This window comes from Candidatus Edwardsbacteria bacterium (genome assembly GCA_031082425.1).
In the GTDB taxonomy this organism is placed as follows: domain Bacteria; phylum Edwardsbacteria; class AC1; order AC1; family EtOH8; genus UBA2226.
The window spans coordinates 1-95,000 of sequence record JAVHLB010000006.1 but is presented as its reverse complement, the minus strand read 5'-3'; the positions used below and the strand labels follow the sequence as shown (position 1 = coordinate 95,000).

Annotated in this window: 62 protein-coding genes; all 62 read left to right on the top strand. The window is 55.6% G+C overall.

The features are described 5' to 3' along the window. Positions 1 to 187: 187 nt before the first annotated feature. Positions 188 to 2,791, top strand: coding sequence for an AsmA family protein (locus RDU76_07475; protein MDQ7798768.1), 2,604 nt, complete (start codon positions 188 to 190; stop codon positions 2,789 to 2,791). An 87-nt stretch (positions 2,792 to 2,878) separates the two neighbouring features. After that, positions 2,879 to 3,403 carry a ribonuclease H-like domain-containing protein gene (locus RDU76_07470; GenBank protein MDQ7798767.1) on the top strand — a complete coding sequence of 175 codons (525 nt, stop codon included), beginning with the start codon at positions 2,879 to 2,881 and terminating at the stop codon, positions 3,401 to 3,403. Between the two features lie 218 nt (positions 3,404 to 3,621). Continuing rightward, on the top strand, positions 3,622 to 4,194 hold the full coding sequence (locus RDU76_07465) for a TetR/AcrR family transcriptional regulator (protein ID MDQ7798766.1): 573 nt from the start codon (positions 3,622 to 3,624) through the stop codon (positions 4,192 to 4,194). Between the two features lie 70 nt (positions 4,195 to 4,264). Continuing rightward, complete coding sequence (locus RDU76_07460) at positions 4,265 to 5,566, top strand: TolC family protein (GenBank protein ID MDQ7798765.1); 1,302 nt, start codon at positions 4,265 to 4,267, stop codon at positions 5,564 to 5,566. Positions 5,567 to 5,627: 61 nt separating this feature from the next. Beyond that, positions 5,628 to 6,887: an efflux RND transporter periplasmic adaptor subunit gene (locus RDU76_07455; protein ID MDQ7798764.1), complete on the top strand. Its 1,260-nt coding sequence runs from the start codon at positions 5,628 to 5,630 to the stop codon at positions 6,885 to 6,887. Positions 6,888 to 6,897: 10 nt separating this feature from the next. Beyond that, on the top strand, positions 6,898 to 7,581 hold the full coding sequence (locus tag RDU76_07450; protein ID MDQ7798763.1) for an ABC transporter ATP-binding protein: 684 nt from the start codon (positions 6,898 to 6,900) through the stop codon (positions 7,579 to 7,581). A gap of 4 nt (positions 7,582 to 7,585) precedes the next feature. Next, positions 7,586 to 8,824 carry an ABC transporter permease gene (locus RDU76_07445; protein ID MDQ7798762.1) on the top strand — a complete coding sequence of 413 codons (1,239 nt, stop codon included), beginning with the start codon at positions 7,586 to 7,588 and terminating at the stop codon, positions 8,822 to 8,824. A gap of 22 nt (positions 8,825 to 8,846) precedes the next feature. Then, positions 8,847 to 10,130 carry an ABC transporter permease gene (locus RDU76_07440; protein ID MDQ7798761.1) on the top strand — a complete coding sequence of 428 codons (1,284 nt, stop codon included), beginning with the start codon at positions 8,847 to 8,849 and terminating at the stop codon, positions 10,128 to 10,130. 228 nt (positions 10,131 to 10,358) lie between these two features. Continuing rightward, positions 10,359 to 10,808 carry a chemotaxis protein CheW gene (locus RDU76_07435; GenBank protein ID MDQ7798760.1) on the top strand — a complete coding sequence of 150 codons (450 nt, stop codon included), beginning with the start codon at positions 10,359 to 10,361 and terminating at the stop codon, positions 10,806 to 10,808. Further along, positions 10,805 to 11,167 (top strand): response regulator, encoded by a 363-nt coding sequence (locus RDU76_07430; GenBank protein MDQ7798759.1) that lies wholly within the window; start codon positions 10,805 to 10,807, stop codon positions 11,165 to 11,167. Before RDU76_07435 ends, RDU76_07430 begins: the two co-directional genes overlap by 4 nt. A gap of 75 nt (positions 11,168 to 11,242) precedes the next feature. Next, positions 11,243 to 13,180 carry a chemotaxis protein CheA gene (locus RDU76_07425; protein MDQ7798758.1) on the top strand — a complete coding sequence of 646 codons (1,938 nt, stop codon included), beginning with the start codon at positions 11,243 to 11,245 and terminating at the stop codon, positions 13,178 to 13,180. Positions 13,181 to 13,225: 45 nt separating this feature from the next. Beyond that, positions 13,226 to 13,843 carry a chemotaxis protein CheC gene (locus tag RDU76_07420; protein ID MDQ7798757.1) on the top strand — a complete coding sequence of 206 codons (618 nt, stop codon included), beginning with the start codon at positions 13,226 to 13,228 and terminating at the stop codon, positions 13,841 to 13,843. Between the two features lie 34 nt (positions 13,844 to 13,877). Further along, complete coding sequence (locus tag RDU76_07415) at positions 13,878 to 16,565, top strand: tetratricopeptide repeat protein (protein MDQ7798756.1); 2,688 nt, start codon at positions 13,878 to 13,880, stop codon at positions 16,563 to 16,565. 173 nt (positions 16,566 to 16,738) lie between these two features. Next, complete coding sequence (locus tag RDU76_07410; protein ID MDQ7798755.1) at positions 16,739 to 18,004, top strand: DUF4388 domain-containing protein; 1,266 nt, start codon at positions 16,739 to 16,741, stop codon at positions 18,002 to 18,004. 67 nt (positions 18,005 to 18,071) lie between these two features. Continuing rightward, positions 18,072 to 19,085 carry a tetratricopeptide repeat protein gene (locus RDU76_07405; GenBank protein MDQ7798754.1) on the top strand — a complete coding sequence of 338 codons (1,014 nt, stop codon included), beginning with the start codon at positions 18,072 to 18,074 and terminating at the stop codon, positions 19,083 to 19,085. A 28-nt stretch (positions 19,086 to 19,113) separates the two neighbouring features. After that, complete coding sequence (locus RDU76_07400; GenBank protein ID MDQ7798753.1) at positions 19,114 to 19,455, top strand: roadblock/LC7 domain-containing protein; 342 nt, start codon at positions 19,114 to 19,116, stop codon at positions 19,453 to 19,455. Beyond that, positions 19,452 to 20,003 carry a hypothetical protein gene (locus RDU76_07395; protein MDQ7798752.1) on the top strand — a complete coding sequence of 184 codons (552 nt, stop codon included), beginning with the start codon at positions 19,452 to 19,454 and terminating at the stop codon, positions 20,001 to 20,003. Before RDU76_07400 ends, RDU76_07395 begins: the two co-directional genes overlap by 4 nt. Positions 20,004 to 20,067: 64 nt before the next feature. After that, positions 20,068 to 20,661, top strand: coding sequence for a gliding-motility protein MglA (locus tag RDU76_07390; GenBank protein MDQ7798751.1), 594 nt, complete (start codon positions 20,068 to 20,070; stop codon positions 20,659 to 20,661). Between the two features lie 15 nt (positions 20,662 to 20,676). Beyond that, complete coding sequence (locus RDU76_07385; protein ID MDQ7798750.1) at positions 20,677 to 22,038, top strand: DnaA/Hda family protein; 1,362 nt, start codon at positions 20,677 to 20,679, stop codon at positions 22,036 to 22,038. Between the two features lie 38 nt (positions 22,039 to 22,076). Next, positions 22,077 to 23,696 (top strand): tetratricopeptide repeat protein, encoded by a 1,620-nt coding sequence (locus RDU76_07380; GenBank protein ID MDQ7798749.1) that lies wholly within the window; start codon positions 22,077 to 22,079, stop codon positions 23,694 to 23,696. After that, positions 23,680 to 24,501: a protein-glutamate O-methyltransferase CheR gene (locus RDU76_07375; GenBank protein MDQ7798748.1), complete on the top strand. Its 822-nt coding sequence runs from the start codon at positions 23,680 to 23,682 to the stop codon at positions 24,499 to 24,501. The genes RDU76_07380 and RDU76_07375 overlap by 17 nt, the downstream gene beginning before the upstream one ends. Before the next feature lie 240 nt (positions 24,502 to 24,741). Beyond that, positions 24,742 to 25,236 (top strand): chemotaxis protein CheD, encoded by a 495-nt coding sequence (locus tag RDU76_07370; GenBank protein ID MDQ7798747.1) that lies wholly within the window; start codon positions 24,742 to 24,744, stop codon positions 25,234 to 25,236. Between the two features lie 112 nt (positions 25,237 to 25,348). Beyond that, positions 25,349 to 25,900 (top strand): hypothetical protein, encoded by a 552-nt coding sequence (locus tag RDU76_07365; GenBank protein MDQ7798746.1) that lies wholly within the window; start codon positions 25,349 to 25,351, stop codon positions 25,898 to 25,900. A 1-nt stretch (position 25,901) separates the two neighbouring features. Then, complete coding sequence (locus RDU76_07360; protein ID MDQ7798745.1) at positions 25,902 to 26,435, top strand: hypothetical protein; 534 nt, start codon at positions 25,902 to 25,904, stop codon at positions 26,433 to 26,435. A gap of 19 nt (positions 26,436 to 26,454) precedes the next feature. Beyond that, positions 26,455 to 27,501 (top strand): chemotaxis response regulator protein-glutamate methylesterase, encoded by a 1,047-nt coding sequence (locus RDU76_07355; GenBank protein MDQ7798744.1) that lies wholly within the window; start codon positions 26,455 to 26,457, stop codon positions 27,499 to 27,501. A gap of 49 nt (positions 27,502 to 27,550) precedes the next feature. Continuing rightward, positions 27,551 to 28,405, top strand: a complete 855-nt coding sequence (locus RDU76_07350; GenBank protein MDQ7798743.1) for a tetratricopeptide repeat protein — start codon at positions 27,551 to 27,553, stop codon at positions 28,403 to 28,405. Then, complete coding sequence (locus tag RDU76_07345) at positions 28,406 to 28,843, top strand: chemotaxis protein CheW (protein ID MDQ7798742.1); 438 nt, start codon at positions 28,406 to 28,408, stop codon at positions 28,841 to 28,843. Between the two features lie 59 nt (positions 28,844 to 28,902). Next, on the top strand, positions 28,903 to 30,927 hold the full coding sequence (locus RDU76_07340) for a HAMP domain-containing methyl-accepting chemotaxis protein (GenBank protein MDQ7798741.1): 2,025 nt from the start codon (positions 28,903 to 28,905) through the stop codon (positions 30,925 to 30,927). After that, positions 30,917 to 32,677: a methyl-accepting chemotaxis protein gene (locus RDU76_07335; protein ID MDQ7798740.1), complete on the top strand. Its 1,761-nt coding sequence runs from the start codon at positions 30,917 to 30,919 to the stop codon at positions 32,675 to 32,677. Before RDU76_07340 ends, RDU76_07335 begins: the two co-directional genes overlap by 11 nt. A gap of 4 nt (positions 32,678 to 32,681) precedes the next feature. Next, entirely contained in the window at positions 32,682 to 33,056 is a 375-nt protein-coding gene (locus RDU76_07330) for a hypothetical protein (protein ID MDQ7798739.1), read from the top strand. Then, positions 33,053 to 34,765: a serine/threonine-protein kinase gene (locus RDU76_07325; GenBank protein MDQ7798738.1), complete on the top strand. Its 1,713-nt coding sequence runs from the start codon at positions 33,053 to 33,055 to the stop codon at positions 34,763 to 34,765. The genes RDU76_07330 and RDU76_07325 overlap by 4 nt, the downstream gene beginning before the upstream one ends. Then, complete coding sequence (locus tag RDU76_07320; protein ID MDQ7798737.1) at positions 34,762 to 35,475, top strand: hypothetical protein; 714 nt, start codon at positions 34,762 to 34,764, stop codon at positions 35,473 to 35,475. Before RDU76_07325 ends, RDU76_07320 begins: the two co-directional genes overlap by 4 nt. Beyond that, positions 35,472 to 36,419, top strand: a complete 948-nt coding sequence (locus tag RDU76_07315; GenBank protein ID MDQ7798736.1) for a carboxypeptidase-like regulatory domain-containing protein — start codon at positions 35,472 to 35,474, stop codon at positions 36,417 to 36,419. Before RDU76_07320 ends, RDU76_07315 begins: the two co-directional genes overlap by 4 nt. A 38-nt stretch (positions 36,420 to 36,457) precedes the next feature. Beyond that, complete coding sequence (locus RDU76_07310) at positions 36,458 to 37,954, top strand: sigma 54-interacting transcriptional regulator (GenBank protein ID MDQ7798735.1); 1,497 nt, start codon at positions 36,458 to 36,460, stop codon at positions 37,952 to 37,954. Continuing rightward, the gene (locus RDU76_07305) at positions 37,938 to 39,035 is read left to right on the top strand and encodes a glycosyltransferase family 9 protein (GenBank protein ID MDQ7798734.1); all 1,098 of its coding nucleotides are present in this window, start codon (positions 37,938 to 37,940) and stop codon (positions 39,033 to 39,035) included. The genes RDU76_07310 and RDU76_07305 overlap by 17 nt, the downstream gene beginning before the upstream one ends. After that, positions 39,032 to 39,931, top strand: coding sequence for a glycosyltransferase (locus RDU76_07300; protein ID MDQ7798733.1), 900 nt, complete (start codon positions 39,032 to 39,034; stop codon positions 39,929 to 39,931). Before RDU76_07305 ends, RDU76_07300 begins: the two co-directional genes overlap by 4 nt. Continuing rightward, positions 39,928 to 40,992 carry a radical SAM protein gene (locus tag RDU76_07295; GenBank protein ID MDQ7798732.1) on the top strand — a complete coding sequence of 355 codons (1,065 nt, stop codon included), beginning with the start codon at positions 39,928 to 39,930 and terminating at the stop codon, positions 40,990 to 40,992. The genes RDU76_07300 and RDU76_07295 overlap by 4 nt, the downstream gene beginning before the upstream one ends. Positions 40,993 to 41,194: 202 nt before the next feature. Beyond that, entirely contained in the window at positions 41,195 to 42,007 is an 813-nt protein-coding gene (locus RDU76_07290; GenBank protein ID MDQ7798731.1) for a methyltransferase domain-containing protein, read from the top strand. Between the two features lie 9 nt (positions 42,008 to 42,016). Next, positions 42,017 to 43,153, top strand: coding sequence for a DUF362 domain-containing protein (locus RDU76_07285; GenBank protein ID MDQ7798730.1), 1,137 nt, complete (start codon positions 42,017 to 42,019; stop codon positions 43,151 to 43,153). 10 nt (positions 43,154 to 43,163) lie between these two features. After that, a complete protein-coding gene (locus tag RDU76_07280; GenBank protein ID MDQ7798729.1) occupies positions 43,164 to 44,543 on the top strand; it encodes a radical SAM protein in 1,380 nt (459 codons plus the stop codon). After that, the gene (locus RDU76_07275) at positions 44,540 to 45,265 is read left to right on the top strand and encodes a polyprenol monophosphomannose synthase (protein MDQ7798728.1); all 726 of its coding nucleotides are present in this window, start codon (positions 44,540 to 44,542) and stop codon (positions 45,263 to 45,265) included. The genes RDU76_07280 and RDU76_07275 overlap by 4 nt, the downstream gene beginning before the upstream one ends. Before the next feature lie 44 nt (positions 45,266 to 45,309). Beyond that, positions 45,310 to 46,059: a class I SAM-dependent methyltransferase gene (locus RDU76_07270; GenBank protein ID MDQ7798727.1), complete on the top strand. Its 750-nt coding sequence runs from the start codon at positions 45,310 to 45,312 to the stop codon at positions 46,057 to 46,059. A gap of 111 nt (positions 46,060 to 46,170) precedes the next feature. Next, positions 46,171 to 47,937 carry a tetratricopeptide repeat protein gene (locus RDU76_07265; GenBank protein MDQ7798726.1) on the top strand — a complete coding sequence of 589 codons (1,767 nt, stop codon included), beginning with the start codon at positions 46,171 to 46,173 and terminating at the stop codon, positions 47,935 to 47,937. 13 nt (positions 47,938 to 47,950) lie between these two features. Next, positions 47,951 to 49,171 carry a hypothetical protein gene (locus RDU76_07260; protein MDQ7798725.1) on the top strand — a complete coding sequence of 407 codons (1,221 nt, stop codon included), beginning with the start codon at positions 47,951 to 47,953 and terminating at the stop codon, positions 49,169 to 49,171. Between the two features lie 79 nt (positions 49,172 to 49,250). Next, positions 49,251 to 50,507: a radical SAM protein gene (locus tag RDU76_07255; GenBank protein ID MDQ7798724.1), complete on the top strand. Its 1,257-nt coding sequence runs from the start codon at positions 49,251 to 49,253 to the stop codon at positions 50,505 to 50,507. Between the two features lie 82 nt (positions 50,508 to 50,589). Then, complete coding sequence (locus RDU76_07250) at positions 50,590 to 51,873, top strand: radical SAM protein (GenBank protein ID MDQ7798723.1); 1,284 nt, start codon at positions 50,590 to 50,592, stop codon at positions 51,871 to 51,873. Between the two features lie 88 nt (positions 51,874 to 51,961). Continuing rightward, positions 51,962 to 53,068: a hypothetical protein gene (locus RDU76_07245; protein ID MDQ7798722.1), complete on the top strand. Its 1,107-nt coding sequence runs from the start codon at positions 51,962 to 51,964 to the stop codon at positions 53,066 to 53,068. A gap of 39 nt (positions 53,069 to 53,107) precedes the next feature. Next, on the top strand, positions 53,108 to 53,869 hold the full coding sequence (locus RDU76_07240; GenBank protein ID MDQ7798721.1) for a methyltransferase domain-containing protein: 762 nt from the start codon (positions 53,108 to 53,110) through the stop codon (positions 53,867 to 53,869). Next, complete coding sequence (locus tag RDU76_07235; GenBank protein ID MDQ7798720.1) at positions 53,847 to 54,872, top strand: GNAT family N-acetyltransferase; 1,026 nt, start codon at positions 53,847 to 53,849, stop codon at positions 54,870 to 54,872. The genes RDU76_07240 and RDU76_07235 overlap by 23 nt, the downstream gene beginning before the upstream one ends. Beyond that, the gene (locus RDU76_07230) at positions 54,862 to 56,979 is read left to right on the top strand and encodes a tetratricopeptide repeat protein (protein ID MDQ7798719.1); all 2,118 of its coding nucleotides are present in this window, start codon (positions 54,862 to 54,864) and stop codon (positions 56,977 to 56,979) included. The genes RDU76_07235 and RDU76_07230 overlap by 11 nt, the downstream gene beginning before the upstream one ends. Before the next feature lie 279 nt (positions 56,980 to 57,258). After that, positions 57,259 to 61,269 carry an immune inhibitor A gene (locus RDU76_07225; protein MDQ7798718.1) on the top strand — a complete coding sequence of 1,337 codons (4,011 nt, stop codon included), beginning with the start codon at positions 57,259 to 57,261 and terminating at the stop codon, positions 61,267 to 61,269. Between the two features lie 95 nt (positions 61,270 to 61,364). Next, entirely contained in the window at positions 61,365 to 61,556 is a 192-nt protein-coding gene (locus RDU76_07220) for a hypothetical protein (protein MDQ7798717.1), read from the top strand. A gap of 93 nt (positions 61,557 to 61,649) precedes the next feature. Beyond that, positions 61,650 to 63,740, top strand: a complete 2,091-nt coding sequence (locus RDU76_07215; GenBank protein MDQ7798716.1) for a tetratricopeptide repeat protein — start codon at positions 61,650 to 61,652, stop codon at positions 63,738 to 63,740. 215 nt (positions 63,741 to 63,955) lie between these two features. Beyond that, positions 63,956 to 66,859, top strand: coding sequence for a C25 family cysteine peptidase (locus tag RDU76_07210; protein ID MDQ7798715.1), 2,904 nt, complete (start codon positions 63,956 to 63,958; stop codon positions 66,857 to 66,859). Positions 66,860 to 67,464: 605 nt separating this feature from the next. Beyond that, on the top strand, positions 67,465 to 70,323 hold the full coding sequence (locus tag RDU76_07205) for a S8 family serine peptidase (GenBank protein ID MDQ7798714.1): 2,859 nt from the start codon (positions 67,465 to 67,467) through the stop codon (positions 70,321 to 70,323). A gap of 100 nt (positions 70,324 to 70,423) precedes the next feature. After that, complete coding sequence (locus tag RDU76_07200; GenBank protein ID MDQ7798713.1) at positions 70,424 to 73,033, top strand: M14 family zinc carboxypeptidase; 2,610 nt, start codon at positions 70,424 to 70,426, stop codon at positions 73,031 to 73,033. 645 nt (positions 73,034 to 73,678) lie between these two features. Next, positions 73,679 to 76,198 (top strand): FlgD immunoglobulin-like domain containing protein, encoded by a 2,520-nt coding sequence (locus RDU76_07195; GenBank protein MDQ7798712.1) that lies wholly within the window; start codon positions 73,679 to 73,681, stop codon positions 76,196 to 76,198. 14 nt (positions 76,199 to 76,212) lie between these two features. After that, entirely contained in the window at positions 76,213 to 78,597 is a 2,385-nt protein-coding gene (locus tag RDU76_07190) for a T9SS type A sorting domain-containing protein (protein ID MDQ7798711.1), read from the top strand. A gap of 314 nt (positions 78,598 to 78,911) precedes the next feature. After that, positions 78,912 to 83,921: a S8 family serine peptidase gene (locus RDU76_07185; GenBank protein MDQ7798710.1), complete on the top strand. Its 5,010-nt coding sequence runs from the start codon at positions 78,912 to 78,914 to the stop codon at positions 83,919 to 83,921. Positions 83,922 to 84,106: 185 nt separating this feature from the next. Further along, a complete protein-coding gene (locus RDU76_07180; protein MDQ7798709.1) occupies positions 84,107 to 88,318 on the top strand; it encodes a carboxypeptidase regulatory-like domain-containing protein in 4,212 nt (1,403 codons plus the stop codon). A gap of 278 nt (positions 88,319 to 88,596) precedes the next feature. Continuing rightward, the gene (locus tag RDU76_07175; protein MDQ7798708.1) at positions 88,597 to 90,102 is read left to right on the top strand and encodes a FlgD immunoglobulin-like domain containing protein; all 1,506 of its coding nucleotides are present in this window, start codon (positions 88,597 to 88,599) and stop codon (positions 90,100 to 90,102) included. Positions 90,103 to 90,106: 4 nt separating this feature from the next. Beyond that, on the top strand, positions 90,107 to 94,900 hold the full coding sequence (locus tag RDU76_07170) for a C25 family cysteine peptidase (protein MDQ7798707.1): 4,794 nt from the start codon (positions 90,107 to 90,109) through the stop codon (positions 94,898 to 94,900). The last annotated feature ends 100 nt before the right edge of the window (positions 94,901 to 95,000 follow it).

The following is a 95,000-nucleotide window of genomic DNA, read 5'->3' as shown; positions in this document are numbered from 1 at the left end:
AGGTATTGGCGGACAGGCCATACCCCGGCCGATCATTTTGGTCCAGTCAAAATGGCCGGCTTTGGATTTTATCGCCTAAAATTGCCAGCTTCCGTTTTTTCGGAGGCTGTTTTTACTTTCCGCTTGTTTTTTTTTATCGTTTATGATATCTTTTCCCTGTCAACAAAAAATCAATCCGAGGTATAAAATGAACAAGTTCATCAAGATATCACTGTTCGTCCTGGCGGCCTTCGTCTTCATCTTTGTGGCCGCGGGGATCACCCTAAAACTGATGTTCCCGCCGGCCAAGCTGAGGGCCCTGCTGATGCCCAAGATAGAGCAGGCGGTGGGACGGCCGGTCAAAGTAGAAAGCTTCTCGTTAAAGGTATGGACCGGACTGGGCGTCCAGCTCAAGGGCATTGAACTGGCCAACGCCCAGGATTTCGACCCCAAGCCGATGGCTACTATCGAGGCCGTGACATTAAAGGTCAACCTTCTGGCCCTTTTAAAGCGCCAACTGGCGGTGACAAGTCTGGTCATCGACCGACCGTCCCTCCTGATAGAAAAAAGCACCAAAGGTGCCTTCAATTTCGATGACCTTATAAAGGCGGTGCCGGTCGATTCCTCCCAGAAGGCCCCGCCGCCGGGCTCCAGCCCGGTGTCCATCGCCGTTCAATCCTTCAGGATCAACGATGGCAGTTTCATATTCGAAGACAAACAGCTTAAAGTGCGGGTCGAAGCTTTGGGCATAAACGAGCAGTTACGGCTGGATGCCGATGCCAAGCTGGAGAACATCCATACCACCGGCTGGATCAAGGTCAAGGAGATCAGGACCACCATGCCGGGCATCAGCCTCAGCCGGATCTATGCCAACGTCGATCACGATATTTCAGTCAATCTGCCGGCCGCGGTGGTCACCATCAACCATCTGACCGTGGCCCCCCAAGGTATCGCTCTGACCCTGGCCGGAACGGTGGCCGAATTCGACAGCCTGCCGGTGCTGGACCTGGCCCTGAAGACCACCGCCATCGATATGAAGCAGATCTTCGCCGCCATTCCGGCGGAGTTCAAGGCCCAGGCCAGGGACGTTCAGGCCACCGGAAAGATCGAGCTGGGATTGAAGATCACCGGGCAGATAGATCCCCAGGATCCCAAGTCCATGCCCAAGGTGGACGGTATGGTGGGCCTGCGCAACATCGGGGTGAAATACGCCATGCTGCCCAAGTCCATCTCCGACGTCAACGGGGAAATCAACTTCACCGAGAACGACCTGGACATCAAAAAGATCTCGGCCAAGCTGGGGACGGCCGGTTTCGAGATGTCCTGCCTGGTCAGGAACTTCGAGGATCCTTACATCAAGGCGGCCTTCAAGGGTAACTTCGACCTGGGCGAGGTCAAGGAGTATGTTCCCTTGGAAGAGGGCATGACCCTGGCCGGGAAGATCAAGGCCGATTTCAAGGTAGACGGGAAAATCAATGATATCAATACGTTTAACATGGACGGCCGGGTGGACATCGAAAAGATCTCCCTGGCCACCAAGGCCCTGATGAAGCCGGTGACCGATCTAAGCGGCACCGTCCAGCTGACCAAGAACCTTATCAACGTCCCGGACATCTCCTGCAGGATCGGCCGCAGCTCGATGTCGCTCACCGCCCAGGTCAAGAACTTTCTGAGCCTGGCCCCGGAAATGCCTGCGCCTAAGCCCGGCCAGCCGGCCATCGCCCTTCCCAAGCAGGGCAAGGCGGTCATCACCTTTGCCCTGAATTCCCCGCTGCTGGACCTGGATGAGATGCTGCCGCCGCTTCCCAAGCCCGGACAGGCCGCAGCCACCAAGGGCCAGGCCCAACCGGCTCCGATGCCGGTGCTGCCTCCTTTGCCGGACTTTTTGATGGACGGCAAGGTCCGGATCGCCCAGGTCAAATTCCTAAAGATAGATTACGACAACCTGGCCGGGAACCTGTCCATCAATGACCGGAAACTCAACCTGGACGGCCAGGTGGGGATTTACAGCGGGAAGGTGCTGGGCAGTCTGTGGTCCGATCTGAGCGATCTCACCAAGATCGAGTACAAGCTGAAGGCCCAGGCCAGCCAGCTGGAGGCCAACGATTTTTTAAGCGCGCTGACCCCGTTCAAGGACCGGATGTTCACCAAGCTGGATATTAACGGGGAGTTCTCGGGGCTGGCTCCGGACACCATCCTGATCAAAAAGACCCTGAAAGGCTCCGGCAGCGCCAAGACCGGCCAGGGGAAGATAATCAACTGGGACCTGCTGGCCAAGGTCTTCGAATACACCAAACTGACCGGCGACAAGGACCTGACCTTCAAGAGCCTGGTCATGGGATTCCGGATATTGAATGAAAGATTGTATCTGGACGACCTGAAGATGGACAGCCGTTTCGGCGATGTCAACCTTACCGGCAGTTCCGGGTTCGACGGCACCCTGGATTACCGGGTGTCCATCAAACTGACCAAGGAGGAATCCGACAAGCTGCGGGCCAGATCATCGGCCACCAGCCTGTTCTCCGACAAGGACGGCCGGATGGTGCTGGACCTTCTGATAAAAGGCCCGGCCCCAAAGCCGTCCATCGGCTGGGACACCCAGATGGCCCAGGCCAGGTTAAAAGGCAAGGCTCAGGAGGAAATGGACAAGGCCAAAGCCCAGGCTCAGGCCGAGGCCGACAAACTGAAACAGCAGGCTCAGGCCGAAGCGGACAAGGCCAAGAAGGCCGCCGAGGACAAGGCCAAGAAGGAGGCCGAGGAATTGAAGAAGAAGGCCGGAGACAAGCTTAAGAATTTATTTGGCGGCCATTGACCTTAAAACATTGACGGAAATTTCAAAACCACCGTCCATCGTCTTATAAATAGCTAAGTTTTATAAACCCGATATCGTTGTACGATCATGCCATTATTTTTGGACATCGAAACCGATTTCCGCCAAAACATCACCGTCCTGGGATTTTATTCGGAATCCACCGGGTTCCAGCAGATAGTGGGAAGGGATATAACCAAGGTCCGAATAACCAGACGTTTGCCTAAACCAAGCATCAAAGATCCCGGAGAGGCAGCGGGCCCGGACCGGAGGGGATTGTATACCTTCAACGGGCATTGTTTCGACCTCCCGGTCATCAAGAAAAAACTGGGGCTGGCCCTGAGGGAGAAGTATGATTCCATCGACCTGCGATATCTCTGCAAAAAACACGGGCTGGTCGGGGGGCAGAAAGCCATCGAGAAGATGCTGGGGATCGGGAGGGATCTGCCGGATATGGACGGGCGCGATGCCTTGTATCTGTGGCAAAATTATATCGAATACGGCAGCATTGACTCATTGAACACGTTACTGGCCTATAACCAGGAGGATGTGATGAATATGGTGAGGATAAAGGAAATTGTGGGAAAAATGTCAAATGATATTAAACCTTATTGAGTATCCGTAGTCTAATCTTGCATAGAGTCTTCATAACCCAAAGAACGGCCCTAGCCGGACAGCCAGCTTCCTCCAGAACTGGCATAACCGGCGAAAGGCCGTTCTAAATAGTGCCCGGCCAGAATCGATAAATAATATAAAACGGGCATATTGACAATATCCTGTTTTTTGTTTATAATGGAACTGACTGGTCAGTTCTATTATAAATCGGAGCACAAATGCGAACCCTGAACGATAACAAGAAGCTGGACATCCTGAGAGCCGCCGGGAAGGTGTTCCCCCGGAAAGGTTTTCATAAAACGTTGATGGACGATGTGGCCCGGGAGGCAAAGATCGGCAAGGGCACCATCTATCGATATTTTTCCCACAAGGAGGACCTGTTCTTCAGCATATTGGAAAATGCCATGGATGAGATGTACGGCCGGATGATGGCCGCCAGGGGAAAGCGGAACAGCCCGGAAAATAAGGTGGCAGGTATGTTGGAGGCCCTGGCGGATTTTGTGACCGAAAACCGCGCCCTGCTCAATCTGATGCACGAGATCGAAGGCAAGGAGATAATGAAGAGGGTCAAAAAGATCAAGGCCCACAACCATAAGGTGATAAAGGTCCTGGCCGATGAACTGGAGAACGGCGCCAGGGCCGGCAAGTTCAAGCAGGGCGATTATACCTTGTGGGCCGGCATGATGGCCATGGCCAGCCGGGGGGCATTCCATTCACATCCCGAAATATCCAAAAGCAAGACCATCAAGAACATAACTGATCTTTTCTTCTACGGCATAGCAAAAAGTTAGGAAACTTTATTTTCCAATAAAACGTAGTTTTTAGCAACAATCAAACCAATAAAGATCAAAGGCAGATTTTATGAAAAACCTGTTCCTGGTATTGATGCTTTCCTGGGTGTCGGCATCAATGATATCCGCCCAACCGGCCGATCAACTATTGACTGTCGAACAGTGCGTGGAGATGGCCCTTAAACAGAGCCCGGATATGGTGCGGGCCCAAAGCAGCCTGACCATTGCCGGGGCCGGTCTGCAGACCTCGGTGTCGGGTATCCTGCCGCACATAAATGCCTCCTCCAGCTACGGGCAGAGCGGGCCGGCCACTACTTACGATGCCTTCTATAATGCCGTCGAAGGGGGGAAAAATGAAAGTTACCGGACCTCGTTGTCCGCCAGCCAGAGCGTGGTTAATCTCTCCCAGTGGGCGGATATCCTGGGATCGTACCGGTCGCGGCAGGCTGCCAAATCCGGATATCAGCAAGCGATGGCTTCGCTGGTCTATAATGTCAAAGCGGCCTACTACAATCTGGTGAAACTGCAGAAGGCCATGGAGGTGGCCGAGGCCTCGGTCAAGCAAAGCGAGGAGCAGTCCAAGCAGGCCAAACTGATGTACCAGCTGGGCTCCATCAGCCAGGCCGACATGCTGAAGATACAGGTGCGCCTGATGCAGAGCAAGATAGATCTGCTGAATGCCCAGAGCGCCCAGCTGACCGGCCGGCAGACAATAGCCAACATTCTGGGCCTGGCCGGAGAAGTGCGGGTTGGCTCGGAAGTGGCATTTCCGGACACTACCCAGCAGGCCTACACCATAGAATCCTTGGATGACAAGACCATCGAAAGCAACCCCGGCTATCTGTCGGCCCAGAAAAACCACCAAGCCAAGAAATCCTCCGCCTGGGCGGCATATCTTAGCAAGCTGCCATCCCTGTCTTTTTCGTATAGCTACGGATATTCCGATAGTATGCAATTTACCAACAGCGACAGCTGGAACGCCCACGATTACTGGAATGCCAGCCTGGCCCTCAGCTGGAATATTTTTGACGGCACAGCCTCGATGGCCAGGATCAGGCAGGCCAGGGCCCAGGCCAGAGCGGCCGAGGCCGACATGATCTCGGCCCGGCAATCGGTCTATTCCGAACTTAAACAGGCGCAGATCGGGCTGAAGACCGCCAAGGAGGCGGTAGCGCTGGTGGGGGACCTGCTGCAGCAGGCCAGCGAGGATTACCGTCTGACCAACGAAAAATACAAACTGGGATCGGCTTCGGTGCTGGACCTGTTGACCAGCCAGCTTACATACAACCAGGCCCAACAGCAGGCCACCAATGCCCTGTGCGAATATTATCTGGCGGAGGCCAGGACCGCCAAAGCCCTGGGCAGGTGGTGATCTATCCTGCTTCCGGAAATATAAAAAGCGAAAAACAGAACATACAAATGGAGAAAACCCGATGATCAACTTCAAAAGCAAGAAATTATGGATAATAACCGCGGCATCGCTGCTGGTGGTGATCCTGGTGGTTTCCAATATAGTGAAGGGCACCAAAAAACTGGCCGTCCAGTCCGCCAAGGTCAAGAAGGGCGAGATAGTCTCCGTCGTCTCGGCCCCCGGTAACGTCAAGGCCGAGACCGAGGTTCAGATATCGGCCTACGTGATGGGCAAGATCAGCCGCCTCCCGGTGAAGGAGGGCGACCTGGTTAAAAAGGGCCAGATCCTGGTGCAGATAGACCCCACCAACTATGCCGCCCAGGTCAAGCAGGCCCGGGCCAGCCTGGAGCTGGCCAAAGCCAACCTGGCCCAGACCGAGCTGATCTATAAACGCAAGCAGGAGCTGTTTGCCGCCGGGCTGATATCCCAGGAGGAAAATGAGGCCACCACCACCCAATTCAATCTGGACCGGGCCCGTCTGACCCAGGCCGAAGCCTCGCTGGAGCAGGCCCAGGACACCTACAGCAAGACCACCATCACCTCGCCCATCAATGGCACGGTGGTCCAGCTGAACGTGGAGGTGGGGGAAGTGGTGGTCACCGGGACCATGAACAACGCCGGGTCGGTGATCATGACGGTGGCCGACCTGTCCCAGATGGAGGTGGAGGCCCAGGTGGACGAAAGCGACGTCAAGGACATCCGGATCGGCCAGCCGGCCGAGATCGAGGTGGACGCCATCCTGGGCAAAACATTCAAGGGCGAGGTCTCCGAAGTGGGTAACGCCGCCATATCCAGCGTCAGCGTCTCCAGCAGCAGCAACGCCTCGGTCAATTATACGGTCAAGACCAGGTTCCTCGAAAGGTCGGAGGACCTCAAGTCCGGGATGTCGGCCAACGTGGACATCACCACCTCCCACAAGAAGGACATCCTGCTGATCCCCATCCAGTCGGTGGTGATGCGCAAGGTCGATTCCGAGCGCAAGGCGGCCGAGCGAAAGAAAGGCAAGGGCGGGGCTCTGGCCGGGGAAAATCCCAGCGACGGCAAGAAGGTCAAGGAGAAGGAGCAGGAGGTGGTCTACGCCGTGGAGAAGGGGAAAGCAGTCATCCTGCCGGTGGAGACCGGTGTCTCCGACCAGGATAACATAGAGGTGCTCTCCGGCCTCACCGACGGCCAGGAAGTGATCAAGGGCCCGTTCAGCATCCTGAGGAATCTGAAACACCAGGACAAGGTAAAGATCATCAGAGACCAGGTGGCCGGCAAACAGGGCAACCGGGGAAGGTAGGTTGTAAGCCATGATAAAAATGGAAAATCTCTCCAAGGTATATAAGATGGATGGCGTCAAGGTGGAGGCCTTAAAGAGGGTCTCGTTGAAGGTTGAGTCCGGCGAGTACGTATCCATCATGGGGCCATCGGGCTCCGGCAAATCCACCCTGATGAATCTGGTGGGATGCCTGGATACCCCCACTACCGGAAGCTATCACCTGGACGGATTATTGGTGTCGGAGATGGATGACGACCAGCTGGCTGCGGTGAGAAACAAGAAGATAGGGTTCGTATTCCAGACCTTCAACCTGCTGCCCCGCTCTTCGGCCCTGCATAATGTGGAATTGCCCATGCAGTATGCCGGGGTTGATTCCGGGATCAGAAGGGCTAAAGCCATTGCTTCGCTGGAATCGGTGGGGCTGGCCCACCGGGTTCATCATAAACCTACCGAGATGTCGGGCGGCGAGAGACAGAGGGTTTCCATCGCCCGGGCTCTGGTCAATGACCCCTCGATCCTGTTGGCCGACGAACCCACCGGAAATCTGGACAGCAGAACCGGGGTGGAGATCATGGCCCTGTTCGACCGGCTGCATAATGAAGGAAAGACGGTGATCCTGGTGACCCACGACCAGAAGGTGGGAGAACATGCCCACCGGGCGGTTCGGATACTGGATGGAGAGATCGTCTCCGATCAAATCATAAGGAAAGGGTAAGGCCATGAACATATGGGAAGCGGTCAGACTGGCCTTTGACGCCATTTGGGCCCACAAGCTCCGCTCCGGGCTGACCACCCTGGGGATCATGATCGGGGTGCTGACGGTGATAGGGATGCTGGCTTTGATCGACGGATTCAACAAGATGATCGCCAAACAGCTCTCTTCTTTGGGCACCACCACCCTCTACGTCCAGCGTCAGGGGCTGGTGATGAGCCACGATGACTGGCTGAAGACCCGGGGTCGCAAGAACCTGACCATCGAGGACGCCTACGCTATCAGGGATAACTGTCCCTCGGTGATGCGGGTGGCCCCCATGCTGGATATCATGGCCAATGTCAAATTCGGCAAACAGGAAGTGATCGGCACCGAGGTCACCGGCACCACCCCCGAATTTCAGTTCATAGCCGAGTACGAGATCACCGATGGACGGGCCATGTCCAACGTCGACATGGTGCACAGCCGGCCGGTGGCCATGCTGGGTTACACGGTGGTGGAGAAGCTGTTCGGCCTGCAGGACCCCTTGGGCAAGGAGATAATCATCAACGGCAACCGATTCGAGGTGATAGCCCTGCTGGGGAAAAAGGGTTCCTTTCTGGGCAACGATCAGGACAACATGCTGATCATCCCGATCTCCACCTACCAGAAGATGTTCTCGGGGATGATCCGCAACCGGGGGCGGGGCGGCTCGGTGACCATTGCGGTCCAGCCGCTGGATATGGCCCACGTGGAACAGGCCAAGGATGAGGTCACCGAGTTGCTGCGGCGGCGGCGCAAGGTGCCGCCCTCCAAGCCGGACGATTTCGGCATCGTCACCGCCGACCAGATCATGGGCATATTCAAGAAGATCACCGCCGGGGTGTTCGGCCTGATGATCGGGGTCACCCTGCTGTCCTTGCTGGTGGGGGGCATCGGCATCATGAACATCATGCTGGTGTCGGTAAACGAGCGGATCAAGGAGATAGGCATCCGCAAGGCCATCGGGGCCCGCAAGAAGGACATCATGCAGCAGTTCATCATCGAGGCGGTGACCCTTTCCCTGGTGGGAGGCATCACCGGGATGGTACTGGGATTCATCCTGGCCGGGCTGGTCTCGCTGGTCATCAAGCTTCCGGCCTCGGTCAGCTGGTGGTCGGTGCTGCTGGGCTTCGGCTTCTCGGCCGCGGTGGGGATATTCTTCGGGTGGTACCCGGCCCAACGGGCGGCCGAGCTGGACCCGATAGAGGCCCTGAGGTACGAATAATATTTCATAAAGACGATGAAGGATGCCGGTCAAGGCATCCTTCAATCTTTTGGAGATCGTTGTGCACTACTGGGAGTCGATAAAACTGGCGTTTGAGGCCATCCGATCCCACAAGCTGCGCTCCGGCCTGACCACTCTGGGGATATTGATCGGAGTGCTGGCGGTGATCGTGATGATGTCCATGATCGACGGCCTGAACCGGATGGTTACCAGGGAGCTGGACTCCATCGGCAGCACCACCCTCTACGTCCAGAAAAGCACCTGGGGACCGCAGGATGCGTCTGAATACCTCAAGGTCCAAAAGCGCAAGAACCTGACCTTGGCCGACGCCTATGCCATCCGGGACCAGTGTCCCTCGGTGCGCCGAGTGGCCCCTAATTTGCATATGACCACCACCGTCAAGTACCGCGGGCAGGAGGCTCTGGGCGTCCACGTCAACGGCACCACCCCCGACGACCAGTATATCGGCGATTACGAGATAGACCAGGGTCGTCCCATGAGCTATTTCGACGTCGACCACAAGCGCCAGGTATGCCTGATCGGCCCCACCATAGCCGAGAAACTGGCCCTGGGACAGGATCCCATAGGCCGGAATATCATCATCGAGGGCAAGAGGTTCGAGGTGATCGCACTGCTGAAAAAACAGGGCGTGTTTTTGGGCAACGACAAGGACAGCTATTTGGTCATTCCCATCACCGCCTACATGAAATGCATCTCCGGCGCGATCCGGGAACACGGCGGGTTCGGCACCTCGGTTCAGGTGGTGGTCCAGCCGGTAGATATTGGGCATGTGGCTTCGGCCCGGGACGAGATCACCGAACTGCTGCGCCGCCGCCGCAGGGTGCCGCCCTCCCAGCCCGATGATTTCAGCATAAACTCCGCCGATCAGCTGATGGCGGTCTACCGCAGCATCACCGCCGGGATCTTCGGGCTGATGATAGGAGTGACCTTTCTTTCGCTGCTGGTGGGAGGCATCGGTATCATGAACATCATGATGGTCTCGGTGTCCGAGCGCACCAGGGAGATAGGCATCCGCAAGGCCATCGGGGCCCGCAAGAGGGATATCCTGCGGCAGTTTCTGGTGGAGGCGGTGGCTCTGTCGTCCGTTGGCGGGTTGTGCGGGATGATCTTGGGATTCGTCTTGGCGGCTTTGGTGTCGCTGGCCATCAAACTGCCATCGACCGTTACCTGGTGGTCGGTGCTGCTGGGCTTCGGCTTCTCAGCCGCGGTGGGCATCTTCTTCGGATGGTATCCGGCCAGAAAAGCGGCGGATCTGGACCCGATAGAAGCCTTAAGGTACGAGTGAGGCCATATTAACGGAATTTATAGCTAACGTTTTGAATTCGGTGTTTTCAGGGCTACCAAGAAGAGAGTAGCTATTAAATAATCAAATTTTTTATGTTGAGGGACGGCAGACATGCCGCCCCTTTTACTATTCGGCTTAAAGATTAAATTTCCGGTATTTTTTTATTGACTTATGGCAAAAAAAGTTATAAACTGTTAAGTATTATATATTTAATAGGATAACCGTTCTATGACGGAAAAAATTGCATCCCGGGAAATTGTAATATTCAACCTGGGTAAAGAAAAGTTTGCACTTTACACCGATCAGGTTAAAAGCATCGAGGAAATGCAGGATATTGTCCCGGTGCCCCTGGCTCCCGAATATCTCGCCGGGCTGATCAACCTGAGGGGCGAGATAACCACCATTATCGATCTGCGGAGGAGGCTGCACCTGGCGGAGAACAGCCAGATCGGCCCCGATGTGGTCATAATCATCGTGGATTATAATCAGGAGACGGCCGGGCTGATAGTGGACCGGGTGGACAGCGTGGAGACCATCAAGGCTGTGCCCAAGGATGTTCCCGACAGCATCAAAAAAGCCGCCAACGGGCGATTCTACGATAAGGTGATAGACATCAACCGGGAAAAAATAATAATACTTAACTTGGATAAAATATTATCTTTGGAGGAGGTTAAATGAGTCGCAAGGTATTAGTGGTGGACGATGCCATCTTCATGAGGACCATGATCTCGGACATCCTGAAAAAGGGAGAGTTCGAGGTCTGCGGCGAGGGCGCCACCGGCGCCGAGGCGGTGGACCAGTACCAGAAGCTGAAGCCGGATCTGGTGATCATGGACATCATCATGCCCGACATGGGCGGCATCGAGGCGGTCAAGGCCATCATGCAGATAGATCCCAACGCCCGGATCCTGATGTGCAGCGCCATGGGCCAGCAGGCTTTGGTGGTGGAGGCCATCCAGGCCGGGGCCAGGGATTTCGTGGTCAAACCCTTCCAGCCCTCGCGGGTGCTGGAAGCGGCCCAGCGGGCGCTGAAATAACCGCGCCGAGCATCAGGATAACCTGATTTCCCGTAGATTTCGTTGCCAGCCAAGCACCGGGAATAGGGGTATTCCATGGATACCGCAAAATACATAAACCTGTTCGTGGCGGAGACCAGGGAGCACCTGGTCAGCCTGAATCAGGCGCTGTTGGCCCTGGAGAAGAAGCCCGACGAGAGCTCCCAGCTGGATGAGATCTTCCGGTCCATGCACACCATCAAGGGCATGGCGGCCTCCATCGGGCTGGACTTCATCGCCGATCTTACCCACAAGGGCGAGGACCTGCTGGAGAAGATGCGCCGCCGCCAGACGGCGGCCGCCTCCGAGGAGATCGACCTGATCTTTTCGGTGTTGGATTTTCTGGAGGAGGCGGTGGGATTGGTGGCGGCCGGGAAACAGCCGGACCAGAGCCTCACCCAGCGTTGCCGGGAGCTGGTGGGCCAGATTGTGGGTTTGACCGCCGTGGCCCCTGAGGCGGCCCCGGCCAAGGTGTCCTCCAACGGGGGCAGCGATTTTAAAAGGATCAATCCCCTTAAAACCGAGAAATCCCATGTCTTCAAGATCCGGATATTGCTGGAGCAGGATGTCTCCCTGAAATCAGCCCGGGCCTTTTTGATACTGCATACCCTGGAGAGGATCGGCCGGGTGGCCTATACCGTGCCGGAGAGGCATGACCTGGAATCGGAGAAATTCGACCGGGGCTTCACCATCTTCCTGGTCACCGACCGGGAGGACCAGGAGGAGCTGAGGAACGATGTCTCCTGCGCCGATGTCGAGGACATCCAGATCGAGGAGGTGCGGGAGGAGAGCGCCGAGGAGGCCCTGGAGAGAAAAACCATCGGAGCCTTCGTCCAGCTGGCCCAGGAGAAGGCCAAGGACGTCAAGGTCAGCGTGGCCCGGCTCGACAGCCTGATGAACCTGGTGGGCGAACTGGTGGTGTGGCGCGAGAGGCTGAAACAGCTGGCCGTCCAGAACGGGGATCCGGCCATTCAGGACGGAGTGGACAAGATCGCCCAGATAGCCTCCGATCTTCAGCAGGAGGTGTTGACCGCCCGGTTGGTGCCGATGTCCGAGGTGCTGGACCGTTTCCCCCGGGTGGTGCGGGATGCCGCCAAGGGGCTGGGCAAGGAGATCGATTTCACGGTGCAGGGCCGGGAGCTGGAGATGGACCGCGCCATACTGCAGATGCTTTCCGAGCCGGTGATCCACCTGCTGAGAAACGCGGTGGACCACGGCATCGAGCTGCCGCACAAGCGGAAGCAGGCCGGCAAGTCCCAACTGGGCTCGATAGCCCTGACCGCCCTGAAGCAGAAGGACCAGGTACTGATCAAGGTGGTCGATGACGGCCAGGGCTTTGATCTGGAGCGGATCCGCCGCAAGGTGATAGACAACGGGCACCTGACGGCCATCCAGGCCGCGGAATTGGCCGACCAGCAGCTGTATGAATACCTGCTGCTGCCGGGCTTCTCCACCGCCGACAAGGTCAGCGAGCTGTCGGGGCGCGGGGTGGGGCTGGATGTGGTCAAGCGCCGGATAGAGGAGATGGGCGGGAGCTTCGCCATGGAGAGCCGGCCCGGCCAGGGATCGGTTTTTACCATCACGGTCCCGTTGAGCCTGGCCATCATCCGGACCCTGCTGATCTCGGCCGATGACCAGACCTACGCGGTCCCCATAACCCAGGTCAAGGAGATCACCAATATCAAGCTGAAGGCCATGAAAACGCTGCATGGCAAGAGGCTGCTGCAGTTCCGGAACCGGGTGATCCCGGTGGTGCGGCTGGCCAGCGTCATCGGGCTTTCTCCGGAGACCGGCATCGGCGAAGGGCCGGCCCTGATCGTGGAGCGCCAGGGGGCGGAGCTGGCGCTGCTGTTCGACTCCATGATCGGCCAGCAGGAGATCGTGGTCAAGCCGTTGTCCCGTTTCGTCAAAGGGATCAAAACCTTCAGCGGGGCCACCATCGGCCGGGAGGGCCGACCCATGCTGATCCTGGATCTCAACAATATAGCGGTCTGACAGAATAGATAATCAATACATCGGCGATTTAGAGAGGGTAGAAAGATGGAACTTAACGAACTGGGAGCGATACAACTGGACGCCCTGAAGGAGGTGGCCAACATCGGGGCCTGCCATGCGGCCACCGCCCTGTCGGAACTGACCAACGAGAAGGTGCTGGTCAATGTTCCGGTGATCAGGATCAACCCCATCGAGGAGATCTTCAATATGGCCGCCAAGCCCAACGAGGTGGTGGCCGGGGTGCTGATCTATTTTCTGGGCGACATGACCGGCCGGACCCTGCTGATGTTCCCCCAGGAGGCGGCCTGGCACCTGACCGACTGCCTGCTGAGAAAGCCGGTGGGCAGCACCACCGGGATCGGGGAGCTGGAGGAATCGGCCCTCAAGGAGGTGTCCAACGTCCTGACCTGCGCCTACATGAACGCCCTGGGCGACCTGCTGGGCCTGGTGATGGTCCCCTCGGTGCCCAGCATGACGGTGGACATGGCCTCGGCGGTGCTGGACGCGGTGTCGCTGGATTTCGGCAACGACAAGGACCTGGTGGTGTGCATCGAGACCGAATTCCGTTTTGTGGAAAAGAACGCCGTGCTGCACGGATATTTCCTGCTGCTGCCGGATCCCGACTCGCTGGGGGTGATACTGAAGGCCATCCATCTGGGGTAAACGAAAATATTCATCAGGATCCGGATTTTATAGAATGGAACACGCTGAAGAAAAAAACATTCCCCCGGTCAGCCCGGAGGAGCAGAAGATACTGCGGGGCTTCCGAAGCCGGATAGACGCCGGTGACGCTTCGGCCCATAACAACCTGGGGGTGGTCTATTTCAACAAGGGCATGTATGCCGAGGCGGTGGAAGTGCTGCAGATGGCCCTGGAGATCGACCCCCAGAACGTTCTGGCCCGGAGCAATCTGGAGGTGGTCTACCGCAAGAGCGGCTATTACCGGGATGAGATCCAGCAGGCCGAGGAGGCTTTGAAGAAAAGCCCCGATGCCAACGCCTACTTCCGGCTGGCCGAGGCGCTGCGCAACACCGGACAGTACAAGTCGGCCATCGCCAACTACCAGAAGGCGGTGGAGCTCAAGCCGGGCGACATGCTGGCCTACCTCTACCTGGGGCTGACCCTGAAACAGCAGGGACAGTTCAACGAGGCGGTGGAGATCTACCAGCAGGCCCTGAAGCTGGACCCCGATTCATACGTCATCCACACCGGGCTGGGGGAGATCTATTACAACCTGGGCCTGCTGGACCAGTCCATCAACCAGCTGGAGACCGCCATCAAGATCAACCCCGGGGGCTCGGAGGCCCACTTCCTGCTGGGCTTCACTTACGGCGAGAAGGGGCTGCTGGAAAAGGCCATCGAGGAATCCCGCCAGGCCATCGCCCTCAATCCCAATTATTCCAAGGCCCAGGTCAACCTGGGGATCGATTATTACAGCCAGGACCTGCTGACCGAGATCAAGCGCCATTCGGAGGACCAGGTGCAGGTGTCCCCGGACGGGTTCATGACCCACTACAATCTGGGGGTGGGCTTCCGGCGCAAGGGGCTTTTCAAGCAGGCCCTCAAGGAGTTCGAGCTGGCGCTGTCCCTGGAGGCGGAGAACCGGATCGTCCACAAGGAGGTGGGCGAGATCTACCTGTTCATGGGCCAGAACCAGAAGGCCATCGAGGCCTATAAAAAGGCCCTGGAGTTCGATCCCGACAACGCCAAACTTTACAACGACACCGGCCTGGCCTATCACCGGATGGGGGCCTCGGCCCAAGCGGTCAAGTGGTACCAGCGGGCCCTGGATTCCGATCCCGGCTATGTGGTCAGCTTGAACAATCTGGGGATCGCCTATGTCTACCAGGAGCAGCAGCAGCTGGCCGAGGAGACATTCCGGAAGGCGGTGGCCAGGATGCCGCAGTACGGCGACGCCCACTTCAACCTGGGCCTGCTGTACGCCAAGCAGGGCAAGGACGGGCTGGCCATGTCCGAATACCAGGAGGTGCTCAAGCTGAACCAGGATTCGGCCCTGGCCCACAACAACATCGGCCTGCTTTACCTCAAACAGAAATCCTACACCGAGGCCCTGGCCCAGTTCGAGCATTGCATCAAGCTGGATTCGGATTTTGCCGAGGCCTATTACAACCTGGGATTCGCCCTGGCGGCCCAGGAGAAATACCAGGAATCGCTGGCCGCCACCAAACGGGCCTTGGAGCTCAAATCATACTACACCGGCGGCTCCTTCAAGCTGGGCATCGACTTCTACGTGGACGACCCGGAACTGCTGATCCTGGACGGCTGGCAGGGCTCCGGCCAGGAGCAGGGCACCACCGTGGCCCAGGATATCTTCGGGGGGGTGCTGGAGGAGGCCTCCATCCGGACCAAGGCCAGCAAATGGGACGAGGCTACCCTGGAGTCGGACATCGAGAGCCTGAAGAAGCTCCGGGCCGAGGGCAAGGGCGGCGAGCTGAAGAAGAAGGCCAAGGCCATCCTGGAACAGCAGCCCCAGAACCAGCTGGCCCTGGAGAGCCTGGCCCAGCTGGCGATGGACGAAAAGCAGGGGGCCGAGGCCATAGTCAGATACGGGGTGCTGGCCAAGCTGAACCCGGAGCAGAAGGATTTCAAGATCGGTCTGGCCCGGGCCCACCTGATGCAGGGCGACAGCGACCAGGCCATCGCCATCCTGCGCGAAGAGATCGCCGCCCGGCCGGAGGATGTGGAGCTGATGTCCCAGCTGGGCCGGATATATCTGGAACGCTGCGACTACCAGGATGCCAGGGCCTGCTACGAGAACGCCCTGAAGATCAATCCCTCCGACATCTCGCTGTTCCTGGGGCTGGGGGAGATCTTCGCGGTGCAGAACGAGCCGGAGGAGGCCATCATGGCCTACCGCCAGGTGATAAAGTTGAATCCCAAGCTGCCCCAGGGCTATTACCAGCTGGCCCGGCTGTACCTCTCCCAGGACAAGCCGGAGCAGGCGGTGGAGGAGTTCAAGAAAGCGGTGATCAACAGCCCGGCCCACCTGGACTCGCATCTGGCGTTGGGCGAAACCTACGTCAAGCTGGGCCAGCTGGACAAGGCCGCGGTGGAATACGCCCTGTCGGCCAAGATATCCCCCGGATCGTTTGACGCCAAACTGGGACTGGCCCAGCTGGCGGTCAAGGCCGGCCAGCCCGACAAGGCCTACCAGCTATGCCAGGAATTGATGCAGAGCCACGGAGACCAGCCCGAGCTGTACATGCTGTGGGGCAGGCTGCTGGCCCAGCGGGGCAAGACCCGGGACGCGGTGGAGGCCTGGCAGAAGGCCATCTCTTTTACAAAAGATGAGGCCCTAAAGGCCCTGGCCGGAAAGGCCATCGAAACCGCCATGCAATGGGAGCAGGTGGCGGGGGGAAGGTGATCAGGGTATTCTGAATTTAGAATTACGAGTTTGGAATTCGGGTCGTTGCCAGAAGGCCACTGCCCTGACAAATAAGAATATAGAAAGCCAGAACCAGGGGAAATCTCTTCTGATGGCCCTGGTCATACCAACTGCCCGCAAGTAATTTTAATTTTAATATTTTATTTTAAAAAATGGCGATCGAAGGCCCCATAAAAGAACTCAGCCTGATGGACCTGTTCCAGCTGCTGGCCATGTCCCGCAAATCCGGGGTGCTGACCCTGGACTGCACCCGCAACGTGGGCCAGGTGTTCTTCGTCTCCGGCAACATCATCCGCAGCACCCTCCAGCAGGGGCAGGAGAAGCTGGGGCAGATGATGCTGTCCTCCGGCAAGCTCAGCAAGGACCAGCTGGACATCCTGCTCAAGGAGCAGGCCAGCGCCAAGCAAAAAAAGAAGATCGGCGCTTTGGCGGTGGTGCGCGGCTTTGCCACCAAGAACGCGGTGGTGGCCATGCTGAAGACCCAGGTGGAGGAGACGGTCTCCACCATCATGGGCTGGCAGGAGGGCTATTTCCGGTTCGAGGACATGGAGCTGGTCCCCGACCCCGACCTGGCCTTCGTCCAGATCACCGAGAACGTGATCATGGAGGTCTCCCGCCGGCTGGACGAGTGGTCCAAGATCCAGTCCAAACTGCCGGACCTGGACATGGTGCTGACCCTGGCCCCGGGCAGCGACCTGACCTCGGCCCGGCTGGACCTGAGGCCGGAGGAGTGGCTGATCCTGGCCAATATCGACGGCCAGAAGACAGCCCGCCAGGTGATAGCCTCGGTGGGGGGGCGGGAGTTCGAGACCGCCAAGGTCATCTACGGCCTGTGCGCCACCGGCCTGGTAAAGGCCACCGCCCTGAAAGGCCCGTTGTCGCTGGATATTCAGGAGCCGGTGATGGATCCGATAAAAGCGGGCCTGGAGCTGATCAGGAGAGACCAGCTGGAGAAGGCCATCGAGACCTTCTCCGAGATCCTGATCAAGGAGCCGGATTCTCCGCTGGCCCATCTCTATCTGGCCGAGGCTTATTTCAAGACCGAGTCCTTCGACGAGGCCATCATGGAATACAAACTGGCCAGCCAGGGCCGGGACGACAACCCCGAGATCAACTACTGCCTGGGCTTTGCCTACGCCAAGATCGGGCGGCTGGAGCTGGCGGTGGAGAGATGGGAGCGGTTCCTGTCATTTTCGCACGATGATAAAAGGGCCGGGAAGATCCGGGAACTGGTGGACCTGGCGGTGAGATGGGCCGAGGGACTGGAGGAGAAGGCCGCCGTGGCCGACGGACGGCAGACCATGGCCGGCTTCGATAAACCGGCGGAGCCCGCCCCGGAACTGAGCCCCGAGGTGAAAGCCTGGCTGGAGAGGATGAAAAAACTGAAAGAGCGAAGATTGCCGCTAATGGGGGAATAGGGGTTCGCCGGCGGGCATCACCCAAGATCCGCCATAATACAAAGCATTAAAATAATTTCGGTGCACTATGTTATCAGAAATGCCCTCGGACGGCGCTAAAAAGTTTTCCGAACAGGTGGTCGATGATCCCTCGGCGCCGCTGTTCGGCTCCCTGGCCGACTTCTACCGCGAGAACGGCCTGTATCAGGAGGCCATCAACATCTGCCTGAGCGGGCTGGAATCGCATCCCGACAACATCGAGGGCCGGCTGGTGCTGGCCCAGTGCTACAAGGGGATCAACGATATCGAGAAGGCCCGGGCCGAGCTGACCAAGATCCTTTCGGTCCGGCCGGAGAATTCCCTGGCCAAAAAGGTCCTGGCCGAGTTGGACAGGCCCGGCCATCCCGAACCGAGATCCCCCGAGATAGCCGCTATTCCGGCCGGGGAAGATTCCAGCCCGCCCGAAAAGATCGAAATAGAAATGCCGGTGATAGAGGAGCCGGGGGTTCCGGAAGACATTTTGCAGGCGGCCATCCCCGGAGAGCCGGCATTGGTCGACCCGTCCGGTTTCCACCAGGGAGCCCAGGCCATGATGGCCCTGGCCGCCGAGGCGGCCGAAAAACCCAAGATGGAATTTGTGCCGCCGGAGCCCGCCGGCCAGTCCGGTCCGGAGGAGGCCGTCCCCGGACCGGCTCCGGAGAAGATTTCTAAACCTCCGGAGGCGGCCGACCCCAAAACCATGACCGCCTACGGCCGGATCCTCAACGAGATCATCCAGACCCCCCAGGTCTTTGCCAGCCTGCTGGTGGATGAATCCGGCTTTCCGGTGGCCAGCGCCTTTGCTCCGCAGGCCGCCGGGGTCGACGAGGAATCATCCGGGGCCCTGTCATCGCTGGTGTTCTCCACCGCCTCGGAGGCCATGCAGAAGGTCAAGCTGGGCCAGCTGGAGCGGGCGGTGATAGACACCAGGAACGAAAAGATATTTCTCAACCGGGTGGGCGGCCAGGTGCTGATGGTGACCGCCGAGAGCTCGGCCAAGACCGGCCTGGTGGCGGTTAACATCAAGCGGGCCATCGAGCGGATAAAGAACCTGTCATTCTAAAACAACTTGAACAGGGTTTGAGCCTAAAATGAAGAACATACTCAACCAGATAAACGATATCCCCGGGGTCAGGGGCAGCCTGGTGATCGACAAGGAGGGGCTGGTGATCGCCTCCAACATCATGTCCGGCCTGGAGGAGCGGACCATCAGCGCCATGGTGGCCTCCATCTTCAACCAGGTGGTCAAATCGCTGGCCCGGGGCCAGGAGGAGCAGATCTACGGGGTGCAGCTGATGGCCGGCGAGGGCAACATCATCTTCCTGTGCGCCCAGCACTGCATCCTGATCGTGATCACCGAGGCCGGGGCCAATATCGGCCTGGTGTCCATAAAAATGAAGGCCAGCCTGGAACACTTGATGGATATGCTATGACCAACATTCAGTACGTCCTGTCGGAGGAGATAAACCAGGCGGTGGAAGCCTCCATGGGCCGCTACCTCAAGGACAGCCGGGCCAGCTGTGCCCTGCTGCTGGCCAAGAGCGGGCATCTGATCAGCCAGGCCGGCTTCACCTCCAATTTCAACGTCCAGTCCATCGCCGCCCTGATCGGCGGGATCTTCACCTCCACCCAGGCCCTGGCCAAGGTGGTGGCCGAGGAGAAGTTCAAGGTGATGTTCCAGGAGGGCAAGACCTGGAACGTGTATTTCTGCCTGATAGCCGACCAGTTCATCCTGGCCACCATCTTCGACAAATCCACCGTGGTGGGCATGATCCGGCACGCCGCCGGGGAGGCCGAGCGGGAGCTGTCCCCGGTGCTGGCCAGGGCCATCGTGTCCGATACCGACCAGGCGGCCCGGGACCTTTCGGAAAAAATGGACCGGCTGCCTTCAGACGCCCCGGGCCAGCCGGGGGCCCAGGAGGAGGCCCTGCCCGATTTCAACCAGGCGGTGGAGGATGCCCTGTCCAAACTGTTCTCGTAATACCGGGTCGTTAACCGCTGAGACGCAGAGATAATAAATCAGAAATCGATAATATTTACCTTAAATGTCTTTAATTAACTATTCATCAAAAGAGATCACCTGCAAGATCGTCTATTACGGTCCGGGCCGCTGCGGCAAGACCACCAATCTGCAGTACATCTACAGCAAGATCCCGGATATCAAGCGCAGCTCCATGGTCAGCCTGGCCACCGAGAAGGACCGGACGCTGTTCTTCGACTTCCTGCCTCTGGAGCTGGGGGACATTGCCGGGTACAAGACCCGGGTCCAGCTGTACACCGTCCCCGGCCAGGTGTTCTACAACTCCACCCGGAAGCTGGTGCTGCAGGGGGCCGACGGGATAGTGTTCGTGGCCGACTCCCAGGTGGATCTGTGGCAGGAGAACCTGGAGAGCCTGGCCAATTTGCGGGACAATCTGGGCATACTGGGGATGGACATCAACAAGGTGCCCATGGTGATGCAATACAACAAAAGGGACATGCCGAACATAGTCCCGGTGGCCGAAATGGACCACGCCCTGAATTCAAGAAAGGTTCCCCATTACCAAGCGGTGGCCACCACCGGAGCCGGGGTGTTCGACACCCTCAAGGCCGTCTCCGCCCTGGTGCTGCAGTCGCTCAGCGCCAAATACCGAAGATAAACTCAAGGAAGCCCAATGACCGAAGGAAAGCCCCACATATTAAAGAGCGTTTATCAGTTCGATAATTTCGTTACCGGGCCCAGCAACCGGCTGGCCTTTGCCGCCGCCCGCAAGGTGGCCGAGAACCCCGGCAACGTATATAACCCCCTGCTGATCCACGGCGGGGTGGGGCTGGGCAAGACCCATCTGATGCAGGCCATCGGCAATGCGGTGGCCCTGGCCCAGCCCGGCTGGAACCTGGTCTTCCTCAACGGCAGCCAGATGTCGCTGGAGGATCTGGTGGCCGCCGAGAAATCGGACCTGCTGCTTTTTGACGACCTTCACCTGGGGCTGGCGGACAGTAAGATGCAGATCCGCCTGCTTCCCCTGTTCGACCGGATGGTGGGTTCCGGCCGCCAGATAATAGTCACCACCGATATCACGCCCCAGAAGATCGAGAGCATAGACCAGAAGCTGCTCTCCCGCCTGCTGGGCGGCCTGATCATCGGGCTGAAGGAGGTGGACGTCAACGAGAAGAGCCTGATCATCTCCCGCAAGAGCCGTGACCGGGGGGTGGCCCTGTCGGACGAGATCGCGCTGATCATAGCCTCCCGGGTTCCCTCCAACATCAGGGAGCTGGAGGGGGCCCTCAACAAGGTGCTGCTGTATGCCTCGCTGTCCGAAGGGCCGCTGACCAAGGCGGTGGTGGACGAGGCCCTGCCCCCGCTGCAGACCCCTCCGGCCCAGGCGGAACCGGAGGCCTTGGTCCTGTCCCAGTTGCCGGCCGGCGACAGCCCGGTGGGAGAGTTCGGCGACTTCATCTCCGGGCTGGATCACAAGGTCACCGCCCTGATCGACGAGCAGCAGGATGCCGACCAGCTGCGCCAGGGATACAAGGAGAAGCTGTTCATCTGGAAAATGAAAGGCTTCAATACCTTCAACATAGAAAAGATCCTGGAGCAGGACATATCCATTGTCACCGAAGCCTACGAAGAGTACACCCGCAACATAGAAAAGCTGATCAACCTGCAGCAGGAATTCGGCCCGCTGTCAGCCAGGGCCACCCCGGAGCAGATGGAGAAGATCGAGAACCTGATGTTCGACCCCGACAAGGCCGAGGATCTGGAGGTGGCGATAAGATCGCTGGCCCAGAAATTAAGCTCCCCAAAGACCGCCCCGGAGGCCGCCCCCCTGCTCAAAAAACCGGAGCCGCCCCCCGAAGCCGTCCCGCCCCCGCCGGCTTCGCCGGCCGGGGAGAAGCCGGCCCTTAACAAGATCGCCTCCCTCAGCCAGGAGGGAGAGGGCGGGAAGGGGAAGCCCGAGCCGTCCCCGGCCCATCTGGGGATCATCGAAGAGACCTGGCCGTTCCTGGTGGAGCGGCTGATGGAAGATGCTTAGCAAATGAGAACTGCATTCTATAAAAAGTGCCGTAAGCTATGGCCATAAAAGGATCATTCAAAGAAGTGAGCCTGCCCGACGTTCTGCAGCTGCTGGCGGTGGGGCGCAAGACCGGCTGCCTGAAGGTCACCGATGGCAGTAATTTCGGCAGCGTTTTTTTCAACCAGGGCAAGATCTGTTTCGCCAACCTGCTGAACCGGTCGGACCGCCTGGGCGACAGGCTGTTCTCCCGGGGCCTGATAACCTCCCAGAACCTGCAGGATGCCCTGGCCCTGCAGCAGCAGGAGGGGGGAACCAGGCGGCTGGGGGGGATTCTGCTGGAGATGGGCCTGATCAAACAGCCGGATATCGAGGCTGATGTCTCGGGGCAGATAGAGGACACCATCTTCTTCCTGCTGCGATGGAACGACGGAGAGTTCTTCTTCGAGCCGGATTCACTGCCCGAAGGCGAGACCATCCTGGTCTCCCTGGATGCCATGATTCTGCTGCTGGAGGAGGCCCGGCGGGTGGACGAATGGCGGACCCTGGAGAAGAAACTGCCCACCCCCCAGACGGTGCTGGAGCGGGTGATGATGGACCTGGCCAAACAGGAGGAGCTGAATCTCAACAGCGAGGAGAAGCAGGTGCTGTCGTTGATCGACGGATACCGCTCCCTGGCCGAGATCATGGAAACATCGGCCCTGGGCGAGTTCCTGACCTCCAAGATAGTCTACGGGCTGCTGCTGGCCGGGCTGGCCAAGCGGGGATCCGAGAAAAGCAAACAGGCCGCCTCCTGGAATCTTAACATCATCGACGACCACAGCAACCTGGGGATGGCCTTCTACCGCACCCAGATGTACGACGAGGCCACCAGGGAATACCGCCGGATCATCGAGATCAGGCCGGACCATTACGAAGCCCGGTTCTATCTGGGGCTGATCCATTTCCGGAAGGCGGAGTACGCCGAAGCGGCCACCGAATTTTTGGAGGCCATAGCGGTGGAGTCCAAAAAAGCCGCGGCCTATAATAACCTGGGCCTGAGCCTGGAATTGATGGGCGAGCGGGAGGACGCCGCCAGGCAGTACCGCAGGGCCGTCGAGCTGGCGCCCGAGAAAGCGATGCCCCGGGTCAACCTGGCCTGCCTTTTTTGCGGGGATGATGAGAATGATTCCGCCCAGGAACAGCTGGACCGGATCGACCCGGCGACCGACAAGCCTCTGCTGGCCACTTTCCTGGCGGGGTTGATAGCCCTGAGGGGCAACGACCCCGATCAGGCATACAAGCTGTGGAGCTCCATAGAAAACAGCAATAAAACCAATCACGTCCTGCAGAACAACCTGGGCGCACTGATGCAGGCCAAGGGGCAGGACGAGGAGGCCGAGAGGTACTACAGCGCGGCGCTGAAGGCCCGGCCTGACGACCGGACCGTGCTGCGCAATCTGCTGGAGCTGTATTACAAGAACGCCAGGATAGGGCAATCCATCGAAACCTTCAACCGGATGGCCGAGCTTGACATCATGGAGCCCCAGGATATGGCCCGGCTGGGCAACCTGTATCTTAAACAGGGCCAGAAGGACCTGGCGGTGAAGTGGTGGCAGAAGGCTCTGGAGGCCGACCCCGAGAACCAGATGGTGAAGCGAAACCTGGCCCTGATGGATAAGAATGCTTTCGCCAAGTAATATAAACGATCCGGAGCTGGTGGCGCTGGCCAGCAAAATACTGGCTGACAGCGGCTTTGATATCCGGCAGTACAAGGAGCGTCCCCTTAAAAGAAGGCTGGCGGTCAGGATGAGGTCCTGCCAGGTGGGCAGCTATGAGGAATACCGGCAGAAACTGAAGGATGACCCCGGGGAATACATCAAACTTCTGGATGCCCTGACCATCAACGTAACCAAATTCTATCGCAATGCCGAGACCTACCTGGCGGTCTTTGACAGGGTCCTGCCGATAATCCTGGAGGAGAGCAAAAGCAGCCCGGTCCGTATCTGGAGCGCGGGATGCTCCTCCGGGGAGGAGCCCTATTCGCTGGCCATCATGTGGCGCGAATTCTCCCTGGCCCGGGGCCTGGCCATGGACTGTAACATCTACGCCACGGACATCGACCTCCGGATACTGGAGAAGGCCCAGGCCGGCATCTATCCCCGGTCCAGCATGGATGAGATCCCCCAGAATCTGGCGGGCAAATATTTCGAGGTCCGGAACGACAAGTATCATATCTCCCCCCAGATAAAGGATATGGTGAAATTCGACAAGCTGGACCTTTTCTCCCGGTATCCCTACAGCCAACTGGACCTGATATTCTGCCGCAACGTGCTGATATATTTTTCCCGGCAGACCCAGGAGGATATCTTCTACAAGTTCGCCCAGGCCCTGCGGGCCGGAGGCTTCCTGGTGCTGGGCAAGGTGGAGAATATGTTCGGACAGATGAAGGACACCTTCGTCTCGTTCGATGTCAAAGAAAGGATCTACCGGGCCGTAAAATAATTTTCTGGCTTATTTATAGGTGCGGATGATAGCAGGCACACCATTATCAGCGATAAATGTTTGGTTGAGTGTTTGTGTCATTCCCGCGAAGGCGGGAACCCGCAGACAACCACTGGATGCCTGCTCCCCGCCTCCGCGAGGACAAGCTTCGCAGGTATGACATCATGAACCAATGCAATATGGCAGTTAAAAGAATTGTTCGCTAATATGTGCTCCGAGCAATATGAAAAGGGGTGAAGTTTGTCCGACCAGTTGATAGTGAAAATAGCCGATTATAAGGCAGCCCGGAGCCCGGTTATAATAACCACCCACGGCCTGGGCTCCTGCCTAGCCATCATCATCTACGACCCCCAGATGAAGACCGGCGGCCTGGCCCATGTGATGCTGCCCGAGCCCGATCTGGCCCGCAACCAGAGCAATCCGGCCAAGTTCGTCACCACCGCCCTCAAGGAGCTGATCCAGGCTCTGGAGGGGATGGGCTGCTCAAGGGTACGAATGGTCAGCAAGCTGGTGGGCGGGGCCAATATGTTCTCCAAACTGCTCAACTCGGGGAAGACCAGCTACAGCAACATCGGGCAGAGGAATACCCTTCAGGCCAAGCAGGAGCTGAACAATTACGGGATCCCCATCGTGGCCGAGGACACCGGGGCCGACTACGGCCGGTCGGTGGAGTTCCTGACCTCATCGGGAACGGTGGTGGTGCATTCTTTCAAGGCCGGGATGAAAGAACTGTGAGGACAAATAATAAGCGAAAGAAAAAATGAGACCTGTTTTTTGCTTAGGTTCAATCAGTTTGTTTGTGTTATTATGTGCGGCTACGCCTGCATCCCTTTTGGGGCAGGCTAAATTGGACACAACCCAAAATGACGCCAGTGCATTATATTCAGCAACAGATAGAGATGATACTGGGAATTTTCAAACGAAAAAGATAAACAATGGACCCTGCGTAAATAATTTGTATTGGATCGATGCTGCTTTTGGAATGCCTTCTATTGGAATTGATTTTGGGTTAAATTATGTAACGACAAAGATTTTATATGCTGGAAATTTTACCCGTGTGGCTAAATTCAATAACAATGAATTTTGGGATGGCGTTGACTGGGAGTGCGACACATACAGCTTGTTGATAGGCTTTTACAAAGCCAAAGAAAATAAATTTGCATCCTTATGCACCGGGGTAAGCTATATTGTTGGCCTGGATAGAACGGAACCTGAGGCCTACAATCCTGGAACTGAATCTGTAAAATTCAGAACGATAGGGCTCCCGGTGAAAGCACAGGTTTCAATGCATGGGAAATATATCGGAATAGGAATAGGGGGAATCTTAAATATAAATAAGGATATGCCTTACGGTTTGGCAACGCTTAGCCTGTCTTTTGGTAAGCTGAAAGAGCTATGAGATGTGCCTTTATCGAACGGCAGCGATAATAACAACAATCTCTACGGCCCTGATAAATTTCTCCGGTTGCGCCCACCGGCAGGTGATATCAAATGATCGGCAGGCCGAGGCTATTGCCGGGATTTCCAGTGCCAAAAAGGGCCATCGGCTGACGTTGACCAGCAGAGAGCAAAAACAGATCATCGGTCGGGATGTGGCGTTGTTTGGTGATACCCTGATCGTTTACAATCAGACCGCCGACCGGATGGGTCAGATGCTATTCTGTGATCTGCAGAGCATCAAGCGCAAAAGCCGGAGCATTGGGATTCGCGACGGAATTATCATCGGCAGCATCAGCCTTTCCGCTGTGGCGACAACCGGGTGGCTCTGTACCACTGGATTTTTCAGCGAAAAAGAAAAACTGAAATTAATGCTGCCGATAATGGTAATTTCCGGGCTTACCGGTGGCATATTGGGCGGAACCATAGGGTGCATACTGGGCGGGCAGGAAACTTATATTTTCCCAAAAGAAGGCAAGACAATAATACAACAGTGACACTTTTATTTTCCAAAAGATGACTGACCTTCGTACCATAAAGGTCCTGGTGGTGGACGACTCCGCCCTGATGCGCAACATGGTGGGCGACATCGTCAAGGCCACCCCGGGGCTCAAGCTGGTGGGCTCCGCCAAGAACGGCCTGGAGGCCATCGAGCTGGTCCGCCAGCTGTCGCCCGATGTGGTGACCATGGACATCGAGATGCCCAAGATGGACGGCCTCCAGGCCCTGGCCCGGCTGATGACCGATTCCCCGGTGGCCACGGTGATGCTCTCGGCCCACGCCAAGGAGGGAGCCGAATCCACCCTGCTGGCCCTGGAGCTGGGGGCGGTGGACTTCGTCACCAAACCTTCCGGTTCCATCTCGCTGGACATCGACAAGGTCCGGGAGGAACTGGTGGAGAAGATCCGGATGGCGGCCGAAGTCGATCTGGCCAAGCTGAGGCCCGGCAGCAATCAGCGTCCGCCCCAGGCGGCGCTCGAGGGCAGGACCCCGACCGGGATAATGAGGACCCTGGCCATCGGCTCATCCACCGGCGGCACCCGGGCCCTGGCCGAGATACTGCCCAAGCTGCCCCAGGAGATAAACGCCGCTCTGCTGTTGGTGCAGCACATGCCGGTGGGCTTTACCAGATCTCTGGCCGAGCGGCTGGACAACCGCAGCAAGATCAGGGTCCGGGAGGCCCAGGAGGGCGATGTCCTGGAAAGGGGGCTGGCCCTGCTGGCCCCGGCCGGATACCATATGGAACTGTCCCCCTCCGGGGACCGGATAACATTGAACCAGGACCCTCCCAGGTTCGGGGTCCGGCCATCGGTGGACGTGATGATGGAGTCGGTGGCGCTTTATTCGCCGGCGGAGACGGTGGGCGTGATCCTTACCGGGATGGGGCACGACGGGGCCAACGGAGTGGCCGGGATGAAGAAGAAGGGCGGGCACATCATCGCCGAGGACCGCTCCACCTGCGTGGTCTACGGCATGCCCAAGGCGGCGGTGGAGACCGGGGCGGTGGACGAGGTGCTGCCGCTGGACCAGATCCCGGGGGCCATCGTCAGGGCCTGCCGCTGAAATCATTGAAAACAGATCTGTCGGTAATATAAAAACGAGGCGGTGCATTATGGCCACATTGTCGGAGCTGGTGAATGATTTTCAGGGCAAGATAGCCTCCATCCAGCAGGCGCTTAAAAGCCCCGATGCCAAGGCCCAGTCGGCCAGGCTGGAACAGGAGATCCGGTCGCTTTACAAGGAGATAGCGGTGGGCATCAAACACCTGAATGCCCTGCACGATTCGGTGAAATCCCTGATCGACCAGTACAAGTCGGCCGCGGTCAGCGACGACGAGTCCAAGGTGATGATCAGGTCCTTTGTGGAGACCATGCGCACCGATTCCCTGGGCAGCTCCACCTATGTGGCGGAAGGCTGGAACCAGATATGCTCCGGGGAGTTTGAAAAGGCCATCGGCTCGCTGTCCAACGCCGTCAAGCTGAACCCCAACGACACCAGGGCCCTGGGTCTGCTGGGCTGGGCCTACAGTTACCAGGGGATGTACGATGACGGGCTGGCGGTATGCCTGAAGGTGCTGCAGCTGGAGCCCAACAACGACGCGGTGCGCAATAACCTTGGCTTCATCTCCTTCAAAAAGGGCATCTTCGGCGAGGCCATCGAGCATTTGAGCCGGGTGATCAAATCCGGCAAGGACCGTCCGGCGGTGCTTTACGCCCATTATTATCTGGGCCTGGTCTATCTGGAGCGGCAGATGCTGGATGACGCCATGTTCTTCTTCTCCAAGGCCACGGTGCTGGGGCCCAACCTGATCGAAGCCTACTACCATCTGGGGCAGGTCTATTATCAAAAGAAAATGTACGGGGCGGCCCTCAAGGAATGGCAGAAATGCTTGAAGCTCTCGCCCCACAACTGGTGGGCCAAGAAGGCCGCCGAGCAGATAGAGCTGCTGAAGAACGACGAGGTGTAAATGGACCAGGACGGCAAATGGCTGTTGTGCCGACTGGGCAATGTCTGGTACGCCCTGGACCTGTCCCTGGTTCAGGAGATAGTCTATCAGCCGGCCCTCACCAGCCTGCCGGCCCTGGGCGGGTCGGTGGCCGGGATGATGGACTGGCTGGGCCGCCAGATAACGGTGGTGGATATCGCCGGCGACGGCGGCCTGGGGCGGCCGGACCTGGGGAAACCCCCGGGGCTAAGCCCGGTGATCGTTCTGCAGGACGGGCCTGCGGCCATCGGGCTGCTGGCGGATGAGGTGGGGGAGATCATTCCCCGGCAGGCGGGCGTTAAAATGGAGATCGACGCCCAACTGGCATCGGCCATCAGATCGGTCGATGGGGCCTTTGAATATAATGATGAGATCATCTTTGCCCTGAATAGCCAGGAATTATACCAGATGATCGCTTAAGCAGTAACTAGGGCAAACTTAGTCGAGGCCGAAAATATATTTTATATGGAGATAAAAAAGTGCTGAGCAGAATAAATTTGCGCAATCTGTTTGCCTGGGCGGTGGCGGCGGCCGGGGCGGCCCTCCTGATCCTTCACTTGGGCGAACTGAACATCCAATGGTGGGTAATGCTGCTGCTGCTGCTGACCGTGACCCTCTGCCAGTGGTTCACCGTGGCCCTGCCCGGCGGGGTATTCGTCTCCCTGGATCTGGTGGTGGTCTATTTTACCTTTCTGGTGTTCGGCCCGGTTCCGGCGATCCTGGCCATATACCTGCCCTCTTTCTTCCACCAGATCAAAAGGAAGAAGCCCTGGCCCAGGGTGTTCTTTATCCCCGGCCAGTTCGTATTCGCAGTCCTGGCGATGGTCTGGGTGTTTGGCATTTTGGGCGGGCAGAGCGGGAGCGGCATTTTAAGCTGGGCCAACCTGCCGAAATTGCTGGCCGCCCTGCTGGTCTATGTTCTGGTGAACGATCTGCTGGTCAGTTCCTATCACCTGATCGAGGGCACTTTCACCGCCCGGGACGTTTTCGGCCTGACCTGGTCGGACCTGAAACTCAACCTGGTATTGGCCCCGGTCTCCATCATCGGGGTCTACCTGTTCTCCAAGCTGGGGGTCATCGGGCTGCTGACCATGCTGGTGCCGGCCTGCATCATCGGCTGGGCCCTGGTCACCCTGTTCAAGGCCATGGAGAAGGACCGGGAGGTGAGCCTGGAGTCCAAGATCACCAGCGGCTTCGTGATCGTCCTGTTCTCGGCCCTGACCTTGTCCATGGGGGCGATCCTGGTTATCATCCTGGAGGTGATGACCAAACAGGCGGCCCGGCTTAACCTGGACCCCGTGGTGATAACCCAGCTTTTCCAGAGGCTGCTGAGCAATGTGGTGCTGGTCCTGCTGGTGACGTTCATCGTGGCGCTGCTGCTGGTCCGCTACATAATCCGGCGGATGGTGGTCAAGCCGGTGGGAATGATCAGCCGGATGATCGGAGACATGGCCAGCGGCTCGGCCGACCTGACCTCCAAGATAGAACAGCATTCCAACGACGATATCGGGAGACTGACCCGCCACTTCAACACCTTCGTGGAGAAGCTGGAGAAACTGGTCAAGACCATCATCAATACCGCCAACGGGGTGGCCACCACCTCCGAGGAACTGGCGGCCTCCACCCAGGAGATGAACGCCTCCCAACAGGAGATATCGGCCACCGTCCAGAGGATATCGCAGGGCATAGGGACCCAGGTGGCATCGGTCCGGGTCACCAAGGAGGCCATCGATGACATCTCAACATCGGTGGAGCAGGTCAGCAACAACGCCCAGGATTCGGCCCAGTCGGCCAGCCAGGCGGTGGAGATGGCCTCCCAGGGGGGAGCCACCATGATGAGCATAGTCCAGCAGATGGGCAAGATAGACCAGACCATGTCCCATCTGACCAATGTGGTCAGCGACCTGCAGAAGCGCACCGGGGAGATCGGCCGGATAACAGAACTGATCTCATCGGTGGCCCGGCGCACCAACCTGCTGGCCCTTAACGCGGCCATCGAGGCCGCCCGGGCCGGCGATGCCGGCAAGGGATTTGCGGTGGTGGCCGGGGAGGTAAAAAAGCTGGCCGAGAGGACGGCCGGCGCCACCAAGGAGATCGAGGACCTGATCAAGGAGATCCAGGGCGAGACCGAACAGACGGTGCTGGCCATGAACCAGGTCGACGCCCAGGTGGCCGAAGGCAAGGATTTTGCCGCCAAGGGCAACCAGGCCTTTTCCCAGATCATCCAGGCGGTGAAGCTATCGGCCGACCGGGCCTCCCAGATATCCCAGGCCACCGGCAACCAGGTGGAGGGGGTAAAGAAGATCGCCAAGGCCATCGAACAGGTGGCGGTGGTGGCCGAGGAGGCGGCCTCGGGCATGGAGCAGACCGCTGCCGCCCAGCAGGAGCAGATGGCTTCCATGCAGGAGATGACCGCCTCGGCCCAGGAGCTGGCACATCTGGCCGAGGAGCTCAAGCGCCAGGTGGACAGCTTCCAGATAAAGGGGGAGGAAAATGAAAGTTAACAAATTCAATCTGATCCTGGCCGTTCCGGATGTGATCGCCATTTTCCTGGGGGTTCCCTTATTGCTGGTATTCGTGGGCCATTCGGTGGACCTGCCGCCGGCCGCGCTTAAATTTCTGATCTTCTTCGGGCCGGCCTGGGCCCTGGTCCTGGCCGCGGAATTACAGATCATCAACCGGAAAAGACTGCAGCCGGTGGCAAGCTATTTCAACCAGAGCCCATCAGACAAAATTGATAGCGACCAGGCCTTCACCAGGGCGCTGAATTTCCCCCTGGTCACCTCGTTGCATATGCTGGGACATTTCACCATCGGGGTTCCGGCCTGCGCCTTTTTGATGATGCTGATGGGCACCGGGGTCACCCCGGCCCATACCGCGGAGGTGATCCTGCCCGGTTTTCTGACCGGCCTGGTTGCCGGCTCGCTGATATTCCTGATCGAAGAGACCATGCTGTCTTCCTATGTCTCCTCCCTGGCGGCCGGGACCGCTGATGGCGCAAAAGTATACCGCCGTTCCTACCGTCTGAGCATACTTTGGAGGCTGATAATCCTGTTCACGGTGATAATGATACTGGCCTTCACCTTCGGGACGATCATCGCCAAATACCCCGGCATCTGGTATGTGGCAATCCTGGGTATCGCGGCCACCCTGGCCATAGCCTTTCTGACGGCCAAAGGGATAAACCGCACCGTGTCCCTGCTGACCTCCATACTGCAGAATATTTCGGAGGGCAAGGGCGGCCTGTCCCGGAAGCTTCCGGTGCTGGGCAACAACGAATTGGGAGACCTCTGCCAAGCTTATAACAGTTTTGTGGGGCAGATCCGCCTGATGGTCAGGGAGATCACCAATGTGGCCTCGGGCCTGGCGGCCAGCTCCCAGCAACTGGCGGCCTCCTCCCAGGAGATGAGCGCCTCCAGCCAGGAGATCTCCTCCACCGTTCAGCAGATATCCCGGGGCACCACCGTTCAGTCGGAGCGGCTGACCCAGATGGCCAAGGAGGTGGAGAAGCTTTCCACCTCCATCAAGCTGATAGAATCCCAGGGCCGGATGACCATGGTCTCCTCCCAGAAGGCCATCGACGCCTCCCAATCGGGGGCCGAGAAGACCTTCGAGGCGGTCTCCAAGATGGCCGAGATATACACCTCGGCGGCTCTGACCAACCAGAAGGTGCAGGACCTGCAGAAGAAATCGGCCGAGATCGGGGTGGTGGTCAGCCTGATCTCCAACCTTTCCCAGCAGACCGATTTTCTGGCCCTGAACGCGGCCATCGAGGCGGCCCGGGCCGGCGAGGCCGGCAAGGGTTTTTCGGTGGTGGCCGACGAGATCCGGGTGCTGGCGGTGGAGGCCGGCAACTCGGCCCTGAAGGTGGCCACCCTGATCGGCGAGGTGGAGAAGGAGATTGCCAGGACCGTGGAGGTCATCGACGAAAGCCGGAGCACTATCGACGCCAGCAAGGTGACGGTGGACCAGACCGAGCAGTCGCTCAAAGTGATCAACAGCACTGTGGCGGTGGCCGGGACCATGGTCAAGCAGATAGCCGAGGCCACCAGGAACCAGAGCAAGAGCGCCACCGAAGTGGTCAAGCTGGCTTCGGACGTCTCCACCGTGGCCATCGACACCGCCGCCTCCACCCAGGAGGTGGCCGCTGCGGTGCAGCAGCTGACGGCCTCGATGGAGGAGCTTACCGCTGTGGCCCAGACCCTTTCGCAGTCGGCCGATAAACTGAACACCCTGGTTTCGGAGTTCAATTAGCATAATGAGGATTCTGGCTTTTACCATAGGGCCGCACTACCTGGGCCTGCCGGCCGAATATATAAACTCGGTGGGCCGGAGGGAGGCCGTCCCGGCAGGGGCCGAACGCGCCTGGGCACAGGAGTACGACCTGCCGCAGGCTTTCGGGGTCAAGGACGGGCCGGCCGACCGGGTGATCAACTGTGCCTGGAACGGCCGGGATATCCGGCTACTGGTGAACCGGATCGTGGGTTTGGTGGATCTGGACGACCAGACCCTGGGGGTGTGGCCGTCCATCCTTAAGGAGATTCCCCAGTTCTACGCCCTGGGCATGACCGACTCGCAGATGTACCTGCTGCTGGACCTGTCACAGATAGAATCCCTGGGGGCCGCCGGGTGAACAAGGCCATCGGGAAATATCAGGCCCTGGAGCTGCTTTCCACCGGGGGCATGGCCACCATCTATCTGGGAACCCACCGGGAGATGGGCCGGCAGGTGGTGATCAAGCAGCTGCATCCCCACCTGTCCCAGGATTCCGAATTCGTCAGGCGTTTCGAGCGGGAGGCCAACATCCTGGGCGGCCTGCATCATCAGAACATTGTCGATATCATCGATTATTTCGTCTTCGAGGGATCGTATTTCATAGTGCTGGAGTACATAGACGGCGGCTCTTTGAAACAGCTGCTGGACAGGGTGAAAACAGCACCCCTGACGGTGGCGGTATTCATAATCAGGCAGGTGATAAGCGGGCTGGGATACGCCCACGAAAAAGGCATTGTCCACCGGGACATCAAACCGGCCAATATAATGATCACCAACTCCGGGGTGGTCAAGATAACCGACTTCGGTCTGGCCTATGCCAAGGAGGCCCTGACCATCACCGATCCCGGAACTTTTGTGGGAACCCTGGCATATCTGGCCCCGGAGCAGATAAAGGGGCAGAAGGGCGATGAGGCCTCAGACCTTTATGCGGCCGGCGTGATACTGTACCAGATGCTGACCGGCGACAATCCCTTTGCCGGGGAGACCCATTCCCAGAGCATCGACAGGACCTTAAGGCTGTCGCCCCGGAGGCTGGCCAAAATTGATCCCGAGATACCGATCGGCATCGACCATCTGGTTTTTAAACTGCTGGAGAAGGACAAGCATCGCCGGTATTCCCGGTCGGCCCAGGTATCCTCCGATTTGGAGCCCTATTCCCTGATCCGGAACGAGGCCCTGTCGCGGTATATGGCCGATCCCGGCAGCTATCAGCCGCGGCAGGACGATCAGGAGATGATCGTAAAACTGGCCCGGCAGGAACGATGGGATTACTTCATCAAGCGCCTGATCATATATTTTGCGGCCACGGCCCTGGCCCTCAGCGCGGCCTTTTACGGGGTAAAATACCTGAGCCGGTACTTTAAAAGGACCCTGCCGGCGGTCGTTGTGCCGGTCGATACCTCAACCACATCACCGATCGCGGCGCCGGAGGCGGGGCAATTAGTGAACATTTCCGGTACCACCGGGGCCAGGGTCTATATCGACGACCGTTTTCAGGGCAAAATTCCCCTGGCCATCAACACCCTGGATACCGGCCGGCACCGGCTGATGGTGAAGCAAGCCGGCTACCAGGATCAGATCTCGGAATTCTCATTGGGAAAAAGCCAGAAGTTTTCAATCACGGTAGACCTTTTGCCGGTGGTCCTGTCTCCGGGCTATCTCAGGTTTTCCGTCAAGCCCTGGGCCGAAGTGTATGTTGACGGCAATTACATCGACCGGACGCCCATCAAGGCCCCGTTAAAACTGGATGCCGGCCGCCATGCCCTGATATTGCGCCATCCCAACCGCCGGGAACACCGCCAGGATGTCCAGATAACCCCGGGAGACACCGCCCTGGTGGCGCTGGACCTGCCCGAAGCATTCGGCTATCTTAAACTCAGCGTCCTGCCTTGGGCCAAAGTATTGATCGATGGAGCCGAACATGGCACCACCCCCCTGGGCCAGCCGATAAAGATCTCCATCGGGGAGCATGAACTCAGGCTGGTGGGCCCGGAGGGGAGGGAATGGAAAGAGACCATCCGGATCGCCGAGGACATGGTCACCGAAAAACAGATCGTTCTGCAATGATGGATAAAAAGATCATATATATCGGAGCCTTGGTCACGCTGCTCTCCGCCCAGGCCTTTGGCCAGCGGGAAAACCCGATGAACGCGGTCATCAGAGCCTATGAGCATGGTTATTTCCAGGAGGTGATCGCAATCGCCGAAAGATCCCTGGAGGATACGGCGGGGTTTACCCAGGAGGACATCATCTACTTCCGGACCTATCTGGCCTTCTCCCTGGTGGCCATGGGGCAGGAGCCGGCCGCCATTGAGAGGTTCAAGCAGATCCTGGCCGTAAAACCCAAACTGGAGCTGAACCCGGAGTTCGTCTCCCCCAAGATCATAGAGGTGTTCAAAAGGGCCCAGGCAGAGTTCTTTCGGGCCGCCTCCAATGGTGACCCCAGGTCAAACCTGCTGTTCGAAAAGGGCCGGCCCGGCAAGTTCCAGGGGCTCTGGCGATCATCCCTCTGGCCGGGCTGGGGCCAGTCGGTGCGGGGGGATCCCCGGAAAGGGAGGATCCTCAAATGGGGGGCGGCCGGGGTTGCCGCCGGGACAGGGCTGGCGGCGCTGGGGACCTACGTCAGCCACCAGCGATATCTGGACGCCACCGATCCCGGAGACATTGAAGCCAAGTATAAAACATATAACAGCTGGTATAAGACCCGGAATTTTACCGTCAATCTGGCGGTGTCCTTTTGGGTATACAATCTGGCGGACATTATCATCTCAAAATGAAAATACACAACAGCTTTATCATAGCCCTTTGCCTGCTGGCGGTTTCAACCCTGGGCTGCGGGCCGGACGCCAAGCGGGACAACCCGCTGGACCCGGTGAACGGCAGCGGCGTCAGCGGCACGGTATCGGCCTGGGGCGGAGGCGCGGTCGGCAATGCGGTGGTAAGCGCCGTGCCGGCCAACCTCTCGGTGCGCACCAACAGCACCGGCCAGTACAACATCGAGCTGGAGGGCGGGAGGACCTATTTTCTTGCCGCCTCGCATCCCTATTATCATTCCCAGGTGGACACCATCACGGTCCCCTCCGACGGCCGCCTGAAGCATAATTTTATCCTCAAGGGCGTTCCCCGGATCAACCAGGCCAAGGTGTTGAGATGGATCGTTCATACCGTGTGGGATGGCCAGCTGTCGGACTATGTCATTCCGCAGTGCAGCGTCAGCCATCCCGACGGGGAGGATGTCCTGGAAAGATATTTTAGCTTACGCTGCCGCATCAATGGCAACAATTATATCCCGGACAGTTCCCGGGCACTTGATCCTGAATCGAGGAAATACTTTTGGAGCTTTCTGCTTAACCCCCTGAGCCCCGAGGTCAAGGCCGGCGATGTTCTACCTTTTGCCCTGGACAGCGCCGGGATCGAGATCCAATCCGTCCTGGGCGTAGTTTCCGATAGGTTGGAATGGCCCTCCATTATCAGCCCCGGCAGTAATTCTGTGTTCAGCCCGCCGGATACCATGTCCTGGATAAATAACAATGTATCGGTGGATGTCAGCGTCGAGATAGGTAAGGGCACCACGATCGTCTGGCACCGTGATCTTTCATACGCCGAAAAACTTTATTGCGATGCGGCCCTGGAGGCAGGGCAGGAATACCTATGGAAAGTGATCAACGTTGATGCCGATGGCAACCAGGCCCGAACTGAAGCTAAATTCAGCACTCCTTGAAAGGGAATCACTATATCATGACCGATCAAGAAAAGAATATGACCGATAGAAAAGAGATACTGGCCCTCTACGATATCAGCCAGGTCATAAACTCCATCCCCGATTTCGAGGAGCTGCTCAGCAAGGTGATGGACCTGGTGATATCCACCACCCGGGCCGAGCGGGGCTTCATAATGCTGCGGGACGCCCCGGGGGAGGAGATGTCGGTCAAGGTGGCCCGGAACCTGGAGCAGAAGGACATCGAGAAGCCCGGCGAGATATCCCAGACCACCCTGAACCAGGTGATGGAAACCGGGGAGCCACTGCTGACCTCGGACGCCAAGACCGACCCGCGTTTTACCGGCTCCGAAAGCGTGATGCTGTATAATATCCGCTCGGTGCTGTGCACCCCCCTCAAAAAGCAAAGCGAGATAATCGGGCTGATCTACATCGACAGCCGCACCACCTCCAATGTCTTTACCGAGGATGACAAGGATTTCCTGGCGGCCTTTGCCAACATGGCGGCCATATCCATAGAGAACGCCAGGCTGCAGGCCCGGCTGTGCCAGGAGAACCTGATACTTAAAAAGGAGATCCGGCACCATTACCAGTTCGACAATATCGTCGGCAAGTCGGCCAAATTTCTGGCGGCCCTTTCCCTGGTGGAGAGGGTGCTGGATAGTTCGGTGCCGGTGCTGATCCAGGGGGAATCCGGGACCGGCAAGGAGCTGATCGCCAGGGCCATCCACTACAACGGGCCGCGCCGCGAAGCCATGTTCCTGGCCCAGTACTGCGGGGCGCTGCCGGAGACCTTGCTGGAATCGGAGCTGTTCGGCTATAAAAAAGGCTCCTTCACCGGGGCCACCGCCAACAAGATGGGGCTTTTCGAGGAGGCCGACGGGGGCACCTTCTTCCTGGACGAGATCGGCGACATCTCCCCCACCATTCAGGCCAAACTGCTGCGGGTGTTGCAGGACGGCGAGATGCGGAGGATCGGCGAGAACAAGAGCATCCGGGTGGATGTCCGGATCATTTCGGCCACCAACCGGAACCTTAAACAGGAGGTGGCCGAGGGCCGGTTCCGGGAGGACCTCTACTACCGGCTGAATGTGGTCACCATAGAATTGCCGCCGCTGCGCGAAAGACGGGACGACATCCCCCTGCTGATCCATTATTTCCTGGAGAACTCCCAACAGGCGGCGGCCAAGAAGATCACGGATATCACCAAAGAGGCCAAAGAGGCCATGACCGGCTATTACTGGCCGGGAAACATCCGGGAATTGGAGAACGTGATATCCTATGCCATTGTGATGACCAAGGGCAGCATCATCGGGATGGAGGACCTGCCGGGTTCGGTGCTGTCCCAAAAGCCCGAGGCCCAGCCGGTGAACACCGGAAAAACCATGCATCAGATGGAGCTGGACTATATCCTGTCAACCTTGAGGGCTTGCCAGGGGGACCGCAAGAGGACCGCCAACCAACTGGGGATAAGCCTGCGGACCCTGCAGTATAAATTGAAAGAGCTGAAACAGGACGGCCATGCACTGGAAAAGTGACTGCCGCCATTTTGCCGGGGCCAGGCCCTGCAAATATTCCAGCCAATGCGCCGGCTGCAATACCTACCGCCCCTGGAAGGAAAGCTGCCTGATAATAAAACTGGCTGCCAAGGGGGACGTGCTGAGGACCACCCCGCTGGCCATGGCCCTGAAGCAGCACCGCCCGGACATGAAGATCGCCTGGCTGACCGACCACGATGCCGCTCCGCTGCTGTACAACAACCCGTCGCTCGATGAACTGCTTTGCTTTGATGCGGCATCCCTGACCCAGCTGTCGGCCCAGCATTTCAGCCGGATAATATGCCTGGACAAGGAGCCCCGGGCTGCGGCCCTGGCTTCGATACTGGAAGCTGATAAAAAGACCGGTTTCGGCTGGGATCCCAAGGGCTACCTGGTCCCGTTGGATAAAAGGTCCCGATATCTTTATGACCTGGGATTGTCGGACCAGCTGAAGTTCCGCAGCAACCGAAAAAGCTACCAGCAGCTGGTCATCGAGTCAGCCGGGCTGGAATATGCCAATCAAAAATACCAGTATCACCCCAGCGAAAAGGAGATAGGCTGGGCAACCGAATACCTGGCAAAACTGCTAAAGAATAAGGGCCGGCTCCCTTTGATCGGCCTGAATACCGGAGTGGGGAGGGCTTTCCCCACCAAGGCCTGGCCGGCTGACAACTATGCCCGGCTGGCCAAGGCCGTTAAAAAGGAGGGGATCGGCCAGCCGATGCTGCTGGGCGGGCCGGACGAAACGGCTTTGGTTGAAAAGATCGCCAAACAGGTTCCCGGAACCATTGTCATTCCGGTCGATCTTGATATCAGACAATTTGCGGCCCTGATCTCGTGCCTGGATGTCATTGTCAGCGCCGACAGCCTGGCCATGCACTTGGGGATCGCCCTGGAGAAAAAGGTGATCGCCCTGTTCGGCCCCACTTGCCAGCAGGAGATCGAACTGTACGGCAGGGGGGAAAAGCTTTCGGCCGCAACAGCCTGTTCGCCCTGTTACCGCCAGTCCTGCCCGGACCTCAAATGCATGGCCGGCATCACTCCGGGGGAGGTGCTGGCCGCTGTAATGAGAAATCTATGACCAGTGAATTCAGCGTAGGCATTGCGGCATATAACGAGGCGGCCAATATCGGCAGATTACTGGACCGCCTCTTGATATATCAGCGGGGCGATTCCGGGCTGTCCGAGATATTGGTGGTGGCCTCCGGCTGCACCGATCAGACTGAGCCCATCGTCAGATCCTATGCCGCCAAAGACCACCGGGTCCGGCTGATAACAGAACCCCGGCGAAGGGGGAAGGCCTCGGCGGTCAATCTTTTGATCGGGAATTCCTCGAACGAGCTATTGGTGTTGATGAGCGCCGACATCCTGCCGGACGATGGCGCCCTGAATCATCTGATTAAGCCGTTCTCCGACGACCGGGTGGGAATCACTGCTGGAAGGATAATACCCCAGAATGACCGGGCCAGCTTCATGGGTTTCTATGTGAACCTTTTCTGGTCACTGCATCACCGCATAGCGCTGAAGAGTTTCAAGGCCGGCGAAGCAGTGGCTTTCCGCCGGGTGTTTGATGCCATTCCGACCGATACCGCCACCGACGAGACCTGGATAGTCCAATTGGTACAAGAGAGGGGATATATCCCCAAATACATACCTCAAGCTGTTTTCAGAAACAGGGGGCCCGATAACATAAGAGATTTTCTCAAGGTCCGGAGAAGGCATCTGGTCGGTTACCATCATCTGCTTAAATTGCGGCCGGATTGGAAGCTGCCCGACACCATGAACAATCTGATGGTCCTGGGATTATTGAAGGATGAAATGCCGGCCAGCATGAAAAATGTGATATTTCTTGCCGGTTCTTTGCTTTTGGAGCTTGGGGCCAGGGTCCTAGCCTGGTATGACTTCCATCTGGCCAAAAGGAATCCCTTCGTCTGGGATATGGCTGCCTCCACCAAAGATCCGGAAGGTAAAAAGTGAACCCCATCGCCGGACAGATTCCCTACCGGATGTTCCGGGCCTGGGGATGGCCGGTGATGATGCCGCTGAACTACACCATCAGCGTCACCACTCGGTGCAATTACCGCTGCGCCACCTGCCGAATATACCAGTCCAATCTTCCGGAGATGGGGTTGGAGGATTACCGGAAACTGTTCCTATCAATGGGCAGGTCAGCCTATTGGGTCACCTTCTCCGGCGGAGAGCCTTTTTTAAGAGATGATTTCAAAGATATCGTTGACCTGTGCTGCGGCAGCTGCCATCCCAGATTAGTAAACATCCCCACCAACGGAAGCCTGCCCGATAGAACCTCAGCGGTGGCCAGGGAGCTGGCCAAGCGATACCCCAGGATAAATTTCATCGTCAATGTTTCGCTGGATTCCGCCGGGGAGGAACAGAATAGCATCCGAGGCAGCGGGGATGCCTGGCGCAACGCCGTCTCCACCATCGAGGCCCTGAAGAAGGCCCAGCCGACCAATTTGCTGATCGGCATCGGCACGGTCATCTCCAAAAGCAATCTGGAGGGGTTTCTGGAACGGCGAAAAGATCTGGCCCAGCTGGGAACCGGCTCCCTGGTGGCCGAGGTGGCCGAAAACCGGGCGGAGTTATTGAACCTAGACCTGGACATCACCCCGTCCCCGGGAGAATATAAGCCGATAGCCGATCATCTGATCAGAGAGATCGACTTGAACCGGAAGAAGGGTTGGGCCGGGATCGCCCAGGCATTCCGCCGGCAGTACTACGGTTATGTGTACCGGATACTGAAGGGGGAAAGCGGCCTGTCCTGCTATGCCGGATTTGCCTCGGTCCAGATAATGCCGGACGGGGCGGTCTGGGGCTGCTGCATCAGGGGCGATGAAATGGGCCGGCTGCCCGATCAGGGTTACGATTTCAAAAAGCTGTGGCGTTCGGGCCAGGCCCGCCAGGCAAGGAAAATGATCAAGGCCAGGAAGTGCTCCTGCCCCCTGGCCAACGCATCATACACCAATATGATATTCGATCTCCGGACCTCCCTGAAGGTGATCCGGGACCTGGTATTTTAACTTATAAGAAATGTCTATTATGCTGAAATTATTCAGGCAGACCGGAGCTGTTATACTATGGTGGTTGTGCTACATACCGCTCAACAGTTTCATATTTTTGGTTTTCTTGAAACACATCTTTTCATCTGGTAAAAAGCTGCCGGCCCTAAGCCCGCTGCAAATGAACGACAGCGATAAAATAAAAGCCTGGGCAGACAATAATTTGAAGGGCCATTCCGGGGTCTCGGAAGATGAAGGGTTCGGGACCAAATTCGAACGGCATATGATGGGCAAATTGCTGCAGGGCGTAGCTTATAAATATGACCTGTGCAGCGTGTTAGAATCTCCGGCCGACGGGGTTACCGGCATTCCGGGGGCAAATTCGCTTCCGCTATCCGGCATTGTAACAAAGCCGGTGGGTTTGACCAACCCCTCTGATTTGTTGTTAATGTATGCCAGGGAAACATGGGCCAAAAGGGGTTTATCGGATCGAATGCAAACCACCCAAGCGTCGGTGGACAAGCTGCCGTATGACTCTGGCTCTTTTGATTTGGCCTGGAGTTTTTGCATGTTAGAAAGATTTCGCGACCCCGTTTCTTACCTGCGCGAAATCTCCCGGGTTTCCAATCGGCTGGTTCTGATGGTGACGCTAAATCATGATAATCACGGGACTTGGCTTCATAAGATATATCACAATGCCACGGGTCTGGAGTGGGATCATGGCGATTTCGATATGATGGCCCTGCCGGGCATTCGGAGATCATTTGAAAGATCAGGCATCGAAGTTATTGCAACCGGGGCGGTGGATGTACCACCAACCTGGGATACTTGGGACATGCCTCTGGGCGGCGAGATATCAAAGATCGCCGGCTTGTTCGGGAGAAAGTGGGAATGGAAAGCAGCCCCGGCCAAATCCCGGAAAGGATTCCTGCTTTCTCTGTTCGAATGGATCGAGGATAACCTTCCTGTTTGGTTCAAGGTTCTGAATGCCCATCATCTTTATGTTTTGGGGCGGGTCGGCAATAATGTTGAGTGACGGATAACGATGCCAGAGGTATATCTAAAAAAGATCAAACACCTTTCGCAGTTCTCCGATTGGCTGAAAGAACTGCCGATCAATATCCCCCGGGACCGGCCGGTGGTGCTGAAGCCCAACTTGGTTTTCCCCGCTCCAGGGACCAGCGGAGTGGTCAGCGATGCCAGCCTGGTAGGAATGCTGGTCGAGTGCCTGAGAGAAACAGGCGTTAGGGATATCACCATCGCCGAAGGGCCGGGGCTGGGGGTTGATGCCGGGGAGGCTTTTGAAAGAACCGGCTTTAGCGAACTGGCCCGAAGATATCAGGTCCCGCTGCTGGACCTGAACCAGGCCCCCCGATACCCGGTGGAATGGTACGACGGCCAGCTTGATCTGCCCCTGATATTCAAAGGCGCTTATTACATCAACCTGCCCAAGCTGAAGACCCATATCAATACCCTGGTCACGTTGGGCCTGAAGAACCAGAAGGGTCTGTTGTCATACGCCGATAAGAAGAGGTTTCATAAGAACGGGCTGCACCGTCCGGTGGCCGAACTCTACAAAATGATCCGCCCCGATTTCACCATCCTGGACGGTTTCACCGCCATCGAAGGCGATGGGCCGCTGTTCGCCGGAAGGAAGGTCGGATCCAGGGTCCTGATCGCCGGGGCCGACCCTCTGGCAGTGGATGCCGCCGGCTGTCGGCTGATGGGCATCGACCCCCTGGAAGTGGAACATTTATCGCTGGCCAGTCAAATGGGGTTGGGAACCCTGGAGGCAACCATCATCGGGGACCGACTTGAGGACTGCGCCCGCAGATTCAAGCGGCCGGAGATGCAGATGCTGAAAATGCTGGGCCTGCATAATCAGCGGACGCCCCTGGCCTGCAGCCTCTGCGGCGGTTCGGCCAGGGAAGGGCTGGTAACCTCGGCCAGAGATCCCCGGAGGTGGGCCGCCAGCCTGATGCCGGTGCTGCGCCAGATGGTTTTCGGCCGGGTGGATTTCGTCTACGGAAAAAATGCTGCAGTCCCCGAAAACAGCCGGAGGGTGATAGCGGTGGGCGAATGCACCAAGCATCTCAAGGACCTGCCCGATGTGATATGGGTGGAGGGCTGTCCGCCCTCGCCCGAGATGCTGGCGGAGGCCTTTGCTAAACTGAATAAATGATTGTATTGCCATGGCCAAAGTAATGCTCTTGAATCCCCCGGGAGATAGGATCTACCTAAGGGACAGCTACTGCAGCAAGGTCTCCAAGGCGGCCTACCTGACTCCGCCCATCGATCTGCTGCTGATCAGCGGCTATCTCCATTCCAAGCATCAGATTCTAGTGCTGGATGCCATGGCCGACAGGCTGTCATATGATTCCGCCTTGGATAAAATAGTGGACAGCCGTCCGGATTTCATCATCTCGCTTTTGGGACTGGCTTCCTTTGCCAACGACCTCGATTTTTTCAAACTGCTCAAGCAGGGCCTCCCTTCGGCCAAACTTATTGTCAGCGGCGATGCCGGATTTGACGAAACCGAAAAACTCCTGAGGGAAAATCATTTCATCGATGCTGTTCTGCTGGACTATGCCTCGAGCGGGTGGCTTCCCTACCTGACCGGCGATGATAAAAATGCGGTTGATATTGCCTATTTATCCCAAGAAATATATTGCTGTCGGCGCAGCGCCCGGACAGCGGAGTATTCCACAGGCATCCCCAGACATGAGATTTTTCCCTACAAAAAATACCGGATGCCGTTTGCCAGAAGACTTCCCTATGCCGGCGTGGTCACAGACTTTGGCTGTCCCTATAAGTGCGATTTCTGCCTGATTGGCCAGCTGCCTTATAAAATGAGGCCGGTGGAGGAAGTATTGGATGAACTGGAATATATCAAGAAACTGGGCGTCAGGTATTTTTCCTTCGGCGACCAGACCTTCGGGATTGACCGGAAAAGGACGGAGATTCTGCTGGAAGGGATGAATAAAAGAAAGATCGGCCTGCCCTGGGGCTGTTTCTCCCGGGCCGACCTGCTGACCCCGGAGATGCTGGGATCGATGAAAGCGGCTGGCTGCGATCTGATCATGATCGGAGTGGAATCCGGCAGCCAGGAGATCCTGGACCGGCATCACAAGGGGGTCAAGCTGGAGGCCATAAGGCGGGCCTTCAGGGACTGCCGCCGGGAGGGCATCCGGACCCTGGCCACCTTCATCATAGGCCTGCCCGGGGAGACCCGGGAAACTTTCGAACGGACCATGTCCCTGGCCCTGGAGCTTGACCCTGATTTCGCCTCATTCAACCTGCCGGTGACCAAGCCGCTCACTCCGCTGAAAACCATGGCCGCCAGTGAAGGCTGGACTGCCTCGGATAGGGGCGACCAGTCAACCGAGGCCGGGGTCGTTTTCGGGGGATTGTCCGGGGAGCTGCTCAAGAAGTGGCAGGGCGAGGCCCTCAGGAGATTTTATCTGAGGCCGGGGTATTTTATCAAAAGAGCGCTGTCGGTGAGGTCCTTGACCGAATTAATGATCAACCTCCAGGAAGCGGCCGGAATATTTTTTAAGGGGCGGTCGACATGAGGACCATGGTGATGATCCCGACCTACTGTGAAGCCGAGAACATTGAACGGCTGATAGGACAGATATTCGGTTATGTCCCCCAGGTCGATATCCTGGTGGTGGACGACAATTCTCCGGACGGCACCGGGCAGATAATTGATAAACTATCGGCCGAGAATCCGCGGGTCCATATTCTGCACAGGAAGAAGCTGAGGGGAAGGGGGCTGGCCGGCATCGCCGGGCTTCGTTATGCCTTGAACTGGGGGGCGGAGGCGGTGGTGGAGATGGATGCCGATTTTTCCCACGACCCCAAATACCTTCCGTCATTGTTGGAAGGGCTGAACCAGGCCGATGTGGTGCTGGGCTCCAGGTTCGTCAAGGGAGGGGCGGATGTGGGCCGGGGTTGTCTGCGCCATGCTGTCACTGTTTTTGCCAACTGGTATATCAGGCTGGTGCTCAGGATAAAGATAAGGGACTGCACCTCCGGATACCGGGTCTTCAAGCGGGAGGTGCTGGAGGCCATCGATGTTGATTCCCTGATCTCACGCGGCCCGGCCATAGTGCAGGAGATCCTTTACAGCAGTATCCTGTCAGGATTCAAGGTCAAGGAAGTGCCGATAGTGTTCATTGACCGGCAGCGGGGCAATTCCAGCTTCAATTTCAGGATCATGTACGAGGGCTTCATGATGATCCCCATCCTGCGGTACCTGGCCAAAAGCGAAAAATGGGGTCAGCTGCGGTGAAGGCCGGTTTAGGAAAGGGCCCCGGCCGGGCCTATTGGGATAGTGTGGCAGACAAAGCAGGCGGCTATTATCTTATTCCCGGATTGACCGAATATAAAAACCGTGAATACACCGGCCTGCTGGAAGAATGGGGAATCGGGAATGATAAAAGTGTCCTGATCACCGACCTATACGAAGCCGCCTTCGGCAATACCGGGGTCTATGGATATCTTAGCGGTCCAGCCAACGATGTCTGGGGAATGGATATATCCACCAAATTTTGTTTCAGGGCCGGGGAGCATTTCAAACGGCATAACATTGACATCGGAATCATATCGGGCGATGCCACCATGATCCCTCTGGCAGATGAAAGCCTGGAGGTGATAATCTCCCCGTCGACCTTTGACCACTTCCCGGAAATAGACCAGGCCCTGTCCGAGTGCCATAGGATCCTCAAACCCGGGGGGAAACTGGTGCTGGCCCTGAACTCCGCCGACAATCCTTTTTTCAAGTCGGGGGTCAGGCTGGCCGAGAGGTTCAAAAAACACGAATATCAGACGGATTATTTCTATTCTCTGAGAGAGACAACAGCATTGCTGGAGCAGGCCGAGTTTGCCGTCGGGCGGTCGACGGCTATCATGCATGTGCCCATTGGGCTCACCACCCTGATCGAACATTTTGACCGACTCGATAATCCGATTGCCGACCGGATAAACGGCATGATGATCGGCGCCTGCCGCAAATGGGGCCGGCTGGATACCAGGATGAAAATATTTACCGGCTGGTGGATAGTTTTAGAGGGGATCAAAAGATAGATGACTCCCAGGCGTATCAGAAAGACAGATAAAAAGCGGACCCCCGGAAATGGGTTGGTGGCCGATGCCGGTCGATTCCCAGGATGGAGACCATGTCTGCTGTTGGGGCTGGTGATTATTTTGGTATACTCCCAGGCCGTGGGTTTCGGGTTCATCGATTTTGATGACCTCTCTTTGGTGAACCTCAGCCGCCAGCAGCTGCATGAGCATACCCCGCTGATCAGGATATTGACCGGGGACGTCTTCGGTGATAAAACAGGGATCTTCTATTTCCGCCCGGTACTTTCCCTGTCCCTATTGGCCGATACCGCCATCGGGGGCGGCGCTCCCTGGCTCTACCACCTGTCCAACATCCTGCTTCACATTCTGGCCTGCTGCCTGCTGATGTGGCTGCTGACACAGGCCGGGCATGCAAAGGAGCCGGCCTTTCTGGGAGCCCTGGTCATCGGGGTCCATCCGGCTCTGGTCCAAGCGGTGGCCTGGGTCCCGGGTCGCAACGACGTCCTGCTGGCATCCTTTCTGCTGTTTTCGGCCATCGGGCTGATCCGGTATTTCAAGGGCGGCTCCGGGCGCTGGCTGCTGGCATCTTCGGCGTCATTTCTGCTGGCCCTGTTCACCAAGGAGACAGCGGTCATCTTTTTGCTGATCCTTCCCCTCTGGGCATTGATGAGGATGACCAACAGCAGCCGGAGGCAGGCGGTTAATGCCGGGGCGGCCCTGGCCGGTCTGGCGGCGTTGTGGTTCATTGTCAGGCGGATATCGGCAGCCGGAAGGCCGGGCGGTGATGTCCCGGTGATGGATGGTTTGCGGTATGCCGGGAAAGGCTTTCTGTCCTATACCGGCAAGATCCTGCTGCCGTTCAATCTTTCGCTGGCGCCCGATTACCTGGACGTGAATGTACTGCCGGGGTTTATCGCCGTGGCCCTGTTGGCCTGGGCCTTCTGGAAGCTGAGGCCTGCCAGGCCGCAGGGGATGATTCTGGGATTGCTGTGTTATGTGCTTTTTTTGCTTCCAGCCCTACCTAACCGCACCTTTCTGGAACACCGGCTTTATCTGCCCCTGATGGGGCTGGTCCTGGCGTTGCTGGAGACCGGAGTGTTATCGGGCTTTTCCCTGAAAAACAAGGCCTGGGTGGTCCCGGCAGGGCTGTTGGTAATGCTTCTTATCTTTGTCAATGTGATACATGCCTCAGGATTCAGGACCCGGGAAACCGCCTGGGCTAGGGCGGCCAAGGCCACCCCCAATTCCTGGCTTGCCAATATGTCCATGGGTCTGGTGTCAGCCCGGCGCGGCGATCCGGTCCTGGCCGAGAGGTATTATTTAAAAGCCAGGCAGGCCAATCCCGGAGATCCCAAGCTGTTGACCAATCTGGGGCTGCTCTACCTGAACAATCACCGCCCGGAAATGGCTAGGGATGTTTTTTCCGGGTTATTGGCCGTCCATCCGGATCATCCCGGAGCCAATTACAATCTGGGCCAGGCTCTGGACAGGCTTAAGGAATACGACCGGGCCGCCGATTGCTATCGGCGGGAAACAGTGATTGCTCCGTCCAATATCGATGCCAAAGTGGCGCTGGGCGCCTCACTGGCCGAGGCCGGACGTTATGCGGAGGCCCGCCGATCATTTCAGGAAATATTGAAATTGGATCAAAACAATTTTGAGGCCCTGCTCAACTTGGGGGTGATCGAGTTCCGGGCCGGAAATACAGTACGAGCTAGGAACTGGCTGGAGAGGGCTGTCAGGGCGGCCCCGGAGAGGGCAGAGGGACATCTGAATCTGGGCCATGTCTACCGGGCGGAGAAACGGCTGACGGAGGCCCAAAGGGAGTTTGGGACCGCCGCAAAGATAAATCCGGCATACAAGAACATCAAACTTTGAACGGGGACTGTCAATGGATATTCCGGGATTTGATCCAAAGGACATAATGGAGGCGGTCGAAGAACACGGCACTCCGCTGGAGATCGCCTCCTCCGGGATGCTGTCCGGCAACCTGACCCGGGCCCGCCGGGCTTTGGCCCCCTATGGCTGGCAGGATAATATCTTCTATTCCTACAAGACCAATCCGGTGCCGGAGGCTCTGAAGGTTCTGCACCAAAATGGGGCCGGGGCCGAGGTGATCTCGGAGCGGGAGCTGAACCTGGCCCTGTCGTTGGGGGTGTCTCCGGACAGTATCGTTTTCAACGGGATCTACAAATCCCCGGCGGCCCTGCAGACGGCAGTGGAGAAAAAGATCAAATGCATAAATATAGATGCCCCGCAGGAACTGGATATCGTTAGCCAGCTGTCAAAGGATGTCGGATACAAGATCGGTCTGGGGCTGCGGGTGCGACCATCGGTGGGCTGGCAGGGCCAGTTCGGGCATATCATCAAGGACGGTTCGGCCTATGCCCTGGCCGAAAAAATATGCGCTAACAAAAAACTTGACCTCAAAGCCATCCATTTCCATCTGGGCAGCAGCAATTCAGCAGCCTATCGTCGGGCGATAGATGAATCCCTGGCCTTTATCGGAACCGTAAACAGAAAACTGGGAACCGATATCAGGGCCCTGGACATCGGAGGGGGCTTCCCCGGGAAGGATATGCGTCTGCTGACGCTTTGGGAGCAGGGCTGGCTAAGGCTCTGGGACAGGCAGTGGCCGGGACCGGTGGCAGGGCCGGATGACGGGTTTGAGGTGTTGGCGGAAACAGCCGGATACTTCAAACAGGCCAGAGCGAAGTATGATTTGGAGAGCCTTGAAATGTGGACCGAGCCGGGCCGTTTGATAACCGGGGATGCTCAGATCCTGGTGATCAGAGTGGTCGGCCTACGCCTGTCCGGCAGGAAAAATTATGCCATTGTCGACGGCGGACGGGTGGGCGCCGCCGGGCCATTGGTGGGGGAGACCAGGAGAGTATCCGTTTTGGTAAAGAGCAGCGGGACCGGCAAATCGTATGATATTGTGGGCCCCACTTGCATGCCTTGGGACCGGTTGTTTGCTGGGGTTAAACTGCCGGAGCTTTCCATCGGGGATATGATCTGCATTGAAGGGGCCGGGGCCTATTTTGTGCCGATGGAGACGGAGTTTTCGTTCAATAAACCCAAATTGGCATTACTTGATCAACCTGTTTTGTAAAATGTATAAGAATATAAATAAGGTATTATTGGTTTATCCGCCCAACGGCAATTCGGGTATGATCGGGCGGAACGTATGGATGCTTGAACCTTTGGGATTGGAATATATCGCGGCTGCAATGCCCGGCAAAAATGTTCAGATTATCGATCTCAGGTTTGGCGAAAATTTTGAAAAGCGGATAAGAGCATTTAAGCCGGATCTGATCGGTTTTTCAGGTCTGACAATACATGTCAATCCCATATTAAAACTTATCAAGTTGGCAAAAGAGTTACTGCCAGATTTAGCAATTTGGGTGGGAGGTCATCATGCAACTGTCCTTCCACAAGATTTTGATGTGCCGGGGGTAGATATCATAATAATGGGAGAAGGTTGTTCGTCCGTAAGGGAAATATTTCAATCCCCCGATAACCTTAGGGTAATAGCGGGAATTGCATACATGCACAATGGGAAACGTATATATAACCCAAAGAGAATTCATCCGTCCCTAGACGAACTGCCTTTACCGCGGAGGGTTCTTACAAAACAGTATCGTAGAAGATATCATTATGTATGGAACGAAAACAGGGCACTGGTAAGAACTTCCATGGGATGCCCATTCCGCTGTACCTTTTGTTCGACATACAACCTGACACAAGGAAGGTACCTTACCCGGAACATTGATATGGTGGTTGAAGAAATCAAGAGCGTACAGGAAAAAAATATATTTTTAGTTGACGATGAAAGCATGATAGATTACCCAAGGATGATGAATCTGGCAAGCCGGTTAAAGCAATGCGGTGTAAAAAAGAGATATTATCTGATGGCTAGGGCAGATTCGGTTATAAATCATCCTGACCTTTTCAAAGCATGGAAAGATATCGGACTGGAGGGTATTGATGTGGGATTTGAGACCTATAATGATGAAGGCTTATTGGCCTTGAATAAACAAGAAACAAAGGCAATAATATTTAAAGCATTAGAAGTGGCCAAAAGGCTGGGGTTGAAAATTGAGCCGATGTTCATGATAGATCCCCGCAGCACTGTCGAAGATTTTACAAGTATAAAGAAAATAGTAATTCAAGAAAAGCTCTGGCGTTCTGCCTTTGGGATTCTTACTCCATTGCCAGGCTCTCAGTTGTGGGAAGATCGCAAAGGGGAAATAGTTGAAAATAACTGGGATCTATGGGATTGTGAGCATAGCGTCGTGCCAACAAGTCTTCCAGAAAGTGAATTTTATAAACACTATCAAAGGTTGAGTTCGGATCTGATTCCCCTAATTGATAAGTTCAAAATACTTCCAAGATATTTGTTAAACAAGGCATTGAACAAATTGCAGCGCGTAACAGAAATATTTTGAAACAATGAAATTTAATAACAATAAAGTATTCTTAATTTATCCTCCATCCGGTGATCGTAGCCAAGTGCGCCCGGACATACTGATGCTGGAACCCATTGCATTGGAATATATCGCAGCCGCAATGGAAGGGTATGACATCAGGATTATCGATATGCGGTTGGAAAGGAGGCTGGAAAAGTTTTTAGTAAAGGAAAAACCCGCAATTGTAGGATTCACAGGATTTGCCATACATGTAAATCAAATAAACAGATTGTCCAAAAAAATCAAAGAAATGTTGCCCAACACATTAGTACTGGTGGGTGGACACCATGCCACTGTCCGGCCGGAAGATTTCGATACGCCGTATATCAATCTGATAGTAATGGGTGAAGGATGCAGTGCAATCAGGGATTTGATAAAAGTTGAGTGGGAATTCGAGAATATCGATGGAATTGGATATCTTAAAGATGGGAAGAGGGTCTTCAACAAACCAAGGGTTCACCCAGACTTGGATGACCTGCCTTTTCCCCGCCGCGATCTGGTCGAAAAATACAAGGGTAAATATCATTATGATTGGCATGAAGATTGTGCAATTGTACGCAGCTCGGTAGGATGCCCTTTCCGGTGCAGTTTTTGCGCTTTATGGGGGATCACTGACGGCAGATATTTAACTCGGGACATAAGGAATATCGTTAGAGAATTGAAGGGAATAAAGGCTAAAGCGATCTACTTCACCGACGATGAAAGTATGATAGACCCTATGAGAATGATGGAATTGGCAAGGTTGATCAAGCAGGAAGGCATCAAAAAAAAATATTATCTCTGGTCCAGAACCGATTCGGTGGTCAATAACCCAGATCTGTTTAAAGCCTGGAAGGAGATAGGTCTGGAAGCTGTGATTGTAGGTTACGAGTCGTATGCTGAAGAGTCCTTAAGGAAATACAATAAGCAGGCAGATCTAAATACACAACAAAAGGCGACAAGGATACTTCAAGACCTTGGTATAATGATTATTGCGACATTTATCGTGGATCAAGATTATACTGCTGAAGATTTCAGTAAACTAAAACAGTACGTGCAACAACAAAAGTTATGGCAGGCCGATTTCCAGATATTAACACCATTCCCGGGATCTTCAATATGGGAAAATAATAGGCATGTTCTTATAACCAACAACTGGGACTATTGGGATATAGTTCATACCGTACTTCCAACCCGGCTGTCGCTTGATGAATATTATAAGAAATTTTATTGGTTGGTTATGACAGCTTTGCCTTTCTGGGAAAAAGTTAAACTAATGCAAAAATATTCAATTAAGCGGTTATTAATTAGATTCATTGCTGGAATATTGTATCGGCTAAAGGGGACAGCTAATTATCGGACATAGTATTCTTATAATTGAAATGAGTTGTTAACAAAAAATTATTATGAAACCGACCGTATTCATACTCGGGGGTAACTTTTTGGGATTAGAAATGGCCCGCGAACTGCGCGATGCAGGTTATGGCGTAGTGGTAGTGGGGTATTCCAAGAACGACATTGCAATCAATGCCAGGGGTGTAACGGGAATCATTCTTCCATTGCCCCAGGACTCTCCAGATGCACTTATGGCCGGGCTATTTAAAGTAGCCAGCGAACTTGATGGGGAGAAAGTGATCATAGGGGCCAGCGACGGGTACCGCCGGTGGGTTTCCCACAATCAAGGTGAGCTATCTAGGCAGTTTAAAATGCTGGCTTGCCCGATTGATGAGATTGACTCTCTGATGGATAAATGGAACCAGCTACAGATGGCGGTATCGGCGGGGATCGCCGTACCCCATAGCTCGGTATTGGATGAAAATAATGAGCCGGCTAAAAACATCAGATTTCCGGTGGTGGTCAAAGCCAGATTTTCCCCAAAATCAATGCCCTTTCGGGACGCGCTGGGGAAAAAGGTCATTGTGGCCAACAATGACGTTGAGCTGAACCAAGCCTGTAAAAGAATAATCGGTTTGGGTTTCAAACCAATGATACAAAAAGTGATCCCCGGGGTGGATTATAATCAGTTCCTGTTCGGAGCGACGGTCAAGAACGGGATACCCTTTGCCGTATGTATGGCTCAAAAACTCAAGGCCGATCCCCAACCCTACGGCAGCGGGGTGGTGATCCGAACCATATATCATCAGGAGTTATACGACGCCGGGATGAAATTTTTAAGACAGATAAATTATTCCGGCATCTGCGACATCGAGTTCATGCGTAACTGGGATACCGGAGAGTTCCAGTTCATCGAGTTTAATCCCCGCTACGGACTGGGGCAGAGGGTGTCGCAAATGGCCGGGGCCAGCCTGGCCGTCACTGCCGCCGAACTGGCCATGGGCGTACAACCCCGAGAACCCAGGACCGCCAAGCCGGGGTTTTACTGGGTCTATTTTGACGAATGGGCCAAGGAGCGGCTTATGCCCTGGCGAAATTCTTTTCTGCGCCAGCTGCGGAATAGAGATAATACCGCCAGAATATTCGACATCAGGGACTGTCAGCCGGAGATTCGGCATATAAAGAATATAGCGTATATGAAATTGAAAAGGATCAAACGAAATTAATTGTCATTGCCCGGCAGATTGAAATCACGGGAGGAATATTTGGAAAAATCGGAAAAATTCTGGCACCGGAAATTCGACCAACTGGCTCTTATGGACATCCCCGATTGGCAGCGTTCAAGTTGGTGGTATGCCTATATCGTTGATAACCAGCGAAAATACCTGAAGCAGAACTTAAGGCGGCATTATCCCCGCGGCCTGAAAAATCTTCTGATTGCTGACCTGGGCTGCGGCCCGGGATTATACTTTGACCAGTTATCGAAACCCGGCTGCAATATGGTGGGTCTTGATTTTTCGCTGAAAGCACTTAAAATAAACCCTCATAGCGATAACCGGCAAATTTGGGGTCTGGTCGGAGGAGATGTGTCTAATTTGCCTTTTAAACCAGGCATCTTTGATGTTATTTTGCTGTTCGGCGTTCTGCAGACAGCAGATGATCCCCGCGAATATATTCGGAGTGTATCAAGGGCAATGAAGCCCGGAGGAATGCTGTTGCTGACAACGTTGCGCCAACACAGCCTTTGGGAATTACCGTTTTGGCCGGTGCACATTTTATTGGCCCGGGGTTATTTCCCTGGTGTAAAAACCAGAGAATCCGCACTGATAAAATCAAAAGAAATCTTGCTCCCTCGGGAGGAGGATGAAAAATATCATCCGTTGAAAAGATATAAACAAATGAGGCTGAAGGATTGGCTGGATAAATCGGGCTTCCATAAAATTCAGTTTAGTTATGACGGTCCGATAACAATGATCCCGCACATCTCAAATTCGGTTATGATCTATGTCAAAGCAGTTAAAAAATAACGCTGAAATAAAGGTATTCGACCGTCCGGATGAACTGCCCGAAGAGTGGGATATGTTATATCGGGCGGATGATATTTTAAACAAAACACCCGTTCTCCGACATCTGTTTTTATACAGCCCCCTGGAACAAAAATATTTTTGGCTGAAGAGACCAGAAAGGAAACCCCTGGCCGGGCCGGTGTGCCGTTCCGAACTTCCCTTTACCGCGGGGCCGATCACTGTTCATCAACCGGCAACCGTTTGTTCCTTGTCAATGCCGTTCAGCACCGATCCGGCGTTTTCAGATATTGGACGGGTTGAAGACGTGGTTGAAGTGATGGGCAGTTTTGGCGGGGGGTTCCAGTTGATAAGCGGGTTTAGTGAGCCTGGGCCGGAGATAGATGGCTGGTCGTGGCGAAGGCATTATCCTACCGTTGATTTTGATGTCAGGTGGGGTTCTTTCGCTGAATATCTTGGGGCCATCCGTTCAGATTATAAATCCAGGGTGACTGATGCATTAAGGATAGGGTGCAAGTTGCGATCCTTAACTATCCCACCCGACAGTCTTGATGAGAAAACGTATTCTTTATATGTAGATGTTGCCCGAAGATATCACTCGATTGTTTTGCCCCGTGAATTTTTTACTAAATTTCCCACTGAAAGTTATATTTTAGGTCTGGAAATGGATACCACCGTCTTGGCCTGGGCTTTCTTGGTACCGCAAGGGAGGTACCTGTATTTCCTTTTTGGCGGGTTTAACGATCGATGGAATGAAGAATTCAGCATATACAACAATCTTTTACTGGCAATAATAAGGTTTTCCATCGAAAATAAATTTGATAAAGTAAATTTGGGCCAGACCGCAGAGTTGAGCAAAATGAGGATTGGGGGCTATCCGCGCGAAAGGTTTCTTCTGGTCAGGCATACTAATTGTCTCATAAATCAAGTAATTAAAAAAACCGATATTTTCAGTTATCGAAAAAAATATCCAACTCCACATGTGTTTAAAAACGATGAAAAATAAAACGGGAATAGAATCTCCTGAAGCAAGTTGCAACTGGCAATGGATGATGGTATTTGCCGTTGTCATCGGTCTGGTCCTGGCCGCCGCCATCTACCCGGCCTCGGATCCCGACCTGTACATCATGCTGGCCACCGGGCGGTATGTGGTCCATACCGGCCAGGCGCCCACCGTTGACCTGTGGAGCCACACCGCCTATGGCCAGCCCTGGCAGATGCACGAATGGTTCTCCAGCCTGGTCTTCTTCGGATTGTTTACGCTGTGGGGCATCAACGGGATAATCCTTTGCAAGGCGTTTCTGCTGGCAGCGGCTTTCGGGTTGGCGCTGTACACCATGAAGCTGAAAGGGGTCTCGCCCCATATTGCTTTTATAACGGCGATCCTGGCCCTGCTGGCATCCAGCTACGGTTTTGGCGAACGGATCCAGATATTTTCGTTCTTCTTCCTGGTGCTGCTCATTTTCTGGCTGGAGCTCAACCGGGCCGGCAGGATAAAGTACTCGCTGTTCCTGTCGGGCTTGCTAGGGCTGATGATCCTGTGGGCCAATGTCCACATGACCTATATGTTCGGGCTCTTCATCATCGGATTGTATCTTTTTGATGAAATCATCTTCGCCTTCCGAAAGAAAGCTTGGGGTCTTATCAAAAAACCGGGTTTTTCCTTTGCCTCTGCCTTTGCCGTCACCGGCCTGAACCCCTACGGGTTTGGCAATATCTGGATGACGTTGAGCTATTACTTCCGGCCGGAGCTGCAAAAGGCAGACACTCAAATAACCGCCACAATCCTGGAATACCAGCCGCTGCTGTCCCCTGGCTTCTCCCGGGAGCCATTGGTCATATACGGGTTGATATGGATCGTGTTTTCGTTCATCGGGGTATTACTGGGCTGGAAAAGACTGAAATTCTCGTTTATCGTTCTTTGGATATTATTCACCTACTGGGCCATCGGTTATGTCCGCTTTCTATGGCTGCAGGTCTTTATCACCCTGATAGGGGTGGGCTGGCACTGGCAGGGGGCTTGGGACACAATATTGCTAAATTTCAAAATTCAAAATGCAAAATGCAAAAAATATGGGAATGTCGCTTTTATAGGGTTGATTGTGGCAGTATTAATAGGGGCGGCCCTGTATCAGCGGACCGGGAAACATTTATGGCAACGGTTTGGACTGGGGTGGAAGCCCCGCATCTACACCGATAAGGGGGTGGATTTTCTGCGGGCAAATATGGACGGCGGCAAGCTATTCAACGATTTCGATATCGGCGGATATTTGCTTTGGAAGCAGATCCCGGTCTTTGTGGACGGCCGAATCGGCCCGTATTTTGGAACCAGCATCATACAGGACCACCATCTTATATACCAGGGCAATTTGGAGCTGATTCATAAATACGGCATAGACTGGATAATACTGGCCTATGGCAAGACCAGCCAGACCGGGACCTTCGACCGGTTGAACCGGCTGATTACCGACAGCGGCCAGTGGGCCCTGGTGTTCTGGGATGACGCCTGCATGATCTATGTCCGCCGAACTCCAAAGTATGCCGGGGTAATAGAAAAATATCAATACCGGTTCGTAAATCCGGCAACGCCCGATTTTGATTCACAGCCCAGGGTCTTTTTGGGCGAATTGACCAGGAAGCTGGATGAGGAACCGATGTCTCTGATGCCACATACCCTGGCCGGCAACTTTTTCTTTTACCATAACGATGTCCAGACGGCTGAGCGCGAGTTCAAGCTGGTCCTGGAAAAGGATCCCTACAATGCGATGATATACAACAACCTGGGAAACGTTTACCTGCGGCAGGGGAAGATAGACCAAGCCATTGCCGCCTACAAGAAGGCGGTCAAATACGACGTCAACTTGGGGCTGACCTACTGCAACTGGGGTTATGTGATGGAGGCCAGAGGGGACACCAAGGAGGCGGTGCGTCTTTATACCATTGCCACCAAGGTCACTCCCAGCGATGCTTGGCCATATAACCGCTTGGGAATAATAGAAATGAAAAGCGGGAACCGGCAAAAGGCCTTTTATTATTGGAGAATAGGTGAATCATTGGATAAAAACTCTGAAGCTGCAATTAGTTTGAGGGAATATTTAAAAAATGGACCGTAAATCGTATGAATTCACAATTTTTAGTGTAATTTATGCGTATCGTTTAACAATATTATAATTAATGAGTTATGTGCTATTGCATGTCTATGTGTAAAATTTGCCTATTGGGATAATTTAATGTTGAAAATAAAAATAAGATTTCCTGTCGTAATAGTTTGTATTGCAATACAATAAAGTTTTTTTAACATCATTATAAATATGGCATAATATATGCATATAAATAATAGCAATAATCTTAAGAAAACTTTAAACAAATATCAATTTTAAAGGAGCACAAAGATGCAGTCAAGGTTCAGATTTCTGGCTTTGGTGTTAGCGGTCATCATGATCGCGGCCATGACCGGAACCAGCTTTGCCATTCCGGCCAATCCCCGGCCGAGAGCTATTACCCAGCCAGACGGCGGTAAGATCCAGGCTGTTTTAAAGGGCGATGAGCATTTTCATTTTGCCGAAGATGCCGATGGGTATTCAATAATTCAGAATAAGGACGGCTGGTGGACCTATGCCAAGCAGGAAAATGGCCTGCTGGTGGCCACCGATCTGATAGTCGGCAAGAGCGAGTGTCCCTTTGTCCGGCATTTACGGCCCAGCTCCGATGCCGTGGCAGCACTGCCCAAGAACGCCAACCGGGTAATCAATTGGTCTACGGAAACGCGACATAAAATGTCCACAGACTTTCTATACGGTCCGAGCGGAACCGAGGACAACCCCACCAAGCTTAATCTCGGGAGAAATTATATGAATGTGGTGCTGGGAGACTTTTCGGACAGCAGCTTTGCTTGGTACGCCGCCACCGAAAAGGCCGGCCAGAACCCCTACAGTCCCTTCCCCTATGACCACAGTGCCGCCAACAACCACGCATTGGCCACTACCAACTGGTTCAACTTTCTGGTCGCCGGAGATTCCATTTCTCCATATGTGCCAGATTCTTCCATAGTTGGTTCTATGAGTAATTTCTATTTTGACTGCAGCTATAGGAGAGACTGGTTTTACGGCGGCGTTTCGCCGGTTATCGCCACCGGAGTGGCCAGGGCCAGCGCCGTCAGCGGCGACGCACCCACTTCAACCTATTACAATGCCGCCCTGACCGGCGCCGATCCCTTTATCGATTACGACCAGAACAATGATCTCGCGCCGGACGGGCTGATCCTGATCCACCCCGGCCCGGGACAGGAGGAATCGAGCGACACCAAGGATATCTGGTCCATGTCTCTAGGGGTGAGCGTTGCCAAGGACGGGGTTACCATTAGAAATCTGATCGTCTGTCCCCAGAACTCGCAGTTGGGCGTGTTCGCCCACGAGATGTTCCATCAGATCGGCGGACCGGATCTGTACGACTACGGCTACTCCGGCACCCCCTGGGGTGAGTGGTCTTTAATGGACAACGGATCCTATAACGGCAGCAAGGGCGGCGACAAGCCGGCCTTCCCCGGCGGCCACCTGGCTTACGATCTTGACGGTGAGCTCACCAACGGCATCAACGGCTGGATGAGCGCCGGAGCGGTCGGCAATTCCGACTCCATATCCAGCCTCTACCGCGGCGACGGGCAGTATACCATTGCCCCGCTGGACTCGGCTGGTGAGGCCCGTCGGGGCAATATCACCAACGGCATCCGTCTGTGGCGGATACGCAACAACGCCTTCCGTGATTCCGGCCAGGTGTTCTTTGTGGAACTGCGCAGCCAGACCAACCCCTATGAGGTGGGCACCACCGAGAGCGGTCTGATCATTACCCATATAGACACCCGGATGGGCGGGGGCAGCCGTTTCAACGACGGTCCGCCAACCGTTCAGCACTATTATTCCTGGGTGGAACAGCCGGGATTCAACCCCAACATCAACTATCTGGCCAACGATTCCAACTTCCCCCGCAATCCCAGCAACGCCTGCTATTCGGCCAACGATTTCTCGGCCGGTGGCTACACCGAGAATGCCATAGACTCGCTGTCCACCCCCCACTGCCTGAGCAACGGCGCGAATGCGGCTGCTCTCGCAGCCAATGGCCCCTGGATCTACGACATTTCGGCCGAGGGCCCCACCATGACCTTCCGGGTGGCCCGCACCGGCATGATCGCCACCACTCCCCAGGTGGGTTATGTATCGGTGGTGGTCAAGGATCCCATCGTGCTGAACACCGCCAACAACAACAACGCCATGCTGGATCCCTGGGAGACCGACACCCTTAAGGTCACCTTCCGCAACACCGGCACCGCCATTACCGCCGGGGCCCGCTGTTCGCTGTATGTGGTCACCGGCGGAGCCTACGTGGAGAGCATTACCGGCGGATTTCAGACAGTAGGCAGCGGAGCATTGGCCACCAACGCCGAGGCCCAGAGCGGACCGTTCGTGGTCAAGATCAAGAAGGACGTTCCCAAGTTCACCGACATCGTGTTCGGAGCGGTATTCCGCAGCACCACTCCGGCCTACAATACCACCAGCAGCTTTGGCCTGAGGGTCAGCGGACTTAAAGTGGTCAAGACCTACGACTTCACCAATATCCGGGTGGGCGGAACCACCTGGGGATACCGGATCCAGCCCTCCTCGGTGGCAGTGTTGGCCGATACGGTATTTATTTCAAATGCCAACCTGGACAACGCCGTAATGCAGACCAGGCTTTACGCCATCAAGAAAAATACCACCAACAACCCGTTGGTGGGCGGAGTAGGCGGCGACACCATCCGCTCCCTGAACAATCATGGTTCATACCAAAATGACGGCCATTACGGCGGCGGTATCGATATCGACAATGCCAAGAACCTGTGGATATCCCTGCAGGATTCCGTCATCCAGACCAATCGGGCCACCACTCATGTATCGGGATTTATGGCCCCCAACTGTTCCTGGAGCGGGACCAATGGATCCGATTACCTCAAAAGGATCAGGGGTATTGCCTTCGGCCCCTCGGTTATCGACACTTTCGGTCCTGATCCCATGGCAGGTGATTCGCTATGGGCCTATTGGCAATACTACACGGTATGGTCGGAATCGGTGATGGTATACAGCAAACCGGCCTCCGGCACCGCGGTCAAGCGCCTGGGCCTAAGCTGGGACGAGCCAGCCTGCAACAATGAGAACACCGAAAACGGCAAATTCGAATTTTGGAACGGCCGGGCTCTGGAATACGACGGCTCCAACATCTGGACCTCCGCGATTTACTATAACTTGTTGTTCCGCCGCAACCCGCTGACCGGCGAAAGATACGAAGCCATGCCTGGGCCGTCCAGCTACGGCGCATACGGCACCTACGGCATGGGCATCGAGGCCACCAACGCCGCCGGCGTTCCCTACGCCCCGGTGGGATCGGCCGCTTTCGTCCGCGGCGCCGCCGGCACCAGGTTCTATCTGTACTGCGCCTCCATGGACGAGGGCAAGATCTACAAGGTGGACATGACCGACTTCGTGCTGCCCACACCTCCGGACAGCGTCAAGGTGACCGACACCGGTGCCGACAATGTGTTGACCTGGTGGAAGGCCAATGACGGAGCCCAGAAGGTGGCCCAGTATATCATCTACCGCCAGGCTCCGGGAAGCACCACTCCGCCCACCTCGGCCAACGAGCTGGTCAGGGTCCAGAATGTTTACGGCGGACCGGCCACTCATACCTACACCGACGTAGGCGCCGGAGCCAAGATCGCCTATGTCTACACCATCAAAACCGTCAACTACTACGGAGAGGGGACCTGGGGCGCCTCGGTGAGCGCTCCGCTGATCCCGGGCGCGGTGGAACTGACCGAGTTCGCCTGCGTCCTATCCGGCGGCAATGCGGTGACCATCAACTGGCAGACCGCCTCCGAGATGGACAACTATAAGTGGGAGCTGGAGCGCTCCGCCGACAACGAGAACTTCACCAATGTCTGGTCCATCGACGTGGACGGGACCAATCCCTACGGCGACAAGTATTCCTACACCGACCAGGTACCGTCGGTGGGGGTGTATTATTACCGCCTGGTAGATATCTCCAAATCCGGCGAGAAGACCTATCACGGACCGATCTCGGTGGTGGTGGGCTCGGTATACGCCATGGCCCAGAATTACCCCAACCCCATCGGGAACCGGCCGACCACCATCAAGTACTCGCTTAAGAATCCCGGCCAGACCAGCCTGAAGATCTACAACCTGCTGGGCGAAGAGGTCAAGACCCTGGTGAACGCCAAACAGGATGCCAACTTCTACACGGTTCACTGGGACGGCAGGGACAACAAGGGGCAGACGGTCTCCAACGGAGTTTACTTCTACAAGCTGAACTCCGGAGAATTCAATGCCACCAAGAAGATGATGGTCTTGAGATAAACCATCCTACCCCGGGGCGGCGTTCCGACATGGACGCCGCCCTTCTTTAAATCAGGCGAACCAAGTTTACAAATCAAAAGATACGAGATGTTATAATGATGGGACCGCGAAAGATGATCGGGGAGATCATGGTCTCCCTGGGCTACGTTTCCATCGAGCACATCAACGAAGCCCGCCGGCGCCAGATGCAGGGCGCCGGGAAGCGGATCGGGGAGTGCCTGGTGGAATTGGGATATATTCAGGAAGAGGAGGTTAAAAGAGCCTTGTCTGTCCAGGGCCGCGATTGATGGCCTCCAAAAAGCCTCCATCTGTTTTAAGGCCTTCTCCGTAATGGAGAAAGCCTTTTTATTTGATTCCACACCATATCGTCCTGACTGTCAATGAAAAATAACTGGAAATGGCTGCTGGCCGGCTGCTCCCTGCTGGTGCTGATCACCGGGCTCTCGCTGACCCCGGTCTCCGACCCCGATCTGTGGATCATGCTGTCCACCGGCCGGCATATTGCCGAAGGCGGGCAGATACCACAGGCTGATCTTTGGAGCCACACAGCCTACGGCCAGCCCTGGGTGATGCACGAATGGCTGCCGTCGCTTATCCTGTACGGCCTGCATAAGATCGCCGGCTTCCCGGGGATCGTGGTATTGAAGATAGTTTTGCTGAACCTGATCTTCTTTATAGCCATGATTGCGGCCCGGGGAAGGGGCTTGAATCCGTTGATAGTTTTACCGGTCATGGTTCTGGCAGCATTGGCCGGACGGATAGGCTTCAGCGAAAGGGTCCAACTGATCACCTTTCTGGCCCTGGCGGCCGAGATCTTCCTGCTGGACCTTTTGGAGCGGGACGGGATATCGGCCAGAGCCTTCCTTATCATCACCGCCGCCGGTTTCATGTTGTGGGCCAATTCCCATCTGGGTCTGATGTCAGGCCTGGTGGTTCTATTCATATACCTACTGGATTCCCTGCTGACCGGTCTTCGCCGGGGACGCTGGGCCAACTTCCGGGTCATGGCCCTGGGATTTTTTATCGCCGGCCTGGCGGTGCTGGCCAACCCCTACGGGCTGTCGCTGGTCAAGCCTTTTTTTAAATTCTATTTCGACCCCCAGCTGATCGAGTTTGACCGGCTGATCTACGGCACCATCCATGAATACACCTCCATCTTTTCTCCTTCCATGATGGGCGACGCCGCGGTAAGATGGGGCCTGGGCTGGATGGCCTTCTCCGCCCTGGGGATCATATTGAATTGGCGCAAATTCAGGTTGTCCAGTCTGCTGTTGTGGCTGGCCTTCTTCTATCTGGCCTTCGATGCCGTAAAATTCCTGCCGCTGTTCGTTTTTGCCACTTTGGGATTCACGGCGGCAAACTGGAGCCAGATACTCACCGGTTTCCCCGCTAAATTATTCCGAAAATATTCCAACCAATTGGCCAAACCGGTCTTCTGGGCGGCCTGTCTGGGTGTCGCTTTAGCCGGAGTCTTGGCCGGCTCCGGATTTGCCGGGAGGCGGGGCGGGGAAAATCCTTTGAAACTGGACAGCCGGGCCTTTCCGGTGGAGGGAGCCAGGTTCGTAAAGGAGAATTTTCCCGATCCGAAGATCCTCAACGACCTCATGGACGGCGGCTATTTGGTTTGGAACAATATCCCGGTCTTCATAGACGGGCGGATGGCGCCCTTCAGATACATCCTGGGGGATTATATCGGGATCATCAAGGGGGATACGGTCCTGCTGGATAAATACCAGGTTGACCTGGCCCTGCTGCGCTATCCCCGCAGCGGGAAATCCCTCAGCGGCCGGCTGCATCAATACCTGTCCGCCAGCAACCAATGGGCCCTGGTGTATTGGGACGATATCTGCCTGGTGTTCGCCAGAAGAATCGAAGGGAACATAGGCCCGATCACTGAATACGAATATAAATTCCTCAACCCGATCTTCCCCGATCCCGCGGCCCCGCCGGATGAACTCCAGCAGGAATTATCCCGGGCGATAGGACAGAATACAGTGATGGTGACGCCGTATCTGGCGGCCTTCAATTATTATTACCAGAGGGACCTGATCATGGCGGAACGATATGTTCGGCAGGGATTGGCCATTGACAGCCGGGATGCCAGCCTGCACAACAATCTGGGCAATATTTATCTGACCAAGGGGCAAAACAGCCAGGCGGTGGAGGAATATTTAAGGGCCATCGTTTTGGATAAAAATATAGCCGAAGCTTATTGCAATATAGGTTATATCCGTGAGATGGAGGGAGACGTTAAAACGGCCGAAAGGTATTACCGGAAGGTTTTAAAGGACATAGATCCGCTGAATATATGGGTCTATAACCGGATGGGTCTGATGCTGATCAACCGGGGCAGACCCCGGGAGGCTGTCATATATCTGTCAAAAGGGGCTGCCATTGATCCTGCTTCGGAGGCCGCTTGGAATTTAAGGAAACTTAGGGCCTTATATCAAAAAGAAAATATACAAAAATAACATGATAACGCAATTATTGCAGACAGTTAACTCGTTGTTATTAAAAATATTAGCTATCAATCCTTGCATGTTATGACAGCTATATGTCAAAGGGATATTTTCTTCGCTTGTATATTATTGATATTCATAGAGTTAGACTTTAAATAAAAATCCCAATATGGTATAATAATTGCATTATAATATAATAAATATAAATTTATACTTGGAGAGGTACGATGGGAAAACATAGATTGTTGATGGTTGGTTTGCTGGTTTCGATCTGCGGAATTTCCTGGGCTGCCAATACCCAGACCATCACCTATAAGGACTCTTGGTCAAAACGCGGCATCAGAGTTAAGAATCAGACCAAGGGCAGCCTTAATTTGGTCTATTCCGTCAACAGCTTCAATTTCGAGGAGAAGGATGTTGAGGGAGCCAAGGCCCAGGCCGTGGTCACCGAAGGTTCGATCCTGCCCATCGGCGCCGGCTATCCCGACCTGCCGGTTATCAGCAATTATGTGGCGGTCCCCAACGGGGCTACCCCCAAGGTAAAGATCCTGTCCTACCGTGAGGAGCGGTTTCAGAATATTGATATCGCCCCGGGCATGGATATACCCACCGAGCAGGACAAGGTGTTCAAGCCCCTGTCTAAAAATTCCGAGGTCTATTCCAAGAATGAATTCTTTCCCAGTGATTTCGTGATCAAATCCCCGGTCCAGAAGATGAGGGGGGTGGATGTCTTCATCCTGTCGCTGGCACCGTTCAGATACAACCCGGTCACCAGGGAGCTGATCGTCCGCCGGGACATGGAGGTCGAGGTCACCTTCGAGGGGGGCAAAGGGGAGTTCGGCGACGACCTGTACCGCCATCCCCTGTTCGAACGGATCCTGCAGCAGAACATCATCAACTACAGCTCATTGGAGCCCACCAGATATTCAGAGATCCACGAGAAGCTGGCCGCCGATGATCCCTCTAAGGAGGCCGGACAGTTCGAATACATCATCATAGTGCCCAACGATCCCATCTTCATCGCCTGGGCCGACACCCTCAAGCTGTTCCGCAAGAAGCAGGGGATCAAGACCGGAATATTCACCACCGCCGAGACCGGCACCACCCCAGATTCCCTGGAAGCCTTCATTGACAATGCTTATAATACCTGGACCACCAAGCCCCTGGCGGTGCTGATGATGTCCGACATAGCCAGCACCACCAAGGCTTTCGGTCTGACCTCGTCCAAGCTGATGCTGCATCCCGCCGGATACCCCCAGTATGTCTCGGACAACGTCTTCGCCGACATCAATATCACCAATGCCGCCTCCACCTGGGATAACGCCGGGGCCCCGGAGCTGGTGTTCGCCCGGATGCCGGCCCAGACCGTCACCCACTGCTCCACCATGGTGCGGAAGATCATCCGGTATGAGACCGCCCCGCCCTCCAGCGCCACCTTTTACAATCTGCCGCTATCGGCGGCCGGCTGGCAGGATGAGCGCTGGTTCGGGATGTGCTCCGAGATCGTCAGGGGCTTTTTGAAGAACAAATTAAGCAAAACCACCCAGCAGCAATATGCATTGGTTGACGCCTCCGGCCCGGTGGGCGGCGACCCCTGGTCCACCACCGATCCCAGCGCTTTGGTGGCGGCCTATGGCCCGGCCGGGGAAAATTACATCGCGGCCACCGTGCCCTCCGGCATGGTCTGGAACACCGGCACCGGGGCCGGTGTGGTGACGGCCGTCAACAATGGCACCTTCATGATCATGCACCGGGACCACGGCATGTACACCGGCTGGGGCGAGCCGGCCTTCACCTCCACCAACATTCCCAGCCTGACCAACACCAACCATCCCTTCGTCTTCTCCATGAACTGCCAGACCGGGGCTTTCCAACAAACCACCACCGGGGGAACTTTCTCCGAGCAGTTCCACCGCAGCCGTTACGGGGCCCTGGGGGTGATGTGTGCCACCGAGGTTTCCTACTCCTTCGTCAACGACGCCCTGATCATGGGGATCATGGACGGAATGTGGCCCACCTTCAACAGCACCAATAACTGGGATGTGCCCAACGCCGGCACCGGCCAGACCTACGACCGCTACACCGAAGATCTTAGGCCGGCCTTCGCCATGGTCTCCGGCAAATGGCACCTGATGACCCAGACCTACACCGACCCGGCCATCCCGGCCGACTACAAGGAATTCACCTGCCATCTGTTCCACGTGTTCGGCGATCCCTTCATGACCTTCTGCTCGCAGCTGCCGGACACCTTCAAATACGTGACCTATAATGCCAACATCAATACCGGCTCCCAGACCTTCAATGTCAACGTCAAGAAGCAGAACAACACCAACGTCCAGGGCGCCCTGGTGGGGCTGTACATGAATGTTCCGGCCAAGGACGGCTCGGCCAAGGCCACCGATATCTGCCTGTCCAAGCTGAGCGACGCCAGCGGGAACGCGTCCTTCACCATCAATCCCGCCAATGCCGGCCAGCTGACGGTGACGGCCACCAAGTCCAATTTCGTCCGGGGCAATTTCGCCTCCACCGTCAGCCTGCCCGGCGCGGTCAGTTTGGCCAGCTTTACCGCCGCGCCATCATCCGGAGGGATATTGCTGTCATGGCAGACCGCCAGCGAAATCAACTGTCAGTCCTGGAGGATCGAACGCTCGACCCAGGCGGACGGGTCCTTCGCCGAGGTTGGCACGGTAAACGGCAACGGCACCGTTTATGAGACCAGCAACTACCAGTTCACCGATGCCTCCATTCCCGCGGTAGGGGAATATTACTTCAAGCTGGTGGAGATCGATGTCTCCGGCAAGGAAACCACCTTCGGGCCGATCCAGGTAAGCTATTCCGGGCCGGCACGGGCAATTGACTATAAGCTGGAGCAAAGCTATCCCAACCCCACCACCGGCAAAGTGGCCATCAGATACTCTTTAAAAGATCCGGGACATACCAGCCTGACGATATACAACATTATGGGCGCCGAAGTGAAGACCCTGGTAAATTCCAGGCAGGCTACCGATAATTATACCGTAAGCTGGAACGGCAGGGATAACAATGGTCGTGAAGTGGCCAAGGGGGTCTATTTTTATAAATTGATCTCGGGCAATTTCAGCGCCACCAGAAAGTTGATGCTTTTAAGGTAATCATTTAACAACATCTTAAAAGGGCGGCGTTCTTTATGAACACCGCCCTTTTATTAACTTGGCAATTGAATAGGGAATAACCCATACTCGTTTTTTGAACGTCCTTGTTGTCATGCGCACCAAAGGCGCATTTCGGCTAAACTTATTTTACTTGCTGTGCTCAACCCGTGAAACTTGTCCCCAACATAGATTGGGGAACTGGCATCCAGGCCTGGATCCCAGCCGGAGTTTATGCTGAATGCAATGAAGTGCTGGAATGACAGGGGAGGGAAGGACAAATTGCTGTCCTTCCTGCCGATGATGTCTGATATAAAAGGGGGCTGGCGGTCTTATTTAATGGCTGGATTTGATGATATATATTTAGCGATAATTCAAAAAAAGAACTTAAATAGGTAAGTAATAGATATTATAATATTTTATAATTAAATTGCAAATATTGCTAATTCTGCAATTAATGCACCGCATTATATTCATATAATTTTAATTTTAGCAAAAAGTCTTTATGATATAATGAGTTAAGATATGTCGGTTATGGCATATTTATTGCTTATATATAAATAAAAGAAAGATATACCAAAATTAAAAAATTAATTAAGGGGATATAAATGCATAAGAAAACTCTGCTGGTCTTAATGGCGCTGCTGGTGGCGGCATCCCTGGCCCTGGCCTCCGATCCCAGCGTCCTGAAATTCAAGATCGGGCATTTCTCTACCGCCAACGGAATGCCCTCCTACGCCAAACTGGGGTTGGAGCGGGCCCCAAAATCCGCCGAGGCCGACTGGTATATAGTCCAGTTCACCGGGCCGGTGGAGGATGCCTGGAGAAGCGAGGTCAGCAAGGCCGGGGGGAAGATCCACAGCGATTACATCCCCAATTACGGGCAGATAGTCAAAATGAACGGCGAGGTCAAATCCAAGGTCGAAAAACTGCCCTTCGTCCAATTCGTGGGCTATTACCAGCCGGCCTTCCGGATCAGCCCGGACCTGCTGTCGGCTCCCGGTTTCTATGAACAGGATGAGCCGGGAAGGATCATCCTGAACATCGCCCTGTTCGAAAAGGAGAATCTGGTCTCCGTCAGCCAAAGGGTGAAGGGCGTCATGGATGTCCGCTGGCTGCAGGAGGGCGGCAACATCATTCAGATATCCCTTCCCTCGGACCTGGCGGTCGAGCTGTCCAAGGAGTTCGCCAATTATCCCGAGGTGTTCTGGGTGGAGCGTTACTTCCAGCCGGTGCTGCACAATGCCTGGAGCCGCTGGATCAACCAGTCTTTGGATTCCACCGGCATGAGGGCGGCGGCCGATTCCTGGAAGTCGAAATTGACCATGAACACGGCCGACGATTCCCTGAAAATGCCGATCTACAAACGGGGGCTGTACGGCCAGGGCCAGATCGTGGGGGACGACGACACCGGAATGGACTGGGACAACATCTATTTCCGGGATGCCTCATTGAAACCGGTCTACGACAAGGACAAGGACACCATCTGCGAGGCCACCAACGCCCACCGCAAGATCGTGGCCTACAACGTCCATTCCGACACCTTTGACCTCACCTCATCGGGCCACGGCAGCCATACCAGCGGCTCAATCGGAGCCGACAGCCTGGGCTGGCTGACCACTCAGGCCTCGCTGCCCCGGGCCATGGGCATGGCCCCCAAGTGCCGGATAGCCTTCACCGACATCGGAGGGGCCAGCGACGCCCTGATCCTGCCCACCGATTATTCCGACATTTACCTGTGGGCCTACAACGCCGGGGCCCGGATCCACTCCTCCTCCTGGGGGCAGAGCGCCGGCGGCTCTTCGGCCTACACCCTTAACTGCCAGCAGCTGGACCAGGTGGCCTGGACCCACAAGAATTATGCCATGTTTCGCTCGGCCGGCAACTCCAACACCTCGGGTGACCGGGTCAACAGCCCGGCCACAGGCAAGAACATCATCTGCGTGGGCGCCAGCGAAGCGGGGTTCGGGGATGGAAGCACTTGGGCTGTCAACGGTGGAGCCAGCCGTAATGAACTTTTAGATATGGCCGAGTTCTCATCCCACGGCCCGACCGACGAAGGGCTTAGAAGGCCGACCCTGGTGGGCGCCGGCGGTTGGAATATCTGGTCGGTGGATTCCGACGGTTTGTTGACCACCAACAACACCGGTATTTACCCCATGGGCGGTACCTCCATGTCCACCCCCACCATGGCCGGGATGGGGGCCCTGGTGCGGCAGTATCTTACCGAGGGCTGGTATCCCACCGGGACCAAGGTGCCGGCCAACGCCATCGCCAACCCCTCGGGATCCCTGATCAAGGCCATAATGATGCTGGCCACCAGGAATTTTAACGGGGCCTACAGCATCGACGCCGTCGGCCAGACCGGTACCCAGAACCTTCCCTCCCAGGGCCAGGGCTGGGGAGGGGTGGTGCTGGACGATGCCCTGTTCTTTGCCGGCGACGCCAGAAGGACGGCCCTGGAGGATGCCATCGCCGGTTTCAGCTCTTCCGGACAGAGCAAGACCTTTACCGTGACCACCGGCACCTCCGGTACCCAGACCCTCAAGTTCGTCCTGTCATATTTCGATTATCCCGGTACCCCCGGGGCCACCGACATCACCGTCAACGACCTGGACCTGACGGTCACCGGAGGAGGGAACACCTATTACGGGAATGTCTTCGGCCAGCCGGCCAGCAACGGCTTCTCCATCACCGGCGGGGCCCATGACACCGTGAACTGCGAGGAAGTGGTCTGGCTGCCGGCTTCGGCCACCAAGGCCAGTGTCACCTATACGGTGACCGTGAACGCCCGGGCCATCAACAACGGCCCGCAGCCCTATGTGCTGACCGTGGCCGGCGATATTGCAGCTTCCACAGGGTTTACCATATCGCCCAATGCCGTGGAGATGACCTCCTTCAGCGCCATGGCCGTCAATAACACGGTCGAGGTACGCTGGCGGACCGAGAGCGAGAAGGACTGCGATTTTTGGCTGATAGAGCGGTCAACCGCCGAAGACGGTAATTTTGCCGAGGTGGGAAAAGTTGCCGGACACCTAAGCAGCAACGAGCCTCATCAGTACGTCTATACCGATGCTTCCGATCTGCAGACGGGCATATATTACTACCGTCTGGCCGAGGTGGATCTGAGCGGTGCCAGAACCTACTACGGGCCGATGCTGGTGGAGTACGGGGGCCGGGACCTGCCCTTGAGCTACCGCCTGGAGAAGGCCTATCCCAATCCGGCGGCCTCCGGCGTTACCATCAGGTATGCTTTGAAGAACACCGGCCGGACCTCGATCAAGGTCTACAACGTGCTGGGGCAGGAGGTGCGGACCCTGGCGGACGGCATCCAGCCGGCCGGGCATTACAGCCTGCCGTGGGACGGTAAGGATTCCCGGGGCCAAAAGGCGGCCAATGGGGTTTATCTGTATAAGATGACCTCCGGGGATTTCTCGGCCACCCAGAAGGTGATGATCTTAAGGTAAAACTAAATTTTATAAAACAACAGCCCGATTTGTTTTGATCGGGCTGTTGTTTTGTGCGGTTATATGCTATAATCCGGCCAATCATATTTTAAAGGGATATATGCTTAAGCATAAAATCACGGCAGTTCTGTTTTTCCTTCTGGCCTCTTTGGCATTATCGACTTCAGTGGGACATTGCCGGGAGGGCGCCGATAAGATGCTGATCAGGGTGGACATCTCCGATCATACGATGGCTGAAAAACTGGCCCATATCGGCTACGGCCTGGACGTGGCCGCCTATCGGTCGGGGGAGTATGCCGACATCGTCATTGACCCCGGCCAGTTGTGGCGGATAGCGGGGGCCGGGCTGGTTTACAAGGTATTGATGAACTCCCCCCGGGATGTGGCGCCATACAGCGGCAAGGCCGCCTATCATACCTATGACGGCATCCGGACCGAGCTGAAGCAGATCGCGGCCGATCATCCCTCCATCACCAGGCTGGATACCCTGACGATAGCGGCCCAGGGGGGGAAGGTGTGGTGCCTTAAGATCTCGGACAATCCCGCGGTCAGTGATAATTCGCGCCACGGCATTCTGATAATGGGGAATCATCACGCCCGGGAATGGATGACACCGGAGATCTGCCTGTACATCGCCAATTACCTGACCAACAATTACAACCCGGCTGGGACCGATTCCCTGTCGAATCTCATCAAGACCCGGGAGATCTACATCGCTCCGCTGGTCAACCCGGACGGTTTTGTCTACGACAACGGCGGCAATTACGGGACGGGGGTGATGTGGCGCAAGAACCGCCGCCAGAACAGCCCCACGGTCTACGGGGTTGACCTCAACCGGGGCTACGACGGCTCGGTGGACGGCGACATCCGGGGATCCTGGGGCAGCGCCATAAACAGCTACACCAGCCCGGATTCTTCAAATGACGTCTTCTACGGATTCTCTCCCAGCGGCGAGCCGGAACAGCAGGCCATGATGAAGCTGGTCAAAGAACATAACATCGTGCTGTCCATCTCCTATCATACTTACAGCGAGCTGGTGCTGTGGCCCCTGGGCTATGTGGATTCCACCGTCAAGCGGGCTCCGGACAGCCTGGAATTGCGCTATTTCGGCCAACAGTCGGCGGCCCGGATTAAAAAGTACCGCAGCACCTTGGGCTACACTCCCCAGCAGAGTTCAGCCTTGTATCCCACCACCGGTGATTCCGATGGCTGGATCTACGGCTACGGTCTGACCCAGCTGGGCCGGGTGATCTTCCCCTACTGCGTGGAGGCGGACACCGCCTTCTACACTCCGCCTGACCACATAGATTCGATCTGCCCCCAGACCCTCAAAGGGTTCATGTACCTGGCCATGCGAACCGACAGCCTGGTCAGCACCACGTCGCCGCCGCCGGTCTTGCCGCCGGTCATCGATCCGGTATATTTTCCTACCAAGGGCAAGGACACTAATATTATGTGGCTTACCTGGAAACTTTTAAACCCGCCATCAAATCCTACGGCTTATGAGGTCCAGGAAATGACCGGTTTTACTGCCACCACCGACACGGTGGGGGCAGCGGCAAACCCCAATGTGTCCCTTAACGGGTTTGCTTCTTCGACGGTCAGGATGTACTCCGGCAGCCGCAGCTATTACAGCGCGGTCAGCAATCAGTTCAACATCGCCAGCATCACCACCAACAATCCCTATCCGGTCAGTTCGGCCAGGGATTCCTTCAGCTTCTACAGCTACCAGGCCATGACCGGTTTTGACCGGATCTGGGTGGAGATATCCACCGATGCCAGGCAATGGGACCTGTTGGGAAAAATTTACGGCAATGTGCTAAGCTGGACCAGAAGGGCTTTCGCCATCGACTCCGCCAAATATTACAACAAATCGGTTTTCTTCCGCATCCGGCTGGTGGGCGATGGTATGACCGCCACCGACGGGATATATATTGATGATATAAAACCGGTAGCGGCTTACTCGACGGCTGTTTCGCTTTCAAATTCCATAACCATACCCAGTTATGTTGTCGGCCAACGGATAGTCGGGGAGACATATTATTACCGGGTACGAGGCTATAATGCAAAACGCAGTTGGGGCGATTGGAGCCAACTGAAAATAGTTTTAGTCGATCCTTCTGCTGTCGAGTTAAGCTCATTTACGGCACTGCAGGTCAAAGATAAAGTTGAGGTGCGCTGGCGGACCGAGAGCGAGCACGACTGCGATTTTTGGCTGATAGAGCGGTCAACCGCCGAAGACGGTAATTTTGCCGAGGTGGGAAAAGTTGCCGGACACCTAAGCAGCAACGAGCCTCATCAGTACGTCTATACCGATGCTTCCGATCTGCAGACGGGCATATATTACTACCGTCTGGCCGAGGTGGATCTGAGCGGCACCAAGACCTACTACGGGCCGATGCTGGTGGAGTACGGGGGCCGGGACCTACCCTTGAGCTACCGCCTGGAGAAGGCCTATCCCAATCCGTTTGGCCAAAATACAAATATCAAATATCAAATATTAAAATCAGAACAGGTCAGCCTAAAAATTTACAACATCGCCGGGCAGGTGATCAGGGTCTTGGTGGACGGGAACCAGCCGGCGGGATATTATACCGCGGTCTGGGACGGGCGTGATGCCGGAGGCCGCCAGGCCGCCAACGGGGTCTATCTGTACCAGATGACCTCCGGCGATTTCTCGGCCACCGGCAAGGTGATGATCATCAGGTGATATTAGCTGGATCCCCGATCAAGCCGGTTGAGTTCAATAGCCTGGATTCCCGCCTGCGCGGGAATGACAATATAGCCGAAATGCGCCTATGGTGTGGAATGACAATGGGGGATATCATACCCGTGAAGACGGGCAGCCAGAGTAAATAAATCTTCGGCCGTGAACGGCCTAAGATGCAATACATCGTACGATAGCCCATACATGAATGTATGGGCTATGGGTTAACGTACCTTATTAACACCCGGGCATCAGTAACCCACGGCTTCAGGCGTGGGTTACGCCGAGTAACTTCAAACAAACAAGGCCATTTATGGCCTTATGTCTACTATAACACGAACGGAGGGTGGCGGTCGAAAACAGACGTCGCGCTCCGTTTCAGAAAAATGAATTATGTCCTTGACATTTTAGGCCCAATGTTCTAAAATAAACTATTATCAATTAAAATAAACAGGGAGTTTTATCATGAAGCAAAGATTATGGTTAGCAATAGGCTTGGTGCTTTTGTTGAGCGTTACGGCGAACGTATTTGCCAAACCAAGGCCAAAGCTGAAAGTATTGCCAAAGCCTGAGTATCTATCTACGAAAGCGACATTAGATACTGTTTTCTTCGATGATTTTGAAAGCGATACCCTAAAATGGGACAGCATGGATATCGCCGTTCAACAGCCATTTTGGCATATAGACACCTATAGTCCCATTGGCGCTTATGCTGGACACCATTGGTGGTGCGGAACCAACGATTTTGCCGGGGCTTGGAATAGCTCCCCGGGATACGGCTGCGGCTGGGTGCAGATGCTGTATTCCCCGAATTTTGACCTGACAACGGTAACCTCGGATTCGATACAGCTCAAGTTTTATCATTACTATAGTGTAGAGGCAAAAACCTGGAACGGTGATCTGGGAAGATACGATGACTGGGATTGCGTCAATCTGTGGGGTTCTCTTGACGATGGAGGCACTTGGTTCATTTTATACCCAGATTCGTTATTTTCCGAGGGAGGTGGGGCGAGTTATTATGATCTGAAGTGGTCCTATGCTTGGGGCTACACCGGAATGGTCCCCGATAGTGTCCATGTCCCGGGTTGGGGCGGCTCAAATGGAGGCTGGAAACAGGTAGCTTTTGATCTGAGCGCCTATAAGGGCCAAACCTTAAAACTGAGATTTGCGGTGGCCAGCGATCCCTTGGAAGCCGATGAAGATGGCGGGCCGTACCATGGGGCTTGGTATATCGATAATATTGGCATAGATACATTAAGCAATGGCGGAACTAGAGCCAGCGTATTTTTTGATGATGCTGAGGGTGGCAACCTGGGATGGGTGGCCGGGTCGAAGATGCCGGCATACCACTGGCATAAGACCGCCTATCGCACCAATAGTCCCGTCAATTCTTGGTACTGCGGAGATGAGGCCACAAAAAAGTACACCTGGGGATATTCGGATGCCATAGTAAGCCCATATATCAATTTAGAGCAGGTAAGAAACACTGAGCCCTGCCTGGTTGATTTTGCCATATGGCCGGGACTGCCGGATGACGGCACGGATGAGAACACCTATTTTGATTCTTGGTCGGTGGATATTTCTGATGATAGCGGGCAGACCTGGGTTGGCATAAATGATTATATTTACATTGATGACAGCCAGGCCTGGATAACCCAATCGCTTGTTGGGGAACTAAACATAAGCGATTATATCGGTAAAGTAATTAAGATCCGGATAGCCGTCAGTACCGACGGTGATGAGAACGTTGGGGAAGGCCTTTATGTTGACGATTTTATTATTTGGGGCAAGACCCGCGATCCGCTGCCTTCGGTTAATACAGTTCTTTTGGTAGATAACGACGGAAATGCCGTTGACCTTAAAGATGAATCCTGGACCAAATACATGGAAGCCTCTTTGGCCAATTTAGGCTATCGTTATAGCTTAGCAACCATCGGAGGCAACAAGGTTATGCCGGCCGGATACTTGGAGCAGTTCCCGGTGGTGGTCTGGAACCTGGGCGCCAACTACGACGGCCGGGCGGGAGCATCCTATATTGCCCTGACCCCCTATGATCAGGAAAATATAAAATCATACCTGGATAACGGCGGAAAGTTGTGGATGTCCGGGCAGACCTATTTTGGTTTCAGCGCACCTACCCCGGATACCACGGTACACCCCAACCTGTGGAGCGATTATCTGCATCTGGCCCCGGAGAACGGCTGGTTCGGCTCCACCTGCTATACCGGAACCGGGGTGGCCAGCGATCCCATCGGAGACGGATTATACGACAGCCTGTTGTACGATCCCATCAATGGTGGCGGCGCGATCTGGTCGACCCCCGGCTATGGCTACGGCCTGACCCCCGATCCGGCCTTCAGCGACGCTGTCGGGTTCCTGACCGACGATGGCGGGAACTTCATCGGGATCAGGTACTGGGACGGCACCTCCGGCAACTACCAGATGGTCTACACCTCATTCCCGTTCGAGGCGGTCTCCTCGCAGCTGAATCGGGATACCCTGGCCTCCCGGATCATGCATTGGTTGCTGCCCGGGACTCCGGAATACATGCCTCCGGCGGTTCCCACCGGATTGTCGGCCACCCAGCAGTACGACAGCGTGATCTGCACCTGGAATGCCAACAGCGAACCGGACCTGGCCGGCTACAATGTTTACCGTGCCCTGCAGGTGGGCCTGCCGGTATGGGTCAAGATCGGGACCGTGGCCACAAATTACTTTGTGGACAAATCCATCACCGACGGCGCCATATATCACTACGCGGTCACCGCCTTTGATGATAAACTGCCGGTCAATGAAAGCGTCTTATCCTCCTGGTTCTATCTGCAGGTAACTTCATGGAAGGGGGTGGAAGGGGAGCCGGTGGCCTCATCTCCCAGATACTTCAGCCTGGGACAGAACAATCCCAACCCCTTCAGCCGGTCCACCAACATTCAATTTGCCCTGCCGGCCCAAAGCCGTACCAGGCTGGTTGTGTACAACATCACCGGCCAGCAGATAAAAACATTGGTTGATGACAACCTGAATCCCGGCTATCATAATATTACTTGGAACGGATCGGACCAGAACGGCCGGGCGGTGGCCAACGGCATCTATTTCTACCGGATGGAGGCTACCGGAGCCAACGGGCAGAAGTTTGCCCAGACCAAACGTTTAAACCTGGTTAAGTAAGGAGAGACACTAAGATGCGCAAATATATTTTTATAATTTCCTTGATCGTTCTGGCCGCCGCCGCCGCCAACGCCGCCGCTCCGTCCATCACTTTGACCACCCTGTGGCCGGACACCAGTTTTACCGGGCCTTTCACCGTCAGGACGGTGGTAAAATGCGACGAAGGCTTGGGCTATGTTGCACTTGGCTTCAGTTTCAACCCCACCAGCGGTCCTTGGGGCTGGCCGTATAACAGTTGGCTCGATCCCAACGACAGCTGGATCGAGGAATACACCCAAGTGGGGGACACTTTCTATTTTGACATCCCCGCCATCCCGGTAGGTATGGAGACGCCGGTAGAGGTTGCCTATTCGGTTTGGGCTGATAACGCTTCTTATACCGGCACCACCGAAGATCCGGGAAACAATGATTACTATAGTTTTATCAATACCATTTATTCCCCTCAGTATAGCAATGTCAGCGCCCTCCGGGATACGTTTTACAACGGACCCTTTGTGGTCAAGGCCAACATCACCACCCTTTACGGCGATTCGGTGGCCAATGATTACATTTACAATGATATCACCGGAAGCATTCCCCGGGACAGCCTGGGGGCCGACGGTTTCTACTATTACAGTATTCCCAGGAATGCCGGCAACACTAAGACGCCGGTGACATACAAATGGTTCATGGCCGCCTACGACACCATGGGCAACTGGGCCCAGTATCCCACCAAGCGCGACACCATGAATCATTTCCAGATCATCGACCCCTGGCCGTACAACACCCAGCTGATAGCCGATACCGACCAACTGGGGCCCTTCCCAGTATGGACCAGCTTTAACAGCGAAGGGGATGTGATCAACGATTCGCTTTGCCTGTACGACTACGGAATGGGGATGTGGCTTTCCTATCCTCGTGACAGCCTGGCCGGAGGTCTGTATTACTATACCATTCCATCGCAGAATTATCCGGTGGTGAACCCGGTAACGATCAACTGGTATATCAGGGCCACCGACAGCATGACCGGAAATTACTCCAACCAGCCGGTCACCGCTCCGGGGGTCAGCTATAATTTCAGGATATTCGATTGGACCCCGCCCCAGGTAACCAATACCACCACCTGGAAGGATACCTCTTTTACCGGGCCCTTCCCGGTGTACACCCAAGTGACGGATAGCTCCGGAATATCCCAGGTTAGACTTTATTACCGGGTGAAACCATTCGTCTCCAGCGACACCACCTGGAGCTATATTCCCATGTCTCCCACCGGCAGCGCCAACGAATACATGGGCTCCATCCCGCCCCAGTACCCCGGCACCATGGTGCAGTATTATGTCAGCGGCCGTGACGGCGCCCTGGACCAGGCCGGGCAGCCCATCTGGAATACCGGCTATTATCCGACCGGCGGATCGCAGACCCCCTGGCATTTCTTTGTAGGCGAGCACAAGTATAAGATGCTCCTGGTCAACGACGCCCTGCCGGCCAACGATTACGGTCAGTACTATCTGACCTCGATGGATACCACCGGCGTTCTCTACGGCTACTGGGACAACCGCAAGGCCGATGCCCTGTCGGTGCTCGGCAACTTCAATGTGCTGGTCTGGTTCACCGGCGACGACAGCCTGACCACCCTGACCCAGACGGAGAGAGACAGCCTGTCGGCCTTTTTGGACCGGGGAGGCAATCTTTTATTGTCCTCCAAGAACCTGGGCCAGAATGTCAGCGACACCGCGGTATTTTACAATTCTTATCTTAAGGCCGATTTTGATAATTTTAACGTGGCCACAGCTTATATCACCTCCATCGGTCAGGTGGCCCTGCCCATCAGCCATGGCACCCCGGATACTCTGGCTATCATGACTACTGGAACGGCCGGAAACTACAAGTCCATGGACCGGATGTTTCCGCTGGCCGGGGCAGAATCGGTGTTCCAGTTCAAGACCATCGGGGGCTCAGGCGTGATCAGGTGTTCGACAGCCGTTTACAAATCCGTATTTTCCTCAGTGCCTCTGGAGGCGGTGGCCTCCAACACAGCTGGCAAGCTGTCACGGACCGAGTTCATCGCCCGGTCGCTGAGATGGTTCGGTATTACCGCCTTCTACAAGGTGGATGGCGAACCTGAGGCGTTGGTCTTCGGCAAAACAGCCATTTTAAACCAGGCCAGGCCCAATCCGTTCACCAGCAATACCTCCATCTCCTATGCCTTGCCCACTGCCTCCCGGGTGGCTTTGAGGGTCTACAACATAGTGGGGCAGGAGATCGCCACCCTGTGCGACGAGGAGCAGGCTGCCGGCATGCATGAGGTTTCCTGGAACGGCCTGGACCGCAGTGGCAGAAAAGTGTCCAACGGGGTCTATCTCTACCGCCTGACCACCGGTAACCAAAGCCTGACCAAGAAAATGGTGAAGGTCAAATAAGCTGATCATCTAACAAAATGGCAGGGCTTCAAGCCCTGCCATTTTTTCATATAGCCATTATTAAGCGCAATAAATACATTAATATAACGTTATAATAATAAATGAGTTATGTTCATAAAGCAAAAATGATGTAAATATTGCGTAAATTTAATATAATATCTAAAAGTATCGCAGATTATGCCTAATAATATTTTTAACATATTAAATAGCAATAAGTTGAAATACGGAATAATATTAATAACGGCATATAAATTGCATATATAATAAGCTTAATATCGTAAAAAATAAAAATTAATCAATAAAAGGAGAAAAACATGGCTAGAAAAACTAGCGTATGGTTAACCGGCTTGGTGCTGGTAACAGCTCTGGTAACTATCTCCCTGGTGGGTCTGAAAGATGTTTCGGCCTATAAGTTGGATGCTGCTCAGAGCACTAAGCAGGCGACCAAGGCCACCGTCGTTCCGGCGGTTAAAATCGCCAGCAACCAGTCTATTACCGCCAGCGGCAATCCCCAATTCATCGGCGAGAATAAAATTGCGGTAGGGGTTCAGCCCTACGCCAATGCCGGCGTCATTGAGTTCTCCAATGGCTATAAGATAAATACCGATGTCGGCGAGCCCAATATGCCGGCCGATCTGAAATACGACACCCCCAAGGGTGATGAGCCGGCCTATTATATTGTCCAGTTCAACGGTCCGGTGCAGGATGCCTGGCGCAAGGGTTTGGAGAAGGCCGGGGCCGAGGTGATGTTCTACCTGCCCAACTATGCCTTTGTGGTCCGGATGAACCAGACCATCGATAAAAATATCCGGGCCTCCAAAAGCGAGGTCAAATGGACCGGGCTTTATCAGCCGGCCTACAAAATATCCCCCCGGCTGGCCTCCAATGCCAAGGGAGGAAAGATCCGGGCGTCCATCACCCTGTTCAGCCCGGAGGATATCAGCGGAGCGATAAAGCAGATCGAGGCCGTCGTCGGCCACAAGATATTCTACAAATCAACCTTTGAGTGGGAACCCGGCAAGTTCAACAAGAAAATATTCGTTGACATCAGCCTGGACAAGCTGAGCGCCCTGGCCAACCTCAAGGGGGTATCCTGGATGGAGCCCATGCCGGTGTTCAAGATCCACAATGCCGTCAGCGAGGTTAACGTGCAGAACGGCACCCTGACCGCCAATGCCAGGCCTTTCTGGGCTGTGGGCATCAGCGGAGAGGGCCAGTTGATCCAGAACCTAGACACCGGCTGCGCCGAGGCCAACGAATATTTTCAGCATTCCTCCAACCGCAAGTCCACCTGGTACTGGGATGCCACCCACCGCAAGGTGGTGGGCCAGCAGCCGGGCGCCCGGGAAGACGAGATCGATCTGGGCTGGGCCGCCGGCACCATGTCCAAGTGGGGAGATGAATCGGCCAATTCCTACCACGGCACCCATACCACCGGCAGCAACGCCGGCAATGACAGCTCGATCTTGACCGGAATCTATGAGGGAATGGCCAAGCACGCCAAACTGGTCTTCATAGACGGCGGCGGAGACTCCGGCTCGGTTTACGGCACCTGGGACATCAACCGGGTGGGTTCCTGGGGCTGGGACAGCACCTATAAATACATCAGCCAGAGGGCCTGCATTTCGTCCAACTCCTGGGGCAGTGATGACGGCGGAACCTACAGCAGCAGCTCCATGGAATCCGACCAGTTCATGTGGAGCCACAAGGATTATCTGTGGATATTTTCCAACGGCAATACCGGGACCGAGGCCGTGCCCCTGTCCAAGGCCGGTTCGCCGGCCACCGCCAAGAACTCGGTGAACGTGGGCGCCGTTGCGACAGCCGGAGCCCTGGGCGTGGGCGGGGCCAATACCAAGGCCACCTTCTCCAGCTGGGGCCGGCTGTTGGACGGAAGGCTTAGCCCCACCGTCTGCGCTCCGGGGGTGAATATCATATCGGCCGACGGCGACGGGGCCGGCACCCGCACCATGAGCGGCACCTCCATGTCCGCCCCCATTGTGGCCGGAGCCACCGCCCTGCTTCGCCAATATTTCACCGATGGCTGGTATCCCACCGGCACCAAGATAGCCGCCAACGGGTTCACCCCCTCGGCCGCCCTGATGAAGGCCACCCTGGCCATCAGCGGCGACAGCACCACCAGCTGGTGCGGCAGCTTCGTGCCGGACTCCCTGTTCGGCTGGGGCCGGGTCAATCTGGACACCGCCCTGTACCTGTCGGGCAACCAGGTAAAACTGCTGGTCAACGACAACCGGACCGGGGTCAATACCGGCGAGGCCGTGGAATACCTGGTTAACATACCGGCCGGAGCCAGCGGGCTTAAGATATCACTGACCTGGACCGACTATCCCGGCAGCACCACCGCCGCCAAAGCATTGGTGAACGATCTGGACCTGGATGCCTACAATCCCGCGGCTGCCCGCTACCGCGGCAACCGCTACGGTTCCGTCCTTCCCCGGCAGTCGGTCACCACCGCCACCGACAACGATAATATTGACATCTTGGAGGGCATCAAGGTGGTGGCCCCGCCCACCGGGATCTGGAGGATAAGGGTCACCGGCAAGAACGTGGCCATGGGACCGCAGCCCTTTGCCTTGGTGATCACCTACCGGACCGCCCTGCCGGCCATGGGCAAGGTCTACCTGGATAAAAACTCCTACGACACCCCCATCGGAGGTGGAGTGGGCGACACCCTGCGGATTGAGATCGTAGATCCCAACAACATCCTGGCCTCCAACAATGTGTCGGTTTACGCCAAACTGGTGGAGACCACCCCGGAGATCGTCTCCTGCGTCAAGGTGGGCGACGGTCTGTTCCGGGGCAAGATCGCCCTGTATAACGGCAATCCGGTGAACGGCGACGGACGTCTGAGCGTGGACTACCTCGATTCCGTCAGGGTGGTGTATGTTGATAATATCCCGGCCGGCGCTGCCGATACCGCCTATGCCAGCATCAACGGCGGGTCCTTCACCATCACCAATGTCCGGGCCGGCGACACCCAGCCTCCGGCGGGGAGCATGAAGCTGATCATGTGGAACACTTCGCAGAACACCACCAGCCGGGTCTATTACGGCACCACCACCGCCCTGGGTAGCACCACCGCAGTGGATACCCCCCTGATGACCAATAACATAGTAACCCTGTCCGGGCTGGCCGCCAACCAGATATACTATTACGATGTGGAGTCCAAGGATGCCAACGGCAATACCCTGCGGGACGACAACGCCGGGCGGCACTATATGTTCAGCACCGGCGGCGGAAGCGGCCAGAACGACATTCTGATCTGGATGTGGGACGATAACGGCTTTGCCAACTCGTTCATTCACGCCGATTATTTGACTTCGGCCCTGACTCAGGGTGGATGGGGATACGATTGGTGGTCCAGCCAGCTGCAGGGCGCGGTTACCACCGCCCAGCTCAAAAAATACAAGGCGGTATTCATTCAGGTGGCCCAGGACGGTTCGTCGGGCGGGACCTATCCGGCCTTTACCCCGGCCCAGCGCGATACTTTGATCGCCTACCATAATGCCGGAGCCCGCTTCGCGGTCACCGGTAACGACATAGGCTGGGACACCTGGCTGAATCAGGCGGCCGGGCCTGACCTGCAGGCCGATACTATTTTCTGCCGCAACTATCTGCACTTCAGCTACGTCGGTGATCATATAGTTGAAAACAGCGCCCTCACCATTTACGGCGTGGCCAGCGATCCCATCTCCGGCGCTTATACCGCTGGAGTCAGCCATACCAGTTGGAGAGAGGGCGCCTGCGGCGACAGCATCAGGAATTCCCATTATTTGCCGGGCTATACCGGCGCACCTGGGACCGGCAGTCCCGTGTGGGATTTCCCTGGTACCACCCTGGATACCTGCGGGACAAAGTGGCAATCGACCAACAATTTTGGATCCTTGGGCAACGGGGTGTGGGGCGGCTATCCCACCAGGACGGTAATGAATGCCTTCGAGATCACCCAACTGGAAGCGGCGATTTCCAACAGCGCCATCCGTACCGACATATTGAACAAGATGTTCATCTGGCTTATCGGCCACGACCATCCCTATGACACCATTCAGACCCCGGTGGCCGGCCAGATCTATACCGGCAACAGCATTCCCATCGCCTGGCGGGCCTATGCCAAGGGCGGGGCCACCATCGACACCACCTGGGTGGAATACTCCAACAACGAGGGGGCCAGCTGGAACACCCTGCTTAAGACCACCTCTCTGGCTGCTTCGCCATATACTTGGGACATCACCACCCGGGAGAACGGCAGCAAGTATCAGGTAAGGGTCAGGGTTCAGGACAAGGGCCTTTATCCGGCCATGAGCGGCTTCGATACGGTGGGCAATTTCACCATCCAGCGGGTGGGCAACGACTTCACCGGGCCGGTGATAGTCCCTGGGACCATAAAATTCGCCCGCAACCCGGTGGGCAACCAGGCCGGCAACGGTTTTATAGTTTCCTGCGATGCCTCCGATTCCAGCACCGGGCTTTCCGGCATAGGCGCAGTCAGATGCTCGGTCCGGGTGGGCGCCAGCTCCTATATCGGCAACCTTTCTCCCACCGACGGATCATGGGGCAGCATCTACGAGAAGGCTCACGGCGGTATTTCAACCGATGGGTGGACCCCGGGAATCTACACCGTCTATTTAAGGGCTCAGGACAATTCGACGGCCAAATCGGTCAACAACTGGGGGGCCTGGTCCACTGCAACCCTGACCGTTCTAAGCGGCATCAGCACCCCGGGCGCGGTCTCGCTCTCCTCCTTCAACCATCTGGTCTCCACCCAGGGGGTGACCCTCAAATGGGCCACCCAGTCCGAGCTGGATTCCGATCTTTGGGAAATTGAGAGAAGCGCATCGGCCGCCGGACCATATATCAAGATCGCCGAAAAGGAGGCCCAGGGAACCACCAACCAGCCTACCGAGTACCAGTATTTTGATGCTTCGGTCGCTCCCCAGAAGGTCTACTATTACCAGCTGGTGGAGGTATCACGGAGCGGGGACCGGACAGCTTACGGGCCGATCGAGGTCAGGACTTTGGGGCCGGCGTCGTTTGCCCTGGGGGCTCCCATACCCAATCCCTTCTCCGGACAGGCCGAGATCAGATTCCAGCTGCCGGCTGCCTCAAATGTCAGCCTGAAGATCTACAACATCACCGGACAGCTGGTCAATACCCTGGTCAACGAGGTCCGGCCGGCCGGTTACTATTCTAGCGTATGGAACGGCAAGAATGATAAGGGCCAGACCATGTCCAACGGAGTATATTTCTACTCGCTGGAGGCCGGCAGCTACAAATCCACCAAGAAGATCACGCTTATCAAATAGCCATCCTTGGCCTATAATTGACGCCCCTGAAGGCAGGGGCGTCAATTTGTTTTGGATCAATCAATAATGCTCATATTTGCCTGTCATTTGAAACTTGAGAGCAAGGAAACTGTTGACTTTTAATGGTGTTATGTCTTATACTTAAAGCTGTTATGAAAATATTCATCAAAAATTCGGAGGGACCCATGAAAAAATTATTGTCCATCGCATTTGTTTTGTCGCTGGCGGCCGGCTGGGGACTGGCCCAGTCCGACCGGGCCACCATCAATGCCGGGGCCTTGAGGACCGACCTGTTATCAAACAACCTGATGGGGGATACCACCGACGCCCAGTACCTTCCGGCCGGATTATTTCCCTATCATGACGCTAAGTCGCTGCTGAAACTGGGCAGCCTGTGGGTGGGAGGGTCCATCGACAATAAAAAACATTTCGGGGTCAGCGCCGGATATATCGATGGAAACGGCATTATCAGCAGCGAATGGAATGACGACGGCGGCCTGGTATCAGCCGCTATCCCGGGGGCTGTTTCGCCACTGGAACTTTCAGCCGGTTGGTCGGACACCAGCAATGCCGCCAACCAGGGTATTAAGCTGGGCATCAAGGCGGATCTGACGGTGCATCAGTGGAGTTATTCGCCGATAGACAAATTTTACATCCTGAACTATAAGCTGGAGAATGCCGGGGGAGAAAAGGTGGACAGCCTGTATGCCGGGCTTTACCATCTGCCCACGGTTTTCCGGGATGCCGCCAATAATTCATCCAACCTCGATTTCTGCGGTTTTGACAGCTCTTCCGATCCGGTGAACGGGGGGGGGCGGAACCTGCTGTGGATCACGGCCGATTCGTTCTCCTGCTCCAACAGCTACGGGGTCAATCCCCAATTTCTGGGCATCAGATTGTTGCAGGCAATGGATCCCTCTGGCAGCCCGGCCGGGCTGAGCGGGGCTTCCAGCTGGTTCGGCCTCAGGATGGAGCCTTACAGCGACGACGATCCCCTGAATCCCTACAGCAAGTATTTTTACCTGAGCCGGAACAGATCGGATGTGGCCGACATCCAAAAGGTCAATGCTCCGGTGACCACTTTTGACACCCTCCGCCTTGATTTCTTCGGACAGGTCATCACCGATGTGGAGGGGGTGTGGGATGTCAACGATACCAACCATCTGGGCACCAATTATTACGCCGGAGGATCGTTTGATGCCGAAAAGGGGATGATCTATCTGGGGACGCCCAAAGCCGACCGGACCGCCTTGATCAACAGCGAGGAGGTCTGGCCCAGCGACACCCTGACCCTGACGGTCTCGGTGATCCCGGTGGCCTCGGTGGCCGGGGTTTATGACAATCCGCTGGATACCGGCGTCAACTATTATACCGGAGGCAGCTTCGATCCGGCCAGCGGCTTGATCACCCTGGGCACCCCCTATTACGGCGGAGCCCAGCTTTATGTGGACTATTATTACCGGATAAACAATGTGGCGGTATCCTATAATTATTATTACAACAAGGTCATCACCACACCCTGGGATAGCTATACTTTGCAGATAGATCCCTATGCGGTTCAGAATGTGGAAGGGGTCTATTGGGCCAAGGACAGCTCCGGCACCGGCACTAATTATTATACCGGAGGGTCATTTGACAAGTCCTCCGGGATGATCAGCCTGGCGGTGCCGATCGATCCGGATACTTTGGTTTTTGAAAGGTATTCAACATTCATGCATGATGCATCCTGGCTTCCGCAGGATGATACCCTGGACATCTCCGAGCTGGACCTGTCCAAAATAGTCGAGATATTAGGGGTTTACGACGACAGCAATACAGATAGATACCCGGGCGGCAGTTATGATCCGGCCACCGGCACCATCACCCTGGGCATTCCCTTTTCTTCCGATGATTACCATAGCGTTTGGGTGACATACCGCTATCTGGGGCTTCCCAGTGTCTGGGTAAAAAATTACAAGCCGGAGCTTTCGGCCAAGAATGTTCTGACCTCGGTCGGCCCCTGGACCATGGATCCGGGCGATACCGCCAGAGCGGTCTTTGCCGTGGTGGCGGGAAATACTCTGGCCGAACTTCAGGCGGCTTCGGATTCGGCCCTTTATATCTGGAATAATCCATCAGCCGCTATTTCGGCCCTGGCCGGATCGGTCTCCGGCATGGTGGAAAGGACCGCGGGAAGGGGGCCGATCCCCGGGGCCAAAGTGGTGGCCTATCAGGGGGTGGCGTCTCTTGACTCGGCCTATGCGGATGACAACGGAAGGTATTTCATCAGCAATATATCCGGCGGACTGTACGATTCTCTGGTGGCCTCGGCGGTGAATTATCTGTCTGCCAGCTTGAGCAATGTAACCGTCACCAATGAGCAGGATAATGGGGGAAACAACCTGACCCTGATATCCTCACGGGCCGACCTGTCGGGCGACATCGTCCGGGCCGATGGGATCACTCCGGTAAAGATGGCCAAGATCTATATCCGGGGTGCCAATAGTGACTCCACTTTTTCCGATATTTCCGGATATTATCAGTTTTCCGGTTTGGAAATCACTGCCGGGGATACCCTGATCTTCACTGCTCCTTACTGCCGGACCGATACGGTGCCCGGCATCATGCTGGCCGGGGATTCTGCTTCGGTCATCAATCATACGATGCATTCCCTGACCGGCTGGATAGACGGCCTGATAACCAAGCTGGACGGCATCACTCCGATTGCCGGGGCGACGATCAAAGCCGCCAGGACGGCCGATACCGTTTCCGCCATTAGCGGTTCAGATGGCCATTACAGCATTCCCGGCCTGGCCTCTGATACTTATAACATTCTGGTCTCGGTCGATTGGTTCGCGTCCGATTCGATGTCCGGGATCGGGGTAGTAACCGATTCCACGTCTTTGGCGAGCCTTTCGCTAAAGCAGGCCAACAATATCTCCAGCCTGATTTGGCAAAAGAAATCGACCATGCCTTCCTGGCGATATGGCTCGGCCTCGGCCATGGCCGGCGGGAAGGTCTACTTGTTCGGAGGGCGCGACTATCTGGGCGCCACCAACACAGTTTTCTGCTATGATCCGGCAGCCGACACTTCTAGGGGTGACCCATGGACCAGCCTGACCTCAATGCCTACGTCACGTTATGGGCTGGGAGCGGCCACGGTGGGGGACAGCATCATCTATGTGATCGGCGGTTACGACAACGACAGCCTTCCGTTAGCCACCATCGAAGCCTATGTGCCGGGAAGTGATGCCTGGGTCACCGGCCTGGCCGGCATGCCCACCCCCAGAGCGTTTTTGGGTGTGGCCAGCATAGCCGACACCGTTTATGCCGTAGGGGGCTTAAATGAGGTCTTCCCCGGATTGGATACCGTGGAATTGTACCTGCCTGGTTCTAACAGCTGGGTAACCAAAAAAGCCCTGTTGGGAGGACCGTCATTTGGCCGGGCCGGGATCGGGTTTGCCACTTTAGACAGCTTGGGGACAAAAAGGGTACATTGCATTGGTGGACGGAAGCTTGATGGCTCAGTACTTCAAACGCACATCAAGTACAATCCGGTGACCAATGCCTGGGCGAGCAGGGCCGCCATCCCCTGGGTAGTGGCTTTCGGCGCGGCTGCCTCCCTCAACGATTCCCTGTATATGATAGGCGGCTGGGATGCAAGCAATGGATATCTTAACAAGGTCGGGGCTTATACTCCCTTCGCCAATACTTGGTCAACGGCCACCGATCTACCGATCACGGCGGCCTACCATTCGGCCTCGGCTTTGGATTCCGTAGGCCTCTGGATCTTTGGCGGTAAAACGGCCGACACTTACATTTCTGATGATATCTATTTTGGGTATAAAGCCGGAGGCATAACCGGTCTTTGCAATACCACCACCGACGGCCCGGTGGTAGGAGCCTTGGTGAGCGCCATCTCCGACTCGAAGGTTAAAAACACCGAAGCTACCGATAATAGCGGCTACTATACTTTGGCCGGGCTGGAGCCGGGCCGGTACAATGTCCACATCTATAAGGCCGGGGTGATGGATACCGTTATTTCTGATGTGGTGGTGCGCTGGGGCAGGATCACAGACATCGGTCCCGTTACCGGGGTGTCCGGCGGCAAGCCTGGCGTGGTGGTCTCATCCTTTGCGCTGCATCCGTCTTATCCCAATCCGGCCAGGGGTTTCTGCCATATCAGCTATCAAATACCGTCAAATTCGCGAGTAGAACTTGCAGTATATAATGTCCTGGGCCAAAAGGTGAAGACCCTGGTCTCGGGCAATAAACCTGCCGGCAGCTATTCAATCAAGTGGGCGGGGGATGATGGCCGGGGGCAGAAGGTAGCCAATGGTATCTATATCTACCGGTTGCAGATGAACTCCGGGACGGAAAACAAAACTGCCACCAAGAAGCTGGTGTTGCTCAGATAACATCTTAAGCGCCGCATAAATATATATTTATGTGGCGCTTTTCCCCTTGACAAATACCGCACTTTACGATAATATAACGAAAAATATGATAAGGGGCACTTATAGCCAGTTAAATGTCAGTATCACAGTCATCTTTGTTTTAAATGGTGAGCTATGGATACTGGCTATGCTTTAGTTTGTCGTCGTTTTGAAGCCGGTATCCAGATGATACCGGCTTCATTTATTATATCAACCGCAAATGATAACGGTGGTTCATGAGACATCTTAAAATTATTTTTATGACCATAACGGTCGCTGGATTTGCTTCCCTTCTGTCCTATGCCCAGGTTTGGACGGCCGACAGCAACCTGACCAACTCCGACGGGGGATCATACACTACGGCCAATAACAGCCACAGCCTGGCGGTTTTCGAAAATTGCATCTATCTGGCCTGGTACGATTTCTATTCAAGCCCAAACAACATGGGCTGCCAGATCAGGTTCAAGCGATACGATGGGAGCGTCTGGTCCGGCGACACCACGGTCGGTTTGATCGGCAACAGCCGGCTCAACAACTGGTATCCTTCATGCGCCACCGATGCTGCGGGAAATTTCCACCTGGCCTGGGAAACCAACGAGTTCACCACCGATATCGAGAACTTCGAGATCGCCTACCGGAGATACAGCAGCAATCAATGGACCGGAATTACCAGGCTTACCGTCAGCTCCGGTCCGTCCACCAATCCCGCGATCGCCATTGCCGGGGACGGCCGCCTGTTCGCCTTCTGGCAGGATAAGAGGAGCGGCCTTTATCGGGTTTACTATAAGATATACGCCGGATCCAGCTGGGGGTCGGAGGGCGTCCTGGGAGAGAATGCCGATTATTGCGGGATGCCGAGCGTCACCATGTGCCAGGGACTGCCGGCGGTGGTCTGGGAGGATTTCAGCTCCGGAACCTTTCAGGTAAGGTTCCGAAAAATGTCCGCCGGCGGCTGGGAGGGCGACAGCCTTATCAGTCATAGCTCGCTGGGGGCATTCAGCCCGGCCATAGCCGCCGATAATTTCGGCAACATCCATGTGGTCTGGGAGGATTGGTCGCTTAACAGCTCCAAGATATGCTACCGGAAGTATTCCCTCCTGTCACGGAATTGGGGCCCGGAAACGGTTCTCAGCGCCACTGCTTTCCGGACCGAGGGCCCGGTCATGGTCTGCCGGGATAGTCTGGTGGATATCTTCTGGGCGGATGACCGCAGCGGCTACTACGAGATATATCACCGGCAGAGCACCAACGGCAGCTGGGGACAGGAGGAGCCGGTGACCGATCAGAGGGCCTGGGCGGTATCACCTTCGGTGGCGGCCGATTCCCGGGGCAATATGCATCTGGTCTGGACCGGTGATCAGCCGGCAGTCAATAAAAGCCCGGATATATTCATCAAAAGTTTATTCATAGATCCCTGGCCCCCGAAGGATGATGGCCTGTCAGATAGTGATATCAAACCTTGGTGCAGCATCACGACTTTTCCCAACCCGACATCGGACCGTTCGGTCCTAAAATATATCATAGCATCACCTGCCGGCAGCCTGTCGGGCCAACTTCCGATATCATATAACGGCCGGATGGATGTTTACAATGTTGCCGGCCAGCTGGTCACTACGCTGTTAACCGGTGATTTAGCCGAAGGGGAACACTCCTTGGAATGGAACGGCCGGGACCGGGCCGGCCGGAAAGTGCCCAGCGGCATTTATTTTGCTAAATTGACTTCCGGGGCGGCCTCGGCGGTGGCAAAAATTATGGTAGTGAGGTAAAGGAATGAAAAAGTACGCAGCGGTCATTGCCGGCCTGCTTTATTTTTCTGCGGCGGCCCTGGCCGACATCGATATTATCAGATCCGATGAGTCCGGAATGATCCTTGAGTTCGGGGCGGGCACTATAAAAACCTCCCCGGTGCTTGCCGGCAATAGAATATACCACCAAATATCGGTGGAGGGCTGTTTCAACACCATTGACTGCGGGAGACCTTCTTTGCCCCAGCACAGCGTAATGCTGGCGGTCCCGTACAACGCTTTGGCGATCATCACCCGGATAGAAATGCTGGATAAGGAATATATCCCCATTGTTCCTCTTCCCAGCCCGGCTCCGGCCGAGATGGAAAACGGTTTTGTGATCGACCGGACAATATATTCCGGAAGGGCCCAGTACCCAGCCCAGGCGGCAAGCGTGAGTGCCCCGGGCTGGGCCGGAAACACCAAGGTGTCGACGGCAACTGTTTTCCCGGTTGTTTTCGACCCGGCCAACGCCCGGGTGATCTTCAGCCGGAGGATCAGGGTCACCCTAGAATATAAAATAACCGGGACCTATCCCCAGGGTGTTCCGCCGGCCCAAAGCCGGCTGAACAAGGTTTTGCTTGGAACCGTAGCCAACCCCAAACAGGCTGAAAAATGGGGCTACCGAGCTTTATCCAAGACCGGCCAGATATCGTGCGACACCATGCCGTATAAGATGTTTATCAAAAGCGACGGCATCTATAAAGTAGGCCATGACGACCTGCTGGCCGCGGGAATAAATCCCGGTCTGACCGACCCCCGCTCATTGAAAATAATCCATAAGGGACGGGAGGTCGCGCTGTATTTTAAGGGGCAGTCGGACGGGGTTTTCGATCCCGATGATTATTTCGAGTTTTATGGGCAGGCCGGCCGGGGCGACTCCACCTATTATCATCAGTTCTCCAACGCCAATGTGTATTACCTGTCATTGACCGGATCCTTAGGCGCCCGGATGGCGGAGGAGGAGGGAACCCCGGTTCTATCGGGAATGACACCGGCCAGCCACTTTTCCGAGACCCTCCATTTTGAAAAGGACAGCCTGTTCTACAGGCTGAGCAGCTTGAACAGCGATCAGCACGACCGGTGGTTCTGGAAAAGGCTGGATTATCCGGCCAGCGCGGTGATAGGCCTCGATATTCCCTCCCCGCATATTTCTTCGGGCGACAGCTTTATCATCAAGGGCAGCCTGCACGGAATAACTACGGACTGGCATCATGTCCAGCTGCTGCTGAACGGGTATTTGATAGCCGATCTTGCCTGGTATGAGCAGACCGAGAAAGAATTCAGCGCCAAATTCCCGGCAGCAGCAGTCATTAACGGGGCCAACAGTCTGACAGTCAGGCATGATACCACCTCCAATACCAGCAACAAGATACTGATCAACTGGCTTGAAATCGATTATAAAAGGGGTTTCGCCGTACCCGGCGGGGACCTGACGTTCGCCGCCGATAACAGCATTTCCGATTCCCTGGTGCAGTACACCCTGACCGGATTGCCGGCCTACACCGTCGATGTTTACAAGCTGGGTATTAGCAAGATAGTCGGATCGGCGATAACCCTGGGGGTCAGTGGCCTGGATTACGATCTATCCTTTCAGGACAGGATATACGGCGATGAAAGATATGTGGTCATCCGGAGCGACAATAAAAAAAGGCTTTCCCCGGGGGATCTGGCGCCGAACAAAGCGTCAAACTTAAGGGATCCGGCATTCATCGGTACCGAATATGTCGTCATAACGTCGGATGAATTGACCGCCTCGGCAGGGAAGATGGTCCAGATCCGGGGGGCAAGCTACCCCAATGCGATCTATGCGCTGACGACGGATATCTACGACGAGTTCAACGATGGAATACCAGCGGACAAAGCAATAAAGGATTACCTTAAGTACGCTTTTGAAAACTGGTCGATCCAGCCGGAATATGTCTTATTGATGGGCGACGGCAGCTACGATCCCCGGAATGTCATGGGTAACAGCAAGCCCGACCAGATCCCGGTCCATTTAACCAGGACCGATTGGTACGGCGGGGTGGCTGATGATGATTATTTCGTAAGGGTCAAGGGAGATGATTTTCTGCCGGACATGTCGATAGGCCGGCTGCCGGTGAATTCCAACCAGGAATTTGCCGTTTGGGACAACAAACGCCAGTTGTATGATCAGCGGTTGTTCCTGGACCGGTGGCATAAGGACATCCTGTTTGTTGCCGGATGGCCCTTGAATGTCGAGGATAATTTTTACAGCCCCAGCGATAAGCTGGCGGCCATGGTTTCCCCGGCATACGATATAGCCAAGGTATATCACGGCTCTGCCTACCAGAACAAGGAGGACCTGATAAGCCGCCTCAATCAGGGGGTGGCGGTGGCGGTGTTTTACGGGCACGGCGGGGCCCAGCTGTGGTCGCACGGGAGCTTCTTCTGGTATTATGATGTCCCCCGGCTGAATAACTGGGGGAGGTGGCCCCTGATCGGATCTTTCACCTGTTCCTCGGGCGCTTTTGAGAGCCCGTTATATACCTCCATCAGCGAATCTTTCATTTTCAACCCCGGAGGGGCTATCGGGATTTACACCAGCAGCGGAGCTTCCTACGGGGACAGCATCACCGGCTGCGTCATGGAAAACACCTTCATGGATGCCTGGGATAGGAGGGGGTTCCGGTATTTTGGAGACATCGCCTTGTCCTCCAAATACAGCCTGTCCGGCGGACTGCCGCCATCCGGCCAGTCCCTGGACATGCTGGCCAGTTATAACCTGCTGGGCGATCCGGCGGTACGGCTGGCCCTTCCGGATACCGGGTTGAGGGTTGAAATATCACAGACGGCGGTTTTCCCCGGGGACTCCACCCAGGTAAAAATAACCGGGCCTTTTGGACCCGGCCTGGCGGTAATTTCATTATATGACTCGGGGCGGAGAATCGTTTCGCAGAATGCCTTCTCCAGCTCGGCGGGGCAGGCCCAAACGTACCTAACCATCCCCGACTCGGCGCTTTCCGGGCAGGCTTACTTGAAGATATACCTGAAAGATGAGAATTCCGATTGGGTGGCCGTGGAATATTTGGGCATCAGCCGGCCGGCCGTATCGGGGATCAAGGTAATCCCTTCCGCCCCCACCGACATCGACAGCATACAGATCACCGGGATAGTCCAGAGCCTTGACGGCATCGATTCGGTGTGGTGCCGCTGGCACTGGGGAAGCTACAACGATACCACCGACACCGGAAACGTCTTTAATCAGTCATTGATGACCCTGTCCGGAGATTCCGCCAGGCTGAACAGCAAACTGTACCTGGCCGGGCTGGAGGGAAACTATCCTTCGCAGTCGGAGATCTACCTGGTGTTCCGTGTTTCGGCCCAGGATACTTTGGGCAATATCACGACCGGGCGCTGGGAAAACCACAAGATACTGCGCCGGGCCGATCTGACCCCCTCCAGCCAGGCTCAGGGGTCGGTTTACCTGGGCGGCAAGAGGGTGTTGACCATCAACGCCCCGATCAAGAACCAGGGGGATATCGATGCCGATTCGATCCCGGTATCTTTCCATCGTTCCGGCGATGATTCCCTGTTGGGTCTGGGACTTATTGACGCCATAACCGCCGGAGAGGAAAAGACGTTAAGCCTGCCATGGACGATCGAGGGGGAGTTCACCCAGCTTTATTACCGGATAGATCCCCTCCGGACCCTGGTGTTGCCGTATCCCCAGGAGGATACCACCAACGACAATTCGGCGGCCTATTGGGTGCCGTCACAGGATTTCTATTATTACCAACTGGATGCCAGGGGCAACAATCAGGATACCCTTGATTATTATTCCAAGATCAAAGCTTTTTTCCCCGATTCCTGCCTGCACGACAGCGCGGTGGCCATTATCGGGCGGAAGCTGTTCGATATAAACGGCATCGCCCAGTCCGGCCTGGTCCCCTTTGACAGCCTGGGGCAGGCCTATTTTGTGGGGCTGACGGATTCCTCCCGGGCTTTTGAAAACAACCGGGCGCTTTGGGTGTCCCTCCAGCTGGATAATATAGACAGCACTACGGACCTGAACCATCTTAAACTTTTCAGGAATGACGATATAACCGGATTTTGGCAGCTGATCCCCTCGCAGATTGACGGCAGCTATATCTCCGGGTTTTCTCCCCGGTCCGGGACATTTGCCGCCATGTACTCCACGGACACCACCGGTCCGCAGATAACCGCCAAGGTGGACCAGCAGGCGGTGGGCTGGGGGCAGGTTATCAGTGTTCCCGATCCCCAATATTCAGTCATGATCGAGGACCGGGATGGAATAAATGCCGATTCAATATGGCTTAAATTGGATAACCAGATAGTGAACCGGCCGGATTACAGCCTGGCGATCAATCCTGATAAAAGCCACAGTGTTCAGCTGGTGTATTCCGCCCGGTTGAAAAACGGAAGGCACAGCCTGGAGGCCGGGGCGGCTGATAATTTGGGCAATAAATCCACCCTCAAAATATTCAATGATGTGAAGATCGAGTTTGCCCTTAAAGAAATCGCAAACTATCCCAATCCGGTAAACGGGGACATCACGACCTTTTATTTCTATGTGGGTGATGTGGCCGACAAATATGAACTTAAGATATACACTGTCGCGGGAAGGCTGATAAAGACCTTCCAGGGGGGATTGACCTCCGGGGTGCGTACTTTTGGATGGGATCTGCGTGATGAGAGCGGAAGGGGCGTCGCCAATGGGGTCTATTTTTATAAGGTCACAGTTTCCCAGGGGGGACAGGTCAAGGAGAGGACCGGTAAGATGGCGGTTCTTCGGTAGGTATCCATGAAAAAATCTTTAATTGGTGTTGAAATGAAAAGGATCGTTTTAATCGTCCTGTTTATATGGGGTGCCGGCAGCATGGATTCCCGGGCCGAAG

Bases quoted from the DNA above. Each gene is read 5' to 3' on its own strand.
- RDU76_07475 (MDQ7798768.1), top strand. From the start codon at position 188: ATGAACAAGTTCATCAAGATATCACTGTTCGTCCTGGCGGCCTTCGTC.
- RDU76_07470 (MDQ7798767.1), top strand. From the start codon at position 2,879: ATGCCATTATTTTTGGACATCGAAACCGATTTCCGCCAAAACATCACC.
- RDU76_07465 (MDQ7798766.1), top strand. From the start codon at position 3,622: ATGCGAACCCTGAACGATAACAAGAAGCTGGACATCCTGAGAGCCGCC.
- RDU76_07460 (MDQ7798765.1), top strand. From the start codon at position 4,265: ATGAAAAACCTGTTCCTGGTATTGATGCTTTCCTGGGTGTCGGCATCA.
- RDU76_07455 (MDQ7798764.1), top strand. From the start codon at position 5,628: ATGATCAACTTCAAAAGCAAGAAATTATGGATAATAACCGCGGCATCG.
- RDU76_07450 (MDQ7798763.1), top strand. From the start codon at position 6,898: ATGATAAAAATGGAAAATCTCTCCAAGGTATATAAGATGGATGGCGTC.
- RDU76_07445 (MDQ7798762.1), top strand. From the start codon at position 7,586: ATGAACATATGGGAAGCGGTCAGACTGGCCTTTGACGCCATTTGGGCC.
- RDU76_07440 (MDQ7798761.1), top strand. From the start codon at position 8,847: ATGCCGGTCAAGGCATCCTTCAATCTTTTGGAGATCGTTGTGCACTAC.
- RDU76_07435 (MDQ7798760.1), top strand. From the start codon at position 10,359: ATGACGGAAAAAATTGCATCCCGGGAAATTGTAATATTCAACCTGGGT.
- RDU76_07430 (MDQ7798759.1), top strand. From the start codon at position 10,805: ATGAGTCGCAAGGTATTAGTGGTGGACGATGCCATCTTCATGAGGACC.
- RDU76_07425 (MDQ7798758.1), top strand. From the start codon at position 11,243: ATGGATACCGCAAAATACATAAACCTGTTCGTGGCGGAGACCAGGGAG.
- RDU76_07420 (MDQ7798757.1), top strand. From the start codon at position 13,226: ATGGAACTTAACGAACTGGGAGCGATACAACTGGACGCCCTGAAGGAG.
- RDU76_07415 (MDQ7798756.1), top strand. From the start codon at position 13,878: ATGGAACACGCTGAAGAAAAAAACATTCCCCCGGTCAGCCCGGAGGAG.
- RDU76_07410 (MDQ7798755.1), top strand. From the start codon at position 16,739: ATGGCGATCGAAGGCCCCATAAAAGAACTCAGCCTGATGGACCTGTTC.
- RDU76_07405 (MDQ7798754.1), top strand. From the start codon at position 18,072: ATGTTATCAGAAATGCCCTCGGACGGCGCTAAAAAGTTTTCCGAACAG.
- RDU76_07400 (MDQ7798753.1), top strand. From the start codon at position 19,114: ATGAAGAACATACTCAACCAGATAAACGATATCCCCGGGGTCAGGGGC.
- RDU76_07395 (MDQ7798752.1), top strand. From the start codon at position 19,452: ATGACCAACATTCAGTACGTCCTGTCGGAGGAGATAAACCAGGCGGTG.
- RDU76_07390 (MDQ7798751.1), top strand. From the start codon at position 20,068: ATGTCTTTAATTAACTATTCATCAAAAGAGATCACCTGCAAGATCGTC.
- RDU76_07385 (MDQ7798750.1), top strand. From the start codon at position 20,677: ATGACCGAAGGAAAGCCCCACATATTAAAGAGCGTTTATCAGTTCGAT.
- RDU76_07380 (MDQ7798749.1), top strand. From the start codon at position 22,077: ATGGCCATAAAAGGATCATTCAAAGAAGTGAGCCTGCCCGACGTTCTG.
- RDU76_07375 (MDQ7798748.1), top strand. From the start codon at position 23,680: ATGCTTTCGCCAAGTAATATAAACGATCCGGAGCTGGTGGCGCTGGCC.
- RDU76_07360 (MDQ7798745.1), top strand. From the start codon at position 25,902: ATGTGCCTTTATCGAACGGCAGCGATAATAACAACAATCTCTACGGCC.
- RDU76_07355 (MDQ7798744.1), top strand. From the start codon at position 26,455: ATGACTGACCTTCGTACCATAAAGGTCCTGGTGGTGGACGACTCCGCC.
- RDU76_07350 (MDQ7798743.1), top strand. From the start codon at position 27,551: ATGGCCACATTGTCGGAGCTGGTGAATGATTTTCAGGGCAAGATAGCC.
- RDU76_07345 (MDQ7798742.1), top strand. From the start codon at position 28,406: ATGGACCAGGACGGCAAATGGCTGTTGTGCCGACTGGGCAATGTCTGG.
- RDU76_07335 (MDQ7798740.1), top strand. From the start codon at position 30,917: ATGAAAGTTAACAAATTCAATCTGATCCTGGCCGTTCCGGATGTGATC.
- RDU76_07330 (MDQ7798739.1), top strand. From the start codon at position 32,682: ATGAGGATTCTGGCTTTTACCATAGGGCCGCACTACCTGGGCCTGCCG.
- RDU76_07320 (MDQ7798737.1), top strand. From the start codon at position 34,762: ATGATGGATAAAAAGATCATATATATCGGAGCCTTGGTCACGCTGCTC.
- RDU76_07315 (MDQ7798736.1), top strand. From the start codon at position 35,472: ATGAAAATACACAACAGCTTTATCATAGCCCTTTGCCTGCTGGCGGTT.
- RDU76_07310 (MDQ7798735.1), top strand. From the start codon at position 36,458: ATGACCGATAGAAAAGAGATACTGGCCCTCTACGATATCAGCCAGGTC.
- RDU76_07305 (MDQ7798734.1), top strand. From the start codon at position 37,938: ATGCACTGGAAAAGTGACTGCCGCCATTTTGCCGGGGCCAGGCCCTGC.
- RDU76_07300 (MDQ7798733.1), top strand. From the start codon at position 39,032: ATGACCAGTGAATTCAGCGTAGGCATTGCGGCATATAACGAGGCGGCC.
- RDU76_07285 (MDQ7798730.1), top strand. From the start codon at position 42,017: ATGCCAGAGGTATATCTAAAAAAGATCAAACACCTTTCGCAGTTCTCC.
- RDU76_07280 (MDQ7798729.1), top strand. From the start codon at position 43,164: ATGGCCAAAGTAATGCTCTTGAATCCCCCGGGAGATAGGATCTACCTA.
- RDU76_07275 (MDQ7798728.1), top strand. From the start codon at position 44,540: ATGAGGACCATGGTGATGATCCCGACCTACTGTGAAGCCGAGAACATT.
- RDU76_07260 (MDQ7798725.1), top strand. From the start codon at position 47,951: ATGGATATTCCGGGATTTGATCCAAAGGACATAATGGAGGCGGTCGAA.
- RDU76_07255 (MDQ7798724.1), top strand. From the start codon at position 49,251: ATGCTTGAACCTTTGGGATTGGAATATATCGCGGCTGCAATGCCCGGC.
- RDU76_07250 (MDQ7798723.1), top strand. From the start codon at position 50,590: ATGCTGGAACCCATTGCATTGGAATATATCGCAGCCGCAATGGAAGGG.
- RDU76_07245 (MDQ7798722.1), top strand. From the start codon at position 51,962: ATGGCCCGCGAACTGCGCGATGCAGGTTATGGCGTAGTGGTAGTGGGG.
- RDU76_07235 (MDQ7798720.1), top strand. From the start codon at position 53,847: ATGTCAAAGCAGTTAAAAAATAACGCTGAAATAAAGGTATTCGACCGT.
- RDU76_07230 (MDQ7798719.1), top strand. From the start codon at position 54,862: ATGAAAAATAAAACGGGAATAGAATCTCCTGAAGCAAGTTGCAACTGG.
- RDU76_07225 (MDQ7798718.1), top strand. From the start codon at position 57,259: ATGCAGTCAAGGTTCAGATTTCTGGCTTTGGTGTTAGCGGTCATCATG.
- RDU76_07220 (MDQ7798717.1), top strand. From the start codon at position 61,365: ATGATGGGACCGCGAAAGATGATCGGGGAGATCATGGTCTCCCTGGGC.
- RDU76_07215 (MDQ7798716.1), top strand. From the start codon at position 61,650: ATGAAAAATAACTGGAAATGGCTGCTGGCCGGCTGCTCCCTGCTGGTG.
- RDU76_07210 (MDQ7798715.1), top strand. From the start codon at position 63,956: ATGGGAAAACATAGATTGTTGATGGTTGGTTTGCTGGTTTCGATCTGC.
- RDU76_07205 (MDQ7798714.1), top strand. From the start codon at position 67,465: ATGCATAAGAAAACTCTGCTGGTCTTAATGGCGCTGCTGGTGGCGGCA.
- RDU76_07200 (MDQ7798713.1), top strand. From the start codon at position 70,424: ATGCTTAAGCATAAAATCACGGCAGTTCTGTTTTTCCTTCTGGCCTCT.
- RDU76_07195 (MDQ7798712.1), top strand. From the start codon at position 73,679: ATGGATATCGCCGTTCAACAGCCATTTTGGCATATAGACACCTATAGT.
- RDU76_07190 (MDQ7798711.1), top strand. From the start codon at position 76,213: ATGCGCAAATATATTTTTATAATTTCCTTGATCGTTCTGGCCGCCGCC.
- RDU76_07185 (MDQ7798710.1), top strand. From the start codon at position 78,912: ATGGCTAGAAAAACTAGCGTATGGTTAACCGGCTTGGTGCTGGTAACA.
- RDU76_07180 (MDQ7798709.1), top strand. From the start codon at position 84,107: ATGAAAAAATTATTGTCCATCGCATTTGTTTTGTCGCTGGCGGCCGGC.
- RDU76_07175 (MDQ7798708.1), top strand. From the start codon at position 88,597: ATGACCATAACGGTCGCTGGATTTGCTTCCCTTCTGTCCTATGCCCAG.
- RDU76_07170 (MDQ7798707.1), top strand. From the start codon at position 90,107: ATGAAAAAGTACGCAGCGGTCATTGCCGGCCTGCTTTATTTTTCTGCG.